Here is a 115343-nt window from a genome sequence, read left to right as displayed (position 1 = left end):
GACTTTTGCTGAAGGAGCATAGAGGTGCGGTAGAGGGCCGATTCTGCGGCATAAATGCGAGTAGCTTGTTGGGCTAATTTGTGTTGGATAGCGCCAAAGTTGCTAATTGATTGTTTAAACTGTTGGCGTTCGTTAGCGTATTGTACAGCTAGGTCAGCATTGCGTTTAGCGGCACCTAGAGTCATCACGCCCAATTTGAAGCGACCTACATTTAATACGTTAAAGGCAATAAGGTGGCCTTTTCCGATTTCTCCTAAAACGGCATCTTTAGACACCTTTACATTTTCGAAGAACACTTGGCGGGTAGAAGAACCTTTGATACCGAGTTTATCTTCTTCGGCGCCTAGGCTAAGTCCTTCAGCTCCACGTTCTACCAAAAAGCCTGTAAACTTATCGCCATCAACTTGAGCGAAGACGATATAAACGTCGGCAAAACCGCCGTTAGTAATCCACATTTTCTGGCCAGTGATATAGAAATGCTCGCCATCTTCAGAGCGAGTTGCTTTAGTTTTGGCGGCTAGGGCATCTGAGCCAGAACCGGGTTCGGTGAGACAGTAAGAAGCGGCAAGTTCGCCAGAGCAAAGGCCAGGAAGGTACTTTTGTTTTTGTTCTTCGGTACCATAATAAAGGATGGGCAACATTCCGATTCCAGTATGAGCAGCTACGGCAACAGAGAAAGAGCCAGCACGGCCAATTTCTTCTGTAATAATCGTATTGGTATTATTGTCCATAGTCATTCCACCATATTCTTCGGGAATATGGGCGCTTAGCAAGCCTTGTTCACCAGCTACGGCCAATAGGTCCTTAGCGATATCATTTTCTTGCTTTTCGATTTTGGCGTAGTTAGGGTAGATATGCGTATCGCAGAAATCCTTAACCATTTGGCGGACCATATCCTGCTCCTCATTGCTTTCTTCGGGGATATAAGTTTCGTTTGCTTGGCTATCGCGGATCAAGTACTCCGCACCTTTTAGTACTTCAGTTTGTTTATTATCAACAAGTTCTGCCATGGTTGTATGTTTTTATAGATTATACTTTCAGAATTACTATAGTTTAAGGCCTCTCCTTAAACCCAAAAGAAGAGATAGGGCTAAATCGCCTTATCTCTTCTTTTTGAACAACTCTTTTGTAGAGTCATCCTTACAACCCTAAAAGTAGCATTTTGTTTGCATTTAAGCAAAAAAGCCGATAATAATTTTTATTTGCATTGATTTGGGCCAATAAACAATCAACTAATTTGGGTGCCATAGTTTTTTGAGTGTAAGATTATCCCTAAGACTCAAAGAGTGACTAGCGTTTTTTGGGTTTTTTGAAGTAATCGTTAAAAATAGCGGTAAGATAAGGTTGGCTACGTAGGAGAAAGGTTTTGTAGCTCTTTGTGTTGGGGATATGTTTTTTAACGACTTCTGCGCTCACCTTCTTATTAGCTGGTTTGGCCATAAAGCAGAGGGCTTCTAAGTGGATATAGTAATAATCTATAGTGTACTTATTTTCTTCTCGTCTAGTTTGGTTTTGAAAATAGGGTAAAGAGTGCCCTTCAAAGCTATTATAGTCCCTTTTCCAATAAAAAATTTCCTCATCTAGGGCCTCTAATTCCTCTAAATCTAGTGTAATTTTGCTGAGCGTCTTTTTAGGCTTTTTTAGCAGGTTACTCAGCTTAACTTTTATTGGAAGTTTATACATTTGCCCATGTAAACTATCGCGACTAAGTTCTGTAATATGTTCTAGAGAAGTATAGACGGGCATGTCGGGTAAATTGCTCATAAATTGATAATGCAATAACCAATATCCATCTCGATATTTATTCCCTAGAGCCACGGTATATAACATGACGCTATCTTGGCCATCATTGACATACCAGGATTTCAGTTCGCCGCTTTTTGTCTTATTTTTCTGCCGAAAAACACCTTGGCGGAGGTGAAAAAGGCGCTCTAAATTCCCATCAAGCGTTTTGTAGTGCTCTTGTGATAAATAGCCGTTTTGGGGCTGAGCCTGCAACCCAGCAAATAACAAACAAAACAGGAATAACATCAAATAACTATTCTTCATAAAAATCAAGTTAAAGAGACGAACCAAGCTCTGGGGGTAGAAGATGATTCCTTTTAAAAATTAAGGGTATTGCTTGCTTTATTAAAATTAACCTAAAAAGGCCTAAGTCTTAAACTTTTCAAAATAAAATTCTCTAAAAACTAATCACGTTAAAATTTTGTAAACTCTTGAAAAAGACTTCTATAACAACCCAGCGTTTAATGCTTGCCTTAGTTTCTGCTTTTCAAGAATCGGCAATAAACGAAAAAGTAGAGCCGATGTCGGCCTATATGCGCAAGCAATTTAAATTTTTAGGCTTGCCCTCTCCTATTCGGAAAACGGTGCAAAAGACATTTTGGGCCAAGGAAGAACTTCCTGAAGGACAAGATTTGCTTGATTTTGTAGAATTACTTTGGGCACAAGACTACAGAGAACTACATTATCAGGCTATGGAGTTACTGGAAAAGCCACTGCGCAAAACAAATAATAGCGAACTACTTCCTTTTTTACTACAATTACTACAAACCAATAGCTGGTGGGATAGCTGTGATTATATTGGACCAAAACTTATTGGCCACTACCTACAAAAATTTCCCCAACTCAAAAACGAGACTCATAAATGGGTCCAATCTGAGAACTTATGGCTCCGACGAACCGCTCTACTCTTCCAACTTCGCTATAAAACCCAAACCGATTGGCCCCTCTTGCAAGAGTTTATCCTAATTTTGGCCCCAGAAACCGACTTTTTTATCCGTAAAGCCATTGGCTGGTCCCTAAGAGAATATTCTAAAACTGATGGCCCAGCCGTTACTACTTTTATTCACACTCATGAAGCTAAACTCTCGGGTCTTTCTAAACGAGAAGGACTCAAGTGGCTACAAAAACATCATAAAAATGGCTAAATTCCACGCCTTATTCCTTTGCCTGCTGCTATTTGCCGCCTGCCAAAATTCGGCCCCCACCCCCTCAACGACAACGGGCTTGTCTCCTCAAATGGATTCTTTATATAGCTTGGTGGTGGCCAAACACGATAGCATTATGCCCAAAATTGGCGATATCGAAGCCTATCAATTTCAATTGCGCAAGCTAACAACCGCAGATAGCCTTTCTACGGAAGAAAAAAAATCTGCTTTGCTCATTTTGGCCCAGCTCAAAAAAGGCCATGAAGCCATGTTCGACTGGATGAATGCCTTTAAAAACCCTCACCTCAATGAGGACTTTTATACCCAAAGCTCAGAAAAAGAGCTTTGGAGCTATCTCCAAACCGAAGAAGACAAAATTGAAGAAGTAACAAGGCTAATGCAAAACAGTATGCAAGAGGCCAAAAACTTCCTTGAAGAGCGTAAATAAACATTATACTATGAACACGAAATTATTCATCTTCCTCCTGGCCCTCGGATGCTTTGGCGCCTGTAGTTCTAACCCACAAAAAATACTGCCCGTTTTAGGACAGCCCGAAGTCACCGAAAAAGTTGTCGATGGCAAAACAGTTTATGACTCTACAGAACATAAAATCTCTGATTTTAGCCTCTACAACCAAGAGGGCGAAAATATTACTCAAGCTACCGTAGAAGGCAAAGTCTATGTCGCCGATTTCTTTTTTACCTCCTGCCCCACTATCTGCCCCAAGGTGAAAGCCAATCTCAAAAAGGTGTACAAGGAATATAAAGACCGAGATGATTTCTTGCTCCTCTCCCACTCTATCGATGTCAAACACGATACCATTGGCCGCCTCGCTTGGTATGCCGATAAGTTTAATATTGACGCTAAAAGCTGGCATTTGCTCACAGGTAAGCATGCAGATATTTACAAATTATCGCCCCAATACCTGATCGCCGCCCTAGTCGACGAAGGTGCTCCTGGCGGCTTTGACCACAGTGGTGCTGTCGCCCTTGTCGACCGCCACCGCCGTATTCGAGGGATGTACGATGGTACAGATCCCGAAAAGATGGAGGACCTCATTAAAGATATTGCCATCCTTTTGGCCGAAAAATAAGCCGCTTATGCGTCCCATTTTCCTTTTTTTCTTCCTGCTTTTGGGCCTTTTTGCCTGCGAGCAACCCAATGCCTATGGCGATGGCGCTATGCTCTACGAAAAACATTGCGCCAACTGCCATGGAGACCAAGGCGAAGGCCTAGAAGACCTCATTCCCCCTCTCGCCCAAGCCGATGCCCTCATTCAAGCGGGGCCCAGCGCTGCTTGCTGGATTCGCTATGGCCTGAATGGCCCTATGAAGGTCAATGGCCGAGATTTTGACAACGAAATGCCCGAAAATAAAGCCCTTAGCGCCGTAGAAATTACCAATGTGCTCAATTATGTGCGCAATTCTTGGGGCAATAAAGCTCCGTTTTTGCAACTCGATCAGGTGCAAGAACAACTTTTAAACTGCCAGAAATAATTTTTATTTGCTGTTTTGGGGCCTCCGCAGCTTTGCTGCGGCGCTACGTTTCGGGGCTCGCTATTCGCTCGGCCCTTCGCCAGCAAGCTGGCTCGGTCTGGCCTTCGGCCACCCCTGCACATCGCTAGGCCAGGGCGGCTTCGCCGCCCTACTGGACCATTTTATCGTTTTAATTCCCTTTTATGTTTGATCTCAATGCTCATATTCAAGAAATTGAATCTTTGATTCCCAAGGCAGAAAAACTGCGCAAGCGCAAGCTCCTTCCTTATTATCTGCTCAAATCGCTAGCCCTTATTCCCCTTGCTATTTCTTTAGTTTTTGCCTATATCGCTCTAAGCAATTTGGATAGTAAAGCCATTCCGATTCCGACAGGCGTGGCAGCAATTATTTTTTTAGTGGCCGCTTTCGTCCTTTTTTCTAGAGCTGGCCGCAATCGCCTCGATCGTTTGCGTGGAGAGATCAAGGAAGTGCTTTTGGTGCCGCTTTTGGGCCAACATCCTCATTTTGAGTATCGGCCCAAAAACAGTTTGGAGCTAGAGGATTTGCGTAGAGCGGGGCTTTTTCAGCCCCCGCCCAACATTTTGAAGGGAGAAGATTTATTTGTGGGCCAAATTGGAGAATTCCCTGTTGATTTCTCAGAAATTGAGGCGAAGCGACGTACAGAGCGTAATAACGGCAAAAAAAAGCAGGTCCAAATTCGGGTAGTCTTCAAAGGGATTTTTGGTCGAATTCGGCTATCTCATAGCAGTCAAATTGGGTCGACCTTAGTGATTCCTCAATTGGTCAAGAATTCTCAAAACTCCAAATGGTTTGCTTGGGTCAATGAGGCGCTTTCCTTGCTTCAGATAAAGCAAAAGCATATTGAAATTATTGGATTGCCTGAATTTTCGGAGCGTTATGCTGTTTATGGCGATAGTCCAGAGGGCAGTCGAAAGTTATTGCGCAGCGAATTGCAACAGGTCTTACTTGATATTGCTGCACGTTGGGAGCGGCCTGTTTATTTTGCTTTTGTGGACCAGGCGGCTTATTTGGGGCTTTCTCGCAAGGGGAATCGTTTTGAGTTATCAGTTCGTCGGCCTTTAGATGCCGAAACGCTTCGGAAAGAGGCTCGAATATTTTTGCAGGAATTTCAGGAAATTGAACATTATATGGAGTTGCTTGCGCAGCAATTGTCTTAGTTTTGGCTTACTTGGCTTAGCGTTTATTGGCCCAGCGCTGCGCAGCAGTGGCCGAAGGCCAGACCGAGGCGGCTTTGCCGCCGAAGGGCCGAGCGAACAGCGAGCTGCGGAGCATAGCGGCGGCCGAGCTAGCCTTTGGCTAGCTGGCCGCGGGCCCCAAAAAAATTAAAAAAGAAATCCCTCAGCAGTTTAGGCTACTGAGGGATTTTATTGTAGTGGGTCAATAGATTTAGTTAGGACCATTTTGTTCCCCACAAATAATTTCGGCTTCTACTCGGCGGTTAACAGCCCCGCCATTTTCGTGATGAGGTAAAGGCTGAGAGCCTCCATGATGAAGCGTAATGATTCTTTTGCGATCGATTCCCTTTTGGATGAGAGCTCTTTTAACGGCTAGCACTCGTTCTTTAGAGAGGAGTAGGTTATTGTAAGCATCGCCAAAAACGTCGGTATGTCCGTGCAAAACGACTTTAGCGGAAGGGTAGCGCTCCAAATAATTTTCAACAATGCCCAGCGTTTTCATTGCTTGTACTCGTCTAGAGAAGCGGGCCTTATCATCGTGGAAATAGACATTTTTGAGAATAACTCGTTTTTGGCATTCCAAATCTTCTACGGTATTGAGCATATTAGGCATATAGTCTACAGGCTGCATTGCTGATTGAATGGGCATATTGGGGTGTTCGCCCAGACTTTCTGCCTTAGGGATAAGTTCTTCAGATTCGTAGAACTTAGATCGAGCATAGCTAAACTCGGTATAAAAATTATCCAGCTTTGTTTTCATTTCTTGTTGGCTGCCTAGGGTGGGGCTAGTTGCGGACTTGAGCATGAGGTCACTCACTTCAAAGTAAGTTCTAAAATTAGCATCTTGAGGGCCTCCTGTTAAGTTCACCACTTTAACAAAATAGGGCAGATTTTCCACATGTAATTCACAGCTTAGCACATCCCCTTTTTGGGGCATAATAGGAAAGCGCTGTTCGGCTTCCAATTCAGCTAGGCGCAATTCATTATTGAGTCGAATATTTTTGACTGTGGCCAATTTTCGCAAAGGTTCTTGCTGAGCGCCAGGACGTTTTGGTGTTTCTAGAGCCCAAGCATAAGGCAAATCGTGCCCTACAAATTCGAGCATATCGTTATGAGTCGAAACATAGATACAATGTAGGATAACCTTCTTTGCGCCATATTCTACCTTAGAGATGATAAAGTTTTTATTCTTTTCTCGGTAGCGGGGCAAGTAATCTACATGAGAGAAGTGATCGTCAATGAGTGGACGAAAATCTTCTGCGGGGCCTTGGGGGCGGGCCCAAATGCTCACCGCATTGGGCCAAAGGCCCAAAAGGAAACTGCTAATTAATAAAAGGGGGAGAAATGATTTCATTTTCAGGTATTTGTATGTCGAATTCTTGAGGAGCAAGACTTATCTACTAAAACCATCTTCTTTTAATTAAGAACTTTTCTCCACGATAGCACTGCTATCCTGTTAAAAAATGTTTAGAAGAACTTATATATAGTGGACAAAATCACATTCAGACGTCTGCTAATGGAGTTCTATATTGTACATTTTAGTAGGAAAACCTTATTTCTGCTAAATTCTATTGAGGCGAACAGATAGAACGGATAACAAAGATAAGTCATTCCCTTTGCATCTCCAACAAATTGGTTAACAAGCGGTTCCGAATTAACATTTGTAGAGAGTTAAGAGGAATTTGGCCTTATTTTCATGTCCTTTACCCATTACTTTAAAAAACTTTTATGTTGCATTACCATGTAATAACCACCAATTTATTGGCCAAATTCCACATTTGCCATTTATCTTTTTTATTCATCATTAGTCTAAGCTATTCTTGCAACTTGAATTTGCCTAAAAATTCGGCTAAAACGAACTTAACTAAGATCTTAAAAGAAAAAGGGCTAAGTTTAGGGCAAGCTGTTCTTATCCGAACTTTCAAAAAGGAGAAAAAGCTAGAACTTTGGATGCAAAAAGAAACGAATGGTCCCTATATTTTAGTACAGAACTATTCTATTTGTACATATGGGAGTAAGGGCTTGGGGCCAAAATTTAAGGAGGGCGATGGCATAGCGCCTGAGGGCATTTATGAAGTAAAAAAATCACAGCTCAATCCCAATAGTAAATATCATTTAGCCTTCAATTTGGGCTATCCTAATGCCTATGATCGCTCGCATGGGCGTACAGGTTCTTTTTTGATGGTGCATGGCGATTGTGTTTCGGTAGGTTGTTATGCGATGACCGATGCCGCTATAGAAGAAATTTATAGTGCAGTAGCAGCAGCCTTGCAGGCTGGACAAAAATCGGTTCAGGTCCATTGTTACCCCTTTAAATTAGAGAAAGAAGCTTTAGCCGCTTACAAAGACAGCCCTCATTTTGATTTTTGGTCCAATTTATCAGATGCCTATCAACGGTTTGAGTCCCAAAAGCAGCCTTTACTCTGGGAGGTTCAAAATCAGCATTATGTTTTTATTCCTTGAGCCCACTTTTTTCTACTCTCCTACGTATTTTAAGCAGTAAAGACCAATTTCAATGACCTTATCTAAACTAGACCTCCTATGCGCATCATTTACCTATTTTTACTTCTCTCTTGGCCTGGCTTATTTTGGGCACAAAAGATTTCTCCAATTATCAATATGGAGCAAGAATCATTAATTGACTGTTTTTTGCTACTTGAACAACAAGCCTCTTTCCCAAATCTCCCCAAAAAAGGAAAAGCAGCTAAAGGGACTTATGTTTTTGCTCAATTACAAAAAGCAGCCTCCACACAAAAGCCTATTTTGGCCGAATTAGATCGTTTAGCCCTACAATACCAATCCTTTTTCTTAGTCAATGCTATTCGTGTTTGGGCCAAGGCTAGCGACTTGGAAACCTTAGCCCAACGAGCAGATATTGCCCGAATTTTACCCAACCCCAATATGCAAGCTAGTTTTCCAGTAGCCCAAGGCAATAAAAGCTATAGCAACTGGGGAATTGAACAAATACGCGCTCAATTGCTTTGGGCCCTTGGATTTAAAGGAGCTGGGGTAGTGGTCGCTGGCCAAGATACAGGCTACGACTGGGAGCACCCCGCCATCAACCGCCAATATAGAGGAACAGCCCAAGGCGATCACAACTATAATTGGCATGATGCCATCCATGAATCAAATCCCCTAAATAGCGATAGTGACAACCCCTGCGGATTTGACGCTAGCGCTCCCTGTGATGACCACTCTCATGGAACCCATACTGTAGGCACCATGACAGGCCTCGCCCCCAATGAAGAAATTGGCCTCGCCCCAGAGGCCCAATGGATCGGCTGCCGAAATATGGACCGAGGCTGGGGAAGCCCCGCCAGCTACCTAGAATGTTTCGAGTGGTTTTTGGCTCCTAGCAACCTTAACGGACAAGATGCAGACCCCAGCAAAGCCCCAGATGTTATCAACAACTCTTGGGGCTGCCCCCCTGTAGAAGGCTGTCATCCCGATAATTTTGCCCTGCTTCGCCAAGCCGTAATTAATCTAAAAGCCGCCGGGATTATGGTGGTCGTTTCCGCCGGAAATGAAGGACCTAGCTGTGGGAGTATTCAAACTCCAGCCGCTATTTTTGGCGAATCTTTTGTTGTAGCAGCCAGTAATGCAGATGATCAAGTGGCTGGATTTAGTAGCCGAGGCCCAGCCCTTACCCCTACCGAAGGCCGCCCCAAACCCGATATTAGCGCACCTGGTGTGAGTATTCGCTCTTCTGTGCTAAATGAAGGCTATAGCAGCTCTTCAGGAACCAGTATGGCTGGCCCTCATGTAGCTGGAGCCGTTGCCCTTCTACTCAGCGCAGCTCCCGAATTAAAGGGAGATGTAGAACGCATTGAAGAAATTTTGCGCCAATCAGCTCTTCCACTACCTGGCGAAAACTGTGGCGGCTTGACCGAAGATGCCCACCCAAATTTTACTGCTGGCTGGGGCCGCCTAGATATTTGGAGAGCACTCGCCTTGGTCCGCCCCAATTTGGTCTACCCCATTATGGAAGATAATGCCTACAAATTGAGTATCTTGCCTAACCCTAGCCAAGGAAAAATTATTGTATTATTGCCCAATAGCTATGATGAAGTAGAATACCGCCTCTTCAATTTGTTGGGCCAAGAGGTCGCTCAGGGAAATGCCCCACTTTTGGGCCGCAGTTTGCCCTTAGACTTCTCTAAAATCCCTCAAGGCAGCTACTTACTAAACATTTGGCCCAAAGGACGAAAAAGCGAACAGTTTTCTGCAAAACTGATTTTACAACACTAATACTTAGATTTTGGGGCCTCCGCAGCAAAGCTGCGGCGCTACGTTGCGGGGCTCGCTAATCGCTCGGCCCTGCGGCGGCAAGGCCGCCTTGGTCTGGCCTACGGCCCCCCCTCCACATCGCTAGGCCATTTTGGCCTTCGGCCAAGGCGGCTCCGCCGCCTAACAAAATATACCCATTGCACTCAACCACACTTTTATAAAGAACCACCAATTCACCACCTATGAGTATATTCACACATTGGAAAAAGCTCCTTTATCTCATTTTTGCCTTCAGCCTCATAGGCCTCATTTTGCTCTTTTCGGTCAATTATGCTATGCTGAGCTCGGCCAAATCGAAAACTTACCAAGAGGTCTCCAAAATAGAGGCTAGAGAAGTAGCCCTAGTTTTAGGTACCTCTCGCTCGGTCAATGGCCGTTATGAAAATCCCTTTTTTAGTCTGCGAATGAAAGCAGCAGCAGAACTTTATCATGCGGGTAAGGTCAAGCATTTTTTAGTGAGTGGCGACAATAGTAACCATAATTATAATGAGCCCAGAGATATGCGAGAAAAACTCGTTAAGTTGGGGGTTCCCGCCTCGGCTATTACAATGGATTTTGCGGGTTTGCGCACCTTAGACTCTGTTGTGCGGGCCAAAAAGATTTTCCAGCAGCAAAAGATTACCATTATTTCTCAGGGCTTTCATAATCCTAGGGCTTTGTGGATTGCTAGCGCTTGTGGAATAGATGCTATTGCCTATGATGCCGATTTTCCAAAATGGTCCAATAAAAAAGTGATTTACAGAGAATATTTGGCTCGTTTGGGCGCTTGGGTAGATTTATATATCTTGGGAACTGCGCCTAAATATTTGGGCGATCAAATAGATATTCAAGTTTAAAACCGCCCATAAAAAATGAAAGCTAAGTCATTAGTTGTAGCTAACTGGAAAATGAATAAATCTTATGTTCCAGGCATCATGCTCCTCAATCAAATTATTTCTGCCCTAGATCCTTTGCCAGAAGGACAAGAAATGGTTATTTGTCCCCCCTATATTCATTTGCAAACGGCACAAACCTTAACCAAGGACCGTTTTGATGTATATATTGGTGCTCAAAACTGCCATGTGCAAAAAGAGGGGGCTTACACAGGCGAAATTTCGGCCCCGATGTTAGCGGATTTGGATATAAAATATGTCATTTTGGGCCATTCTGAGCGCAGAAGAGATTTTGGAGAAAATGGAAAAATGCTCACAGCTAAGCTCAAGCAGGTTTTGCGTCAAAATTTGCAACCTATTTATTGTTTTGGAGAGCCTTTGCAAGTTCGTAAAGATGGGCAAGAACAGGCTTTTGTAGAGCAGCAATTGCAAGAGGTTTTGGGACAGCTAAGTCCTCAGCAAATGGAACAAGTTGTTTTGGCCTATGAGCCAATTTGGGCTATTGGAACGGGGCAAACGGCTAGTCCAGAAGAGGCCGAAGCCATGCATGCCTTTATTCGATCTTATTTGGCCAAAACCTTTTCGGAAGAATTAGCTCAAAAGATTACAATTTTGTATGGTGGAAGTTGTAAACCTAGTAATGCATCAGCGCTTTTTGCCCAGCCCAATATCAATGGGGCCTTAGTTGGCGGTGCATCTTTGAATGCTGATGACTTTTTGGCTATTGTAGAGGCAGGTAGAGAAAAGCTCTAAGCTCTATTTTTTAGCAGAAAGCCCTTGGCAAATATTTGCCAAGGGCTTTTTTTTTGTTTGGTCCGAAATTTTGCGGTGGACAGGCGGCGGAGCCGCCGCAGGCCTAGCTGCCTGTAGGGGTGGCCCGCAGGGCCAGACCGAGCCGCTGCAGGCGGCGAAGGGCCGAGCAGACCTGCGAGCTGCGCAATGGCCCGACCCGCCCGTAGGGTGGGGCAGCCCCAAAAATATATGTCTTTTATGAGATAAAAAATTTGCCCGAAGCGCTTATAAAAAACGAATAACTTACGTTAAGTAAAAATAAATCCCACAAACTGCTAATCCTGCCCTATTTTTGTGACTGCGATTGGCATTTGCCGAATTAACCCTAAACTGACTAAAAATGTTAAAATACCCGTACCATTTCATCCTTTTTTTAATGTTACTGCCTTTTTTGGGGCAGGCGCAAGTTACTCCTGCTGACTCGAACGCCTTAGTTCAATTTGCCAAAGCTTTTGGTGGAATTGATGCTAACAATGGGCCTATAGTAGGGAGCTGGAATAGTATTTCTTTTTTGCCGGCCAATGAAATTTGGGATCCGAACACCCCTGTATCTAATTGGCATGGTGTGCAGCTTAGTGCTGCTGGAGAAGTTGTTGTTATTGACTTAAATGGCTTGCCCTTGGTGATGCCTGTAACAGGAGGATATAGCTTAAATAACTTTGTTGCTTTAGAGCGTCTTTTTCTAGACAGCTGTAGTTTGACAGGTACTTTTCCCGCATCTATGTTTCAGGGGCTTAGTGCACCTTTAAGAGTTATAGACATCAGCAACAATCTACTTCTTTATGATAGTCTTTTTTATGATAATCATTTTTCGGGGCTTATTGACTTAGAGGAGTTGTATAGTCGTAATGCTTTTGGTACTCCAAGTCCGCTATTTTTCTTTTATCCTATTCGGGGACAAAACCTAAAATCACTGGACATTAGTGACAATGATTTTCGGGGACAGATTGATTTAAGCTCAGCCATGGCTAGTTTAGATACATTAAGAGCTAAGGATAATGCTTTTGAAGAGATTATCAACTCGGATAGTGCTCAAGATCTTCATTTTTTGCTCATTAGTAACAATGCTATGACCAATAGTGGGCATATTAAAGATCTTTTAGAAAACTGTCCTTTAACACGTTTGGAGGCTCGGTCTGCAATGAATACTGTAGTGGGAACTACTTACCCTTTTCCAGATCCTACGCCCAACTTTAAACCAGAAGACCTTCGCTTAGACCTTTCACAGAATAACTTTGATGGAACAGCGAACCTAGATAAATTGGTGGATCAGACGACTGCAACCTATATCGACTTATCTAATAATGAGTTGGATAGTATTTTCCCTTTACAAAATAATGTCAACCACTTAAAGTATTTGAACCTGTCTCATAATACGATTAGTTGTCGTCTAGATTATGATTTTCTAATGCCTTATCAAGGAATTGAGGAGTTGCATTTGAACAACAACGATTTTTATGGGCAGTTAAATGGTTTTCCAGATAATACGGCTGAACTTATGGAAGTGCTAAATCTTTCTAATAATCCTAGATTAGTTGGGACCTTTCCACTAGAAGATTTTTTGACCGCACAAGACCAGCCCGCTCCTCTTAGCAAATTTGATATTTCTAATTGTAACTTTAAAAAGCTTCAGCCAACCCCTGCAAATGCCAATGACTATAGTCAATTGAAACGCATTGCGGTTGAAGGCAACCGTTTTCATTTTGATGATTTGTTTAATTTAGTACGGGCTGTTAATGCTCCTCAATGGTTGGTTCATGATAATATTCCCATTCCAGTAACTACCCCCATTCTGCACTATATTCCGCCTTACTGGAATACTGGAGCTGGTGCTGGATTAGCCTTCGATACTTTAGACGCTTTCACTTATGGTTTTGGAGTAGATTCTGCTGGTGTAGGGGGTGTTCGCCGTAGAGGTATAGGAAAATATGTGGAAATTTCTACCCATATTGGCTTTGATCCTGATTTGGTTAATACTGTGCGTTGGTATAGAATGAAGGGGGTTAACCTAGAAAGTTTAGGTGGCTTAGCCTCTGATGGCACACCTCAGGGATTTGATAATACCATTTTTCCGACTAATGCCACCGATACTGGCTTTTTGGCCGGGCCTAGCATTGACCAACCCGATATTTTGAGAGTGGGTCCTTTAGATTCTGCGGCCCATTCTATATGGAAATATTTTGCCCAAGTTACTCATGATTCTTTTCCGCTCAAAACCTTCATTAGCCGCCCCAAGCGCCTTATTGTCGGCAACTGTTTTGATAGCTTAGGCGCTCCTATTAACTGCCAACAAATGCTTATACAGTTTCAAGATACGGTTTCGGCAGAAGAAAAATTAGCCCTCCGAGAAGAGCTAGGGGTTAGCCTTCTTGATTCTTGTGTTTGTGGCTCTATTGAGCTTTGGGAAATTAGTGATACTTCTAATCAGGTTCTAGTCGAAAACGTAGGACTAGGAACAAGAAATACAGCAAGTACAACGAGAAGAAAAACATCTCTTCTCAGTGCCGACCCCAATTACCAACTCCTCGGCCCAGGTGGTAGTGGCAGCTCTGCAGCCCCTAACTTTGCGCCCAGCCACCCCAATAACAATCCCGTTTTAGTGGGGATGATTGATGCGGGCATTGACTACAACAATACTAGCCTCAAAGAACGCATCTGGGTGAATACCGAAGATAATAACAATAATGGCATTGATGATGATGGCGATTGTGAGCCAGATAATGGCTGGGGCTGGAACTACCTAGACCGCAATGGCAATGTCTATGACGACCACGGACACGGAACCGCTGTCGCCTCTGTTCTAGGCGGCTTTTCTACTCCCAACATCATTCCCAATAGCAACAGCAATGACGATATTGCCATTGTGCCTTATAAATACACCGATGGAACAGGGGCCGGCTCTGTGTTTGAAGCCGCTTGCGCCCTTCGCCAGGCTACCGATTATGCCGATGTTCTCCCTTCTGGCGACACAGCCCGCATTCGCGTAGTCAATGCTAGCTGGGGCTATTATGGAGAACCCTGTATTTTATTGGAAAATACGATTAAGTATGCAGGCAGTAAAGAGCATTTGCTTTTGATCACCTCTGCTGGAAATGATGGTTATAATACGGCCAACGAAAAACATTGGCCCTCTAATTCTCCTTGGCAAGATGATCCACAAGAAACCTTTAATGACAATGTTTTAGCCGTGGCTTCTCTCAATCCCAACAACCCTGATTTCTTGGCCAGTTACTCTAATTATGGCGCTATGCACATCGATTTGGCCGCAAATGGCCAGGTAGAGGCCTTTGTTCCTGGCCAAACGACTATGCAAAGCCAATCGGGAACATCTTTCGCTGCACCTCAAGTAGCTCGTGCAGCGGCCCAACTCTTTGACGAATTTCCCGATGCCTCCGCCTGCGCTGTTCGTAATGCGCTTTTGTTGGCCGCTACAAAACTACAGTCAGACGATAGCCTGAAAATTAGCTCTGGCGGTCGCCTCAATTACCAAGACGCTCGCCAAATTCTATTCAATACCATTGATCGCCAAACTTGCTCCGATAACTATGTATTGAGCCAGGAACGCATCTATGATTCTGCCAACGAACAAGAACGCCTACTCTGGCTTTCACCTAACCCCAGCCAAGGCCAAATTCGCCTCGAAAGCCTAAATGGCCCACAAAATGTTCGCATTCTTAGCCTAGATGGAAAAGTCTGGCAACAACTAGAGGTTCAAACTAGCCTAAACCTAGACCTCTCAGCCCTGCCCGCAGGCATGTACCTGATCGAATCTCGCCAAAATGATCGCTTGCAGGTCCAAAAATGGATTAAGCAATAAAACTACACTTTCATTATTTTTTGGGGCCTCCGCCTCGCTGCGCTCGTCGGCGCTATGTTTCGGGGCTCGCAGGTCTGCTTGGCCCTTCGCCGCCTGCAGCGGCTCGGTCTGGCCCTGCGGGCCACCCCTACACAGCGCTAGGCCGCTCCCCCTATTCCCAAAACTTAACCTTTTGCTCCGGCCTAATGGCCCCAAGAAACTTCCCTAACTATGCTAAAAAAAAGCCTTTATCTCCTCCCCTTTCTCTTGCCCAATCTTTTACTAGCCCAAACAGCCGAAGAATATTTTGAGCAAGCCCAAACAGCTGAAACTCCAGCCGCAGCTCGCACACTTTATCAGCAAGCAGCCCAAAAATTTAAGGCCCAAGGCCAAACGGACCAATATCTACAGGCCCAAGCCGAATGGATCAGCAGCCAAATGGATGATTTAGGCTATGACAATAGCCGAAAACTATTGGAAATAGCCATAAAAGAGGGCCAAAATTTAGTTGGCATGCAAGGCCAAGGCATGGCCCTACTTCATAAATACCTAGGCTATACCTACTACTTTACAGATAATCTAATTGATGCTAGCACGGCCCTAGAAACAGCCCTAGCCCTAAGAGAAAAAACCAACCCCAATGATCCAGAGCTTTATCGAGATTACTTCAATCTAGGTACTGTTTACAACAGTACAGGAGCTAACCAAAGAGCTAATAAAAAACTAGAAAAAAGCTTAGCCCTTGCCCAACAATCCCAAGCGGCAAAACACATCATTTACCGTATTCAAATTGAACTCGCCAATAACACTAGCCATCTTTTGCAATACAAAAGAGGCCTACAACTACTAAGCGATATAGAACCCCAACTAGAAACATTAGAAATCACACCTAAAAATCAAGAACTTAAGGGCTTTTTCTACCAATCTAAGGCTAAATTGCTAGATGCTACTGCAGTAACTTCCTATGAACTTACTCAAGCACTTAGAGCAGAAAAAAAAGCCCTACAATTCTACCAAGCTTGCCAAGACCAAACTAATTCACTACACACCAAACTCTATATTGTAGAACGATACCAAAACATATACACCCTGAATAAGGACAAAAAACTGTTGGCTAAATGTATTCAGCTAATCAATGAGATTAACAGAGAAGAACTGAGTAATATCCAATTACTTAACTATTTCCGATCTGCTGTTTTTATCAGTTGTAATAGCCAAAACAGTCCTTTTCAGGCAGCGCAACTAGAACAAGACATCATCAAACTCATGGAATCGCCTCAGTTTACAGAATTAGATAAAAGTAATTTACTAATCTCCCTTGCAAACCTAGCCGCAGCTCAAAAAAATTGGAGGAAGGCAGAACAAAATCTAGATAAAGCGGCTCATACACTCCTAAAAGAAAAGGCTCAAGTAAAACCAAACATCAGCAAAAGCTGGCTAAGTGAAACACTTCATTTAAACCAACTCAGCGCTATTATCGCCCGAAAAATACACTTCTATCAAGAGCAATACAGCCAAGAAAAGGACAAAGCTCTTTTGTTGAAGAGCTTAGCCCTTATGGAAGTCTATGATGCAGCTATAGACAAAATTCGAAAAGATATCAATGAATCAGGTGGCCAAATGGCTTGGTCTAGCTTCTTAGTAGTAGATTATAGCTATGCGCTCAATGCCTGCTACATCTTGGGCCAAGAAGATCCTCAATACCTAGAAAAGGCCTTCTATTATTCAGAACGAGCCAAAAGCTTTTTGCTCTTACAGTCTTTTCAGGCAGCTAAAGCCAGACAAGAGGCGGGCTTGCCCCAGCAACTGCTCGAAAAAGAAGAGGGCTTCCGCCAAACAATTACCACCCTTAAACAAGATATTTTTCAATATAAACAAGCTGGACGCAGCAAGGAACAGGCCGCCCAAAAACTAGAAAAAGAACTGTTGGCCCAAGAATCAGCCTTTCGCAACTTCCAAAAAGAATTGCAAAAGGATTATCCTGCCTATTATCAAATGCAGTATGAGTTACCTATCCGCGACCTAAAGAGCTGCCAAGCGGCCTTGGCTCAAAATCAGGGACTGCTAGAGTTTTTTGTTGGAGAAGAATATACTTATAGCTTTGGCATCAAAAAGGACCAAATCCAGCTAAAACGCCATAAAATTAGCCGTGAAGGGCTAAGGAAACGCATCAAAAGCTACCGCAATAGCATTTATGGCCACTATTTGGGCCTAGGCAAAAAAACCGAAGAAAGCTATAAACAAGATGCTGAAGATTTTTGTGCCCAAGGATTTTCCTTTTATCAAGACTTAATTGCTCCTTTGGGCGAATTGCCCGAGCGGTTAATTATTGTACCTGCTGGAGCTTTGGCCACCTTGCCCTTTGAGCCCATGATTACCGCCAAAGTAGATCAACCCACAAACTACCAAACGCACCCTTATTTGGTTCAAAAACATGCGATTAGCTATAACTATTCAGCTACGCTTTGGCAAGAGATGAAGGAACGCAAAGGACCTAAAGCAAGCAAAGAACTTTTGGCTTTTGCGCCTGAGTTTGGACAAGGAGCAGCTTCTTTTGTGCGGGGCCGACGCTTTGCGCTTTCTCCGCTCACCTATAATAAGAGAGAGGTGGAAAGAGTCCGTGATATCTGGGGCCAGGGCGATATTTTTATGGGTCAAGAAGCTACTGAAGATAAATTCAAAGCGCTAGGCGAAGACTACAAAATTATTCACTTTGCTACGCATGGCATGGCCAATGACCAAGATCCAGATTTTTCACTTTTGGCCTTTACTGAAATTGCTGATAGCATAGAAAATGAGTTTTTGTATGTGAGCGATATTTACAATATGCAGCTCAAAGCCGATTTGGTGGTCCTTTCTGCCTGCGAAACGGCTTTAGGAGAACTGAATGAAGGCGAAGGCAGTATTTCTTTGGCCCGTAGCTTCTCTTATGCTGGGGCTAAAAGTATTTTCACCACCCTTTGGTCTGTAAATGACCAAGCTACATCTGCTTTGGTAGAAAACTTTTACTACAACCTCAAGCAGGGAATGCCTAAAGATAAGGCCCTACAAAAAGCAAAAACTATGTTTTTGGCCGCAGGCAACCATGAAACTTCGCATCCTTTTTTGTGGTCTCCTTATATTTTAATTGGCGATAGTCAGCCAATTAAAAGTCCATCTTCAATTTGGGGATACGGCCTAGGCGCTGCTGCAGTTCTTTTATTAGGCGGTGGTTTTCTTTGGTTTAGAAGAAGAAAAAAGCAAGAAGCCTAAACTGGTCCAGAAAGGCGCGAAGCGCCTTGGCCACAACAAACCCTTTAGGGGGCAGTTCGACGACCAAAGGGAGTAACCGATGTGCAGGCAGGGCTGGCTCAAAGGGCCGTCAGGCCCGCAGGCCTAGCGATGTGAAAGGGGGGCCGCAGGCCCGACCGAGTTTTGAGCGTAGCGAAAAACGAAGGGCCGAGCAGACCTGCGAGCCCTGAAACGTAGCGCCGCAAGGCGAAGCCGCAGCGGAGGCCCCAAAAAAACATAAAAAAAAGCCCAATACTTAGCGTACTGGGCTTTTCTTTATTTGAAGCTCAATTTACTTTTCTGATCTCGGAGGTGTTTGAGATATTCCTCCAATTCAATTTCATCGACAAAGAGGACATCTCGGGCTTTGGAGCCTTGGTTGGGCCCCACAATATTGGTATGTTCTAGCTGGTCCATGATACGGCCGGCGCGATTGTAGCCCAATTTGAGTCGTCTTTGGATCATGGAGGTAGAGCCAGATTGGTTGATGACGACCAGGCGAGCTGCATCCTCGAAAAACTCATCTAAATCGTGTAGCACTTGGCTAAGCTGATCGCCGCCATCGCCAGTTTCCTCGCCATAAGTGGGCAAATAGTAGGGTTCTGGATAGCCTGGTTGCTCGGCAATATGGTCAATAATTCGCTCGACTTCGGGAGTATCGACAAAGGCACATTGGAGGCGGAGCAAAGTAGAGCCCGAAGAAAGCAGCATATCTCCTCGACCGATGAGTTGTTCGGCCCCGCCAGCATCCAAGATCGTTCTGGAGTCAATTTTAGAGGCCACTTTAAAGGCCAAACGGGCGGGGAAGTTTGCCTTAATTACCCCTGTAATAATATTTACCGAGGGGCGCTGCGTGGCGATAATCAGGTGAATACCCACGGCTCGAGCTAGCTGTGCGAGGCGGCCAATAGGCAGCTCGACCTCTTTGCCTGCGGTCATGATTAGATCGGCAAATTCATCAATGACCAGAACGATAAAGGGTAAAAAGCGGTGGCCTTTTTCGGGATTGAGGCGGCGGGCCACAAATTTTGCATTATACTCATTGAGGTTACGCACTCTTGCTTTTTTGAGCAAATTATAGCGCTCATCCATTTCTACCGTTAGCGAGTAGAGAGTTTGAATCACCTGAGCGGTTTCCGTGACAATGGCTTCTTCTTCGCCAGGCAAATAGCCCAAAAAGTGCGAAGCGATGGCATTATAGGGGGAAAGCTCTACCTTTTTGGGGTCAATCAGGATGAGTTTAAGCTGAGAAGGATGCTTTTTATACAGCAAACTGGCAATGATGGTGTTAATCCCCACCGATTTACCTTGGCCCGTTGCCCCTGCGATCAGCAAGTGAGGCATTTTGGCCAAATCGGCTACAAAAACCTCATTTGAAATGGATTTCCCCAAAGCGATAGGCAGATCCATTTTGGCATTTTTAAATTTGGGCGAGGCCAAAACCTCTTTGAGCGAAACCACCTGTTTATTTCGGTTAGGCACCTCAATACCAATAGTTCCGCGGCCAGGAATAGGGGCAATAATCCGAATTCCTAAAGCGGCCAAACTTAAGGCAATATCATCCTCCAAGTTCTTAATTTTGGAAATGCGCACACCTGGAGCAGGCACAATTTCATAAAGAGTGACAGTGGGTCCAATCGTCGCCTTAATTTTAACGATTTCAATCTTATAATTGAGTAAAGTCTCAATAATTTGGTCCTTATTTGCCTCTAGTTCAGCTCGGTCGATAACGGGTTTTTGATCCTCATAGCTTTCGAGCAAATCTAAAACGGGGCTTTCATATCGAGGCAACTCCAAAGTAGGGTCATAAGGCTCAATATGATCCGAATTTTCCTCGGCAATAGCCACCTCTTGGGCCAACTTTTCCTGATCCGACAAAAGTTCTACATCCAGCTCTCCATCCGATTCGGCCTGTTCTTTCTTTTTGGCATCTAAGTCTAATTCCAACTGGTTTTCCGTCAGGCCTTTTACCCGCTCCTCCAATTCCTTACTCTTCGTTTTCTTCTCTGCTTTAGGCTCATCTGCAATGAATCCCTCTGCCCTTAGTCGTTGATCCTCTGTATGTTTAGGCAATTCGGCTTCTCGCTCCTCTTGAGTTCGAGGACGTAGGGTTTTAGGCTCTTCTTTTTCCTTGAGCGTTTCGTTTTCTTCTCCTGCCGCCTTCATATCTTTGGCGACTACCTTATTTTTAGGAAGTCGTTCGGCCTGAAACGGACTTTCGCCCTTGATAAAATTATTAAATACTCGGCTAAGGCTCTGTAAAACAGTTTTAGGCGCCAAACTCGACATAAAAAACTGGGGCGTCCATTCCTGAAAGTTGGGGTTGCGCAACCAAACTAAAATGATCAGGGCAATAAAAATGAGCATGCCCACAATGCCCGCTGTCCCTACAAAAGAAGAAAGAGAACCAATAATTAACGCGCCAAAACTCCCCCCCCAAGGAAACTGAGAACTGGCCGATTGGAAAATGAACTGCAGTAAACAACTGGTCCAAACCATACTGACCAAACCCCGACGATAAATTTTCAACATAGAGCGAATCCCCTGCCCCATGACCAAATTGTAGCCCGTTTTATAAAACAAGCCCACAAATACATAAGAGGAAATGCCAAAGCCCCAATAAAAGAAGCTATGCGAAAGCACCGCCCCCAAACGCCCAAGCCAGTTACTCATTTCTTGTGGACGCAACAGAATAGCCCAATAGGCTTTATCCCAATCTTGCTTCCAGGTAAACAGATAAGAAGTAAAGGCAATCAATAAATAGAGCGATATAAAAATGAGAAACAGCCCAATCATTTTAGGCCAGCGCTCATCTTTATAAAAATTCATGGAGATTTGTCCTCCCGACTTCTTTTTTTTCTTGGCGTTAGACATGCTTTTTGCTAAATGTTTTGCGAAACCCAAATTTAAGGAAAATTAGTAGCTTTGCCAGTCCTCTAGCAAGAAAAGCTCGTTTATCCCAATCAGCCTTGATTCCTCATTCCAAAAAGCGAAACAAAAGCCCAAAATTCTACGTTCCTAATACATTTAGCCTCCTCAATCTCCACCGCCTATGAAATTTCTCATCTACTTTTTTTGCCTCTTTGCTTCCCTGCCCGCATTTACCCAAAATGAAGAGACTCCTCCAAACTACAAACATGAGGTTGTTCTAGGTGGAGGCCTCCATAGCCAAGGCTATATGATAGGCGGAACCTATAGCCGCTTCTATAAACCCAATCGCTCTTTTTTAGGCCAAGCCCAATTTGCCTACATCAAGCACCCCAAAGAGCGACGAATGGATAACGATAATAATATTTCTGTCAGCAATTCTGGCCAAAGCCGCTATACCTTCGGCAAACAAAATAGCTTGTATAGCCTTCGCCTAGGGGCTGGCCAACGCTTTTTCCTTTCCGAAAGAAATAACCGACAATCACTCGCCCTCTCCTTTAGCTATACCGCCGGGGTCAACCTCGGCCTTCTCAAACCTTACTACTTAGACCTTATTTATCGCACCGTAAATGATGGCGTCATTATTCGCTCCGAACCCTACTCAGAAGAAAATCGATACAAATTTCTAGACCCTCTAGATATCAACGGCGCCTCTAGCTCCGCCCTAGGCTGGGATGAACTCCAAGGCCGAACAGGCCTCTACCTACAAGGCGCACTCTATTTTGATTTTGGCCCTAACGATGAAGTAGCCAAAGCCCTAGAAATTGGCGTTTCTGCCGACTATTTCTTCCAAGAAATGCCCATTATGCTCGAGCAACCCGATGAACGCCTCTTTGTCAATATTTTTCTACACCTTTATTTAGGTAAACGCTGGTAATTTGGGGCCTCCGCAGCTCCGCTGCGGCGCTACCTTTCGCAGCTCGCTGCTCGCTCGGCCCTGCGGCAGCAAAGCTGCCTGGGTCTGGCCTGACGGCCACTGCTGCAGATCGCTAGGCCATTTGCGGCTGCGCCGCACTGCGCCTTCGGCGCAGCCCAACAGAACTTAATTGGACCAATAAGACCCGCTTTTAGGCAAAAAACAGTAATTTTGCCCCACATTCTTTTCCATCAGCTAACCGAACAGAAGCCAATTTCTGCTGTTCTCAAAATAAAACTTGCTGTATGTTCGAACTTCCAATCGTTGAATCTAAAAAAGAACGCCGCAAAAAGCCAGATTGGCTTCGGGTGAAACTCCCCATCGGCGAGAATTATAGAAAGGTCCGTGATCTAGTGGACCAATATAAACTCCACACCATCTGCCAAAGCGGGCACTGCCCCAATATGGGCGAATGCTGGGGCGAAGGTACCGCCACTTTTATGATTTTGGGCAATGTCTGCACCCGCTCTTGCTCTTTCTGCGCCGTGGCTACCGGCCGCCCACCAGAATATGACGAAGATGAACCCCTAAGAGTGGCCGAGGCCGTCCGCCTCATGCAGGTCAAACATGCGGTCCTCACTTCCGTCAACCGAGATGAACTCAAAGACCGAGGAGCCGCCATCTGGCACCAAACCGTTCGGGCCATTAAAGAACAATCGCCCCAAACGACCATTGAAACCCTCATCCCCGATGTGCGCGCCAATTGGGAAGCCCTAGAAACCATGATTTCTGCTGGCCAAGAGGTGGTTTCTCATAATATGGAAACCGTAGAATCACTCTACCGCAAGGTACGCCCCCAAGGGAAGTACAAACGCAGCTTGGAGCAAATCCAACGTATCAAAGACTATGGCAAACGGACCAAAACAGGAATCATGGTCGGCTTAGGCGAAAACAAAGAAGATGTCTTCAAAATCATGGACGACCTACTCGAACATGGCTGCGATGTCCTTACTATTGGCCAATATCTGCAACCTACAAAAATGCATATCGAAGTGGCCGAGTATATCCATCCCGACCTCTTTGCTGAATATGAGCAAGTCGGCCTAGAAAAAGGCTTCGACTTTGTAGAAAGTGGACCACTCGTCCGCTCTTCTTATCATGCAGAACGACATGTTTATCCCAATCAGAATAAATAAAAAAAAGGCCCTTAAGGGCCTTTTTTTATGCCCCCTCCCTTTAATTAAACTTTAAGAAAGTGAAGCCCACTTTGTAGAAGGCTACTGAATTATGTAATTTGTTGGGCGGCCCAGCAAAAGGCGGCTTTGCCGCCTTGGCCGAAGGCCAAACGGCCTAGCGATCTGCAGCAGTGCGGCAAAGCCGCAGACCAAGCAAAAACTTGTTTTTTGCGCAGGGCCGAGCGAGCAGCGAGCTGCGAAAGGTAGCGCCGCAAGGCGAAGCCGAAGCGGAGGCCCCAACATACCAACATTATCAGCAAACTACTACAAACTATGAGAACGCTTTACACCCTTCTTCTAGCCAGTATGGCTTTTGGACTTTTTGCCCAGCAGGGCCAACCCCAATCGGCCGCCGCTAGAGGAGCTGGCCTAGGCAATGCCGCTGTGGCGTTTACCGATATTAACGCCGCTTATAGCAACCAAGCAGGACTCGCCTTTTTAGAAGAACTGAGCTTTTCGGCCTATGGTGAACGACGCTTTTTGGCCGATGGACTCAATTCCTTTTTGTTTGCTGCCGCCTATCCCCTAGATAATAATCAAGGGACTTTTGCACTGAGCATGAACTACTTCGGCTTTTCCGATTATAATGAGCAAAAAATTGGTTTGGCCTATGCCCGCAAGCTATCCGAACGCTTTGCATTAGGCGTACAACTCGATTATTTGGGCACTCGCATTCCTACTTATGGCTCGGCCAATAGCTTTACCTTTGAATTGGGGCTGAGCGCTAAAATCAATGAAGAACTTACAATCGCTGCACATGTATATAATCCCGTGCATGCCAAATTGGGCCAATTAGACGAACGTCTGCCGGCCCTTTTTAATTTGGGCCTAGCCTATCAGCCCTCGGAAAAAGTAGGGATTTATGCCGCCCTAGAAAAAGACATCTATAACCAGCCTTTTGGCGCTAAAGCGGGGGTGGAATACCATGCCCATAAGATCTTTACGGTCCGTGCAGGTATGCAAGTTAGTGATGTTAGCCAGCTCTCTTTTGGACTAGGATTGGCCCTAGACGAACTACAAATTGATGTAGCTACCGCCTACCATCAGGTCCTTGGGTTTACGCCCTCTTTTGCCCTTAGCTACCGCATAGCTAGAAGCGAAAAGACCGATAAGAAAGAAGAATAAAATTGCCCATTTATAATTTAGTCAATTATGTTAAGACGATCATTATTGGGCCTTTTTATGGGCCTGAGCGCCAGCCTTTGGGGCCAGGTAGTAGATACTAGCGATGCCCCCCTAGACGATAATAGCGCCACGCAAATCCAAATTGAAAACTTGATGGATGATGCCGATGCGCAGGAGTTTGACTTTGATACAGAGTTTGCCAATCTCGAAATCTATCAACGCAATCCCCTCGATATCAATAAAGCAGACCGTGATGAGCTCCAAGCCCTCAACCTGCTGAGCGCTATCCAAATTCAAGCCCTCATCAATTATCGCAATCGCTTTGGCCAAATCTTCTCGCTCTACGAATTGCAGGGCGTTCCCACTTTTGACCAAGCCAGTATTGCCAAGATTATCCCCTTCATTACCCTTGATGCCACTAAGGAAATGGAGGCTTTTAGCTTTAAGCGCGCCTTTAAATACAATAAACAACAACTGTTTATGCGCTATCAGCGCAATATTGAAGAGCAAGCGGGCTTCTTGCCCCAAGATGGCGAAGATCCCGCCTTTTCAGGTAGCCCCGATAAGCTGTATATCCGCTACAACCTGAGCTATAAGGACCGCCTGAGCATGGGCCTTACCCTAGAAAAAGATGCTGGCGAAGACTGGCTGACGCCCTTTAGCCAAAAGAACCAAACGAAATTACCCGATTATTTTTCAGCCCACTTCTTTATTAAGGATTATAACAAATGGGTCAAAGCTATCGCCCTAGGCGATTATCAGGTCTATTTTGGGCAAGGACTTACGACCTGGAGCGGCTTTGGTACCCGCAAAGGGGCCGCCGTGCTCAATATCAAACGACTATCTAACAAATTGCGGCCTTATAGCTCGGCCAATGAGGCCCTCTTTATGCGCGGAGCCGCAGCTACCCTTGGCGGCAGCCAATGGGAAGCCACCGTTTTTGGCTCGCACCGCTTCCGCGATGGCAATATTTCACTGGTCCAAACCGATAGTCTGGACGATGTTTTTGATGTTTTGCAAGTTTCTTCCCTACAATTGAGCGGTTTTCATCGCACAGAAAGCGAACTGGAAGACAAAAATAGTCTGCAGCAAACCACTACGGGGGCCAATGTAACTTACAAAGGCAAAATCTGGCGAATTGGGGCCAATGTCATCTACAATCACCTCAGCGACTCTTTGGTCCGAGAACCCCGCCTCTATCAAAAGTATGCCTTCAACGGGCAATCGCTCCTCAATGCCAGTCTAGATTATAATTTGGCCTACAAAAACCTACAGTTTTTTGGCGAAACGGCCCTAAGCGATAATGGCGCCTTGGCCACAATTAACGGCCTAACCGCCGCCCTTGACGACAAAGTCAGCATGGCCCTCATCTATCGCAATTATGCCAAGGATTACCAAACCCTGACGGGCAACGCCTTTGGAGAATCTTCTGGAACTAGCAACGAAAAGGGACTTTATATGGGCATCAATGCCAATTTGGGCCGCGGTCTGAGCTTTAACGGCTATTTTGACCTCTTCGTTTTCCCTTGGCTGCGCTCTACTGCCGATGCCCCTTCTAAAGGCTATGAGTATTTTGCTCGGCTCGATTATCAACCCGCTTACCACTGGAACCTCTATTTCCAATACCGCTTTGAACAAAAAGAAGGCAACCGCTCCGATAATACGACGCCCTACGATTATCTAATCAATAAAAGAAAGCAAAACGCCCGCATTCACTTCCGCTATCGCATCAATAGAGAGTGGGAAATCCGCAGCCGTGCCGAACTCTCCTTCTATGAGGATCATGAGTTTTCTAAAGGCTTTATGATGTATCAAGATTTGGTTTGGAATGCTCAATTTGCCCCGCTCAAAATCCAAACGCGCTTTGCCATTTTTGCCACAGAGGACTATGACACCCGCATTTATGCCTATGAAAATGATGTCCTCTATGCCTTTTCGATCCCCGCCTACTATGGCCGCGGCAGCCGCTTTTACCTCAATACTAGCTATCAATTTAACCGCAACCTAACGCTTTGGGTCCGCTACTCCCAAACCTACTGGTCCGATAGAGATGAAATTAGCTCTGGCCAAAACCTAATTTTAGACAATACCCGCTCAGAGCTCAAAGTGCAGCTCCGCCTGAAGTTTTAAGCCTTTTTTGGGCCAATTGTTAAACAGCAGTTCCGTTTGGGGCTGCTGTTTTTTTGGGGCCTCCCGCCTTCGGCGGGCGGTTACTCCCTTTGGTCGTCGAACTGCGGACTAAAGTCCTTGTTGTCGTTCGGCAGCTCGCTGCTCGCTCGGCCCTGCGGCGCTTGCAGCGCCTGGGTCTGGCCCTTCGGGCCACCCCGCCGCATCGCTAGGCCGCTCATCCCCCTTTTTCAGGCCTAAGGATCTGCTCCGGCCCCTAAAAAATAAATTCTCGCTATTATTTAGATTTCTCCATATCTCTTTGGCGATTTCCCCCAGCTAATCTGCAAATTACAATTGACGTGGGCGTGGCGCCCAGCCTAATCTGCAAATTACAATTAACGTGGGCGTGGCGCCCAGCCTAATCTGCAGATTACAATTGACGTGGGCGTGACGCCCAGCTTAATCTGCAGATTACAATTAACGTGGGCGTGACGCCCAGCCTAATCTGCAAATTACAATTAACGTGGGCGTGACGCCCAGCTTAATCTGCAGATTACAATTAACGTGAGCGTGGCGCCCAGCCTAATCTGCAGATTACAATTAACGTGGGCGTGGCGCCCAGCCTAATTTGCAAATTACAATTGACGTGGGCGTGGCGCCCAGCCTAATTTGCAAATTACAATTAACGTGGGCGTGGCGCCCAGCCTAATTTGCAGATTACAATTAGCTTGGGGAGGGTGTATAAGGCGCTATCTTTTTTTTCTGGACTAACCCTACTACAAATTCGCTTGGCTCGCTTAGCAGCTAAATATTGGATACGTTCGTATTTTTTTGTTTTTATTCTTAGCCCTAGGGGCAAAATTTCCATCATATAGACCTGTGGGTTGAAACCCACAGCAAGAAGGGCGGCCATACTAGACCCAATAAAATAGGCTGAAGGTTAAAACCTTCAGCCCATAGCTAGAAAAGGATTGATTAACTAACTGAGAAAGATAAAAGGCCAAAAGATTTCAATCCATGCGGGTTTTAACCCGCATTCCATAAAAAATATTGCGGAGCAATACCTTGCTTGCTGTAGGTTTCAACCTACAGTAAACGGCCTAGCGATGTGCAGCAGTGCGGCGCAGCCGCAGACCAAGGCCGTCAGGCCGCAGGGCCGAGCGAATAGCGAGCTGCGCAACGTAGCGCCCGCCGCAGGCGGGAGGCCCCAAAAAAAGAAAAGACCCAAAACCGAAATTTTGAGTCTTCATCTTTTATATCTAGGTCATTAGGCCGAGGCCAATTGTTGTTGGAGAGATTGGCGGTATTGTTCTGGGGAGCAATCTTGGCTTTTGCGGAAAAACGTAATAAAATAAGAGGGGGTTTCGAAGCCTAATTGCTGAGAGATTTCGGCAATGGTTAGATTGCTATGGCAGAGGAGGCGTTCGGCTTCTAGTTGTACTCTTTTGCGGATGAGGGCGCCAGAGGTTTTGCCGAATACTTTTTTGCAGAGTTTATTGAGATAATTGGTGCTAATGAATAATTTTTGGGCGTAGAAAGAGGGGGCTCTAGAGGTTTTAAAATTAGCGTCGACTAATTCTTCAAACTCCAGCATTTTTTCTTCTTGGCGGTTGGGTTGGCCTAATTGGATATTTCGGGCCATATTTTCGGGGGCGAACTGTTCTTGTAGTTCGAAGAAAATGATGTTGGCATAAGAGCGGAGGACGGCCAGTTGTTGGGGTTCTTGTTGGTAATCGTTATACATACAAGTGAGTAACACGCTCAATTTATTTTGGGCCTCTTGGGGGAGGTCGATCAGGCCGAGCAGGCCTTTTTGGATAAAGGCAAAAGCTTGGAGGATATTATTGTGGTAGCGTTGCTCGAAAAAGGCGGGCGAAAAAGAGAAGAGATAGCCTTGAGCGGCTTGGCCTTGGGCCGAGAGGAGGATTTGATCGGGGCGGAGCAAAAGCGCTTGTCCGGCCTTTAGGGTAGTTTGGCGGCGGTTGAGTTCTAGCTCGAGTTGTCCGGCCGAGAGATAGAAAAAACTATAGCCTCCTTCGAGTAGGGGGAGTTGCAAATCAGCTTTAGGCTGAATCAATTGCATATCAATAAGTTGCGGCCCATCTTGGGGCTGATATATAGCGCGAATAGTCATGAGATTCCAGATTTTAGGATACAGAAATGGGTACAACAAGCTAGCAATCAGCTTATTGGCCAGAACATAAATTCAAAAAGTCGAGTGAATTTATCCTAAAAGTGGAGGGTGGAAAATGGCTAGATTGGGGCCAGGGTTTTCGGAAAACTGGTAGTGGGGAAAGGGGTCTGCTTCTAGCAAGAAGGGGATTGCGATGTGGGTGTTAGCCAGCTTTTGTTTGGGTTGCTTGAATTCTTGGTAGAGGAAGTTAATTTGCAGTTCTTTTTTGGAGTCGAAGCCTTTTTCTTCTTGTTCTTCGGCATCTTCGGCCCAGTCATTTAGCTGCTCTTTGTAGTAGCATTTACCTTGGCACATTGGAAACTCATCGGGAATATTTCTATTGACACAAAACTCCTCTACTATAAGCTCTTGTTGGAGTTTATAGGAGACATACAATTGCAGGGGCCGGGTAAGTGGCAGGAGCAAAGTACAGATGAGTAAATATAGTCCGAGTTGCTTCAAAATCGTTCAGCGATTTAATTGGAGCTAATATAATACTTTTGTTGAGAACAGAAAGTGATCAAAACAAGCTAGCCTCTTTTTTGCATCATTCGTCCGCTTTAGTGATAGTTGCCTTATGGGTTCTAGTTCATTTAAAGGCTGTTGTTCTTTAATGAAAGAAGAAATAACGGCTATTTTTTGTATTTTGCGACCCTTTTTAACGCCTAATTAACTACTTATAAATGTTGCTCTTTAGAATATATTTGCTGTTCTGTTGTTTTGCCTTGAGTTTGGTCGCTTGTCAGGAGGAGCAGACCATGATTGAGCATCAGTTGCGGCCAGAGGATGATAGTAGAATTGGGCAGGCTATTGATGAGCAGTTATTGATATATTGGGATAGTTGTTCGGCCATTGAGCATCTTTTGGTGGCTGATTATTCTGCGGCTTATAATTACTTAGACAGTTTATTGTTGCTTTGTTTGGCGGAGCCTCAATTTGAGCAAGTACAGGCCTTTAATTGGCGCTTGCGTATTTTTCGGTCGGCAGAAAAGGAGCAATTATTTGTTGCGCCTGGGGGCTATCTTTATTTTTCTACAGATTTCCTTCATTTTTTGGCCAATGAGCAAGAGTTAAAGGCGGTAATGGCGCATGCTATCTTGAGTATTGACCAGCGTATTATTACGCAACAATTGCAAGCGGCCTTTTCCATCAGTTATTTATTAGATTTAGCTTTGGGTGCGCAGCCAGAGGCCCTGCCTCAGCTTTTGGAAGTTGTTCAAACGGCTCCTTATAGCAAGGCAGATATGGAACAGCTAGAGCCCCTTTTTGAAGATCTGCTTTGTCAGCTTCATAGTTCGCCTGATCAGATGTTGAATTTTTTGCAGCGTGTTCAGGGAGAGAGCGATTTTGAATGGGCCTTACGGTTTAACAATAGCTTTGACTGGCAGGGGGCATTAAGGGCCAACAATAGCTGTTCATTAGGTCCAATGCTTAGCCCTACTAATAGTTATCAAGATTTTTTAGATCAACTTCCTTAATCACCTTTTGCTTATTTATAGAATAAGCATGAGAAAATCCCTTCCCCTTATGAAAAAGACCATTCTTCTATTTTTAATTTTAGGCCTTTTTGCTTGTGAAACAAAAGAGCAAGAAAATAAAGCTGTCCAAGATGTGACTTCAAGCGCACAGTCAGCATCTCTTCCGCAAAGAGACAGCCTTGTCCAGTTCCCCAAAGATTGGGAGGGGCGTTATGAGGGCGAGATGCATTGGTATGTCAATGGACAGCTAAGAGGGGTCATTCCTTGTCGTCATGAAGTTTTGCCTCAGAAGTCAGGGGTTTGGAGTTGGAAAACGACTTATGATTCTACCCAAATTCTCCCTCAGACTGTTGTCAAAGATTATCTGTTATTGGAGGATAAAAGCCAGCCTCAGGGGCATTTTATTCTTGATGAGCAAGATGGGATTCTCTTAGATATGATTTTAATGGGCAATAGCTTCTACAGTCAATTTGAGGTTAATGGTAGTCGGATCAATACTATTGACCGCTTAGAAGGTGGTTTGTTGTATAAGGAAATTGTCATAACGACCAAGGACAAAGTGAGAAAAAGTTCGGCTCAGACGGGTAAAAAAACCTTTGAGGTAGAATCGGCGAACAGCATTATTGTCCAAAAAGCGATCCTTAAAAAACAAGAATAACTCTAGTAAAAGAACAGCTTTCATCCCCAGTATTTATTGAAATCCCCCTTAAACTTTTTCTAAAAAAAAGTCTTGGAGAGGATATAAAAGGCTTCATTTTTGGAATAGAGGCCGCACCCTCCCCATTCCATTATCTTACACACTATGAAAGCAAAACTAGCTATGAAAAAACTGATTTTACTTCTTTTCTGTGGCCTCAGCCTACAGCTCTTTGCTCAAAACAAAGAAAACCTCATTAACAATGGTCAATTTCGGAACAGTCTAGAGGGCTGGGAGATTCTATTGAGTAATGGAAGTCCGGGGATTAAAGCTCAAATATTATCCAATGAAGCGGATTATAAAAAGTTTGGCTTGGCCGATAATTTTGTGGGCACCTCTTTTGTTGAGATTGATGAAAACTCGACGATTCGGCAGGATGTAGAGTTAAAAAGCATTGAGCCTCATAGTCTGGTTTTTGCCTTTGCGCCTCGTCCAAATGCTGGAGACAAGCAACTGATTGTAAAAGTAGATGGTCGGGCAGTTTGGACCACTACTCTACGCAACCAAGATGCTGTTGGGCGTTTTCAATACAAGGCGATTAAATTGATGCCTGAGGAGAAATCTGCGCAAATTAGCTTTTATGTAGTCTCTCTTTCTGGTGCTAAGGACCAGGGGGTATTCATTGCGGATGTATTTCTTAATGAAGAACCTTTGGTTGATTTATACATGATTAACAAATACTAGCCTATGCTTTGGCGTCTTTTCTTTTTTTTGCTGCTTTCTGCACCTGTTTTTGGGCAAATTGCGGCTCCTGATTTTCAGTTGCAAGACCATAAAGAACAACAATTTGATTTTCAAGAGCAGCGTCAGGCCAAATACTACCTACTCTTTTTCTGGCATTTTCAATGTAGTCATTGTCAGCAGGGGTTGGCCAAGGTAGAGGAGTTTTTAAAAGACAAATCGCCAGAGGATATTCAGGTCGTGACGATCTTTCCTTTTGCCCATCAAAAAGAGGCCTTTTGGTCCTATGTGCAAGATAGCAGTAATCAGTTGCAAACGCCTTTTTTTCAGCATGCAACAGATTATAAGGCGACGGCTCGTCGGGCTTTTGACTTGAAAGGGCAACCACCTTTTCTGGTCCTTTTAAATGATAAAAAAGAAATTTTATCATCTGGATTTAAGGCTAAAAAACTGGAGCGAATATGGAAAGAGCTCCGTTAAGATAGGCAGCCCTTTGGGGCTGTTTTTTTTTGTCCCTTTTCTTTTAGGTCGAGTTTTTGCGCAAGCTGAAAATCTTTTGTTCCTCTTTGCTAAAATACTATTTTTAAGAGTTCGTTAAAAAGTTAAGACTCAGTTGGTCCAATTGGCCCAGCGCTGCGGAGGGCCTTTTTTCGCTAGGTTAAAAGCGGCGGCCGCCCTAGCCAAAGGCTAGCCGGCCGCGGGCCCCAGAAAAACTAAATCCCATAAATAGGTACATCTATTCTGTTTCATTAAAACCAATAAAAATGAAAAACATCTTACAGTCAGCGTTCTTGCTGCTTATTTTTCAGTTGATGGGGACGGGCGTTCAGGCTCAGCTCATCAACTTTGAAGAGACTTGGCAAGCCTTTTTAAAAGATCCTCTGACGGCCTCTGTTTCGGAGTTGCCCAAGCCGCCAAAGTCTAGCGTGGGAGATTATGCCAAATATCATTTGATGTATGCCAACTCTAGTTTTTGTGCCGACGAATTGATTGATGCAGAAAGCTATTTGAAAGAGCTAAAAAGCATGGATCAGTCGCAGTATGATAAATACCCTGGCTTTACGCAGCGCTTGGCCGACTTGGAAGAAAAAATGAAAGCCTACTACAAAGTAGATGTACTTTGGAAGCGTCATTTGCAGAAATTCAATGTGTCTAGAGGCGAGTTGGAAGCTGCCGAAGAGGGCCGCAAAGTTTGTGAAAAAGGGACTTTGGCCAAATATTACCAGATGATGTCGATGGCTTATTATTGTGAAGGCAATGAGGCCGAGGCGCTCAATCAGTTTGAGAACAAAGCCATGCGCATTGTAGACAAAACTTCTTTGGAAGCTGCCGATGTAGAAGGTTTGCCTGGCGAAATCAAGCGTTCTAGAAATCATTTTAAAGTGCTGGGTCAACTCAACAAAGCTTGGAAAACCTATATGGATAGTGATGTTTCTCCAGGTTTTGAGCCAGAGGTTCCACTTTATAAGTGTTACACAATTCCCAACATGAAAGCTTATATGCTTCGGGCCATGGTAGATGTTTGTAAAAATGGCTCTGAAATGTTGGAAAAAATTAAGGAGCTAGAAGCCGATAATACCCATGATATTCCCGCCGACTTGGCCGAGAAAATTGGTTGGTTAGAAGCAGAAGTGAAAAAATACAACGGTAACTTGGCTGTACTCAACAAAGCTTGGGGACAATTTACCAGCAGCGGAAAAGTAGACCCCAGCCTAAAATATATGGGCGAATACTGCGAAAAAGATGCGCAGATTAAAGCTTATACCATGGCCGGAACCTTGGACTACTGTAACATTGGAGAAGAAATGCTTGGCAAAATTGCTGAAGTACAAAAAGAGTTTAATCCAACTCTTGATGCAACAACTAAAGCCAAAATCAAGGAACTAGAAAAATTGGTAAAGGAAGATGCAGCCCGCCAAGCCAAACTAGAAGAAGCTTGGGCCGAATTTGTTCCTAAAGATACCCTCAACAGCATTGACTTTGCTTTTGAGTACTGCGATAAAGAAGCCCAAATTCGTGCTTATATCATGGATGGCCGCGTGAATGCTTGCTACAAAGGCGAACAACGCCTAGCCGATATCGACAAATTGATGGCCTCGGCTAAACCTAGCCTACAAGCCGATACAAAAGCCAAATGGGATGACCTTAAAGTTGTAGTGGCCAAATACCGTGGCGATATTGCTGCTTTGGATAAACTTTGGGCCACTTTCATCAAAAACAATGATACTATTCCCAACGAATTTACAGTAGAACCTTACTACTGCGATAAAATTACTCAGGTAAAATCTTGGTGCCTAGTCGGTAATGTCAATACTTGTGAGCAAGGCCAAGAGTACATGGATAAAATTGACAGCTATACCAAAACCTACAAGCTCAAATACGATCAAGAATTGAGCTGCCGTATCACTCGCCTACGTCAAAAAATTTGGGACTGCCGCTACTGGGAACTCGTGCGCCAAGCACAAAAAGAAACTCATGAAGAACGTGAGCGCTTTGGTCCCGAATCTGCCGAAAAAATGCGCCTAGACCTCAACAACGACAAACTCCCCTGTAATACAGAGGTACTTTATGAACCACTTGGAAAAATTGGGGTCCGCTACGTTATCCAAACTTTCCTTTGCCAAGGTACCGACCTCGCCAAAATGGGAGATCCCGAATACTATAAGAAAATTGCCACTTGGGTAGATACCGAAGTATTGAGCAAATATTGCGAAGCCAATATGCGCTGTAAAAAAGATTTTTATATCTACTTGGAAGGACATACCGATGGCCACCCCTTTAGCTTCCACCGCTACAAACAGTCTTTGGGCGTTCCCCAAGGTACCGAATTTACCCACTTTGTCGGTAAAGGCGAAGAAGAAGCCGCCGACACAATTGTGAAGAAAACTGAACGCGAATTGAGCTTTGACCTAAAAAGCAATATGGAGTTGGGTATCGCCCGCGCTTGGACCGTCCGCAAACAACTTCAATTTATGAACGTTCCTATTACGATTGGCGCCTATGAGCACCCCTCTAAAGAGCGTGGAGCCGAGTACCGCCGCGTAGATGTAGAGCTAAATATCACTAATCTTTTGCTCGATTTCTATGAAAAACGCCTAGCCGAATTGATCGAAGAATCAGGCATTGGCAAGCGTCCAAATGATTGTAAAGGCTAATCTTTTTTAGCCTAAATAATCTGGGCCGGTCCTCTTTCGAGGGCTGGCCTTTTTTTATTTTTTTGGGGCTGCCCCGCCCTACGGGCGGGTCGGGCTGTGTCGTGGCTCGCAGGTCTGCTCGGCCCTGCAGGCTTTTTCGCTTTGCTTCAAAAGCCTTGGGTCTGCGGCTGCGCCGCACCACTATCCATCCCTCAGCCGGGCGGCTGCGCCGCCCCCTAGACCATTTTGGCCCTCTTTTTTTGCCATTGGTCGAACTTTGGGCCAAAGCTTTGTAATATGTCCACATCTTGCTTAAATTAGAAGAAGTGACCCTGCTAACCACACAGAACGAATTTAATTGCCTATGTTAAAGCAACTCTACATTTTAGTTTTTATCCTTTGCAGTCAATTTATTTTTGCCCAAAGAGACTATGATTTATTTTGGGTGCAATTTGACCATAAAGGAAATACGCCTTACAGCATTTTTCATCCACAAGATTATCTCTCTTCAGCCGCTATTGAACGCCGCCAAAAGATGGGCATTAAGCTAGATAGTCTAGACTTGCCTGTGGATCCCAATTATTTGGCCCAATTAAAAGCTCAAGGTTTTGCTATTCAGTATACCTCCAAATGGAAAAATGGGGCAGTCATTCGTGGCAATCAGCAAAAGCTAAAATTTGTTGAAGAACTGCCTTTTGTCCAAAAAACAATTCCCCTTGGCTTTAGCCGCAAAAAAAATGAAGGGACCAACTACATCGGCCGCCGAGAATACAAAACAGAATACGCCAAAGAAGATGATTTTTATGGCCTAAGCGAAAATCAAATCCATATGTTGGAGGTAGATTATTTGCACCAACTCGGTTTTGCAGGCCAAAATATGCCGCTAGCCGTTTTTGATGGCGGTTTTTCAGACCTCAGAGAAACTCCCGCCTTTGATTCCTTGCGCCAAAAGGGCCAAATTTTAGGCAGCTATGATTTTGTTCAGCTCGATACCTTTGTCTATGAAGGTTCTGAACACGGTAGAGATGTGCTTTCTTGTATGGCCGCCAATTTACCTGGCCAAGTGATGGGCACCGCCCCCCAAGCCAATTACTTTTTGTGCAAAACAGAAGATTCGGGCGGAGAATACCGCATTGAAGAATACAACTGGCTGGCCGCCGCAGAGTTTGCCGATAGCGTAGGCGTTTATCTCATCAATTCTTCTTTGGGCTACTCTGATTTTGATGATGATAAAATGGATTATGCCTATGTGGATTTAGATGGGAATACCACAACTATTACGCAAGCCGCAGACCTTGCCGCCAGCCGTGGCATCTTGGTCGTTACTTCTGCCGGAAATGAAGGCAATGATCCTTGGCACCACCTTTCGGCCCCTGGCGATGCCGATAGTATTTTGACTGTTGGCGCCACTGATCGCGATGGTTTTCACGCTCAATTTAGTTCCTACGGTTTTGACTCTAGCTATTTGGTTAAACCCAATTTATCGGCCCGTGGCTTATTTTCTATTGTGGCCCAAGTAGGCCGTTATCGACATAACTTTAATACGGGAACTTCATTCTCCTCTCCTATTTTGGCGGGCGCTATGGCTTGTTTGTGGCAAGCTTTACCCGAATATAGTAATGTTGAACTCATTCGCTTGGCCGAAAGCGTAGGCAATCAATACAAAAAACCAGATACGGCTTTGGGCTATGGCGTGCCCGCTCTTTTTGAAGCTTGGAAAAAAGCTAGAGCTGGACATTTTTTAGAAATAAAAGAGAAAGAAAATATTTATTATCTGCCGATGGCCAAGGGCAAAGAGAACTTCTTTATCATTTGGCCAGAAGCCATTGATGAGGAAGTAGAAATCAAACTTTTTGGTCCAATTGGCCAATTGGTTTATGCTCAAAAGCATAGCGCTCTTTTTGGACGGCGCTTTTTGGCCAAAATTCCCAACTGGCAAAATTTGCCCGCAGGCAATTATCAATTGGAAATTAAGATGGGGGCAGCCAAGAAAAGAGCCCTTTTAATGAAGTAGCCGCCCAAAATATCCAGAGTTTTTTTAGTTTTGCTGCGGAAAGGCTAAGCCACTCATTTAAAAACAACTGTCCTTGAAAAATAAGGCCCTTTTTGGTCCTTTTTGCGGGGGACAGGCGGCGAAGCCGCCGCAGGCTGAGCTGCCCGGCAGGGTGGCCGCAGGCCAGACCCAGCAAAAAAAGCGCAGCTTTTTTTGCGAAGGGCCGAGCAGACCTGCGAGCCACGACACAGCCCGACCCGCCCGATAATTCATGAGGGTTTTAACCCTCATTTTGTATAGCTTCGCAAAGCGATACCGCTTTGCGCTGGGTTTTAACCTAGCGGAAGGGGCAGCCCCAAAAAAATAAAATTTAGATCAGCAAACAGCTAAATAATCATACTATGATGCAAAATCAAGAATTGCTAGACAGCATTAAAAGATCGGCCAAACAAGATCGTTTTAAGGGCCAGGATTACTATATGATTGACGATTTGCTAACGGATGAGCAAAAAATTGCTCGTGATGCCGTGCGCGAATTTGTCCGTGGCGAAATTTCGCCCATTATTGAAGATTGTTATGAGCGGGCCATTTATCCCCGTCATTTGATCAAAGGTTTGGCAGAATTGGGCGCTTTTGGTCCCTCTTTGCCAGAAAAATATGGCTGTGCAGGTACAGATGAGACCACTTACGGCTTGATGATGCAAGAATTGGAGCGTGGCGATTCGGGCATTCGCTCGGCCGCTTCTGTGCAAGGTTCTTTGGTGATGTATCCCATTTATCGCTTCGGGAGCGAAGAACAGCGCATGAAATACTTGCCCAAATTGGCTTCTGGTGAATTTATCGGCTGCTTTGGTTTGACGGAGCCCGATCATGGATCGAATCCCGCCGGCATGATTACCAACATCAAAGAAGATGGCGATCATTATATTTTGAATGGCGCGAAAATGTGGATCACAAACTCGCCTATCGCTGATGTGGCCGTTGTTTGGGCCAAAGATGAAGAAGGCGTTATTCGTGGTTTGATTGTCGATATGGACACGCCCGGCGTTTCTGCGCCCGAAATTCACGGAAAACTTTCTCTTCGCGCTTCTATTACTGGCGAATTGGTTTTTGAAGATGCGCGCATCCCCAAAGCCAATCTTTTACCCAATGTAAAAGGCTTGAAAGGTCCTTTGTCTTGTTTGACTAAAGCGCGTTATGGCATCGCTTGGGGTGCTTTGGGTGCGGCTATGGATTGTTATGAATCAGCTTTGCGTTATTCTTTGGAGCGCGAACAGTTTGGTAAACCTATCGCTGGTTTCCAATTGACACAGAAAAAATTGGCCGAAATGATTACCGAAATTACCAAAGCGCAACTTTTGCTTTGGCGTTTGGGTGGCTTGATGGATGCGGGCAAAGCTACTCCCGCTCAAGTATCTATGGCCAAGCGTAATAATGTGGCCATGGCGCTAGACATTGCTCGCGAAGCTCGCCAAATTCATGGTGGAATGGGAATTACCAACGAATATCCCTGCATGCGCCACATGATGAACTTGGAAACGGTATTGACTTACGAAGGTACGCACGATATTCACTTGCTCATTACGGGTATGGATGTTACGGGCTTAAACGCCTTTAAATAAGCGAAATCAATAAACTTTAGCCTCCTCTAGTTGATAGAGGAGGCTTTTTTTTCTAAAAAAATATGGAACTGAAAAAAAAGAGCATGCTAGAATTGGGGCGGCCTAGCATTGAAGCGTATAAACAACAGCCCAAAATGCCTTTGCTCCTTATTTTAGATAATTTGCGTTCGGCCTTGAATGTGGGCGCTGCTTTTCGCACCGCCGATGCTTTTGGCATTGAAGGCATTTATTTGACGGGAATTTCGGCCCAGCCGCCGCAAAGAGAAATTATGAAATCGGCTTTGGGAGCCGATAGAGCTGTAGATTGGCAATATTTTGAAGAAAATAAAGCGGCTATAGCTGCGGCCAAAGCAAAAGGCTATAAAGTGTATGCCGTGGAGCAAACTTTTGGCAGCCATTCTTTAGAACAGTTTATTTGGACCGCCCAAGAAGGCATTGCCCTCATTTTTGGCAATGAAGTAAAAGGCGTGGATGCCGAACTCTTGCCTTTGGTGGATGGAGCTATTGAAATTCCTCAATTTGGCAGCAAACATTCTTTAAATGTTTCGGTAAGCATGGGCGTTTTACTTTGGGAAATGCGCAGACAATATTTGGGGCGCTAATTTTTTTGGGGCTGCCCCTGCGGCCTGCGGCCTTGGGTCGCTACGCTGCGCAGCTCGCTGTTCGCTCGGCCCTGCGCAAAAAAAGCTGCGCTTTTTTTGCTGGGTCTGGCCTGCGGCCACTGCTGCGCATCGCTCGGCCGCACAACTTTAGTTTTTTCTCTGGTCTTTTTTCTTCGGCGGCTTTTCCCCATAAAATTTCATAGGAATCCTAGAGCCTTGGCCCTAGGCTAAAAAAATTGCCATCCCCTCCTGCGAGGTTTTTTTTGTGGTTGTGGTTGAGCGGTTGTTGTTTTGTTTTTTTTGGACCAGTGGGTTAAAACCCACAGCAAAAAAGAAAGCCATTCTACATCCAAAAAAATGAGCCGATGGTTTTAACCATCGGCTCATAAAAAATATTGATTGTAGCTGAGGATTTTAATCCTCGGCTACTTTTTTTGTGCTGTTTTATGCTAGTTGCTGTAGGTTTCAACCTACAGACCACCACAGTTTTTTCGCCGAAGAAAAATTCTATTATTTTTTCAGGCAATTGCTAATTAAAAGCCGCTATTTGAAACAGTGATTGGCTATCCCACAAAAAAGCCCCCTCGAAGGAGGGGGCGGCTCTATTTTAGCCTAGGACCTTGGCCCTAGAGTCAATATAACATGCTATAGCGATCTAGTTTAAAACCATCGGCTCATAAAATGCAGCAGAAAAATTCTAGCTAAAAAAATCTTCATCACATTTAAGTCGGATTTTTTCCCAGGATAAATTTTTGTCCTCGTTTTTTTATGGAGGCTTTCAAGCCTCCATTTAAATGAAATGCCTTTTTGTTACCTGGCTGTAGGTTTCAACCTACAGACCACCGCAGTTTTTTGGCCGAAGAAAAATTCATCTCTTTTTTAGGAGCCGAATAAAAAATCAACCCATTTTTTGAGCCTCATCCTATTTGAAAGCCGCTATTTGAAAGGGGGAGTTTAAGGGCCGAAGAAAAAAGCCCTCTCTTTCGAAAGGGCGAATAATTTGTTTGTCTTTATTGTTTAGACAACCTCAACGACTCATATTTTTTTACAAAATCATCCCAACTAAAGTCTTCAAAAAGTTTGGGCATATTTTCTTTGAAATCTTGGGTCTCTTTGCTTTCCAAATTGGATTGAATGTCTAATAAAACCTTGGGCCAATAATAGTAAATTTTTGCTTCGAAAGCCATTTGCATATAGCCTTCAAAATCTAAATCCAAACTATATAAATCAGAATAAGGCGAAATGTGACAATATAACGAATTGGCCTCAAAATCAGCCCCATGTAAAAAACCTACGGTATGCTGTTCGGAGATCAGGTCCAAGGCTTTATAATATTTTAAGTGGGGATTTCTTTGCAAATCTTCTTCCTCAAATAAAATGCCTTGCCAACTGCCTAAAACATGTTTCATTTCGGGAAATTCCATCTGTCCGCCAATGGCACGGCTGTCATCGGTGTACCATTGGATTTTGAAGCCATCGGAAATCATATCATAGAGTTCTAAAATATTATTATCGCTAATTATGGCTTCGTATTTTTCTCTGTTAAATAAAAGCCCAGTATTCTTTTGCTCAAAAATAAAATCTCCTTGGCTAGCCTTCCCCCTTAAAACATACTTCAAGTATTTATATATCTCCATTAGTTTAATTTTACAAAATTATCGCTTTCTGATTTGCATATAGCTTGGCTGCTAGCTGCAGCCAATATTACGATTTTTTATGTGCTGAATTTATTTCGCCCTTTTCTTTTATGTGTTTTTTCTTGACTTTTTTAGAACCAGTGGGTTAAAACCCACAGCAAAAAAGACGGCCATTCTACATCCAAAAAAATGAGCCGAAGGTTAAAACCATCGGCTCATAATGGAGTCTAACAAAAAGCTTTCTTATTTCCTAATAACTAAGGGCTTTGCCTATGAGAAGAAAACCTACAGTTACTAAAACGTATTTAAAATACTCCAACTCAAAGTATCTCTGACCCTTAATAATTTATTGTATTCATTAGGATTTTGCCATGCTCCTATTAAGACATCTTCCGATCCAAAGCCTTCTAAAATAAATAAAGGTTCACTAGGATCAACAAACTTTGTTTTACTTTTCATATTTCTAACCAATGAATTACACAGCATATCTACATCCTTCTTATTAAGAACATTTTTTTTCACCTCATAATATCTAAATTCATCATAACATTCAGGAAAATAGCGAAACTCTATTTTCTTCTCCACAATTTTAACTTTATCAGTAGAACCGACTTCTACTAACCGAATTAAATGGACAATACTTCCCAGACCACTATCTACTGGAGGTATATAAGTTATCCTATACACATGACTATCTAAATGATTTCTAAGAGGTTCTTCAATAGAACTATAAACCTTAGACATACAATAAGGATCAATCTCAACACTAGCTTCTTTCTTCTGTTTGCTCGAACACGAAGTAAAAAAACAAACAAATAAAAAAACACCAATACTAATCTTCACTATGCACATTCTTTCCACGCTCATAACCATAAACTCTTATAGATTTTGTTACATAAATCATAATTTACTAATTAGTAGTGACTTTTAATTCAACAGCATTAAACTCATTTAAAATTTGAATACGCATCAGCACTACGCCTACCCCAATGCTTAAACAGAAAGTCTCTTAATTTAAGGTGGAGTTTCTATCTAAAAAATCGCCATTTCCTCCTTCGAGGGGATTTTTTTTGGGGTTGTGGTTTGGCGGTTGTTGTTTTGTTTTTTTACAGACCAGTGGGTTAAAACCCACTGCAAAAAAGAGGACCATTCTACATCCAAAAAAATGAGCCGATGGTTAAAACCATCGGCCCATTTAAATTCCTGCGTCTAGAAGGAGCGAAGCGACTGGCTCGGCTCATAAAATGCAGCAGAAAAAATTGTAGTGGAAATTATTCATCAGATTTAGGCCAGTTTTTTCCCAGGATAAATTTTTGTCCTCGTTTTTTAGGCAAATGCTAATTGAAAGCCGCTATTTGAAAGGAGGATTTTTTTGGGGGTTGTTGTTTCTTGATAGTTTTAGAAACAGTGGATTAAAACCCACAGCAAAAAAGATGGCCGTTCTACATCCAAAAAAATGAGCCGATGGTTAAAACCATCGGCTCATAAAATGCAGCAGAAAAAATTCTGTTGTTTTTAACCCAATTGCTAATTGAAAGCCGCTATTTGAAAGGGGGATTTGAGGGCCGAAGAAAAAAGACCAGAGAAAAAACTAAAGTTGTGCGGCCTAGCGATGCGCAGCAGTGGCCGCAGGCCAGACCAAGTTTTTTGAGCGCAGCGAAAAAAACGCAGGGCCGAGCGAACAGCGAGCCCCAAAGCGTAGCGCCGCAAGGCGAAGCCGCAGCGGAGGCCCCAAAACAGCAGCCTGCTGTGACAACAAGGACTTTTAGGAGTGATGCCCCAAAAAATAAAAGCGGCTTTCATTAAATCATCTAGTTGAGATAGAAAAAACTTTAATTAGACTAGGGGCAGAGCGGGGGAAGAAGTATCTCACTAAAGAGAAATCGCTTTAAAAATATTACCTTTGTGGCGAAGCTACTTGAAGAACTCATTTAAAAGTGGTTTCAGAGATCCTAGAATACCAATGGATTCATTTAAAATTATTTTGGGGGATTGCAAGGCCCTTTAATTTTGGGTGGATTCGATAATTACCAGCTTTTAATATGTGTGCATACTATAGTAAGATTGTGGGAACAGGTTCTTGTGAACCTCAAGTGGTGGTCCCTAATAAATATTTTACCGACTACCAATTTTATAAAGCCAATGGCGAGAAGAATTTGAAGAAGCCAGAGCAAATTGTAGCCAAATTGGCGGAAATTTCTGGTATTACGGAACGTCGTTATGCTCAAGAGCACATCAACACCTCTGATTTAGCTTATTTAGCGGCCAAAGATGCTTTGGAGAGTTCGGGGATTGATGGAGAAAGTTTGGACCATATTATTGTGGCCCATAATTTTGGTGATGTTCATTCGAAGACGCATTATACCGATATGTTACCCAATGTTGCGGCTAAGGTCAAGCAAAAACTGGGGATTATCAATTCGGACTGTGTGGCTTATGATATTTTGTTTGGTTGTCCGAGTTGGGTTCAGGCTGTCATTCAGGCTGATTATTATTTGCGTTCGGGCGATGCCAAGCGCGTTTTGGTTGTTGGTGCTGATATTATGTCTAGAGTACTTGATCCGCATGATTTAGACTCTATGCTTTTTGGTGATGGTGCTGGTGCGGTTATTTTGGAGCGTTTTGAATCTGAGGAGCCTGCGGGAATTCTTTGTCATAAAACGGTAACAGATAGTGTACAGGGCGCCAACTTCTTGTACATGGATGGTTCTTATAATGAAGAGGCGGAAGAGCGTCTGTTTGTAAAAATGAATGGTCGATCTGTTTATAAATATGCCATGGAAAAAGTGCCTACGGCGATGGATAGTTGTTTAAAAAAGGCGAATGTAGATATTGCCGATCTCAAGCAAATATTGATTCATCAGGCCAATGAAAAAATGATTCGTCAATTGTGCAAAAAGCTATACAGCATGCATGATCGCGAAATGCCTGAAACTGTTTTTCCGCTTACTGTGGGCAAATGGGGAAATAGTTCGGCGGCCACGGTACCGATGTTGTTGGATCACATTCTGAAAGGAAAGTTAGAAGGTCATCAAATTGAGGCGGGCGATCATATTATTTTGGCCTCTGTAGGAGGTGGGATGCATGCTAACTGCATCGTTTATAAACATGTTTAAAAAACAAGGGCTAATTCTGCCCTTTTTTCTATAAGTTCGCTATTTTTGCGGCAAATGAATACAAGGGGCTTCGGCCCCTTTCTTTTTGAGGCCCTCAAAACTATACGCTATATATGGCTCTTCAATGTGGTATTGTAGGTTTGCCCAATGTGGGAAAATCGACACTCTTCAACGCACTCACTCAGGCTGGCGCACTAGCGGCCAACTATCCTTTTGCCACCAAAGATCCCAATGTTGGGGTGGTTACTGTTCCCGATTATCGTTTGGACAAGCTAGAGGAAATTGTTCAACCCCAAAAAACGGTTCCTACTACAGTAGAGATTGTGGATATTGCGGGCCTCATCCGTGGTGCGAGTAAAGGCGAAGGCCTTGGCAACCAGTTTTTGGCTAACATCCGTGAAGTAAATGCAATTATGCATGTTGTGCGTTGTTTTGATGATGGAAACGTAACGCATGTTGACGGTGGAGTAAATCCTGTTCGCGATAAAGAAACCATTGATTTGGAATTGATTTTCAAGGATATGGAAACTTTAGAGAAGCGCAAACAGCGGCTACAAAAATTGGCCAAAGCGCTTGATCGTACGGTTTTGCGCCAACTCAAAATTGTAGAAGACTTAATTGCACATTTGGAGCAAGAGCAACCTGCTCGTTCTTTTGGTGAGTTAGATAGCGAAGATGACGAAAAATTCTTCAAAGAATTGCAATTGCTCACAGCTAAGCCCATTATTTATATTTGTAATGTAGATGAGGCTTCTGTTTTGACAGGCAATGAGCATACGGAGAAATTTAAGGCGGCTGTAGCCAAAGAAAATGCGGAAGTAATTCTCGTTTCTGCTGCAATTGAGGCAGATATTGCTGAACTAGAAGAGGAAGAAGAGCGTCAGGAATTTTTGTCTGATATGGGCCTCGAAGAACCTGGTGTTAACCGTGTTGTTCGCGCTTGTTACAACCTACTTGAGCTCATTACTTATTTTACAGCTGGAGAGAAAGAAGTACGTGCTTGGACCATTCGCAGAGGAACTAAAGCACCTCAAGCGGCTGGAATTATCCACTCTGATATTGAAAGAGGATTTATTAAGGCTCGTACCGTAGCTTATGATAAATTTGTAGAGCTCGGTGGCTGGAAAGGAGCCCAAGAAGTGGGAGCTATGCGTCAAGAAGGCAAAGAATATGTAGTTCAAGATGGTGACCTTCTTGAGTTTATGCATAATACCTAGAGATACTGCAGAGACCACCTATTTTTAGGCATTAGGTCTTATCAGCAAGAAAAAAGAAGTCCTCTGCCCTATCTTTGTCATAGACAAAAAGGAAATACTTTGTCTTATCCAATTAAGTTTGGGGTAAATCATGGGGATTAATATCTAGCAAGTAGCTTGGGGAAGCTACTTGCTTTTTTTGTTTGCTAATCCACTCAATTCTAGGTGAGTGTATCCGAATTCTACCTATTTTTTGCCTTTAGGTCTTATCTAGAGAAATCTAATCGTCTCCTGCCCTATCTTTGTCATAGACAAAAAGGAAATACTTTGTCTATCCAATTAAGTTTGGGGTAAATCATGGGGATTAATATCTAGCAAGTGGCTTGGGGAAGCTACTTGCTTTTTTTGTTTGCTAATCCACTCAATTCTAGGTGAGTGTATCCGAATTCTACCTATTTTTTGCCTTTAGGTCTTATCTAGAGAAATCTAATCGTCTCCTGCCCTATCTTTGTCATAGACAAAAAGGAAATACTTTGTCTATCCAATTAAGTTTGGGGTAAATCATGGGGATTAATATCTAGCAAGTGGCTTGGGGAAGCTACTTGCTTTTTTTGTTTGCTAATCCACTCAATTCTAGGTGAGTATATCCGAATTCTACCTATTTTTTGCCTTTAGGTCTTATCTAGAGAAATCTAATCGTCCCCTGCCCTATCTTTGTTATAGACAAAAAGGAAATACTTTGTCTTATCCAATTAAGTTTGGGGTAAATCATGGGGATTAATATCTAGCAAGTGGCTTGGGGAAGCTACTTGCTTTTTTTTGTTTGGGGCCGAAGCGATTGGTTCAATGCAAAAAATGAGGTAGAGCGGCTGAGCGCTGTGGAGGGGTGGCCGAAGGCCAGACCCAGCCGCCTTTGGCGGCGCAGGGCCGAGCGAGCAGCGAGCTGCGATACAGCCCGACCCGAAGGCCCAGAGGGCCGAAGGGGCAGCCCCAAAAAAATAGCCCAGCAAAAAGCTAGGCTAAAATCGATTAGAAATCTTCATATTTTTGGCGGAAGACCACATAGCGCCAAAGGACGTAAGAAAAGGCGAGATTGGGTGTTAGACAGAGTAATTCCCAGGTAGATCGGAGCATAGATTTCCAGTAAGGGAGCTCCCAAAATAGTAGGCCAATACTGCTAATCATAATGAGAATGCCCCAGGCAAAAACGCCCCAAAAAGCAGCTTTTTGGCTAGGTTTAAACCAAAGAAGTGGAATCAAGGCGAGCTCCACAGCGCCCATAACTTGTAAAATCAAGCGGCTATTGCCATAGCTGAGGCCAAAACTATCTTGTAGGGCCTCTTGCCAATTGATTTGATTGGGGGCATGCACATCTAGGGCATAAAAAGCGTAGGCGAGTAAGCTCAGGCTAATGGCCATTTTCATTCGCCAAATAATTTGTTGGACTGGTTTTTTGCTAAAGAGCAATAAATGGTAGCTAAAGGGCAGTGAAAACTGCAAACTATGTACAAAAAAGCTGGGCCAATAGGCACCAGCTTCAATTTGATAGAGCCAGGCCAAAACCAAAAGTGCACCGCCTTGCCAAATAAAAATGCGGCCTTTATTTCGGCTATCGCTAAACAAGGTAGCGGCGGCTCCCAAGACATAAAACCAGCCCATCAGATGGGTAAAATGGTCGACCCCATCGGGGCCCCAACTAGCGGGCAAAATATATTCGTAGGGAGCCGACCAGAAAAAGTGCTGCCAGGCTCGGCCAATCAAAAGTATGAACAGGCTCCATTTAAGGAGCCGAATGAGCATAAATCGGAGCATACGGTTTATTTTCTGCAAAAAAAAGGGGCCGAAGCCCCTTTTTGGTCCTAAACTAATTCTTATGCCTTTTTGGCCTCATCTCTCAAGGCGCGGCGAAGGATTTTCCCCACATTGGTTTTGGGCAATTCCTCTCTAAATTCGTAATGCTTGGGTTTTTTATAGCCCGTAAAATTCTCTTTAGAGAAAGCGCGGAGTTCCTCTTCCGTCAAAGAAGGATCTTTTTTCACCACAAAAACCTTAACCGCTTCTGTTGATTTGGGATCAGGAACGCCTACTGCGGCTACTTCCAAAACTTTGGGATGAGCGGCAAGCACCTCTTCAATTTCGTTGGGATAAACATTAAAGCCCGAAACTAAAATCATGTCCTTAATGCGGTCCACAATTTTGACAAAACCATCTTCATCCATAACCCCTACATCACCTGTACGCAGCCAGCCATCTTCCACAATTGTTTTGGCAGTATCTTCTGGGCGATTGAGGTAACCTTTCATCACTTGGGGACCACGAACCTGAATTTCTCCAGCTTCCCCCAAGGGCAAGGGATTATTATCTTCATCGCAAATGCGCAATTCGGTAGAGGGAATAGGCAAGCCGATAGTGCCAATTCGGCCCTCATCATAGAGGGGATTCACAGAAACTACAGGAGAGGCTTCAGTCATGCCGTAACCTTCGGTCAAAGTAGAACCCGTGACTTTTTTCCATTTTTCGGCCACAGGTTTTTGGATAGCCATAGCGCCACCAATAACAATTTGCAACTTAGAAAAATCGAGTTGCGTAAATTCTTCATTATTCAAAAGCGCATTGAACAAAGTGTTCACCCCAGTCATCACAGAAGGCTGCGTTTTTTTCATGATATCGACCACTGCAGGTAAATCTCTGGGATTTACCACCAAAACATTGCAGGCGCCAAAAGAGGTACCCAAACAAAGCAAGTTTACCGTAAAAGAGAAAATATGGTACAAAGGCAAAGGCGTTAAAATTCGCTCATCGCCTTCCTTGAGGTTTGCACTATTGATCCAGCCTTCTACTTGGAAAACATTGGCCAACATATTTTTATTAGTCAGCTCAGCCCCTTTAGCCACCCCAGTTGTTCCGCCCGTATATTGTAGGCAAATCACATCATCGAGTTGGCCCCCACTAGCCATTTTGAGTTGGCTAGCATTGCCTTGATTCAAGGCCTTTTTAAACTTAATATGGCCCGCCAAATTATATTTAGGAACCATTTTTTTGAGCTTGCGCACGGCAAAATTGATCAACCAGCCCTTAAAACCGCCAAACATTTCGCCAATGCTCACCACTATAACTTTATTACGCTTCACCCCTGTTTTATCAATCACCTTTTCCAGCTCTGCCGCAAAGTTTTCGGCAATGACAACCGCTGTTACGCCTGCATCGTGAAATTGGTGTTGAATTTCACGAGCCGTATAAAGTGGATTAGTGTTCACAATCGTCAACCCCGCACGCATAGCCGCAAACAACGCAATAGGATACTGTAGAAGGTTGGGCATCATCAACGCCAAGCGATCACCAGGCTTAAGGCCCATTTCATTTTGCAAATAAGCTGCAAACTGCTTAGACAGCTGATCAATTTCTCCAAAAGTGAGCATTTTTTCCGAACTGCCCACAAAGCTTCTAAAAGCAGGACGGTTCGCATATTTTTTCAGGTTATCATTAACCAATCCGACTAAGCTCGTATATCCCCCAAAATCGATTTCATGAGGAACGCCTTGAGGGTAATTTTTCAGCCATCGTTTTTCTACAGCAGACATATATTTTATTGTTTTTCTATCTTTTTCCTCCTTAGCCCTTCATTATGAAGGAAGTAAGCAGCAAATTTAATTGATTGTTGGTGTCAGTTTATTCCGGAATAAAAAACTTTTGATTCCGAGACCCAAAATATACACAATCTTCTTTTTTATTTAAGCTTTAGCTCTCCTTTTTATTATGGAGTCGTGGTTTTGCTATTTTCTGTTCAGCTATCCAACTGTTTTTATGATTTGGGGCTGCCCCTTCCGCCGAGTTGAAAGCCAGCACAAAGCGATATCGCTTTGTGGAGCGATAGAAAATGAGGGTTAAAACCCTCATGAGTTTCCGTTCGGGTCGGGCTGTATCGCAGCTCGCAGGTCGCTCGGCCCTGCGCCGCCAAAGGCGGCTGGGTCTGGCCCTTTGGGCCACTGCTGCCCATCCCTCAGCCAGGCGCTGCGCGCCTTACTCCCTTCGGTCGTTTGGACCAACAATTATCTGATGGAGAGCAAAAAAAAAGCTACTCCTTTCAGAGTAGCTTTATACAGTTTGGCAAAAGCCAAGATTTTAGTTCAATTGGAACTTGATTGGTACAACCATACGCACGCGTACGGGATTACCTCTTTGGCGACCAGGAGTCCATCTTTCCTTCATACTGTTCATACTTTTTACAGCACGGAGAGCAGCTTCAGCTAGTCCTCCACCGCCTGTCATGTCGCGAACGACTTCAACATTGGCGATACGGCCATCTTCTAGTACGATATAACGAACGTAAACGGTTCCTTCAATGCCATTTTCGCGAGCCATAGCAGGATAACCCGCTTTTTTGCCCAAATAAGCGCGGAGTTTCAAATCAGCACACTGCTTCATTTCTGCATCCGTCTTATTTTCATCCTCACAACCAGGGAAGCGAGGAAACTGCTCCACAAATTCAAAAACCTCTGGGGCTTTGGGTGGAGGTGGTGGGGGGGGCGGTGGTGGAGGGGGAGGAGGAGGCGGCGGAGTTCCTTTGCTTCCTTTTTTACCATCCTTATCACCTTCTAAATCCTGCTGCTCATCATCCTGAGATGGTGGCTCAGGTGGAGGTTCAGGTTTAGTATCATCAATTTGTACCTGTGTGGGCGGAGGTGGTGGTGGGGGGGGTGGCGGTGGCGGAGGCGGAGGTGGTGGCGTGTTAGGCACATCGATCAGAATTTCTTCTGATTCAATCACCGTTTCCTCCTCAAAAGCAAACTCTTCCCATTCGGTTTGAGTCCAGTTTAGCGCCAAGAAGACCACAAAGAGCGAACATGCCAAACCTGCCCGGTACACCGTGGGCGAGTGTTTAAACACATTCACCTCCTCATACTTTCTAGTGATAGCCGAGTAATTGGCATCTTTAGCATCTACTTTTGCTTGCATGAGTTTTTCGCTCTGCTTAGCCAAGTACGATTTATAGCCAAAGATAGCTCCAGCGGCCACAGCAATTAGCAAAACAAGGCTAATTACAATTTGGCTTCCAGAGACCATAATGCTCGCCATCAGAAAGTCGTTAGAGAGGAATCCTAACAGCATAATTCTGTGGTTTTGGGTGAAAAAATAATTTATTGAAACATGAAATATTTCCTTAACAAGTAATAGCCGGCCAAGGCACCTAATGTATTTGCAACTAAATCCCCGTAGTCAAATTGACGGTAAGGGCTTAAGTCTTGTAAACATTCTAAGAGAAGGCCTAAGGCGAAGCTAAAATAGAGGTTATTTCTTTTTTGTCTCCAAACGCTATTGCCCAAAAGCAGCAGGCCGAAATAAAAAAGAAAGTGAGCTAATTTGTCCCAACCCAAGCCATTTAAGCCAGCGGGCAATTGCAGTGGCCAAAGTGAAAGTAGGACCAGAGCAATAAGGGCAAAAAAGTAGGCTAAGGAAAAAAGTCGCTTAGGCATTGATTGCTGCGTTATAAGCAGCGGCATCCATCAAATCATCCATTTCGGCAGCATCCCGAACTTTGATTTTAACCATCCAGCCTTCGCCATAGGGATCAGAGTTGACTAACTCGGGGCTATCTTCTAGGCCTTCGTTAACTTCTACCACCTCTCCGCTAATGGGCATCATCAGGTCCGAAACTGTTTTCACAGCTTCTACAGAGCCAAAGATTTCATCAGCGTCTAGGTCCTCCCCTTCTTCAGAAATATCAACATAAACGATATCTCCGAGTTCAGACTGGGCAAAATCAGTAATACCAACAAAAGCGAACTCCCCTTCTAGGCGAACCCATTCGTGGTCCTTACTGTACTTCAGATTTTCTGGAATGTTCATAAGCGAAACTAGCTTAATTAAAGGATATTAAAATCAAGTGATTAGCCGCCAAGAATAGGTTGGCCCAACAAATTGGGGCTGCCATTTTTGGGGCATTTGCTGCCAAAAATAATTTTTTTTTGGGGAAAACACTAAAGCGCTTCCTTTAATTTCGCTTTTTTCCTTGCGGAGCTGCATATATTGCCGCTCAACAAGCCTTCAAGAACTTTCTATTTGACTAGATGTAAGCTGCTTGTATTTTGGTGTTTAGTCTTGAAAAAAATTTACTTTTTTTCTCGTTTAGCTTTTGGATGGGACAGGCGGCGAAGCCGCCGCAGGCCTAGCTGCCTGTAGGGGTGGCCCAAAGGGCCAGACCAAAGCGCTTTAGCGCTGCAGGGCCGAGCAGACCTGCGAGCTGCGAAAGGGAGCGGCCGCCAAAGGCGGCAGGCCCCAAGATAAATAAAAAACCCACTTCTAAAGGAAGCGGGCCTTATTGCTATAATATATATAGTATTGGTTCATTTTAGAACTTGAGCACAGCGCCTAAAGCGGGCATAATGGGCAATTGATTCACTCTTTCGTAGCGAATGCGATCGAAGTAGAAAATATTAGCTCGATCGTATACATTAGTTACACTAGCGTTGAGTAATAATTTGCTGTAGCGGCCCAAATCGAAGGTATAGGTAGCCGAGAAATCGAGGCGGTGATAATATGGGAGGCGGCCGCCGTTGAGTTCATCGCTGTATAGAACGCCCAATTCAGTGCTGGGATCCGTATTGTCTGTAATGTAATTACTGTTGATTCCGTTTTGGAAAGTATAGTTAGTAAAGAACCCTTGTGTCTGGGTAAAGGGAAATCCTGAGCCGAGGTTCCAGCGAAGAGAGATTTCGAGGGGATATTCCGTTCGGTGACGGCGTTGTTCGTCGGTGAGATCTTCGGGTAAAGACTTTAGCTTTAGTTTATAAGAGCCTACAAAGTTGAGGTTATGGCGGCGGTCAAAGTGGGCCGGGAACTCTTGGAGGCCATCATCGCGGCGAACGTGGCCTAAGGAGTAGGCTAAGTAGAGGTAAAGTTGATCTTTTTCATAGGTACCAGAAAGATCTAAGCCATAGGCTTTTCCTTCTTCGGCAATATAGGTAGGTTGTAGTTGATCGGTATCTGCGGTACGGTTGCGGTTGAGTCCAATAATTTGGGGGAACCATTTGATGTAGGGTTCTACATTAAAGACAAGATATTTGCCTGCGTCAAATTCCAGTCCTCCGATAGCGTGGATAGAGGTTTGCAACTTGGAGGTTGTTGCTTCATAGATTGGGGATTGGCTGGCCTCGTTATAGCCTGTAATTCGGTAGACCTGTTGATCTGGGCCACCTAAGAAGCCGACAAACAGGTTAACTACATCACGTTCATCGACAGAGCTAATAAGGTTTTGTGAGTACATTCCGCCGGCCATTTTAATCCGAATATTTTCGGTAATATTATACTTGAGGCCTAGGCGAGGTTCTGCTCTGAACTCTCCTAGAGAGGCGTAATATTGAGCCCGGAGGCTTGGTTCGATAACTAAGTTGCCAAATCGGCCTTGGTAGCGGACATAACCGGCTACTTCGGTATTAGATTGAGTTTGGCCAATAGGAATTCCGTTATTATTGACAAAGGCAAAGTCGGTACCGATACGATTGAATTCCAATCCGTAATTGAGCTCTCTAGAGAGGCCCATATAATAGGTAAAATTAAAATTAGCGTTAAAGTTTGTAATATCGCTACGGCGTTCTCGGCTGCCGTCACCTTCTTCAAAGTCAGAGCCATAGACAGAATAAGCCAAAGTACCGTCCATAATAATTTTGGCGGCACCTGGAACGATACGGAAATTAAGTCCTCCCCCGGCAGAGTTCCATTTATATTTGGCCACATCGCCAAAGTTGGCTACATCATTATGGCTAAAGCCATAAGCATTTAGGCGGCTACCGTTAGCAGCATTAAAGGACAATTTTGCGTGAAAATCGGTAAAGCTATAAGGCAGTGTGCTATCAGAGACTGCAGATCCATCGCGGCTTAGGATAGGTTTATAGAATAGTTCGGAGCTGCGATTGAGGTAAGAGTGTTTAGCAGTAACAAAATAAGACAAGGTATTGCCTCCATTTTCGCCCAAGGGAATAATTGGTCCTTCGAGTAAAGCTTTAGCGACAAAGGGGTTGATACTAATCATTCCTGCTGTGCGCTTCTTATTTCCGTCACGAGTTCGGATATCTACAATAGCAGATGAGCGGCCGCCATATTTGGCGCTAAATCCGCCGGTATAGACATCTGCGCTACGGATGAGTTCGGTTTCGAAAACGGAGAAAAAGCCGATGGAGTGGAAGGCGTTAGAAATCGTCATTCCATCCAAGAGGATTTTATTTTGTACGGGGGCTCCACCACGGATATAAAACTGTCCGCCTTGGTCTCCAGTAAAAACTACTCCGGGGATGACTTGTAAATACTGTGCGATATCGGCTTCGCCACCAGTAGAAGGCAGGCGTTTGATATCTTTTGATGTTATTTGTACAACAGAGACACGCACAGTATTTTGGGCCTTTTCCTTATCCGCATCTACAGTAACAATGTCTACTTCTTGAGCCGAGGGCTTCATGTTTAAATTGACTGTGATAAATTTTCCTGCCTCAATTTCTACATCAATGACTAGGCTATCATAGCCTAAGCTTCGGCATTTGACTTGGTAGCTCCCTGCGGGTACATTAGCGATTGTATAAAAGCCATCATCTCCTGAAAGAGCATTATATTCTCCATTATTTAGGTAAACTGGAGTAAATGGTATGGGCATTCCCGTCTCTTCATCTAGGAGCGTTCCCCTTAGTCCTCCATTTTGAGCTATTGCGCTAAATGATAGGAGACCAAAAAGCAGCATAAATAAGCTGCTTGTTTTTAAATTTTGCATCATTGATAAAATTATCAGTAGTCAATTTTTATGTTAACGGCGGCCAAAATAGCCTTTTTCAAGGGGAAAGCCCCAATAAAGAACTTCATAAATTTTGTTAAGGGAAGCCAAACAAAAAACAATATTTGGCTAAAAGCCAATAAGAAGTTTCAAACAGCCCCAACTTTAATTCTTTCATATCAAGCACTCAATTTATTTGTTTTGCAGCCCCCAAAAGCCATAATAATTGACAACATCTCTAGCCTACAAATAATTTGGGGCCTGCGGGCCAAAGCCCGCCGCTATGTTTCAGGGCTCGCAAGGCTGCTCGGCCCTGCGGGCGGCCAAGGCCGCCCTAGGTCGGCGGCTATGCCGCCCCCTTTCACAGCGCTAGGCCAGAAGCCGCTTTGCGGCTGATGGCCGCCCCCCAACTTTTGGCCCTCTCCTTAAAATAGCAAACAAATTCCCCAAGATGACCAAAGCAAGGCCATTCTATCTGGCTGAGGGATGGATAGGGTGGCCGCAGGCCAGACCGAGCAAAAAAGCGCAGCTTTTTTGCGAAGGGCCGAGCGAGCAGCGAGCCCCGGAACAGCCCGACCCGCCCGATAATTCATGAGGGTTTCCACCCTCATTTTATATCGCTTCGCAAAGCGATACCGCTTTGCGCTGGGTTTTAACCCGGCGGAAGGGGCAGCCCCAAAAGAAAAAGACCTAAAGCTTAATACTTCAGGTCTTTTTTTGATGACGTTTTATAGGCCGGCAAGTTTAATCGCCTCCTTAAATTTATCGTTGTACAGCACGAAGGAAAACGCTATAAACGGGAAGGTGGTCGCTATATCCGCCAATGAAAGTGCCAAAAGAGTAGGTTCGTTTTGGGGCATTTTTGAATCGTCCTTCTTTTTGGAAAAGGTAGCTTTTGCGGAAAACCACAGCTTTTTGGAAGAAAAAGCCCTCTTGTTTTTTATTGAGGAAAGCCGAAGAGATAATTGTTTGGTCAAAAAGGTTCCAGCTATCGTTCCAGGCCAAAGTGCCGTTTCCTTTCTTGTATTTTTTCCACATGGGATTAAACAGTTCACCTGTTTGTACATCCTTCTTCTTGCCTTTGGCTTGCAATACATTTTTGATAGAAGGGCTAATCGGATCGTCGTTAAAGTCACCTGTGATAAAGATCTTCGTATTGGGGTTAATATTGATTAGCGAGTCGATCACCTGTTTACATTGTTGTGCGGCATGTTCGCGGCGGGGAGAAGAGCGTTTTTCTCCGCCACGGCGAGAGGGCCAGTGATTGACAAAAATGTGCATGGTATCCGTTCCACCCAAAATACCTTCTACCCAAAGAATATCGCGAGAGTGGTAAGTGCCGTCGCCTTCGTCGCGAGGAAAATTCACGGCCAAGGTTTTGTGACTGAGCTCACGGAAATAGCGAGGATTATAAATTAAGGCCACATCAATTCCACGAGCATCGGGCGATTCTTCATGGATAATTTTGTAATTGCGATCTTTCAATTTGGGTTGAACGACGAGGTCCTCTAACACCTTACGGTTTTCAATTTCGGAAATGCCCATAATGACTACTCCATCGGGGGTAATATCGGTGGCCATTTCGCTAATTACCTTAGAGAGATTAGCCATTTTAGATTGGTAGACCTCTGTATTGTATTTATTACGTCCCTGAGGCGTAAACTCTTCGTCTCGTTTATCGGGTGTATCTAGGGTATCAAAAAGGTTTTCAAGATTGTAAAAGCCGATGGGCGCCACCTGATAGTCTTGGGCGCTAAGCGGTTGTTGCAAAGCTAGAAAGCAAAGGCCTAGGGCCAAAACAGGAAGTTTAAAGAGAGCGTGCATGATGGTCGTTCTTTAGTTTCGAGCAAAAAAATAAGATCTGTTATCAGCCGAAGCTGCTAGCGAATAGGCCAAAACAGGGCCAAAACGGGGCAAAGATAAAGGCTTGGGCCGCTTTTAGGGCCTGTTTCGTTCAAATATCACTTTAACTTATTGTTAATTCATAAGAATGTTTCGGTGGCCTCTCTCTTATTTGTGCTAACTTTGCCCCCGAAAAGGAGGGGCTAGCGCTTGCTTGTTGTTTTTTTTAGCGGCTAACCGCCAGTCTTCATTTTACTATTTAAATAGCACAGTATTCTGCTTATGAAACAGTTAATCACATTATTCGCCTTGCTTTTGCTCTTGGGGCAGACGGTTTTGGCACAATCTGGAGCGGGCCTGAAAGGCTCACTCAAAGATAGTGACAACCGGCCTGTGGATGGAGTTACCTTAAGTATAGATGGCCAAGAAGCCGCCTCTTCTTCTAATGAAGAGGGCTACTTTGAGCTGTCTGGATTATCAGTAGGTAGCCACACCCTTGTTTTTAGCAAAGCGGGCTGGAACACCTACCGCCTAGAAGTAAACCTAACTGAAGGAACCAAAGACCTAGGAACAATTATCATGGTTCAAGAAGGAGGCATCGATATGCTTTCTAGTGAGGACCTCATCCCCACTGTTAGCCTTTCAGATGATGATGTATCTGGTGGCTCTGGTGCAGGAGGCTCTAATGTCTCTGGTCTACTTACCTCTTCTAGAGATGTATTCTACAGCACGGCAGCCTTTGCCTTTAGCCCTTTGCGCTTCCGCATCCGTGGCTATGATTCTGAGCATTCTACCGTTTATATCAACGGCCTTCCCATGAACTCGCCAGAGAATGGCTATGCAACTTGGAGCCTTTGGGGTGGATTAAATGACGCTATGCGCAACCGTAGCAATACTGTGGGCTTAGCTCCTACTGATTATACTTTTGGTGGAATCGGTGGTGCTACAGAAATTGATATGCGCGCTTCTACCCAATGGAAACAACTTCGCGTTGGTGTAGCTGCCTCTAACCGCTCTTACCGCGTTCGCCCTATGTTTATCTACTCTACTGGCCTAATGTCTAACGGCTGGGCCTTTTCTATGAGTGGATCTTTGCGTTTGGCCGAGCAAGGACAAGTAGACGGTACTTACTATAATGCAGGTTCTTACTATGCTGCCGCTGAAAAGCGCATCGGTAAAAAGCACGCCCTTAACCTCTCTATCTTTGGAGCTCCCAGAGCAAGAGGTAAAAATGCCCCTGTAACGAAGGAAATGCAAGAAATCGCCCGCGAAGCTAATGGCGATGATGGCTATTTCTACAACCCTTACTGGGGTTGGCAAACTCAAGAGGATGGCAGCCGCGTAAAACGCAACTCTCGCTACTCTTACACTCATATTCCAGTTATCATGCTTACTCATGACTGGAAAATCACCCCTTCTTCTAAATTGACCACTAGCTTCGGCTACCAATTTGGCGAAAACGGAAGCACTGCCCTTAACTGGTATAATGCCTCTGACCCCCGCCCCGAATACTACCGCAAATGGCCCAGCTATTTCGATAATACCGACCAAGCTACTGCCGATGCACTCTATGCTCAATATGTAGCTAACCCTGAACAACTACAACTCGATTGGGATAACTTCTATGAAGTAAACCGCAATAGCTACGATGAGTCTATCTCTAGCACCGAAACCCGCGCAAAATACATCGTTGAAGAACGTCGCTACGATACCAAACAGTTTAACTTCAACAGTATCTACCGCAACTTCCTCAACGAAAATGTAACCCTCAACGCCGGCGTTAACGGCCAATACTATATCGGCCATAACTACAAGATTCTTAACGATCTTCTCGGTGCTGATTACTACGTAGACGTGGACCAATTCGCCCTACGCGACTCGGCCCAAAACGAAAGCTTCTACCAAAATGATCTCGATAACCCCAATGCAGAGCTTTCTGAAGGCGATGTTTTTGGCTACGACTATGAGTCGCATATCCAAAATGTAGCCGCTTGGGGACAAGGCCAGTTTAAATACGACCAATTCGAGTTTTTCGGTGCTGCCGAACTTAGCTATACTCAATTCTGGAGAAAAGGTAATATGCGCAACGGTCGCTTCCCCGATAACTCTCTAGGCAAAGGCGAAGTTTTCTCTGACTTTAACTATAACTTCAAAGCAGGAGCTACCTACAAACTAGATGGTCGCAACTATTTCTTCCTCAACGGAAGCTATGGTACCAAAGCCCCTTACTTCCGCAACTCTTATGTTTCGGCCCGTACTCGTGACCAAATCGTTCCCGGCCTCCAAAGCAAAACGATTTATGGCGTAGAAGGAGGTTACCTCCTCAAAGCACCTAAAGCACAAGCCCGTGTATCTGGCTACTATACTGTATTTAAAAACGAATTCTATAACCGCAGCTTCTTCTCCGATAACGCCTTTGCTGCCGATGACGGAAGCCTCCAAAGCGGTTATGTAAACTTCGTGATGGACGGAATCAACCGCCGCCACATGGGCCTCGAACTCGCCGGAGAATACGAAGTACTCACTGGCCTTAAACTAAGAGCAGTAGCTGCCGTAGCTGAAAATATCTACACTAGCCGCCCCAATATCTCTATCTACCTAGACAATGACCCCAACACCCAAGTGTCTAGCCGTACCGCATACATGAACAACGCTTATGTAGCCGGCTCTCCCCAAATTGCCACTTCTTTCGCAATCAACTACCGCTCGCCTAAATACTGGTTCGTAAACCTCAGTTTCAACTATATGGCCCGCAGTTTCGTCGATATTAACCCAGACCGCCGTACCTATGAAGCGGTTACCTACAGCGCCGATCCCACTTACCAACAACAGGCCGTTGTCCCCGACTCTGATCAGTGGAATGCCATTTTGGCCCAAGAAGAACTACCCGCAGCCTTTACCGTTGACCTTTTTGCCGGTAAATCTCTTCGCCTAAAAACCAAAAAAGGCAAAACTTACTTCCTCTACTTTAACCTAGGGGTAAACAATATCTTGAACAACCGCAACATTATTAGCGGCGGATTTGAACAACTTCGCTACGACTTTGAAGAAAAAGATCCTGAGAAGTTCCCCACCCGCTACTTCTATAGCAACGGTATCAACTACTTCGCAAGCATTACTTACCGTCTACCTATGTAGACTTTCCTAAATTTTTTCTGACTCTTATTCAGTAGGTTTGGGGGCCTCCTGCCTGCGGCAGGCGCTGCGTTCCGGGGCTCGCTGCTCGCTCGGCCCTTCGCCCTTTGGGCGTCGGTCTGGCCTAACGGCCACTGCTGCACATCGCTAGGCCAATGGTCCAGGATGCCCCCAAACCTCTCTCAATGACTTCTACTGAAAAATACCATATTATGAAAAGTATGTCTTATCGCATTTTCGCGCTTTTCTTGGGCCTCACTCTTTTTGGCCTCAATTTCCAAAGTTGTAAGAAAGACTTTGATGAGCCCCCCATCCGTGAGCTCCCTAGCCTTACAGGTAACACTACTGTAGCACAACTCCAAGCGCTACACACTATCGGCGATGCCGCCGACTCTATCTCTGGAGATATTATCGTAGAGGCCATTGTCGTCTCTTCTGATGAAGCCGGTAACTTCTACAAACAACTTATCGTTCAAGATGCTACAGGTGGTGTAGAACTCCGCGTAGAAATGAACAACCTTTACAACGACTACCCCGTTGGCCGCCAAGTTTGGATCCGCTGTAATGGCCTCTACCTCGGCGATTATGAAGGCAACTACCAATTGACGATCAACGCTAATGGCGACCGTATCCCTGAAGGCCTTTTGCCCGAGATCATCATCGCCGGTGAACGCGACCAACCAATCAACGCTCCCGTTGTAACTATCGCCGATATCAAAAGCAGCACGCAATACCGCAATATGTTGGTCCAAATCAATGACGCACAATTTGCAACTGCTGATGCCGGCCAACCCTATGCTGATGCAGCCGCTCAACAATCTGCTAACCGCACAATCGTAGATTGCGATGGCGAATCTATCCTTCTTCGTAGCTCTGGCTACTCTGACTTCGTTGCAGAACTTACCCCTAGCGGAAAAGGTACTATCTACGGTATCCACTCTAACTTTGGCTCTGATGCCCAACTTTATATCCGCGATACTGATGACATCACTTTCGAAGATGCTCGCTGTAGCGTAACTGTTGGTGGTAACTTGATCGACTTGAGCTCCCTACGCGCAGCTTACACCGGTAGCACTACTGTTGCTCCTGCCAACTCTAAAATCAGCGTTTATGTGATCTCTGATCGCAATACAGATAACTTGGTAGACCAAAACATGGTCGTTACTGACGGTACTGCTGGTATCACTATCCGCTTTACGTCTGCTCACAGCTTCAACGAAGGCGACCAACTAGAAATCGGTATTGATGGCGCTACTTTGGATGAATTTAACGGACTTCTCCAACTAGAAGGTGTTAACTCTGCTAATGTAGCTATCCTTAGCAGCAACAACGCTGTTCCCGCTACTACTGTAACAATTAGCGACTTGAACACAAATGCTGAGAACTACGAATCTATGCTGATCAAAGTTGTTAATGCTAGCCTTTCTGGTGGAGCTACTTACTCTGGAACCTTAACTATTGACGATGGTACTGGTACTATGGACCTCTTTACTCGCTTTGGCGCTACTTTCGCTGCTGATGCCGTTCCTTGTGGTACCCTAGAAGTAACTGCTATTGTTGGCCAATTTACTACTTACCAACTTCAATTGCGTAACCCCGCCAACGATGTAGTAGGTGGTTCTCCTTGTACTGTTGGTCCTGCTGACTTGACCACTATTGATAGCATCCGTATGCTATACAGCGGTAGCAACGTTACAGTTTCTGCTAAGAAAGTACGCGGTGTGGTTATCTCTGATGCTGCTAACGGCAACTTTAATAACCAAAACCTCATTATCCAAGACGGTACTGCTGGTATCACGATCCGCTTCGGTAGCGCTCACTCTTTCAATGTTGGTGACTCTGTTGAAGTGATCCTAAACGGTGGTACAATTAGCGAGTATAACAGCTTGCTTCAAGTAGGTGGCATCCAAACAACTAATGCTAGCCTAATTGTTTCTGGTGTAACTCCTAGCGTACGTGTTGCTACAATTGCCGACATCTTGGCTAATGCTGAAGCTTGGGAATCTACCTTGATTCAAATCACTGGCGCTACTATTGGCGGTGATGCAACTTATGGCTTCAATGACCTTACTGACGCTACAGGAACTATTGACTTTTACACAAGCAATGGTGCCTCTTTCAAAGGACAAAGTGTTCCTACTGGTACCGTAAATGTAACGGCTATTCTTGGCCAATACAATGCCGACTACCAAATGCTTATCCGTAGCACTGCTGATGTTCAGTAGGCCATAAGGATATAGTTTATATGAAAAGATGCTCACTAGCCTTTAGCTAGTGAGCATCTTTTTTTTTGGCCCTCCCCCTCTGGCCCTTTCTGCGACCTACAGGGCGCGAAGCGCCCGCAGGCTGAGGGGCTGTAGCAGGGCTGCCGAAGGCAGCAGACCCAGCGGGCGCAGCCCGCGCAGGGCCGAGCGAACAGCGAGCTGCGAAACAGCCCGACCCGAGCGAAGCGAGTGGGCAGCCCCAAATCTATTTTCTCAAGACCTCCAACTCCTCTTCACTCCCCTTGGGCCAAAGTCCTTTGCGTTCTACCCATTTGAGTTGAATGCTAGTATAGGGGCTTTGAGCCAAGTACTTCTTTGCCCAAGCCCTTAAATATATTTTGTTGGAAAAGCTTGGTAGCTCATACTCCAAAATGCTCCAATCATCCACCGAAACCCAATAAGTTCCTCGGCTATGAATAGCTGTTTCCAATACCTTTAGTGGAATCTGTCGCTTGAGTGCTGGGGCCTTAAACTGCTCTTTTGAAAAGCCTATATGAAGCTCCGTAGAACAGGCCGAATACATAGAAAAAGAAAGTGGATAGGGCCAATAGCCTGTACTTCGCTGACTCGGCAAAAGGCCAAAGAGCAAAAGCGTGAATAAAAAGGCGGGCTGCTTGTATAAGGCTGGCCTTTGATAAGTTTTTTGGCCAAAGAGCAATAGGGCCAAGAGCGGCATACCCAAATTCCAAGGATAAACGACCTTGTTCCAGTCGTCAAAAAACAAAAATAACAAGATGCCCAGATGGAAGGGAATGAGCAGCCAGCGGCTATAGCGCGATAATTTTGGGAAGAAAAAACTCAATCCTAACAAGGCCTCAAAAATGGCAATCAAGTAGCCGCCCATAGACCAATTGGCCAAGTGATCGGTCCAAGAAAAAATCCCCATCAACCAAGGAAATACCTCTGTGGCAAAGAGCGGATTGATCTTGTGCAAACCCGCCCAGAGGTAACAGCAACCCATAAAAATGCCCAAGAGATCCTGCACTAAAGCAGCTTTTTGGGGCTGCCATTGCGCCCAGGCCAATAGGCTAAAAAAGAAGAAATACTGATAGCTCCAAGCTTGCAACAATTGTAAATCTGCCAAGAAGCCATAGGCTAAAAAAGCCGTGAGTAGGGATAAAGTATAGCGATCCGGCCGAAAAACAAGTGCTCCTAAGCTCAGCAGCAAGCCATAAAAATAAGCTGCCCCCATAGGCAAGGGCAACAGTCCCTGCTGTGGAAAAAAACGAGGGCCAAATCCCCAAGCCGAAGCCGACAAAAGTAATTGAGCGATGAACATCAGGCCACAAAGGCGGGCAATAAGGGCAAGGCGTTTAGTCTTAGTCATAAGTCTGTACATAAAAAGCGCCCGACATAAGCATGTATATCGGGCGCTAAAGTTTAGGGCGAAATAATAGGTTTATTTCCCTTCTTCTACTCGGCGTTCAGATTTGATTTTCTTGAGAGCATTCTCCTCATCTTCAATCTGTTTTCTCAAGAAGGCCAATTTATTTTCCTTCTCTTTAATTTCCGCCTGAATCTTATCCAGTTGTTCCTGAGTAGCTTTACGGGCCGCCTCAATTTTAGCTGCATTTTCTACTTCTACGGCCTTGAGGCTTTCGGCTAGCTTTTGCTTAGCCGCTACATTGGTCTCTCGGATCGCTTTAATTTCCTCCTCCGAGCGTTTTTTGGCCTCGGCAATCTTCTGAGCTGCATTTTCTTGCGCCTTAGCAATCTGCTCACTATTGAGCTTGATTGCGGCATTGAGTGAATCTTGTAGTTCTAGCTTTTTAGCTGAGGTTTCCTTCTTGGCCAAGGCAATTTCGTTAGCTCCTCTTTCTTTGGTATCGGCAATTTGGTTAGCCACATTCTCCTTAACCTTGAGGAGACGCTCCGTTTCTGCTTTTTCGGCCAAAACAGTTTTGCTACGAATATCTTGAATCGCTTTAGCCGCCTCTTCCTTAGTCTTGGCAATCTCAAAAGCTGCCGTTTCTTTAGTGGCGGCCACCTCGCTCAAAATCTTTTGACGTTCAATAGCGGCCTTCTCCTTATCGGCACGGATTGCCTCAGCTTGGGCCTCTCTATTCTCGGCAATTTTCTTGGCCTTTTCCTGATCAGAAGCCGCCATATCGGCATAAGCAGCAGCTTTTTCCGAAGCGACCTTTTTACGCAATTCAGCAATTTCGGTCAAGGCTTTTTCTTGGGCCAAAAGCACCTCTTCGGCTGCAATTTCCTTAGTCTCTTTCATCTCATCCTGAGACATGCGATTCACCTCATCGGCCTTGGCACGAGCTGTAATGATATCCGATTGAACCTTCTCCTGAATCTCTTTTTGCTTTTTCACAGCTTCTGCTTGGGCTTCTTGAACCGCCTCAGCATATCGGGCCTTGGCCGCAGCCGCATCCTTACTAGCTTGTTGCGCTTCTTTTTGCGCTTCTGCATCTGCTGCAGCAATTTGCTCCGCTGCTTTTTCCTTGGCTGCAGCAATTTCTTTGGCCGCAGCAGCTTTGATCTCAGCCTCTCGCGCTTTGGCGGCCTTAATCTGCTCCTGAATTTCTTTCTGAATGCGCTCGATCTCTTCTTGGGCCTTGACTTTGGCAGTGGCTACATCCGCCGCCAATTTAAGCTTCATGCTCTTCGCTTCTTCTCTAGCTTTGAGGACCTCTTCATTGGTCAACTCCTTAGAGTTGGCAATTTCCGCTGCCGCTTTCTTCTTGGCCTCAGCCACTTCCTCCGCAGTCAGCGCCTTTTCTTTAGCCGCATCAGCTTTGTCTTCTCTAATTTCTGACTTGATGCGAGCAATTTCTTCTGCAGCAATTTTGCGCTCTTTCTCAATCTGAGCCGCAATCGCCTCTCTTTCTGTGGCCGCCTTTTCTAAAGCCGCTGCCACCGATTGAGCCGATTTTTCCTGTGCAGAAGCAATATCTTCAGCAGCCTTGCGACGAGCCTCCAAAACATCCATCTGAATCAACTCTTTCTCCTTAGCGGCTTTTTCTCTAGCCGCTGCAATGCTTGTCGCCGCTTCAATTTCAGCCGCAGCAATTTTCTCTGCCGCCGTCTTACGAGACTGGTCCACATCTGCCGCCGTTAAGTTCTGTTGCTTTTTAGCCTTTTCTTTGGCCGCAGCAATCTGCTGAGCCATTTCCTCCTGAATCGTTTTGATTCTTTCATCAGAGGTTTCTTTAGCCAGCTCTACTTCTGCGTCATACTGTGCCTTAGCCGATACATACTGCTCCTTGGCATTTTTGATGCGCTCTGCAGCATTTTTCTGTGCATCAGCTACTTTCTTGGCCTCCTCCGCCTGAATTTCACTAATCTTTGCATCTGCCTTTTGACGTACTTGCATAGCCTCCAACTGCGCCTTTTCAATCAAACTGCTGGCCGTCGCCTGCGCGTCCTCAATGGCTTTACGCATCGCCTCTCTAGCCTTTGTAATCTCCTCCTGAGCCTTCTGGCGAACCGCAACTACTTCCTCCGCAATAACAGATTTTTCCTTAGACGCATTTTCTCTAGCCGTAGCCAAAGAACGTTGAATACTTTCTCGTGCATCTGCCGCTTTTTGCTTCTCCTCCCGAATAGCTTCTTGCGTCAACTCTTTCTGTACATTCAACTCATACTTCAATTTCTTGATCTCCTCATCAGAAAATTCATCGCATGGACTCGACTGTGCCCGCGCAATCAAAGCCGTAGAATTATTTTTCTTGGGCTCTTCCTTCGGCTTATTTCCACCTTGAGTAGAGGCTACTGGCTCAGAGGTCTTTGCCCCAGCAATGGTTACATTGACCTCTTTATAAGGCAACAAATCCTTATTGATTACCTTGATTAAACAGCCAGCTATATTGGTTAACTCCTCCTGACGAGTACTTGATACAGGACGAACATACATTTTGCTCACGGTCATATCCACCAAACGAAGTGTGCGCACTTTATTCGCCGCCAACCATTTGAGATTTTCCATATTGAGCTGAATACTATTCTGATACCCCTTGCGATTCCCCACCTTGATCTGCTCTGCCGTCGAAATAAAATCATACAGGCGCTTCTCACCTGTCGTAGAAATCAACATGATTTTAGTGTTTCCCTTCTCCAAAGGGTGCTCATCTGTAGAGGTAACCTCCAAAACAATCCCATCATCATCAACTTGCAAAACAAACTGATAACTCAAAGCAGTCTGACTATGAACAATAATAGATTTGGAGCGAATCTTCTGACGATCGCTCATACTTACTTTTTGGTCAAAAACGGTATTACAATCGTTCTGAGCAAAAAGCGAAGGGCCAGCCAATAGCATACAACCCATCAATAAAAGTAGAATATGACGCATATAAGTATATAGTTTTGGGGAAAATTAAAGGGATAAGTCATTATCACCCTCATAAGTTACAGAAAAAAGGGTAAATCCTTCCGAGAAGCCCCTATTTTAAGAGTTCTTCAACCCTGAAGGCCATGCGAATGCACTTTTTTTGGGGCTGCCCACTCGCTTCGCTCGGGTCGGGCTGTGTCGCGGCTCGCAGTTCTGCTCGGCCCTGCGGGGCTTTCGCTTCGCTTCAGCCCCTTGGTCTGCGGCTTCGCCGCACCACTTTCCATCCCTCAGCCAGTCGCTTCGCTCCTCAGCGGGCGCTTAGGCGCCCTACTCACTAAATAAAACGAACTTTTCTAGATCAAGGGTTAATGCATCCGATCAGCCCGCACTTCCATACCAGCCAAAATCTCTGCCTCAAAGGCCAAACATTCTTTCCAACGAGCCATAGCCGTTTCTTCTCCACAATATTCCTTGGCCAAAGACAAAAACAACTTGTAATGCCCTGCCTCAGCTACCATAAATCCATGATAAAACTTACGCAAATGCTCTTCTTCCAGTTGAGTAGCCAATAAACGGAAACGCTCACAACTACGCGCCTCAATCATCGCACAAACCAATAGTTTGTCCAATAAAGCCGCTTCTGGATGCCCTCCTTTGCGCACAAAGGTAAAAAGCTTATTCACATACTCATCCTTGCGCTGTCGCCCCAACTTCAAACCTCGCTTTTTCAACTCTTTGAGGACCGAACGAAAGTGCCCCCACTCCTCAGTAACAATAGGCGCTAACTCTTCCACCAAGCGCTCATAATCAGAATAGCGCTGAATGAGCGAAATACAGCTAGTCGCTGCCTTTTGCTCACAATAAGCATGATCAGTTAATATGTCTTCCAATTGCATGGCCGCCAAATCTACCCAACGTGGATCAGTTGGTAGTTCTAGGCCCAATACACGTTTAGTTGTTAGTTCCATAAACTAGTTTATCTTTAATTCTTGTTTTGCTTCCTGATACGCCTGCCAAACACCTATTGCCTGACGAGCCGCTTCTACATCATGTACCCGCAAAATACGAGCCCCTTCTTCTAAAGCTATAATGTGTGCCGCTGTAGTGGCTGGCAAAACCTCTGCTGGCTGCCTATCCAATAACTTATAGAGCATAGATTTGCGAGAAATCCCCGCTAAAATGGGCAACCCCAATTGCTTAAAGGCCTGTCCCGCCGCCAAAAGTTGATAGTTCTGCTCCAAAGTTTTTCCAAACCCAAAGCCAAGGTCCAAGATAACGTCTTTTACCCCTAACTGACGCAAAGCCCCCAAACGCTCCACAAAGAAATCATATACTTCAAGGACTACAGATGTATACTGCGGCTGATTTTGCATCGTCTCTGGCTGTCCTTGCATATGCATCAATATATAAGGTAAACCCAACTTGGCCACCATCGGCCAAAGTTCAGGATCTATTCCCCCAGCAGAAATATCATTAACTATATGGATTCCCTCCGCAGCCGTCGCCTCTATCACTTTGGCCCAATAGCTATCAATGCTAATCAATAGCTCAGGAAATTCCTGCCGAATACGCTTTAATGGCTCCAAAATTCGCTTTAATTCCTCCTCTGCAGAAACTGCCACGGCCCCAGGCTTAGTAGATGCTCCACCAATATCCAAAATATCAATACCTTGCTGTAACATCTGCTCTAACTGCCTCAAATAAGCCTCCTCCCCCAAATAACGCCCCCCATCATAAAAAGAATCTGGCGTTAAGTTAAGGATACCCATGATCTTAGGGCTCGACAGGTCCAAAAGCTGCCCTGAGGCATTTATTGTTGTTTGCATAAGGCGTTTATCTCTTTATATGCGGCTAAAATAAGCCTTTTTTTTGAGAATCTTAGGCCCAAAGCCGCCCCCCTTATTTAGATAAAGTCTGATAAAAAACAGTTCTTTTTTTCCTTATATCAAGCCCCCTAATTACCTTTGAAGCCCCTCCTTTGATGAGCATTTTTTAACGTACACATACAACTAAACTTATGTTAAACGGACTACAACACGCCCACTCGGGCCTCCGCTGGCTAGTTCTTATTTTTCTTTTGCTAGCAATCATCACTTCTTTCCAAAAATGGAGAGCCAACAAACAAGAGTACCTAAATGCAGATAAAAAGCTGCCTCTTTTTGCCCTTATTTTTACCCATACACAGTTGCTCCTTGGCTTTGTGCTCTACTTTCTCAGCCCTAAGGTGCAGTTTGTAGAAGGCATGATGAAAAATACTTACCTTCGCTTTTATGCCGTAGAGCATGCGAGTATGATGGTTCTTGCGGTAATTGCCATTACTATTGGCTATAGCCGAGCCAAACGCCTAGACGATGCCCCCGCTCGCTATAAAACACAATTTATATTTTACCTTATCGGCCTGATCCTTATTCTGGCTGGTATCCCTTGGCCTTTCCGTGAAGCCTTGGGCGCTGGATGGTTCTAATCCATCTAGCAAAAAATAAGACTACACTCAAAGGGGCAAAACAGAAGTTTTGCCCCTTTTTCTATTCCCCAATACCCCAAGGCCGCATTTTAAACGCTAAGGCCCTACTTATCTTTTAACTTGGGGGGGCAGCTTACAGAAATAATATGCGCTTAGATCCAGCCACGGGACCTTATTGTCTAGATGGATTGACTCCGTGGCCACCACGGAGCTAATCTGAGATGTCCGTAGACCTCCGTGGTGGCCACGGAGCCAATCCGAGATGTCCGTAGACCTCCGTGGTGGCCACGGAGCCAATCCGAGATGTCCGTAGACCTCCGTGGTGGCCACGGAGCCAATCCGAGATGTCCGTAAGCCTCCGTGGTGGCCACGGAGCCAATCTGAGATGTCCGTAAGCCTCCGTGGTGGCCACGGAGCCAATCTGAGATGTCCGTAGACCTCCGTGGCGGCCACGGAGCCAATCCGAGATGTCCGTAGACCTCCGTGGTGGCCACGGAGCCAATCCGAGATGTCCGTAGACCTCCGTGGCGGCCACGGAGCCAATCTGAGATGTCCGTAAGCCTCCGTGGCGCAAACAATAATTTGTGAATCGCCTAATCAAAAAGGAAAAGACTTTATTTTAGGCTTAACAAACCCTAAGCGGTAAAACTTGTTTGCCTAACTGGAATTCAATACCTTTACAGCACAAATTTTTACTCTAATCTTATACATATAATATATAGTTATGCCCAAAACAGTCAAATGCCTCATTATCGGCTCTGGTCCTGCTGGCTACACCGCTGCAATTTATGCTTCTAGAGCGAACATGGAGCCTGTACTTTATACAGGTAAAGAGCCTGGTGGTCAGCTCATGATTACTACAGATGTAGAAAACTTTCCAGGTTATCCTGAAGGGATTATGGGACCTGAGATGATGGAAGACTTCCGCAAGCAAGCGGCTCGCTTTGGTACCGAGATCCATACAGGGGTGATGATTGAGAAAGTAGACTTTAGTGGTCCTGTTCATAAGGCTTGGACAGAAGGCGGAGAAGAGATTCATGCGCATTCTGTGATTATTGCGACTGGAGCTTCAGCCAAATGGTTAGGTCTAGACTCTGAGAAAGAGCTCATGAACAAAGGAGTATCAGCCTGTGCCGTTTGTGACGGCTTTTTCTTCCGTGGACAAGAAGTAGCGGTAGTTGGTGGTGGAGACACTGCAGCTGAGGAAGCCCTTTATTTGTCTAAGCTTTGTCCTCAGGTGCACCTCTTTGTTCGTCGTGACGAGCTACGGGCCTCTAAGATCATGCAAGAGCGCATTGAGAAAGCTCAAAATGTTGAGGTACACTGGAATACTGAGATTGAGGAGATTTTGGGCGATGATGGCGTCACTGGCGTTCGTCTCATCAACAATAAAACAAAGGAGAATAGCGAACTCAGCCTAGGCGCTGTATTTATTGCTATTGGCCACAAGCCCAATACCGATATCTTTAAGGATTGGTTGCCTACAGATGAGACAGGTTATCTAATTGTAGATCAGCCGGGTACATCTAAGACCAAAATTCCTGGTGTTTTTGTTAGTGGCGATGCTGCAGACAAAGTATATCGCCAAGCGATTACTGCCGCGGGTACAGGTTGTATGGCGGCCCTAGATGCTGAGCGTTACCTAGCCGAAGAAGGCATTATTTAGGCTCAGAAGCAGGCAAAAAAGGCTGTCGAATTTCCTTCGACAGCCTTTTTTTTGTTTAGCGGGTTCCCAAGGGGCTCTTTTTGGTCCAAAAGGCCTAGCGGTTTAGGGTAATGAGGGCTAAAGCCCTCATTCAATCAAATTATTGCGTAGCAATACCGCTTTTGGCCTAGCGATGTGCAGGGGTGGCCGAAGGCGGCAGACCCAGCGGGCGCAGCCCGCGCAGGGCCGAGCGAATAGCGAGCTGCGAAACGTAGCGCCCGCCGAAGGCGGGAGGCCCCAAAAAAATAATAGATACAGCATATAAAACAGGAAGGATGGAAGCAATAGATTTTGGAGGAGTATTTTGGCAGGGCAAGCGGGCATTGACTGATAGTCGGCAGGCAGTAGAAGCAGGGCGGCAAATCTTTTTTGCTCGTTTGGGGCCGCAGCACAATGGGCACGATTATATTCCAGCCCTTTATGAGAAGGGCTTGCGGCATTTTGTGGTAGAAGAAGGGGGATGGGAAGAGCGTTTTCCGCAGGCGAATTTTGTGCATTTTCCAGATAGCCTGGCCCTTTTGCAGGCTTGGGCGGCTTGGCATCGGCAGCAATTTGAGGGGCCGATACTGGGGATTGCGGGCAGTAATGGCAAAACGATAATTAAGGAATGGCTTTATCAGTTGCTTTCGCCGCATTTGGCCCTACTCAAAAGCCCCAAGAGTTATAATTCTCAGTTGGGGGTGGCCCTTTCGCTTTTGGAGCTGCGCAAAGAGCATCAATTGGGCCTTATTGAGGCGGGAATTTCAAAGCAGGGGGAGATGCAGCGGCTAGCTCAGATGATTGCGCCCCAATATGGTCTATTCAGCAATTTGGGCTTGGCTCATGATGAGGGTTTTGTGGATAGAGGAGAAAAATTGTCGGAAAAAATGCGCCTTTTTGAGGGGGTCGAACAGCTCATTTACTGTTTGGACCAAAGAGAGGTGGCCCAATATGTTGAGCAGCATTTTGCGGCAGAGCGCCGCTTTAGTTGGGGGCGTTCGCCCTTGGCCAAATTGCAGCTTTTATCGGAAAAACAGCTGGGGAACAGTACCCTTTTGCGCCTAGCCTATGCGGGAGAAGAGCAAGAACTTAGTTTGCCCTTTTGGGGCAGGGCCGCCATTGAAAATGCCCTACAAGTTTTGAGTTTTTGCTTGCTTTGGGGGCTATCTTGGGCCGATATTCAGGCTGGTTTTGGGCAGCTACGCAAATTGCCCATGCGGCTTAGTTGGAAAAAAGGGAGTCGAGACTGTCTCATTTTAGATGATAGTTATAGCAATGATTTGTTGGGCCTTCGGCATGCCCTAGAGTTTATGGCTCAGCATCAGGAACATCGCTTTTTGCGGCCCAGCATCATCCTGTCGGATATCATGGAATCGGGCCAAGAAGAAAAGCGCCTATATGCCGAAGTTGCGCAATTATTGGAGCAATATCAGATAGAGCGGATCTTGGGCATTGGTTCGGCCATGCAGCGACAGCAAGCACAGTTTAACTTTATTCCAGAGCGCAATTTTTATCCCAGTACAGAGCAGGCTTTAGCTGCCTTGGTCTCAGATGAATTGCTTTTTCAGTCGGAATACGTCTTGGTTAAGGGGGGGCGCTCATTCCGTTTAGAGCGTTTGAGTCAGCGTTTATTAGAGCAGCGGCATCGCTCGGTTTTGGAGCTCTCCAAATCGGCTATTTTGCACAACTTGCGGACCTACAAGCAGCAGTTGAAGCCCTCCACTCGGCTGATGGTCATGGTCAAGGCCTTTGCCTATGGTAGCAGTTATGAGATGGCGCATTTACTGGCCAATCAGGGGGTAGATTACTTTGGGGTAGCCTATGCGGATGAGGGGGTGCGCTTGAGGAAAGAGGGGATTCAGCAGCCGATTATGGTCATGAACAGTGAAAACTTGGCTTTTGAGGACCTTTTGCAGTTTCGTTTGGCTCCATCCATCTTTAGTTTGGTTCAGCTCAAGGCCTTTGTCCAATTTTTGGAGCGCTACCACTACCCTGCTCATCCCATTCATATCGAATTGGATACGGGCATGCATCGTTTGGGCTTTGAGGGCCAGGAATTGCCTGCGCTTTTGGCCTTTTTGAAAGAGAAAAAGCAGTTTATACAAGTAGCGGGTATCTTTTCGCATCTGGCTGCGGCCGATGAGGCCGAACAGCAGGCCTTTACGCATTTGCAGGCCCAGCGTTTTAGGCATTGGGCCGATCAGATTGAGGCCGTTTTATTGGAAAAGCCCCTGCGGCATCTGCTCAATTCGGCGGGCATTTCGGCCTATCCTCAATATCAGCAGGATATGGTCCGTTTGGGCATTGGTTTGCATGGAGTTGACCCTGCCGAGCGCTTAGATTTGCAGGCAGTGGCTCGTTTGCGCAGTCAGGTTTCGCAGGTCAAGCGACTAGAGGCGGGAGAAGCGGTTGGTTATGGGCGAGCGGCCACTGCTCCACAGGCTAGGGAGATTGCCACCTTGGCCATTGGTTATGGCGATGGTTTGCCGAGGGCCTTGGGCAATGGCAAGGGGCAGGTTTATATTCGGGGGCGGCTTTGTCCTTTGGTGGGCAACGTCTGTATGGACATGTGCTTTGCGGATGTTTCGGGCCTAAAGGTTCGGGCGGGAGACAAGGCCATCTTTTTTGGTCCAGAGCTGCCCATTGAGTTTCAGGCCAAGGCCTTGAATAGCATCCCCTATGAATTACTCACGCGGATAGGGCCAAGGGTTCCTCGTTTATATTATGAGGATTAGGATTTGGGGCTGCCCACTCGCTTCGCTCGGGTCGGGCCATTGCGCAGCTCGCAGGTCTGCTCGGCCCTGCGCGGGCTTCGCCCGCTGGGTCTGCCGCCTTTGGCGGCCCTGCTCCAGCCCCTCAGCCTGCGGCCCTTTGGGCCTGCTAGACGCATAAAAAAGCCCCAAATTGCAGAAACAATTTGGGGCTTAGCTATTCCGTAGAACAAAGCTTAGATCATGGTTTTCTGAGGAAAGACCGACAGGGCCATATCTAGGCTCTTTTGTAGGGCTTCTTCATTTAGAGCCAAATCTTCATTTAGGCCATTGAAATAGTAGACTAGATTTTCGGTGGGCATATTGCCTGTTAGGTCATCTTTGGCCATGGGGCAACCGCCGTAACCTCTCAAAGCACCATCGAAGCGGCGGCAATTATTTTGGTAGGCAGCTACGATCTTTTCCTCCCAATTATGGGCTTGAGTATGGAAATGGGCGCCAAACTCCACATCTGGATAAGGGGGAATCAGGTTACCAAAAAGGTACTCAATAATTTTGGGGTCGGCCACGCCAATAGTATCCGACAGCGAAATAATTTTGATCCCCATATCGGCTAATACATCTACCCAATGTTGGACCAGTTCTACATTCCAAGGGTCGCCATAAGGATTGCCGAAGCCCATAGAGACATAAACCACCAGCTTTTTATTATGCTTGAGGCAAAGCTTTTGGATAGCCTCTACCCGTTCCAAAGAATCGGCGATACTTGCATTAGTATTGCGTTGTTGGAAGGTTTCGGAAACGGAAAAGGGATAACCGAGGTAGCGGATTTCCTCAAATTGGCAGGCATCTTCGGCCCCTCTGAGGTTGGCCACAATAGCCAAGAGTTGGCTAGTTGTTTGGTCCAGATGCAGTTGGCTGAGGACCTTGGCGGTATCTCTCATTTGGGGAATAGCTTTGGGAGAAACAAAGCTGCCAAAATCGAGGGTATGAAAGCCCACCTTGAGTAATTGGTTGAGGTAATTAACCTTCTCTTGAGTAGGGATAAAATCATGCAAACCTTGCATGGCATCCCTTGGACATTCGATTAGTTTGATCATTAGCTATTATTATGTTGTTAGTTAGGTCTAATTTTGGAGGGAGCGAGTGAAAAGGGTCAAAAACAAAATGTGATTCTAATAGTTCTTTAGTAAGTTTGCGGCTTCAACGGAAATAGCATCTACAATTATGAAAAACAAAACGACCTTAACACTCATTGCCTTTGGGCTTTTCCTCATTGGTTTTGTGGGCCTCATAGTCAACCTTATTGGCTTACCTTTTATGCTGACTGATTGGCTCAACCTTTTATTTGGGAACGTTGTCGGCTTTTTATTTAAACTCTTTCTGGTCATGTTTGGTTTAGGCCTAGCGGTTTTTGCCAATAGTCCAGAAAAAGAGCCTTATGACGAATACTTTGATGGGGATAAGTTTGACTAGAACTTATTCTTCCACATCATAGATTCCACAGGGTAAGGCGTTTTCTCTACATATTTGGCATTTTGTTTTTTGTTGTAGAGATTTTCCACCTCGCCATCTAGGGCAAAATAAATAAGTTGGCCTATAGGCATGCCAGCATAAACGCGGACGGGTAGGCTACAAGAGATTTCTAGGGTCCAATGATTGCAGAATCCCACATCGCCTTTGCCTGCAGTGGCATGAATATCGATGCCCAAACGGCCTACACTTGATTTTCCTTCTAAGAAAGGAACTTGTTTGTGGGTTTCGGTGTATTCCTGAGTCACGCCCAAATAAAGTTGGCCAGGTTGCAAGACATAACCTTCTTCGGGAATCTCGAAGTGACGAACTTGGTTGTGTTTACGGGCATCTAAGACCTCATCTTCATAGACGGCTAGAGCGGCGCCCAAATGCACATCATAAGAATTACTGCCTAAGCAGCTACGGTCAAAAGGCTCAATAACAATTTCGCCTTGGGCTATACTGGCTAAAATGGCTTGATCGGAAAGAATCATATTGCTTGTTCTTGAAGAGCAGTCTACTAGCTAGACCAATCTTTATTTTGAATAATAATAAATTTGGGCGAAATAAAAAAGAAAGTTAGACTTAAGCCCTATTTATCAGGATAAGATTTCATTAAACTTTTGTCCTTTTTTTCTTGGCAAAACCGTTTTTTTTTATCTCTTTTCGTTAGGGAATTTAATGGCTAGCCCTTACATTTGCAGGCCTTTGAGGGGCCCAACTAAATAAGGGTTAATCCTTTAAAAGACAACATAAAAGCAAACCATCGAAAATTCTATTTCTCTATGTATTGGACGTTAGAACTCGCCTCTTATTTGCAGGACGCTCCTTGGCCTGCCACTCGCGATGAACTCATTGATTACGCTATCCGCTCTGGTGCGCCTATCGAGGTGATCGAAAACCTTCAGGCCCTAGAAGATGAAGGGGAGCATTACGAAGGCATTGAAGATATCTGGGATGATTATCCGACAAAAAGTGATTTCTTCTTTCCTGAAGACGAATATTAAATGCTAAAAGCGTTCTGGCTCTACCAGAACGCTTTTTTTTGGTCCTATTTTGCGGTTTTGCAGGCCCGGAGGGCTATGCCCTTAAAAAATAGCTAGCCTAGCAGAAAATTCATAGCAAACTATGGCCAAAGCAGCGCGATTAAATCTGGCTGAGGGATGGAAAGCAGTGGCCGAAGGCCAGACCGAGCCAGCTGAAAGCTGGCGAAGGGCCGAGCGAATAGCGAGCTGCGACACAGCCCGACCCGCCCAAAGGGCGGGGCAGCCCCTAAAAAAGAAAAACCTTCCCCAGAAACTGGAGAAGGTTTTTTATTTAGAAGTTGGAGAGTGGTCTAGTACTTTCCTCTTTTTTTCTTCTTCTTGAAGCTATTAAAGCGGTCGTTTGAGCGGCCTTTGCTAGAGCTTCCACTTCTTTTTTTGCCTTTATAGCCAGAGCGGCGACCATCTTTGCGGCTAGAGCGGCCACGGTCTCTGTCTCCTCCCCCTTTTTCAGAGAAAGATTGGGGGGCGCCCATTTTGCCTAGTTGGATTTTGCTCAATTCGTGAGCGAGGACTTTGCCGATCAACTCTTCTTTGCTAAGGTTAGCAAAAAGCAAATTGGCTTCTTCCTTCATTTCCTCGGTAAGGTTGGCACGGATAGATTGGTCCAACACATTTTTGCACCAAGTTTTGAGGCGTTCGTTGCGAATTAATTCGGCAGAAGGCACTTCTACCTGTTTAATTTTGAGGCCCAACATCTTTTCAATATGGCGGATGCGGTGGAAATCGCGTTTTTCTACAAAAGCGATTGACAATCCTTTTTTACCTGCGCGAGCCGTACGGCCGCTTCGGTGCGTATAATAAGAAAGGTCATCGGGTAGGTGGAAGTGGAAAACATGCGTTAGATCGTCCACATCGATACCACGAGCGGCGATATCGGTAGCGATAAGCACCTGCAAGTTGTGTTGGCGGAAGCGGCGCATCACTTGGTCACGCTGCGCTTGCGACAAATCGCCATGTAGGGCATCGGCGGTATAGCCTCTTTGGATTAATAGCTCGGCCAATTCTTGGGTGTTGCGGCGAGTGCGGCAGAATACCACGGCGCGCATATCGGGTTGAGCGTCTAGGAAACGGCCCAAAGCCTCTGGTTTATCCTTATAGTGTAGGCCTACGTATTGGTGTTCGATATTTTCATTGACCTCTTGCTTGCTATTGAGCTGCACCTCTAGGGGGTTAGTCATGTAGCGTTTTACGATGCCGCGGATATCCTTAGACATGGTAGCAGAAAACAACCAAAGGTTTTTGCCTTCGGCAGTGTATTCTAGAATTTCGTCTAGATCTTCTTTAAAGCCCATATTGAGCATCTCATCGGCTTCATCGAGGACCAAGTAGCGCAAACCTCTGAGGTCTACAGCACCACGTTTGAGTAAATCGATCAAGCGACCAGGCGTAGCAATAATAATATGCTGCGGCTCAGAGCGAAGGGCTTTGAGTTGTTTAACGATGGGAGCACCACCATAAACGGCAAGCATATTAATGCGCTGCTGGTATTTTCCGAAAAGAGCTAATTGTTTGGCAATCTGTTGGCCCAACTCGCGGGTGGGGGCTAAGATCAATGCCTGAGTTAGAGGCAATTGGCTATCGATGCGTTCGATAAGTGGCAGACCAAAGGCAGCGGTTTTTCCGGTTCCTGTTTGGGCAAGGCCCAAAAAGTCGCGTTCCTGCTCTAGTAGTTCTGGAATAGCCTCATGTTGAATCTCACTAGGATTTTCAAATCCCATTTCCGCAATTGCTTTTAGCGTGGGCTGCGAAAGGCCCAACTCCTTGAAGGTTAGCAAAGTAGTATTAATTTAAACTCGACCCACTCGCCCCCTTCATCGAAAATCTTTCTCAAATTCATTCAAAAGTAATAGGAGCCCTTAGGCCAAAATGATCATTAGTGAGCTTGAACCAATTGTTTTTTTTGGTTTTGCTCGCCGCAAAGATGCGTAAAATATTGCAGAGCTGAGCCTAAAATAGATAAAATCGGTATTCTGCCTAGCAGATTTAACGCTAGATACGCCTTCTGTTAAGACAAAGTTTTTCAGTTATTTAAGGCCTTTTGCCCAAAAAAGCCTAGTTTTGTGGCCGTTTTGCCCAAGCTCGGGCCAATTTAAAAACAACCTACTGAAAATCAATAGTTTTAAGCAATGAAAAAAAAATATCAACTCTTTGATCTCTCTCAAAAAGTAGATTATCAAAAAGAATTACTCTCGGGCCTAACCGTGGCCCTAGCCTTGGTTCCCGAAGCCGTAGCCTTTGCTATGATTGCGGGTCTACATCCGCTCACGGGACTCTATGCCGCTTTTATGATGGGGATCGTTACCGCTATTTTGGGTGGTCGTCCTGGCATGATCTCTGGCGCAACGGGTGCCGTGGCTGTGGTGATTGTCGAATTAGCTTTACATCATGGAGTGGAGTACGTTTTTGCGGCCGTAATTTTGGCTGGACTCTTTCAGATTGGGGCCGGACTCTTCCGTTTGGGCAAGTTTATGCGGCTGGTCCCGCATCCCGTGATCTTTGGTTTTGTCAATGGCTTGGCCATTATCATTTTTACCGCTCAATTCGATCACTTTAAGCAAGATGGCCAATGGATGATTGGCAGTGAAATGTGGATGATGCTAGGTTTGACGGTCCTTTCTATGCTGATTATCTGGCTATTGCCTAAATTGACTCGCGCCATTCCCTCTTCTTTGGTAGCTATTTTGGCCGTTTTTGGAATTGTTTCGGCCTTTGGAATTGACACCAAAACGGTGGGCGATATTAGCTCCATTCAGGGAAGTTTCCCCCCATTTCATATTCCAGAGGTCCCCTTTAGTCTCAAAACTTTAGAGATTATTTTGCCTTATGCAGGCGTGGTAGCTGCCGTGGGCCTAATCGAAAGTTTATTGACGCTCAATATTATTGATGAGATTACCGAAAGTCGAGGTTCTGGCAATCGCGAAGCCGTGGCTCAGGGAACTGCAAATATTCTCTCTGGCCTTTTTTCGGGCATGGGCGGTTGCGCCATGTTGGGCCAAAGTCTAATTAATATCTCTAGTGGCGCCCGCGCTCGCTTGTCGGGCATTACGGCTGCCGTGATGCTCCTCATTTTCATCATGTTTGGCGCTGGCTTGATTGAACAGCTTCCTATTGCCGCTTTGGCTGGCGTGATGTTTATGGTCGCCATCGGCACCTTTGAATGGGCCAGTTTTACGGTATTCAACAAGATGCCCAAATCCGATATTTTTGTGATGGTGCTGGTTACGGTGGTCACTTTGGTTTTGCATAATTTGGCCCTTGCCGTGGTAGTGGGCGTGATTATCTCGGCCTTGGTTTTTGCTTGGGATAGCGCTGTTCGGATTCGCGCCCGCAAGCATATCGACGAGAATGGCCACAAACATTACGAAATTTATGGGCCCCTCTTTTTTGGATCTGTGGCCACCTTCAATGAGAAATTTGATGTGCAAAATGATCCCGAAGTCGTTATTATTGATTTTGCCGAAAGCCGAGTGGTCGATATGTCAGCCATTGAAGCCCTCAATAAACTGACGGAGCGCTACCAAAAAGCCAATAAGGAGGTCCATCTCAAACACCTCTCTGAAGATTGTCGAAAACTATTGGCCAATGCCGAAAAAGTGGTCGATGTCAATGTTATAGAAGACCCTAATTATAAGTTGGTGGTCGATGATGTAAAATAAAAGCCCTTTCTTTAAACGCCTCGCATTTTTTTGTGGGGCGTTTTTTTTGGGGCCTCCCGCCTTTGGCGGGCGCTACGCTTTGGGGCTCGCTATTCGCTCGGCCCTTCGCCAGCTTTGCTGGCTCGGTCTGGCCTTCGGCCACCCCGCCGCATCGCTAGGCCATTTGGCCTACGGCCAGGGCGGCTTCGCCGCCTGTTTGGACCAAAATGGCCCAGCCGCCCCAAGGGATTCCCTTAAGGAATCCCGTAGAGGGGCGGGTGGGCGGGGATATATCAAAGCATGAGGAGCGCAGCGACGAATACCGCTTTTCTGCGTTTTGCAGGCTGAGGGGCTGGAGCAGGGCCGCCTTTGGCGGCAGACCAAAGCCCGCAGGGCTGCAGGGCCGAGCAGACCTGCGAGCTGCGCAATGGCCCGACCCGACCGCAGGGAGAGGCAGCCCCAAAAAAAGGCGAATAAGTTAAGTGATAAAGAGTAGATAAACAATAGTTTTTTGGAAAAGCGAAAAAAAAAATGGCTTTTCCCTTTTTGCTTGGCTGAAGCCTAATAAATTTTGTATTTTCGGATTCCAAAATACATTTGCCAAAAAAATTAAGCGAACCAGATTATGAAAATCAAAAAGCTCACGCCCGAACAGCTCCAGGATAAAAGCCTAGGCTACAAAGAGTATAAAAAGGTAATTAAGACCTTGCTCAACAGCATGCAATCAGAGCACAACAGTGCCGATTTGCCCACTAAATACTTGGCCCTCACCAATTATGAATTTGCCGACATGCCCGGCAAAAAAATGGGCCTTATTATTCCTGGCGATCAAACCGCCAGTTGGGTTAAGCTCTCTAAGGAGTTGCTCAAAGCCAACAAAAAAGAAATCAGCTTAGGAGAATGCTATATTACTTTAGATGAGTATGATAATCCCGTCCTTCAACTTGAACCATTGAAAGGGAATGCAAAAAAAGCCCTACTCCTCAAGCAATTGACCAAAACAGCCCTCAAAGGCACAGGCGTAGAGGTGGCTATTGCTGCTGCAGAAGGAGCCGTAGAAGAAGCTGTAGCTGATGCTAGCGAGGCGGCCGCAGAAGTGGAAGCCCCCGCCAGCCCCAAAGAACAAATCCAAGCCTTGTTGGTCCAGATTTCAGATCTAAACAAAGGCATCAACCTAGCCGATGGACTTCAGCCAGAAGATATCAGCCATGCCGAAGAGCTAAAAGCAGCCATTCGCGAATTTGCCCTTTTGCTCAAAGAAGCAGATCCCGCCCTTCGCCAAGAATTTGGTGCGGCCTTTATCAAAACGCGCAAGCTCTTTAAAAAACTGGAAGAAGAAATTGAGGCGGCCAAAGCCCTTCAGGCAGAGCTCGATGCCGAACTAGCAGCTGAATTGGGCGAGCTAGAAGAAGAGGAAACAGCAGCTCCAGCAGCCGCTGCCGCAGCTTCAGAAGAAGCGGCTCCCGCTCCTGAAAATAAAGAGGAGGCTATTGCTAGCAATGCCGCTCTTTTTGAGGAAATCAATCAGCTCATTCAAGAGAGCCAATTGCATCAACTCGTATAAACTATAGTAATGGATCAAATAACTTTAAATAAAGTCGAGGAACTTCAGGCAGCAGCCAAAAAGTGGCTAAAACAGTACGAGGCTGGTGGTTTTGCTCAGGATGCAGCCCTAGCGGGCCAAGCCCAAGAAATGAAGTCTACCTTAGATAAATGCACGCAAATTTTGGCCAAAGCCAAAGCGAGCACAGGAGATTGGCAGGCTGATTTCAACCACATCAAAGCCTTGTTCGAAAAAGAGGCCTTCTTTGCCAATTGCTTCGGCAACGCAGCAGACCTTTTGGCCGCAGGCGAAAAAGTAGATGCTGCCGTTCAAAAACTAGCGGGAGAAGCCCAAAAATTGGCCAGCAACTGGTATGGTCAATTTGCCGATTTGGCCGAGGTCCCCGAAAATCTTAAGGCTACTGTAGCCGGATTGAGCGATAGAGCCAAACAATTGCTTGGTTCTGCCCAAAAACCAGAAGGCAACTACAAAATTGCTTTCTTTGGCGCCCAAACAGGCGAAAGCCGAAAACTCGCCAAACATCTAGATGATTTGGTGGCCGAACATGCTGGGCAATTTAGCCTAGAAAAACATGTGGATGATGGCCAAGAAGGCTTGCGCAAAAAACATAATATCGAGCACTTCCCTACTCTACTTTTTATGGTAGATAATAAGGAGTTTGCTCGACATGAAGGCGAAATTAGCCTAGCTAGCCTCCAACAAAAAATCAATACCATGCTCGAGGGGGCTAAGTTCTCGGATAGTAGCAAGGTAATTTCTATGGAGGACCAAAAAACAATCTCTGAAAGAGAACTCTTCGAATTGGGCGAATTTGTGGTGGTCTACTTTGAAACGGTCTGGTCCGGCGCTTGTAAAAAAGTAGGCAGCTCGGTTAAAGATGCCGTACTCGAACTAGCCGCAGAGGCCAATAAAACAACCAGCATCAAATATGAAAATGTGTTGATTGATGGCCGTACCAAATTACATGAGCGCTTTAAAGTAGACAAGGTGCCTACCATGGTCTATCTCCGCGATGGCAATGAGGTCGGTCGACATGAAGGCTATATCAACCCCTCGAACCTCAAAGAAGATATGCGCCGCTTCTTGGCCAACGGAAAAGTAGGCAACAGCAGCTCTAATGAGGTAGATTTGATTGGTATGGAATACGATCAAGCATCGGCTCAACAACTCAACATGGACCTAAAAAGCCGCCTAGATGGCAGCGTAGGCAAAGGAGGCAAAAACGAAACCTCTGATGTTTATACCATCCAGGTCCTTTTGGCCCAAAATGGCTATAGCTGCGCCGCTGATGGCGAATACAGCAGCGATTTAGCCGCCCTAATCACCGAATTTCAAGCCGCCAATGAACTCCCCCAAACAGGAGCCATCAAAACTGGCGACGAAAGCTGGCTAGCCTTGAATAGCTAAGGCTTTTCTTCTAGCTTAAAAGCGGAAAAACCTCTGGGTTTTTCCGCTTTTTTTTATCAATTGAACCAACAGCCGCCTCCCCTTTCTTATCTTTGAGCCTAATTTTGTGATTCATGACCGACCTGAGAAAAGAATTTAGCAATTATGATTGGCTGGGCATTGGCTTAACCCTAGCCCTTATGGCTATTGGCTGGCTGATGATTTTTGCCTCCGAGTACCATGCTGAAAGCTATACCCATTTGCTCGATTTAGATAAAAACTACGGCAAACAAATCGTCTGGATTTCAGCCGCCATTCTTCTTGCCGCTGGCGTACAAGTTGTCGACTCTAAGTTCATTCATACCATGAGCCCTATTGCTTTTGGTGGAGTTTTGTTTCTACTCTTTGCCGTATTATTTACAGAACCCGTAAATGGAGCAAGCTCCTGGTTTGGCATCGGCAGCTTTAGGCTGCAACCCTCCGAATTTTCTAAAACAGCAACCAATCTAGCCCTAGCCGCCCTGCTTACTCGGCCACAGTTTAGGATACAGGAATTTAAATACCAAATGCAAGCCGTAGGCCTTATTCTCAGCCCTGTTCTCCTCATTGCCCTACAACCCGACGCAGGCTCCTGCCTAGTCTATATCGCCTTTTTTCTCGTCATTTTTAGAGCTGGATTTCCTCCCTTCATCTATATTTTAGGCCTAAGTATGGCCGCCCTAGGCATCGCCTCCCTTATGGTTGATGATGTTAGTGGTCTTATGCTAACACTAGTTTTTTTGGCAAATTTAGTAGCCCTCCGACTTTGGCAAAAAGATGAGCGCTGGCTACTAACAGGTATCGCCCTAGGTGGCCTACTCTACTTTTTCTATCACCCCAACTACTTTTGGCCCCTCCTGCTTATTCTTAGCCTTAGCCTGCTCGCTTTTTCGGCTATGGCTGGCCTAAAAAAACGCGGTCAATGGCAAGGAGTTGGCCTCAATTTTAGCATATTAGCCCTAAGTATGGGCTATAGCGCTACTGTCAACTATGCCATTTATAAACTCTTACGCCCCCACCAACAAGAACGAATTTTAGTCTGGCTTCGGCCCGAAAAATGCGACCCCCTCGGCGCCCTCTACAATGTAGAACAATCTAAATTTGCTATCGGCTCTGGCGGACTTTGGGGAAAGGGCTTTCTAGAAGGAGAACGAACCAAACTGGATTATGTCCCTGAACAATCTACAGACTTTATTTTCTGCACTATGGGCGAAGAATGGGGCTTCATGGGCAGCTTTCTCCTGATCAGCCTCTTTACGGCCCTCTTGCTCCGCATCCTTTATTTAGCCGAACGCCAACGCTCCGATTTTGCCAAATATTACGCCTATGGCGTAGCCTTCATCCTCTTCATGCATCTTTTTGTTAACATCGGCATGACCGTCGGCCTCGTCCCCGTAATCGGCATCCCCCTCCCCTTTATTAGCTACGGCGGCTCTTCCCTAATGTCCTTTGGCATCTTGCTCGCCATTCTTTTCAAGCTCGACTTTGAACGAAAATCTATTTTTCGATAAGTCTTTTTTGGGGCTGCCCCGCCCTTTGGGCGGGTCGGGCTGTATCAGGGCTCGCAGGTCTGCTCGGCCCTGCAGTTTTTTTCGCTTCGCTTCAAAAAACTTTGGTCTGGCCCTACGGGCCACCCTTTTCCATCCCTCAGCCTGCGGCCCTTCGGGCCTATAGGACCAAAAAAAGCGCTGAACCAATGATTGGTTCAGCGCTTCTGCTGTCAACAGTAAAACAAAAGATAAGATCTAGTGCTGATGCAACTTCTCATAATTGAAGGGCAACAACTTCGAATCCTTAACAGTAGATAGCGTCATCAATGTTTTGAGTCGCTCAATCTCTTCAATTTTAGAGAGCGTTTTGAACAAGAGTTGCTCATAAGTGGGAATATCCTTACAAACCAACTTCATCAAGAAGTCAGCCTCACCAGTAATGATATAGCATTCTACAATCTCGTCGATCTGGTCCACCTTAGACAAAAAGCTTTCTAGTGCATTCTCTTTTTGCCAAGCCAAAGAAACCAAAACAAAGGTCTTTACGCTAAGTCCCATAGCCGCTGGGGCCACTTGTGCATGATAACTCTCAATAATACCAGAGTTCTCTAACTTCTTTACTCGCTCCAAAGTAGGAGCTGGAGACAAACCAATCCGCTTCGATAGCTCTAGATTGGTAATCTTACTGTTCTGCTGAAGAATCTTAAGAATCTTCAAATCAATCTTATCCAACTTATGACTTGCTGTTGGCATAGTGCGTTGTTTAGCAAAGGGCTTTCCCCCTTTTGTTATAGTAATATATATCCTAATTTCAAGCGGTATGGCCTATAGGCCAAATATCTATTTATTTAGATACACAAAAATAGTCTTTTTTTTCTATTACAGAAGTGCTTAGTACTAATTTAACAAAATAAAATTTTGTTTAGCTCTAAAAACTTCAGACTATACAGTAGTATTGTGTTGAGGATCATAAAAAAAGGAGGCTTAAGCCTCCTTTTTTTGTTATTTGTTAGCTGTGTTGACCAACTTTAAATTGGTCGGCTTTGGCTATGGCCAGATACCCAAAGACATATAATCTGCGCCAATTTTCTTGATTGCATAGACAAATGCTGCCGTGCGCAAATCAGGAATAGCAGGGTTAGATTTCCAAGTAGCACGGATGTTTTGGTAAGAAGTTACCATAGTTTCTTCTAGACCAGAACGTACTAGATCTAACTCGTCAGCACCAGAAGTAAGCATGCTTCTTTGTGCAGGGCTAAGATCTTTACCCGTCATTTCCAAAATCATATCGACCAAATGCGTGTAGCGATTTGAAGTGAAACGCTTCTCCATGTGACCAAAACGTGAGTGAGAGATGTTTTTCAACCACTCAAAGTAAGATACCGTCACCCCACCAGCATTTGCATACATATCGGGAATGATAAGGATACCTTTTTCTAAAAGTACTGCTTCTGCCTCAGGAGTAACAGGACCATTAGCTGCCTCAGCAATAATTTTAGCCTTAATGCGATCTGCATTATCTGCATTGATTTGGTTTTCTAGAGCAGCAGGAACAAGAATATCACACTCTAGCTCCAACGCACTACCACGGTGCTCCAAAGTAGTTGTACCAGGAAAACCAATGATAGACCCCGTTTTAGCCCGGAACTTCAATAGCTCAGCTACATCAATTCCTTCGGGATTATGGATAGAACCTTCATATTCTGCAACACCAATGACTTTTACGCCACCTTCTTGCTGAGAAATAGTTCCTGTATAAGAACCTACATTACCCAAACCTTGGATAACCATAGTTTTTCCTTCTGTTCCAGTAGTAAGACCTAGCTTTTCTGCATCCTCACTATAAGAAAGTGCTTCGCGGATAGCATAGAAAACACCACGGCCAGTAGCCTCAGTACGGCCAGCTACACCATTTTGCTCTACGGGCTTACCCGTTACACAACCTGCACCTTCTAATTCACCATGACGAAGCGTCATGTAGGTATCCATGATCCAAGCCATTTCTTTGGGTCCTGTTCCATAATCGGGAGCAGGTACGTCTAGGCCTGGGCCAATGAAGTTTTTGCGAACCAACTCAGCTGCATAGCGACGAGTGATGCGCTCCAATTCTTCTTCTGAATAATCTTTGGGGTTGATTTTCACCCCACCTTTGGCACCGCCAAAAGGTACATCTACTACTGCACACTTATAAGTCATGAGCGCAGCAAGGGCTTTTACCTCATCTTGGTTTACCCCTAAGCTATAGCGAATCCCCCCCTTAGTGGGCATACGGTGATTAGAGTGTTGTACGCGATAAGCCTCGATTACATTCACATCGCCGTCTTTCGTACGTACAGGGAATTTCATTGCAAAAATCGCGTTACAAGCCTTAATCTGGCCTAAAAGGCCTTCAGAAAGGCCAGCGTAACTTGCTGCTTTATCAAAGTTGCGTTCTACGCCTTCAAAAAAGCTATAATGTTTGTCCGCCATAATTCGGAAAAATTGATAATTGAAAAAGTCAAATGTATTAAAGTAGACCTATCCATTTGAGAGGTCCCTCAAGTGTTTCGATTTATTTATAAATCTTCATACGCTTGCTCAATCTTGGCCAAACGGCGCTCTAAATAAATCAAAAGAGCAATAATGCCTATGAAGATCAGCAGAATAACGGCTACTACTACATAAATTTTGCCCGTGCTCTCCAAAAAATCAGTTTGAGTTGATGGAGATTGAGCGCTTAGGCTAACAGTAGCCAAAAGCATCAAAATCAAGCTATTATATGTTTTTCTCATGCTTTTATGATCCGTTTGTATTGTAAACTTTGGAATTTTTATTTGGAAAAAAAAATTTATGCTCAACTATATTTTAAAGAAGAGTCTACCGTTTAGGGCTAAATTAAGGCTATCCACTTATATAATCTTTTGTGAATTAGCGTTTTTCCCAAAGAAATATCTAAAACTCTATATTAAAAATTATTCTTGTTGGCCCTCTCTCTGGCTAGCCAAAGAATGCCTGCCGAAGCCGAGGGCCAAAAGCAGGCTTTTCCGATGAGCGGCTTACTGGCCTGTAGGGGGCGGCGAAGCCGCAGACCAAAGCCCGAAGGGCTGCAGGGCCGAGCAGACCTGCGAGCCCGGAAGGGCAGGACCTGAGGCCGCAGGCCGAAGGGAAGCCCCAAAAAATTAGTCCCTGAATTGATTCTCCCAAACCTTGGGTTGTAATCGATATACTCGGAAGCAAATTTGGGCCAGCCAAAGGCCAAAAATGATCCAGCCCAAAACCGAAGGATAAAAGAGTAGGCGCAGGCTGCTATCCAAATCATAGCTACTAAAAGCGGGATTCCCCTCGGCGCCAGGGTGCAGGCTATCGACCATTCTGGGCACTACATAAAGCAGCGGAATGAGCGTAGCAAAAGCAAAAATATTGTAGGTTGCGGCAATTCTGGCCCGTTTGTCGGGATCCTCAAAAGAGGAACGCAAAACAAAATAGGCCAAATAGATGAGCACAGCCACCGCAGAGGTGTTCTGCTTGACATCCCAGCTCCAATAAGCGCCCCAGGTGTGTTTGGCCCAAATAGCGCCCGTCACAAGGCCCAAAAGGCCATAAGTGACACCCACCGTGGCCAGAGCAGTAGCCCAATGGTCATTTTTGAGGCCTTGGCCCGCCCGCAATTGTTTGATACTTGCAATTACAGAAAGTAGCAAAATAAACATCATCCCAAACCACATGGGCACATGATAAAAAAGATTGCGGATACTTTCTTCTAGGATATTGAGAAAGGGGAAATTGGTCCCTGCCGTCATTGCAAAAGGCTCAGATTGGCAGGCTTCTACGGCCAAATCGCCCTCTCCTTTTTGGATGTATAAATCGGTAAAAGCCGTTCCGTATTTTGGCGTGCTAATCTCAATTAAGGGAAAAGGCGCCTTAATTTTGTTCGGCTCCAACTGTGGCAAAGCAACCTCCAATTTGAGTTGGCGGGGCTTGTCAATTTCGATTTTTTGGGCACAATATACTTGGTCCTCGGCCAACAAAATGCGAGCTTGAACCTCTTCGCCCGCCTCAAAACGGCCATTGTAAACCCAGACATCTAGCGACTGACTTTGGCCCGTTTTCAGGCTCAAACTACTCTTATCCGATACTATTCCCATTCGTAGCGGAATCAATAAACCAGCCGATAGACTGTAGAACAACAAGACTGCCGCTAGGGCCTTCCACCAATGTTTTTTCAACATGTTTCTCTATTTACTGGGCATCATCGGCCCAAAAGATGCTAAATCGGGCCTGCCCATACTTACGAATTTGCGCAAAGTTAGCATGATTTGCGAAATCTTGGCGATCGTCATGCTCTATTATCAGGCAACCCCCTTTTTTTAATATATTCTTAGAAAAAATAAGCTCTGGCAAGCTCTGCATTTTATTCAAAGCATAGGGTGGATCGGCAAAAACAAGCCCATAGCTTTGCTCGGGCAACTGCCCCAAAAAGGCAAAAACATCAGCCTGATGCACCTTGCCCTTATCTTCCATCTCAAAACGCTGCAATTGACTTTGAATAAAGCGGCAACAGCCTCGATATTTTTCTACAAAATCAACCTGTTCGGCCCCTCTAGATAGAAACTCATAGCCCACGCCCCCCACTCCCGCAAAGAGGTCCAAAACCTTCAAATCTTGCAACTCAATTTGATGTTGCAGGATATTAAAAAGCCCCTCTCTGGCCATATCGGTAGTGGGGCGGGTTTTCTGGCTTTTGCCAGGCATTTCATAGCGTTGGCCTTTCAATTGGCCACTAATGATTCGCATATTTTTTTGTTTTTTCTGCTGTTTTGGGGCTGCCCCTTCGGGTCGGGCTGTTTCGCAGCTCGCTAATCGCTCGGCCCTGCGCGGGCTACGCCCGCTGGGTCTGGCCCTTTGGGCCACTGCTGTCCATCCCTCAGCCAGCGGGCTGCGCCCGCTTCTAGGTCCAGAAAGGACCAATTATAAGATGGTTCCCAAAAGATGAATGGCTCTTTGGGGTTCTAGCTTGGCCAAACAAGCTGTTTCGGCAAAAGCTTGGGGACGGGGCAAAGGCTTTAGCGCAATAATATACCTGTAAAGCAATTGATAAATAGCGGAATCTTCGTTCAGCTCTCCAGCAAAATGAAGGGGGATCTTTTTGGGCGATAATCCTAGTTCCTTATACATCCAAAGTAAATAATATAGACAATCTTCTGCAGAAACAAAAGGCCGTAATTGGTGCAGCAATAACTTGTCCTTGTGCCAAGCAATCAATTGAATGCTTTTGGGACTAAAATAGGCCAGTAAACGGTAATTATTTTCTGGAGTTTTTGGAATAAGCTGCTGACTAATATCCAATAAACTGGGCAAAGCCGTTTGAATTTGCGCCTGCGGAAAAAGGTCCATCAATTGGTCATGTAAAGCCAGACGGACCGACTGCAAAAAGACCAAATCCAGCGAAGGCATTTGGGCCTCCAACAAAAAGTCGCCCTCATCTAGAGGGAGCAGGGCCTCAAAATAACTGTATTGCTGTTCGGGCAGATAAAGTGGCAGCGGTAAAGAAATCACTCGATTGCTGCGCAAATAAATTTGAACCTTCTGATAAGGCGCACGCAAAATTTCTCTTTGGTCATAAGCCTGATTGAGGGCATCAACCAAACTATATTCCTCTTCTATTTGGACAAAATCGAGCCCACCCAGAGCCAAGACTTCGCCTTGCTCATGCACCAAATAAGACAACCTATCCGCTCCAAGCAGGAGGGATAGGTTATAGTTTTTGCTTTGGTCTAGCGAAAAATTGGAGCTAGTATAGGTTTCCATGAATTACCAGTTACCTGTAGTAGAAGGTTTGGTTAAATCGCCTACCTTAACTTCTGCTTTGTGGTCAAATTTAGGATCATACATGCCATATTCTTCAACAGAATACTCTTTCATATAATCGCCTACCGTAGTTTTCACTTCAAAAGTAGGAAGTTTACGGCCAAAAGCGCGACGGCCTTCCATGGCCACTTCGCCTGCAGCCACAACAAACTCCTTATTGTCTGCAAAAGGAACAGTGCGAATCTGCTTAAAGTAATCTTTAATAGAAGCTTCGGCAAAGTCTAAATAAGCGGCAACAGCAGGATCTTGACGAACATCCGTACTAGTGTCTTGCCAGTTTTCCATAATTTCAAATGCTGGAGTGCGTAGTTCCTGAAGCTTAGCCTTATCCAATTTACCATTTTCGGCAATGAAAGAAAGGACAGAGTCACGAGCGGGATACATAAGTTCTGTTGTATCGGGCGTAATCGTTGTATCGAAGGGATCCCCTTCAATTTTGAGGATAAAGAAGCTATCCTTGAGGAAAGAAGTCTCGAGTTCATCAAAAGAGCCAGCAAAGAGAGTGTCTCCCTTAATGCTCGTGTACATTTTTTGAAGTTCAGCGATTTCTTCTAGTTTTTCTTGTACGGCCGTTTTGCGCTCCGCCCAAGTATCTCTAAAATCTACAGGGCGGCGGATGCTTTCCATGAGGTAATAGGCAGAGGCTAGAGCAGCCAAAATAAATACAATATTGAGTACGATCTTCATCGGGCTATTATTTTAAATCTAATAAAGTAGCGCAAAATAAAATTTTATGTCAGGCGGGCTTGGGCCCTTTAATCCTGCTTGCAAGTATAAGTATTTTTTAAAAAAAATTGGTCCTCTCTTCTTTTTTTGTTTTTGGTCGGCGGGGCCCAAGTTGGTTATTAGATGAGCTTCAGGGGCTTTTTTGGTGCTTCTGTTCAGCTTGTTTTTTTGGTCCACAGAAAATTTGGGATGGGACAGGCGGCAAAGCCGCCGCAAAGGAGCGCAGCGACTGGCTGAGGGATGGACAGCAGTGGCGCGAAGCGCCAGACCCAGCCAGCTTGCTGGCGCAGGGCCGAGCGATCAGCGAGCTGCGAAACAGCCCGACCCGCCCGATAATTCATGAGGGTTTCAACCCTCATTTTGTATAGCTTCGCAAAGCGGTATCGCTTTGCGCTGGCTTTCAAGCTGGCGGAAGGGGCAGCCCCAAAACAAAAAAACACTAAACCTTTTTAAAAAGAGTAATTTTTAGTGCATTTTCGATATAATTGTGGAGGCTTTTTGCGAAAAAAGCTAAGTTTTTTTAAACAAAACCTTTAGGGATAAGTTAAGAGAGCAATTATCGTTTAGCTTGTCTCTTGGCTAAGAATCCATTTGCTTTACTGGAGAACACATATATATGTCGAAAAAAGTCATTGTCATCGGGTCTGGATTTGCGGGCCTTTCTGCGGCCTGTCATTTGGCCAAAGCTGGATATAATGTTCAGATATTAGAGAAAAATGATTGTGCTGGAGGGCGTGCGCGCAAGATGGAAGTGCAAGGTTATCATTTTGATATGGGGCCAAGTTGGTATTGGATGCCAGAGGTCTTTGAGCAATTTTTTGAGCAATTTGGCAAAAAGGTGTCGGATTATTATGAGCTCAAGCGTTTGGACCCGGCTTATAAAATTGTGTTTGGAGAGGGGGAAGAGTTGGCGGTTCCGGCAGATATGCAGGCCTTAAAAGAGTTATTTGAGGGTTATGAGCCAGGGAGTTCGGCCAAATTGCAACAATTTTTGGATGAGGCCGAATACAAATATAAGGTGGGCATGGGAGAGTTTGTGCAAAAGCCCTCTTTGTCCATTTTGGAGTTTGCTGATTTGCGGGTAGTTCGGGCGCTTTTCAAATTGCAGATGTTTTCTTCTATTGCCAATCATGTAGAAAAGCTATTTAAGCATCCGCATTTGCGAGAGTTATTGAAATTTCCCGTTTTATTTTTGGGGGCCACTCCAGAAGAAACGCCGGCCATGTATAGCTTGATGAACTATGCGGATTTAGCTTTGGGAACTTGGTTTCCCATGGGCGGCATGTATCAAATTGTGGCCGCTATGGTCAGTTTGGCCGAAGAATTAGGCGTAGAAATTTTGCTGAATGAAGAAGTGCTTAATATTGAAGTTTCGGGCAAGCAAGCTAAGGCGGCCATCACAAAAAATGGGCGTTTTGAGGCAGATATCATTGTGGCTGGAGCCGATTATCATCATGTGGACCAAAAACTACTTGCGCCAGAATACCGTAACTACAGCGAGCGCTATTGGGATAAGCGGATCATGGCGCCATCTTCTTTGCTCTTCTATTTGGGGGTAAACAAACCGCTGGACAATCTGCTACACCACAACCTCTTTTTTGATGAGGATTTCAAACTACATGCTCAAGAAATTTACAAAACCCCAAAATGGCCAACCAAACCCTTATTCTACGCTTGTTTGGCCTCTAAAACGGATCCTTCTTGTGCTCCAGAAGGACATGAGAATCTATTCTTACTTGTGCCAGTGGCGCCAGAATTAGAAGATACAGAAGCCACTCGAGAGCATTATTACAACTTGGTCATGGATCGTTTGGAAGCGCTAAGCGGCCAAGAAATTCGCTCGGCCGTAGATTATAAGCTGAGTTATGCACATAAAGACTTTAAGAAAGACTATTACGCCTACAAAGGAAATGCTTATGGATTGGCCAATACCCTATCGCAAACGGCCATTCTCAAACCGCGCTTGAAGAACAAAAAACTAAACAACTTCTATTATGCTGGGCAGCTCACCACGCCTGGTCCGGGTGTTCCCCCCTCTCTAATTTCGGGAGAGGTTGTCGCTCGAGAAATCATTAAGTCTAAGGGCTAAAAAACATCTCCTATGGATCACTTAAAACTTTATCAGGACAGCTGCCAGGCTTGCAGCCAGCTCATCACAGAGCGTTATAGCACCTCTTTTTCGCTGGGTATTCGGATGTTTTCTAAGCGGTTCAGAGGACCTATTTACGCCATTTATGGTTTTGTTCGCTTTGCCGATGAAATCGTTGATACCTTTCATGGGCACGACAAGGCCGACTTACTCGAACGTTTTCGACAAGATACTTATCGAGCCATTGAAGAAAAAATCAGCCTCAACCCTATCTTACAAGCCTTTCAAATGGTGGTCAATGAGTACCAAATTGAGCGAGAATTGATTGATGCCTTTTTGTATAGTATGGAAATGGACCTGCATTTTCAGCGCTATGAAGATAGCCTCTACAAAAAGTATATTTACGGCTCTGCCGAGGTGGTGGGCCTGATGTGCCTACGGGTGTTTTGTAAGGATAAGCCCGGCCTCTATGAAAAGCTAGAAGAACCCGCCTGCGCCTTGGGTTCCGCCTTTCAAAAGATCAACTTTTTGCGCGATATGAAAAGTGATTATGCCGAACGTGGCCGAGTCTATTTTCCAGGAGTTGATTATAAATTATTTAATGACCACATTAAGGCCGAAATCGAAGCAGATATTCTCCAAGATTTTCAGTTGGCCTATCACGGTATTTTGGGGCTACCCAAAGGTTGTCGGTTTGGAGTTTACGTAGCCTATAAATATTACCTCAACCTCTTCCATAAAATTAAACAATCGCCAGCCGATCGAGTGACAGAAGAACGTATTCGGATTCCCAATGGCAGCAAATTGTATATCTTGGGTAAGTCGATGATTCGAGCACAGTTTAATCTCTTATAGATGCAACAACAAACAAAAAAATGGGGGGCGGCTCTTCTTCTTGGAGGGCTGCCCTTGCTTTGGGTCCTCTACTTATTGTGGGCGCCCCTAGATTGGCAGGCCGAACAATCTATGCAAGTGCCCGCTATGGGCCCTAAACTACAGTTTGGAGAGCATGCCTATTGGTATTTATGGATTAACATCGGGACGATTTTCTTCCCTTTTTTGCTCTCCTTTGACAAAAAGGTCCACTTCTATAAAAAATGGCGCTTTCTATGGCCCGGCCTGCTAATCGTTGGCAGCTTTTTTTTGGCCTGGGATGTTTTCTTTACCCAAATGAACGTTTGGGATTTTAACCCCCGCTATTTTACCTACTCTTTTCTGGGCCTGCCCTTAGGCGAATGGCTATTTTTTATTAGCGTCCCCTATGCCTGCCTCTTTATTCATGAATGTCTCTTGGCCTATATTTCTAAAGATGTTTTGGGGCCCATAGAACGCCCCCTTAGTTGGCTATTGGTTGTTCTATTCTATGCTATTGGATTCAGCAGTTTGTTGATGAGTTATACAGCCTGGACCTTTTTGCTAGCGGGTAGTTTTCTACTTTGGCACTTACTTTTTATCCCCAACTATTATCGCAGCCGCTTCTATTTGGCCTACCTCATCAGCCTTTTTCCCTTTTTGCTGGTCAACGGTATTTTAACAGGGGGCTTCAATCAAGAACCCGTAGTACTCTACAACAATAGTCAACAACTAGAAGCCATCTTGGGCTTCCGCTGCGGCAGCATCCCCTGGGACGACTTTATTTATGGCTTTTTACTCCTTTTTCTAAATGTCTCTTTTTTCGAGTACTTCAGAAATAGAAAGCCATCCTAAGCCTTGAAGGCGAAAAACTAGGGCCAGACTAGCACGAATTTTGAGCAAAAAATAATACCTTTAGTCTATATAATTCACTCATTTCTCAGCCTAACCCTATGCCATCCAGCGATTTTGATATTTACGAATTGCTGCCCCGCCGCAGCCGCAAAATTCTAAATAACCGCCGCCGAGCCCGCTACCATAGCCTGCCTCGGCATTGTTTGCGTATGGAACAAAACGAGAGCCCCTGGGGAAGCCTAGGCGCCGAGCAAGATTATAGCCAATACCCCGATCCCGAATGCCAATTGCTTCGAGAAGAAGCCGCCGAGTTTTATGGCCTGAAAAAAGAACAAATCTTAGCCGGCAACGGCGGTAGCGCCCTGATCGACCTGATCTTTCGCGTCTTTTGCCAAGATGATAAGGACCATATTCTCAGCTTTAGCCCTATCGCCCCAGAAGTCCGCCACCTAGCCGACCTGAACGGCAGCCATCTCGAACTCCTTCCCCTCAACGAGGACTACCAAATTTCGCTTTTCAAACTAAGAGCAGAACTCCGCAAAGAGGTCAAAATTCTATTCCTCAGCCACCCCAACCCTATCTCCGGCCGCTGCCTAAGAGGGATTGATGTGGTCGATGCCATCGAAGGCTTTAAAGGCCTAGTGGTCCTAGACGAGCGACAACTCGATTACCAACAAGACCTCAGCCTACTCCCCTACCTTAAAGATTTCCCCAATCTCGTTATTATCCGCTCTTTCTCAAGCCTCTGGGGCCTAGCGGGGCTCCGCCTCGGCCTCGCCTTCGGCTCGCCCGAACTCATCGAGATTTTACAGAAAATGCAAACGCCCTTTAGCGTAAACACCTTGGCCCAAACCGCCGCCGTTAAAGCCATGCGGGTCCCCGCCCAAAAAGATCGAGTGATTGAACAAACACTGGAACAACGCAAAATCCTTATCGAAAAACTCGATCAACTGCCCATTGTTCAAGAGGTATCGCTCTCCAATAGCAATTGCATTCTCTTCAAGGTCAAAGAAGGCGAAAAAACTTACCAATACCTACAAAATGAAGGCATTGAAGTCTTTCCCGCCTACCAAATTGACAAAAGCCTTGAACACTGCATTCGCATCTCGGTCGGCCAAGAAGAACAAAATAAACGCCTCATCAAGGCCCTTAAAGATATGCCCAGCAAAACCTCGCTTCGCCACAAAATCATGAAGCAGTTGGGCCAAGGCCTCAAAAATGCTAGCCTGATTCTAGGCATGGGCGTTTTCAAAAAAATTATTGGTTAACAGAATTCCAATACCTCTAGGGAAGGATAGCAGCAGCTGTTTTTCCCTTTTTTTATGCCCAAATCCCCCTTTTTTCTCCTTTTTATACTGCTGTTTTTTTTGGGGCTGCCCCTCCCTGCGGTCGGGTCGGGCTGTTTCGCAGCTCGCTATTCGCTCGGCCCTTCAGCGCTGCGCGCTTCGGTCTGGCCTGCGGCCACTGCTGTCCATCCCTCAGCCAATGGACCTCGGCCATATAGTTTGCCCATAGTCCTGAGTCTAAAAGAGTTCGCCCCTTTTAGCGCTCTGTTTTAAGAATTTGGCGGACTTCCGTATCTTGTAGGCATTAAAATATCTTAACCCACTGCCTTTATGCCGGCCAAATTATATCTTATCCCTGTCCCTTTGGGCCCCTCCGATTATTTACCTGTTCCCCAACAAGTAATTCAAGTTGTCCATAGTTTGGACCATTTTATTGTAGAGCGAGGCAAAACAGCTCGCCGCTTCCTCAAGGATTGGAAAACGCCTATCCCCTTTCAAGAAATGACCTTTTTTGAACTCAACAAACGCACAGACCTTGCAGAACTCCCCTCTTTTCTAGAGCCTGCACTCAAAATGGGGAAGAGCATCGGCCTAATGTCTGAAGCAGGCTGCCCTGGCGTAGCCGACCCCGGCGCTGCCGTCATCGAAATGGCCCATGCCAAAGGCATTGAAGTGGTCCCCCTAGTTGGCCCCTCTTCTATCCTATTGGCCCTAATGGCCTCTGGCTTCAATGGCCAATGCTTCGGCTTTGAAGGCTATTTGCCCATCAAAAAAGGCGAACGCCAAAAGAAGATCAAGCATTTATATGCCCAGTCTAAAAAAGAAGGTCGCAGCCAAATCTTTATCGAAACGCCTTACCGCAATATGGCTATGCTAGAAGATCTTTTGGCCCAATTGCCCAATCATTGCCGCCTTTGTGTAGCCGCAGATATTAGCCTGCCCAGCCAATATATTAAAAGCCAAACCGTAGCCGAATGGAAAAAGGGAAGCTTGCCCGACCTGCATAAACGGCCCACGGTATTCCTTTTCCTTGCCTAAAATGACTTTCTTATGCGCCCAGTTTTTACCTTTTTAGTTGGTTCTCTTTTGTTTTTTGGTCCAAAGGCGCACAGCCAAACTGGAGATGAAGGAGTAGAGCAAGTTGCTCAATTCTTCGATCATGTCTTGACCGAAGGACAATGCTACCCTTGGCTACATCATCTCTGCAAAGAGATCGGCCACCGAGTAGCAGGCTCTTCCGCTGGAGCTGCAGCCGTAGAATACAGCCAACAAATTCTAGATAGTATTGGCTGCGATAAGGTCTGGACCCAAGAGGTAGAGGTCCGCCATTGGAGCCGTGGGAGCATCGAAAAATGTAAGCTCATCCAATCTAAAACCCTAGGCGATCTAGAGCTATCCGTCGTGGCCTTGGGCTACTCGGCCCCTACACCTAAACTGGGCCTAAGCGCTGAAGTCATTGAAGTAAAATCCGTGGAAGACTTGCGCAAGCTCCCTAGCAGCCAAGTCAAAGGCAAGTTTGTCTTTTTTAATGGGCCTATGGACCCCACTAAAATCAATACCTTTCACGCCTATGGCGCTGCTGGCTCGCAGCGCACTTCTGGCCCTAAAGTGGCCGCCCAAAAAGGAGCAGTAGGCGCCTTAGTTCGCTCCCTCACCCTCAAAAATGATGATGTTCCTCATTCTGGTGTAACGATTTTTCAACAAGAGCAACCGATTCCAGCCGCTGCACTAGGTATTCAAAGCGCCGATAAACTATCGGCCCTTTTGGCCCAAGAACCCAAGGCCAAAGTCTATTTGCAACTCAACTGTCAAGACTTGGGCAAACGCAAAACCTATAATGTAATTGGAGAAATTAAAGGGAGTGATTATCCCGATGAAATTATTGTAGTTGGCGGTCACCTAGACTCTTGGGATTTGGGCGAAGGCGCTCATGATGATGGCGCTGGCTGCGTGCATGCCATGCAGGTCCTTCACAGCTTTAAAGCCCTAGGCATTCGGCCCAAACATACCATTCGCTGCGTGCTTTTTGCCAATGAGGAAAGCGGCCTAGCTGGTGGACGAAAATATGCAGCCGAGGCCGAGCGAAAAGGCGAAAAACATATTGCCGCTATTGAATCTGATGGAGGTGGACATGCCCCCAGAGGTTTTGCCATGGATGCCCTCCCTCATATTCTGCAACCTGCCTATGCCAAGGCCCAAAACTGGAGAGCTTTAGTTTCTCCCTACGGCTTTTACGAACTCACCACAGGAGGCTCTGGGGCTGACATTAGCCCACTTAAAAAGTTGGGGGTGGTCCTTTTTGGATTTCGCCCTGATTCTCAACGTTACTTTGATTACCACCACTCTAGCAATGATGTTTTTGAAAATGTGCATCGCCGAGAGCTAGAACTGGGCGCGGCAGGCATTGCCGCTTGGGTATACCTTATCGATCAATATGGCCTACAATAAAATTCTATTCTTTCTCCTCTTTATTTTTGCTTTACAAGCCTGCCAGAAGGTAGAAACTATGGAGCGAGACTTAAGCCGTTGGGCCGTTCCCGATCAATTGCCCGTCAATAGTATATTGGTCCATAATGATAGCCTTTATATTGGCCTAGGCGACCTTTTTAATCGAGGGGGGCTTTGGGTAAGCCCTATTGATAGCCCTAGTTGGGACAGTTTATTAGTGCTCAATCATGCAGTCCGAGATTTACAATGGCTAGATGATCGCTTATATGCCTATCCGATTGGGAACACGGTTTATTATCGAGAAGGCGGTATTTGGTCTGGCCTGTATATGCCTGGCTGGGAGTATTTTTCTGCGGGACATTTCTTTTCGGACTCTGCAGGCATTCTGGTCGCTGGCGAAAATTTGGGCCTAGGGCGCATTCATCGTTTGCGGGCCAATGGCAATTTTCCCTATCTCCTCCAAGCCGATAGCTTTCTCCATAGTTTTAGTGATTTGGCGGGGCAGGCCGATGGCCGCGCCCTAGCCGTTGGTTATGGCCTAATCTTAAAGACTACTGATTATGGGCAAAATTGGGCGCCCATGCCGCCCCAGGGCAATTATTTTAGGGCCATTAGTTGGCCCGATAGCCTAAATGCTTTTGTAGCTGGAGATTATGGTAGCGTTTATAAATCTGAAGATGGGGGCGAAAGCTGGCAAAAGCTATTGTCGGGCCGCACCATAAACCCCAAATACCGTTGGCGCTGCATTCTAGCCCTAGATCAAGATCATCTAGCTGTTGGGGGAAAAGATGGGGCCCTGCTCCTCTCTGAAGATGGGGGCCAAAACTGGCAAAAACTTCAGGGTTTAGAGGGCGAAGAAATTCTCTGTCTGGCCCATGATGGACAATTTTGGTATTTGGGCACAGCGCAGGGCCATATTTGGGGTTTTTTGTATTAATTTGGTCCTATCGGCGGCGACGCCGCCGCCAATGGCCTAGCGATGTGCAAGGGTGGCCGTCAGGCCAGACCGAGGCGCGCAGCGCTGAAGGGCCGAGCGAATAGCGAGCCCTGAAACGTAGCGCCGCAGCTTTGCTGCGGAGGCCCCAAAAAAATAGAACAAAAAGCTAAAATGGCTGTAGATATTAGGAGATTTGCCAAAGCTTTTTACTTTAATAGAAGTTCGTTATCTTCATTCACCTCAATAGGAATACAATTATGCTTAAATTTTTTAAACTAGGAGGGCGTGAACCTCGTGGATTTGGCTATCAGCCGCGTTTTTACGATGCGGACAAAGAAGCCTTGGAGAACCGTGTGCGTGCAGCAGAAGGTCGAAAAACGGGCAATATTGACCGTGAAGTGACCAAGATGCGCATCCGTGAAGAGCTGCGTTTGGCCAGAGAGATTGCCAAGCGAGAGCATCGCGGGCTTTGGTCTGGCGGTATTTTGCGCCTATTGATTATTCTGGGGATTCTGACTGCAGCGGCCTATGCGGCCCTAGAGCGCTGGCTCCCTGGCTTGCTTCACTTTTGGTTTCCCAATTCCTAGTCCCTTAACTCATATCGCTTATGGCAGATCTTATTCGCCTATTGCCCGACCATATTGCCAACCAAATTGCAGCCGGAGAAGTGGTGCAACGGCCCGCTTCTGTAGTCAAAGAATTGATGGAAAACGCCATTGATGCAGGAGCTCAAAACATTCGCCTGATTATCAATGATGCGGGAAAAACCCTCATTCAGTTGGTGGATGATGGCATTGGGATGAGCGAAACGGATGCTCGGATGAGTTTTGAGCGACATGCCACCTCTAAGATTCAAAAGGCAGAAGACCTTTTTAATCTGCATACCATGGGCTTTCGGGGCGAGGCTCTAGCCTCTATTGCTGCCGTGGCCCAGGTGGAAATGCGGACCAAAAAGCGGGGCGAGGAACTGGGCGTTCGTCTACAGGTAGAAGGTTCTGAATTGCTCTCTCAAGAGCCTTGTCAGGCTGCTGCGGGGACCAGCATTTCGGTCAAGAACCTCTTTTACAATATTCCCGCTAGACGCAACTTTCTCAAATCGGATAAGGTAGAATTTAAGCATGTGCTCGATGAATTTCAGCAGATTGCCATTGCCCATCCCGATATCTTTTTCTCTTTGCACCACAATGGCCAAAAGCAGTTTCATCTGCCCGCCAGCAACCTCAAACAACGGATTATTCAGGTATTGGGGAAGAAATACGCTCAAGCCTTAATTCCCATCTCTGAAGAGACCGATATTATTAAGATTTGGGGCTATGTGGGCAAGCCTGATTTTGCCCGCAAGATGCGTGGCGATCAGTATTTCTACGTCAATCAGCGCTATATCAAAAGTAATTATTTGCAACATGCGCTTTTTCAGGCCTATGAAGATCTACTCCCACAAAAGATGTATCCCATTTATGTGGTTTTCTTTGAGCTAGATCCCGCCAAAATTGATGTGAATGTCCACCCCAGCAAACAAGAAATTAAGTTTGAGGATGAGCGACTGATCTATAATTACCTTAGAGTCTGTACCCGCCATGCTTTGGCCCAACATCATGTGACGCCTAGCATCGACTTTGAGCAGGAGTCGAGCATTAGTAAGCAATTGGAGCGGGAGCGGATGGAAAAACAACAGCTATTTTCCAATACAAAAACGAGCAGCCCAAAGTCTACAACTAGCGGCGGTGGTGGCGGCTATCGTCCCCCTCAAAAAACGGAGCAGGAACGGAACAATCTGGCCCATTGGGAGAAGCTCTATGCTGATTTACAAGATGAGGAGGAGGAAGAACAACAGCTGCTTCCCTCCAAGCTCTCTAAGCAAACCCCACTCTTTGAACAGGAAGAAGAAGAGACCCTGCAAATGGGCCAAGGCCCCAAACAAGAGCTCTTTTATTTGGGCCAAGGCTATATGATTAGCCCCCTAAGAGCGGGTTATTTATTGATTCATCAGCAGACCGCCCTAGAGCGCATCCTTTATGATGATTATTTGCAGCGGCTAGAACATAAGCGGCTGGTCCAACAACACAGCCTCTTCCCTATTAGTGTTAGCCTGAATTTGCGGGATGCCAAGCTCTTACAAGAGCTGCTGCCCCAGCTCAAAAGCTTGGGCTTTGAATTGGTCCCTATGGGCGAAACGACCTTTGTCATCTCTTCGGTACCCGCCTATTTAGAACAATTGGGCGAAGAAGATGGCTGGCTAGAAGAAATCTTGGAGCAATACCAATTGGGCCAATCCCTTTCTCTTTCCTTTGAACAAAATATGGCCAGAGCTATGGCTATGCGCATGGCCAAACAACAACCCAAGCGGCTTAGCCCGCTCGAAATGCAGGCCCTAATTGATCGGCTCTTTGCCTGCGAAAACCCAGAGCGATCCCCCAGAGGACGCCGCTGCTTTATTCGCTACAATTTTGAAGAACTAGATAGACGCTTCGAGTCTTAATTCGACTATCGGCCACTCCAATCTTACTCATTAGGAGCTGAGGGTTTCAACCCTCGGCTCCTTTTTTATCGCCCCTATTGGTCAGCCGCTTGCTGTAGGTTAAAACCTACAGGTCCTTTGAATTAAATGCTTTAGTTGTTAGGAATTATAATACCTGTGGGTTAAAACCCACAGCAACAAAGGACCTTTAGTACAGCCTGCAGCTGAGCGGAAGGTTTCAACCTTCCGCCCAGAATAATTTTCTCATTAGGAGCTGAGGGTTTCAACCCTCGGCTCCTTTTTATTGCCCCTATTGGCCAGCCGCTTGCTGTAGGTTAAAACCTACAGGTCCTTTGAATTAAATGCTTTAGTTGTTAGGAATTATAATACCTGTGGGTTAAAACCCACAGCAACAAAGGACCTTTAGTACAGCCTGCAGCTGAGCGGAAGGTTTCAACCTTCCGCCCAGAATAATTTTCTCATTAGGAGCTGAGGGTTTCAACCCTCGGCTCCTTTTTATTGCCCCTATTGGCCAGCCGCTTGCTGTAGGTTAAAACCTACAGGTCCTTTGAATTAAATGCTTTAGTTGTTAGGAATTATAATACCTGTGGGTTAAAACCCACAGCAACAAAGGACCTTTAGTACAGCCTGCAGCTGAGCGGAAGGTTTCAACCTTCCGCCCAGAATAATTTTCTCATTAGGAGCTGAGGGTTTCAACCCTCGGCTCCTTTTTATTGCCCCTATTGGCCAGCCGCTTGCTGTAGGTTAAAACCTACAGGTCCTTTGAATTAAATGCTTTAGTTGTTAGGAATTATAATACCTGTGGGTTAAAACCCACAGCAACAAAGGACCTTTAGTACAGCCTGCAGCTGAGCGGAAGGTTTCAACCTTCCGCCCAGAATAATTTTCTCATTAGGAGCTGAGGGTTTCAACCCTCGGCTCCTTTTTATTGCCCCTATTGGCCAGCCGCTTGCTGTAGGTTAAAACCTACAGGTCCTTTGAATTAAATGCTTTAGTTCGTAGGAATTATAATACCTGTGGGTTAAAACCCACAGCAACAAAGGACCTTTAGTACAGCCTGCAGCTGAGCGGAAGGTTGAAACCTTCCGCCCAGAATAATCTTTTCTCATTAGGAGCTGAGGGTTTCAACCCTCGGCTCCTTTTTTATCGCCCCTATTGGTCAGCCGCTTGCTGTAGGTTTTAACCTACAGGTCCTTTGAATTAACTACTTTAGTTGTTAGGAATTATAATACCTGTGGGTTAAAACCCACAGCAACAAAGGACCTTTAGTACAGCCTGCAGCTGAGCGGAAGGTTGAAACCTTCCGCCCAGAATAATCTTTTCTCATTAGGAGCTGAGGGTTTTAACCCTCGGCTTCTTTTTTATCGCCCCTATTGGTCAGCCGCTTGCTGTAGGTTTTAACCTACAGGTCTTTTTTGTCATCCATATCTACCCCCATCTATCCCCCTAGGGCCAAGGCCCTAGGCTAACTAAAAAATACCCCCTGTTTAATTATGGAGGGTTTTAACCCTCCAGCTAAAACAAAATTCAATTGTTAGTTGGCTGTTGGTTTTAACCTACAGCCTTTTTCTGCGCCTAGGGGCTTGGCCCTAGGCGATCATTAGCCGCTCTTGGTCTTTTGAATTACTATATACCTGTAGGTTGAAACCTACAGCCAGACAACAAAAAACAGCCTAGATCCATAGCGTGGAGGGTTGAAACCCTCCACAGCTTTTAACTTGCCCTGCGGACCGTTTTTGCTAGCTAACATTTTTAACCCACAGCAATCTATATCTTCTTTTTTCTTCTGCCCTCCACTGCTTACCTTTGGCCCAAGAACAAGCAGCATGAAATCACTTCTCTCCTATTTGGGCCTTACTGCCCTACTTTCGCTCCTGTTGTTGGGACATTATTTTTTTGGCTATTATGGTCACTATGGCTATGATGATGTCATGGGCTATATGTATCAGGCCGCTCAATTAGTGCAGGGGCAGTTTCATTTAGGCGACGACCACTATGCCTATCGCTGGGGGACCATCTTCCCCACGGCCCTATCCTATTCCCTTTTTGGCATCAATGATTTTGCTGGGGCCCTCCCCGCCATGCTCATCACGGGCGCCACGGCCCTACTGATCTTTTGGAGTTTGGGCGGCTCTTGGAAAGGGGCTGGCATCTGGGGCGTTCTGCTCTTTTTCTTCAATGAATGGAGCCTATTTTATTCGGATAAGGTCATGCCCGACATTCTAGTCGCTTTAGGGACCTTAGGGCTTTTTCTATGTCTTTGGCGGCTCCGCTTTAAGCGGCAGGCTGGTCCAAGCTGGCCCTATGCCCTGAGCTTTAGCCTGATTTTACTCTATTCTTTTTGGGCCAAAGAGACCATTATCTTATCCCTGCCCGTCTTTTTTGTCTTCTTTATTTTAGATGTTTACCGCCGCGAATACCTCGCCTTTTGGGCTTGGGCGATTGGCTTTTCGATCCTCTTTTTTGCCCTTTATTTTGGGGTTATTTATGGCCAAACAGGTAGTTTTCTCTATCGCTTCAAAGCCATCGAGCTAGGCAGTTATTTCAATCCCTGCAGCTACGACCAGCTCCCAATTTCCCATTTACTAGAGCGCATTAGCTATGGTTTGGGCCTTTTATTTCTTCGCAGCGGTTTGCTGCCTGTTTTGGGCCTGGGCCTAGGCAGTCTCTTTTTCCTAAAAGGCAAGCGCTGGAAAATGGACAGCGAGTCCGCCTTTTGGAGCCTTAGCTTAGGCCTTAGTGTTTTTTCGGCTTACTTCATGACGATTTCTTATAAGGCTTATGTGCCCATGTGCGGCACAGATGTCCGTCACTTTTTATATTTGGCCCCCTTGGCCGCCATCGCCGCCGCCCCTTATTTGCAGGCCTTTTGGCAGCGCAAGCAGTATGCGCTTGGACTACTGCTGCCCTTGTGGTTTTGGACCGGCTTAGCCTATTGGCTGGGCTATGGCAATGCCCTATCTATTGGCGGCTGGGCCTTGGCCCTTTCCCTTTTTGCCCTTTCTCCCCAGCGCTTAATGGTTGGGGCACGAGCACTCAGTATGTCGCTCTTTATTTTGGCTTTGGCCTACCCCACTTACCAAAGTATGCAATATGCCAAAACCCAAGGCTATATCGAGCAGCGGGAACTGATCCTGCGGCATTTCTCTCCCGATCAGCAGCAGGCAGCCATAGTGATTAGCAATCCTGTACAGCGCAATTTTGGCGAATACTATATGCAGTTTGCCCCCCAATCTCAGGTCCTTTTTTGGAACTACCAACAGACGGCTCAAGAACAGCCCCAGCCCAATACTCGCTACTATTTATTGCTCAATGCCTTTAGTCGCTATCAAAGCAATACTAGCTGGGAGGAGCTCCCCCCTTTGGTACAGGCCTATTATCAGGGCCAAGAACAACTTCCCCTAAAACTAATCGACAACCAAAAAGAGGGGGCCATTCTCCTCCTCGAAATCACTGATCCCGCAGCGGCTTGGCCCCAATTACTTTTGCCCCAATAGGTCTTGCTGCTAGTTAATATAAGTATATACTAGATGCTGTTGTTTTGGGGCCTCCGCTGCGGCTTCGCCTTGCGGCGCTACGTTTCGCAGCTCGCAGGTCTGCTCGGCCCTTCGCCGCCTGCGGCGGCTCGGTCTGGCCCTGCGGGCCACTGCTGCACATCGCTAGGCCTTGGCCTTCAGCCATAGCGGCTTCGCCGCTTGATGATATCAGTTTATTAGGAGCTGAGACAGCCTTTTTAAGCTAAAAAAAAGCTTATCTCTGCTACAAGGGTACACCTAACTGCTCTAAAATATCCCTTGTTAGCTTAGATAAGGGGCGCTTATAAAAATCTTTGGGATCCAAATAATTATGATATAGTAGCTGGTATGCTTCTTTTTTTGTCAAGCCTGCAGCAGGAAATGTCCTAATTAAATTAGACAAATAGGCATTACCAAATGCATATTTCTTACGAATTAGCTCTCTTACCAAGTCTCTATGGGATTGATCGTAAAGCTCCCTTAACACAAATACATTGAGATTGCCCTCTATTTTTGCGCTCTTAGCCCCTCTTGGCTCCATTTTAATTTCAAAATTTTCATCTTGTCCTAAGATGCTATCAACATCCTCCCCATCATAATACCACATTCCATCTCTTCCAAAATCTTCTAAATAAGGATGTATATGAGTACTCAATTCAAAAGGAGCATCTGACTTAATACGATTACAAGGACCACAACTAGGGATCAAATTATAAAATGACAAGCCTAAAATAGGATGCTTTGATTGTGGAAAAAAATGATCCAACTGAGCTGTAGCCCTCTGCTTATCTTCAGCTAAATCAACTGTTATTACATACTGTCGATTACAATAATAACAGGTTTTGGCACCAATCTCTTGGACTAGACGCTTATTGGTCCACCTTCTAATTTTAGCATTAGCTAATGAACTATATGGAATACATATTTCCATTATAAATTTTTTATACTGGCTATATGTGTTACTACCTCCCGTTAAATTGTTTTTTAAATCCTCCTCTAAATCTATCAACCTTTGAGGTTTTGCCAATATAAGCTCTGTTAAATTAGATTCTAGCCATTCCATAAATTCCTCATCAGCTACACAAGTTTTAAATTGACTAGCGGTAAAGGCTTTTTCAGAATGATTATCTTTCGTAATTCTACCTTCATGTGAAGAGTAAAATACTTTTTCAAGTAGTGTATTTTTTGTCTTCCCATTTACACTACAACTATCATATATATTTTTTTTAATATTAGCATTTCCTCCTGCATTGTTATACGCCCTTAAAAACTTAACTCTAGCAATTAACTCATCTGAAATATCTTTTGCATAATACTTGGCAACATATTTCTTACTACTAGGATTATAGCTTTCTATTTTTATCATTTCGTCCTGTTTGTTTAAGTTGTTCTAAGCGTTTGATTTCCTCGTCAATAAAGCTTGTATCCTCAGTAAGCTCATATATTAGCTCTTGAAGTTTATAGCGAATAAGGGGCTCTCCTACTAGCTGCGCTGTTTTCTTTAAATCTCCTATCTTTTTGATTTCCGAATCAAATATCTCCCGAAGGCTATCAATCTGCTTACTTTCTTTTAGTAGCGATATATTAGCTTCTAGCTTTTTGATTTCTGCTTGATCTGCATCTGTTTTTGCTTCATCACTTTTCTCCTTTAACTCAATCAAGCGCTTTAGCTGTTTCAGTTCAATTAAATCCTTTAGCAGAGCATTGATCTTCTCCTTAGCAAAATCTCCAATAAGCCCCCCTTTCATAAAAAAAGCATCAGCTAAGAGCTCATGTATATTAGCCCCAAAAGTATTACTGATAGCTAAGCCCTCATCTACCTTGCTATAACCCTCTTCATCCTTCTTTAAGAAGATACAGTTAGACTCGGGAATATCCGAGAGGATGAATGGAGAGTGGGTAGCTAGAATCAACTGGAAAGTGATATCTGGAAAAAGAACACCCAAACTCTCTAACAGGAAGCCTAAGTACTTCTTTTGCCAATCGGGATGAAAACCTAGGTCCGCTTCATCAAGGAAGAGAAGGTAAGCCCCTTCTTTACCTTCTAAACGATTATTGAGCCTAGAAAAGAGCAGTAGCATAGCTTCCTCCCCGGAGGAGAGACCGTCTATATGTAAAGATATCAGCTCTTCTTGAAGAAAGAAGTTAATCAAAGAACCTTCTGAATCACCAGATTTCCAGTCAATAAACCCTGTCAACAAATCTACGGTATTATCATTTAGCCCCAAATGATATTCACTACGTATTATCGAGGTCCCTTCCAATATCAAATTTACTCCCTTTGGGCTTATTCCTCTCTTAGAAAATTCCTTATAATATTGATTATAAAGTTGAATATAGTGGTAGATTTCAGGTCCTATTTTTTTTTCAAAAAATGCTATTACCTTTTTTTCTAAATCATGCGTTTGGCCAACAATATCCTTTGCAAACGCATCCCAAAACTTATTTCGGTCAGGATCTGTCTCATAAAAAAAGTATCCTGCCCAGAAATACAACTCTTTATATGGAGTCTTAAGTGACCTATTAACAAAGCTATCTATCTCTTCACGCCCATAATGCTGATTATAAGATGCCCCATAAAACATTGGTTTTAAACTAACTCTAAAGCTTGTTTTTTCTAAAAATTGTAGCGGAAATTTATTCGCACTCTCCCTAAGCTTAAAATAAGCCTTAAAAAACTTAAATAGCTTTGTTACCTCTGCAATTCTATATTTATGATAAATATTTCCATTTCTCAAAAGGTGGGTTGTACTTAAGTCATCTCCATCTCTAGCAAACTCTTCTTCTTTTCTTATAGGGCTTGTAGTTGTCCATGAAAGTATATTGCTATAATAAATTCCTTTTTCCTTTAGGTCTAGATAGTTATCTGGAAAAACAAGCGACTCTTTATCTCCATCTATATTTACTACAATAAATTTAGGCTTGTCTTCCTTTTTATCCTCATTCGCCTTCAGCTCAAATGAGAAAGATTCTTTTGTACCAGCTTCTAATACAATTTTTTGCGCTTCTGAGGGTATACTTTCCAGCTCCTCTTTCCAAACAGCTACATAATTGATTTTAGGATCTTCTGGATGTTCCCATCCAAATTCAAAATAAAGTTTACAACACTTATCATTTATCTTTACATAAAAGGCTTGACAGCCCTCATTTGTGCCAGCTCTACCAACCATATTTAGATGTTGATACTTCAACAACGAGCTTTTCCCCACCCCATTTTCGCCAACTACAGCCGTGACAGAGCTAATATTCTCGCCCCAAAAGTTTGCAGGTAACTTATCCTGAGGACAAGGAGTTATAGTTAACTCTAACTTAGTACTGTCTGGCTTACAGACAAACTCATAAACAGGATGAAAATTAAAGCCTTGGTTTTTAAAATTGCGGTAGTTATTTACCCATAGATAGATAAGTTGCATGTATTTATTTTTTTGGTTTGTGAAAAGGGAAGCCCCGCAGCTTAAGCTGCGGGGCTTCTTTCTTTATCTAAGCTTCTTCTGTAGCGCCTTCTTCTGGAGCCGCATAAAGCTTAGCTCGTTCAATCAGTGCGTCTTTATATTCATAAATGTCCTCAATTTTTTCGATTAGGACTTTATTCTTGTTCTTCTCCTCATCAAACAGTTCTAGATACTTATTAGATCGGTTGAGGTGTAATCGACAAATAGGCTGACGATTATTGTCCTCGTATAAAATACCAAAATAGCTCTTGGTATCTCGGTAGGTCACACTATCCATAGATATATGAGCAGCTAGAATAGCCTGAACAATTCTAAATCCTTTGAGCTCTTCCTCTGTAGTTTCAATCCCATCATCTTCCACAGCAACTTCTTTAGTCGCTACTTCATCTTCGGCGGGAATTACTTCTCTATTTTGGTCAATAGCCAACTGTAGGCGATCACTAATCATTTCATTGATAAGTTGTTTAATGGCCTTTTGCGTAATGCCTTTAAATTGATCTAAAATCTTGGCCGTTACTTTACCTGGATAGACCTGCTTCGCAATATAGCGTACAAACTCCTCACTAGGTTGAGATAACTCTTTGCTGACAAACTCCTTGAGTTGCTTAGAGTATTTTAGGTCACTAGCATTGGCCAAAATGCTTTCTTCATCAAAGCTTTCAAGACGAAACTTCTTGAGCTCGCTGCTTACGTGGTCAGAAACATTCTGAATATTAAATTCAAAGAATGGCTTCTCATCCATCTTGTTACTCTCTTCTAGATCTGAATAGAGTCGATAATCAATGCCATTAGTAAGAATGGCAAAACGAGCTTGCACTACATGAAAATAACGATGCAGCTGAGAGTTATGTAAATCTAGATTTTCTTTCCAGTGCTTACACTCTATAATAATGATTGGTTTTTCATCCTTAAATATGCAGTAATCTACTTTCTCTCCTTTTTTAATTCCAACATCCGCCACATATTCGGGGACAACCTGCATGGGGTTAAATACATCATAGCCCAAAGCAGATAAAAAAGGCATGATAAAAGCATTTTTGGTGGCCTCTTCTGTGTTTACCTGATCTTTTAATTTTCCTACACGGTCTCCAAGGGATCTCAGTCTGTCTATAAAATCCATTTGCTTAGTATTTTTGTTTTGAAATAATATTCTAGGTCACATCCAATTTATAAAAAATAAACTTAAGGCTTAGCATTAAACCCAAACTAATAATTGATTTATAGTTAAACAACATACTATAAGCAGTTTTCCATCATTTTTTCTCATAAAAAGTCCCCCAAGCCTACTGACAGCTTTCTGTATCTCCCTCATAAATTAATTGATTCAGCTACACAACATCCAAACAGTCCTAACTATCTGGATACTATTATTTTGAGGCCTCCGCCTCGCTGCGCTCGTCGGCGCTATGTTACAGGGCTCGCTATTACTTGCTTCGCTGCGTCGGCTCCCGTTGGTCGGGTCGCTCGGCCCTTCGGCGCTTTGCGCCTCGGTCTGGCCTTGCGGCCACCCCTGCACATCGCTAGGCCAAATAGGAGTTCTGCGCTTTGGCCATACTTTGATAAAAATTTTAGGCTAGTCGAGGCATTTTTTAAAGGCATAGCTGTAGCTATGGCTGAGAAAAATAACGATGAATAGCAATAAATCAAAGGATAAAAGTGGCAGGACTTCTATTTGGCCTTCGGCCCAAAGCCTAAACACCACAAACCTCCCCCACAACTATCCACCCTATATAGATTGGAATAAATATTTTTTGCCGCCCAAGCAAGCTTGGGCTTTTTCATGCCCCAGCCCAAGGGCTGCCAAACTGGGCGTTAGGCTAGGGGGACTGTTGTGATGAGCTACTCAAAGTCCTTTGTTGAGGTCCTGAAATATATAATATAGGTTATCGAACTGCATGAGGGACGTCCTGAACTCCAGCATATAGGTTATTGAACTGCATGAGGGACATCCCGAACTCCAGCATATAGGTTATCGAACTGCATGAGAGACGTTCCGAACTCCAGTAGATAGGTTATCGAACTGCATGAGGGACGTCCCGAACTCCAGCAGATAGCTGGTCAAAGTCCTTTGTTGAGGTCTTGTTAGTCCTTGAAAAGAGTGTTACAACTACATAGCTAGAGTAAAGAACCTATGTCATATATAAATGAAGTAGTTGCATGCAGTATTGGGACCTAGAAAATTAGGTAAATAAGCTCAATCACGATCTAACAGACCTCAAAAAAGGAGTCTAGGAAGCTAAAGCTTGAAGTAAAGGACCTCAGCAATGCACTTTATAAGCTCTAAATTAAGGGTTAGGACCTCGCTGCCTAGCTACTGAACGATAAGCAAGTATTTATAAGAGCTATCCTTTAAGGTTCAGAAGCACTAAAACTACCTTCCAAGACGATGTTTTAGACCTTATACAAGCCCCAAAACCAAATAAAACGTTAAAATAGGTACTTTTTTAAAGTAAATACGTAAATAACTTTGGTTATAACTTGTATTTACAAAAAGTTACTCCTACATTTATAACCATAACGACACAGATAAACAAAAGGCAGGAGTTCCCCCATAGCTTTTAGGCTATGCTTGCTCTACCTAATCTCTAGTGTTTATTTTTCATTACTTAATTCTTTTTTAGTTATGGCTAAAAATAATATGATTAGCATTGAATTGCTAACCACTGCTATTCAGCAGATTAACGGCGCTTTTGACCTAATTGATCAGCTTCTAGATGGTAAGGTCATTAACCTCAGCCCTACTGATCGTCAACGTTATGGAAGCATCAATGAGCAGAACAAGCTCTTTATCCTAAAAGCCAACAGCTTTTATCAATCTAAGGGGCAATTGCTCCCTAGCTACTTTGATCGAGTGGAATACGAAAAAGACTTTAATGCTCGTCAGGTTTTTGAGAATCTAGAAGGTCGCACCAATGAGCTTTATGAAAAGCTTCGCGATACCCGCACCCTACTTGATTATGACTCTATGCGCTTCTCTTCTCAAATCTATAAACAGGCGAAGAACATGAGCGAGTCTGGCGTACCTGGTGTTGATTTTTGGGTAGCCGAAATGGCCCAGTTCTTCAAGCGTAGCCGCATCAACCTAGAGGCCATGACTGAAGAAGAAGAGGATCAGGCGCAAGAGGATTAGGATTGTTTTAAAGTTATAGGCTAATTCTTTGGCCTCTGGGTTAAAACCTACAGCTCATTTAAATTACTACATACCTGTGGGTTAAAACCCACAGCAACAAAGAATCTTCAGAACAGCCTGTAGCTGAGCGGAAGGTTAAAACCTTCCGCCCAGAATAATATTGACCTGCTAGGAGCTGAGGGTTTTAACCCTCGGCTCCTTTTTTACACCTCCTATTGGCCAACCTCTTGCTGTAGGTTTTAACCTACAGGTCCTTTAGGTAGCACAATTAGAGTCAGAAATTCTCTAAAAGAAAATTCAACAACAAATGCCCATTGACTATATCTACATTCATATTGTTTGGTCGACCAAGAACAGACATGCCGTTTTTAGCCCTGAAGAAATGATCAAAATGTCTAAAATCATAGATGATATTGCGACCAAAAATAAAATTTTTCTCCTAGCAGTAAATGGCTATAAAGACCATATACATTGCCTGCTGCAGCTAAAAAGATCACAGTCTTTAAGCTCAATTATACAGCGGCTCAAAGGCAGCAGTAGCTTTATTTACAATAAATCAGTAGCCAATGAACAAAAAATTCAATGGCAAAGAGGTTCTTTTAGCGAAAGTGTTCAGCCTGAGGCTGTAGAGAAAGTCATAAAGTATATTCGTTATCAAGAACATATTCATCGCAATAGAGAATTTAAGTTCTTAGATTTTAAACATTGGGGATGATAATACCTCTGAGTTAAAACCTTCCGCCCAGAATAATAGACCTGCTAGGAGCTGAGGGTTTTAACCCTCGGCTCCTTTTTTACACCTCCTATTGGCCAACCAGTTGCTGTAGGTTTTAACCTACAGGTCCTTTGTATTAAATACTTTAGTTGTTAGAAATTATCCTGCCTGTGGGTTAAAACCCACAGCAACAAAGGATATTTAGAACAGCCTGTAGCTGAGCGGAAGGTTAAAACCTTCCACCCAGAATAATATTGACTTGCTAGGAGCTGAGGGTTTTAACCCTCGGCTCCTTTTTTACACCTCCTATTGGCCAACCAGTTGCTGTAGGTTTTAACCTACAGGTCCTTTGTATTAAATACTTTAGTTGTTAGAAATTATCCTGCCTGTGGGTTAAAACCCACAGCAACAAAGGATATTTAGAACAGCCTGTAGCTGAGCGGAAGGTTAAAACCTTCCACCCAGAATAATATTGACTTGCTAGGAGCTGAGGGTTTTAACCCTCGGCTCCTTTTTTACACCTCCTATTGGCCAACCAGTTGCTGTAGGTTTTAACCTACAGGTCCTTTGTATTAAATACTTTAGTTGTTAGAAATTATCCTGCCTGTGGGTTAAAACCCACAGCAACAAAGGATATTTAGAACAGCCTGTAGCTGAGCGGAAGGTTAAAACATTCCGCCCAGAATAATATTGACCTGCTAGGAGCTGAGGGCTTTAACCTACAGGTCTTTTGTATGCTCAACTTAATAAGTATACAAGTTTTAGTTTTTAACCAAAAGTCAATTGGCCTAGCGATGTGGAGGGGTGGCCGCAGGCCAGACCGAGGCGCAAAGCGCCGAAGGGCCGAGCAGAACTGCGAGCCCTGCAACGTAGCGGCGGCCGACCTAGCCAAAGGCTAGCCGGCCGCGGGCCCCAAAATAATATCCAGCATGGTCAATCTGTTCTATTTGTCTACCTTTGCAAAGGCAAAAAGCAATTCTAAAGCAAAGAGGCAGTGCTCATTCTGATTAAAAGCTGTATTTTTGTAAGGGCCAAACTCTGGCATAAGGAAATAAATAGCCTCCAAAGAAAGTTTGAATAGGGAGCTCTTGCTAATGCAGTTCATTAGCTTTCTTTTGCTCAACGACTTCTACAAAAGGTATAAACAATGATAGTACGACCCATATATTTTTATCTATTGCTATTCTGTTTGGGATGGGGTAGCGCAACAGCACAGACAAATTGGAAGGACCTGAAGAAAGAGGCAGAAGCGGCGGCGGCCGATCGAGATTTTGCCTTGGCTGGGGTTCGTTATGGACAGGCCTTTGAGCTCAAGCGCAATCAGCTAGACCTTGCGTATCTGGCGGGGGATTACTTCCTCAAAGCTAGAGATTATCAGCAGGCGCTCAAGTATTTGGTTATTGCTAAGGCAGAAGACAAAAAAGATTATGAGCTGGTGCAGCTAAAATATGCCTTGGCGCTCAAGCAGACTGGAGAATATAAGCAGGCAGAGTTGGCTTTTCGGACCTTTATTGGGCAATACAATGGGCCCCAAGCGGATTATTGGAAGGAGCGGGCTAGCCATGAGATTGATGGCTGTCAGTTTGGCCTTAAAGCGGCAGAGCAGGCTAAAGATTTGCCTATTCAGCTGCTTTCTAGTCAGATCAATAGCGAAAAGAATGAGTTTGCGCCCATTTGGTTGAGTGGTCAACTCTATTTTAGCTCTAGTAAAGACCGCAAAACGGTTTTGTACAGCAGCGAACAAACAGGAGATATTAGCAGCTGGAGCAAGGCGGCTCCCTTTGCGGGCAATGCCCCCATCAATGCTGATTTTGCTGGAGGAAGTTTTGCTGCTGGTGGGCGGCGCTTTTACTTCTCGATGAAAAATAAGGAGGGAAAATACGCCCTTTATCTTTTGACCAAGAACAATGAACGCTGGTCCAATCCTATTCCCTTGCCTATTTATATCAATGGCAACAATCATAACAGCAGCTACCCTTTTGTGGTGGAAGAAGATGGCAAGGAAATTCTATATTTTGCCTCTGACCGACCAGGCAGTAAGGGGGGCTATGATATTTGGCGAAGCATTCGCCAAACAGAGGGCAAGGCCTTTAACTTCTCTTTGCCGCAGAACTTGGGTCCCAATATCAACACCTTTGCGGATGAATTGAGTCCATACTATTCTATAAAGGACAAAGCCCTTTACTTCAGCTCTAATGGGCATTTGAGTGCGGGGGGACTTGATTTATTCAAATCGCAATCTACTGGTAAGGGTTGGGAGTTGGCCCAGAACCTAGGCTTTCCCATTAACTCTGCAGCCGATGAACTTTATTATACCGAGGGGGCCAAGGGAAGCTTTTTTGTTTCTAATCGAGCCGTAGAGGGACAAACCGCTCCCGCCAATGAGAATATCTATTACTTGGGCGAAACCCAAAAAGTGGAGCTAAAAGTAGAGGGGATTATCTATGCGGAGAATGATGCTAAAAAGACTCCGCTAGAAGGGGTACAACTGCAACTATTTGAGCAAACTTCGGGCAATGAAGAGCTGGTACAAAGCAGTAAATTAGACAAATCAGGCTATAGCATTACCTTGGATGCCAACAAGCGCTATTTGGTCTTGCTTAGTGCAGAAGGTTATCAGGCGGCTAGTTTTGAGCTGGCCACCTTTGACATCAAGCGTTCTGAGACCCAGAATAATCCTGTTGGTTTGCGCAAAGAAGAGGTGGTTGTCCAAGAGCAGCCCAAAGAATTTAAGAGTCCCTTCTTTGCTATTGTACCCAAAGAATACATGGGCGAAGAAAATGCCTTTAGCTTGCCCAATCGGGCAGAAGACCCTAAAACGGGCAAGGCTTATCCCGCTGGCAGTATAGAAGCTGAGCTTTATGAACGAGTGGCAAAGATTGCAGCCCGTTCGCCTTCTAATAAAGTCTATTGGGCCAAAAACAACCTTTTGCCGCTTATGGGAGAAGAAGAGGCCATTACGAGCAATGATCTACCTAAGGAAGAAGACCCCAAAGAAGAAACTGTTGTAGAAAGCCGTCCTAAAGAAAAGTTGGGCAAGGGTTTGCACAAGCACTATGATGAGAGTCAAGAAGAAGATGCCGAAGAAGGTGTTTCTTATGTCATTCAGGTTTCTGCTGTGCGCAAATACAAAGCAAATAAATATGAGGAGTTACAAGAGGGGCCCTTGGGGGATTATGAGTTGAGCTTTGAAACCATTGAGCTAAATATTACCCGAGTCCTAGTGATTCCTCCAGGCAAAAACATAGACGGCAGCATCGGCTTTAAGAAGAAAACCGAAGCGCTCAATATCTTATACCATATTATCAATTCCACTCGATTTACCAAGGCCTTTGTGGTCGAATACAAAAATGGCGAACGCGTAGGCAAAGGCTTTAGAGGCTTGAGCCAAGATGATGAGATCTAGCTCGCCTTTTCCCTTGGCCTGTTTGCATTAGAACTGAACTCATTTGAAAACAGCCGTCTTTAGCGGCTGAGTTTTAAATGAACTCACTAACCATGACTAATTAGAATGAAACGAACAAATTACTTTTTACTCTGTCTCGGACTACTTGCCCTTCCACTTCTACTTAATGCCCAAAATGCCCCACAAAAGAGCTGGAAAAAGCTAAAGAAAGAAGCGGCAGAATTTGAGAAGCTAGGCGATAATAGTCGAGCGGCGCTCTATTATGAATCTGCCTATACCCAAAAGAGCTCTAAACCAGAATTGCTCTATATGGCTGGTGTTTGTTATCTCAAAGTGCGCGACTATGCCAATGCGGTAAAATGCTTGGCCGATGTTAAGGATAAAAATAATGAGAAGGATTATGACAAGCCGGGCTATCGGTATGCGCTAGCGCTCAAGCAAACGGGCCAATACCAAGCGGCCAAAGATGCCTTTAATGAATTTTTACAGGAGTATCAAGGCAGTGATAAGGAAGAAATGCAGGCCATAATCACTACTGAAATTCAAGGGTGTAACTTTGCCTTAAAAGC

82 protein-coding genes (2 of these 82 only partly in view) are annotated in these 115343 nt (G+C 45.0%); 50 read left to right on the top strand and 32 right to left on the bottom strand.

The window, feature by feature from the left end; genetic code table 11:
- Positions 1-1010, bottom strand: partial view of an acyl-CoA dehydrogenase family protein gene (locus tag PPO43_RS11495; protein WP_272617901.1) — the 5' portion only. Its footprint begins 790 nt before the window's first position; 1010 of the gene's 1800 nt are visible here — the first part of the coding sequence; the start codon lies at positions 1008-1010; its stop codon lies beyond the left edge, outside the window.
- A 280-nt stretch (positions 1011-1290) separates the two neighbouring features.
- Positions 1291-2049 carry a hypothetical protein gene (locus PPO43_RS11490; protein WP_272617899.1) on the bottom strand — a complete coding sequence of 253 codons (759 nt, stop codon included), beginning with the start codon at positions 2047-2049 and terminating at the stop codon, positions 1291-1293.
- Between the two features lie 200 nt (positions 2050-2249).
- Here PPO43_RS11490 and PPO43_RS11485 point away from each other — a divergent pair, with 200 nt between their 5' ends.
- The 5 genes from PPO43_RS11485 to PPO43_RS11465 all read left to right on the top strand — a co-directional run bounded on the left by PPO43_RS11485 (position 2250) and on the right by PPO43_RS11465 (position 5605).
- A complete protein-coding gene (locus PPO43_RS11485; protein WP_272617897.1) occupies positions 2250-2930 on the top strand; it encodes a DNA alkylation repair protein in 681 nt (226 codons plus the stop codon).
- Positions 2923-3378 (top strand): hypothetical protein, encoded by a 456-nt coding sequence (locus tag PPO43_RS11480; RefSeq protein ID WP_272617895.1) that lies wholly within the window; start codon positions 2923-2925, stop codon positions 3376-3378. Before PPO43_RS11485 ends, PPO43_RS11480 begins: the two co-directional genes overlap by 8 nt.
- 10 nt (positions 3379-3388) lie before the next feature.
- Positions 3389-4024, top strand: a complete 636-nt coding sequence (locus PPO43_RS11475) for an SCO family protein (protein ID WP_272617893.1) — start codon at positions 3389-3391, stop codon at positions 4022-4024.
- A gap of 7 nt (positions 4025-4031) precedes the next feature.
- Positions 4032-4427, top strand: coding sequence for a c-type cytochrome (locus PPO43_RS11470; RefSeq protein ID WP_272617891.1), 396 nt, complete (start codon positions 4032-4034; stop codon positions 4425-4427).
- 182 nt (positions 4428-4609) lie between these two features.
- Positions 4610-5605: a DUF3137 domain-containing protein gene (locus PPO43_RS11465; protein ID WP_272617889.1), complete on the top strand. Its 996-nt coding sequence runs from the start codon at positions 4610-4612 to the stop codon at positions 5603-5605.
- Between the two features lie 229 nt (positions 5606-5834).
- On the opposite strand, the gene PPO43_RS11460 is transcribed toward PPO43_RS11465, so the two are convergent.
- Complete coding sequence (locus PPO43_RS11460; RefSeq protein ID WP_272617887.1) at positions 5835-6977, bottom strand: OmpA family protein; 1143 nt, start codon at positions 6975-6977, stop codon at positions 5835-5837.
- 374 nt (positions 6978-7351) lie between these two features.
- Between PPO43_RS11460 and PPO43_RS11455 the strand changes: the two genes are divergently transcribed.
- From PPO43_RS11455 to PPO43_RS11430, 6 genes are all read left to right on the top strand, one after another.
- Positions 7352-8086: a L,D-transpeptidase family protein gene (locus PPO43_RS11455; RefSeq protein WP_272617885.1), complete on the top strand. Its 735-nt coding sequence runs from the start codon at positions 7352-7354 to the stop codon at positions 8084-8086.
- Positions 8087-8164: 78 nt separating this feature from the next.
- Positions 8165-9871, top strand: a complete 1707-nt coding sequence (locus tag PPO43_RS11450) for a S8 family serine peptidase (protein ID WP_272617884.1) — start codon at positions 8165-8167, stop codon at positions 9869-9871.
- 221 nt (positions 9872-10092) lie between these two features.
- The gene (locus tag PPO43_RS11445; RefSeq protein WP_272617882.1) at positions 10093-10746 is read left to right on the top strand and encodes a SanA/YdcF family protein; all 654 of its coding nucleotides are present in this window, start codon (positions 10093-10095) and stop codon (positions 10744-10746) included.
- Between the two features lie 15 nt (positions 10747-10761).
- On the top strand, positions 10762-11535 hold the full coding sequence (gene tpiA, locus PPO43_RS11440) for a triose-phosphate isomerase (RefSeq protein ID WP_272617880.1): 774 nt from the start codon (positions 10762-10764) through the stop codon (positions 11533-11535).
- A 379-nt stretch (positions 11536-11914) separates the two neighbouring features.
- Positions 11915-15391, top strand: coding sequence for a S8 family serine peptidase (locus tag PPO43_RS11435; RefSeq protein ID WP_272617879.1), 3477 nt, complete (start codon positions 11915-11917; stop codon positions 15389-15391).
- 210 nt (positions 15392-15601) lie between these two features.
- A complete protein-coding gene (locus PPO43_RS11430; RefSeq protein WP_272617877.1) occupies positions 15602-18622 on the top strand; it encodes a CHAT domain-containing protein in 3021 nt (1006 codons plus the stop codon).
- A gap of 294 nt (positions 18623-18916) precedes the next feature.
- Here the strand turns inward: PPO43_RS11430 and PPO43_RS11425 are convergent, their stop codons facing one another.
- The gene (locus PPO43_RS11425) at positions 18917-21514 is read right to left on the bottom strand and encodes an FtsK/SpoIIIE family DNA translocase (RefSeq protein ID WP_272617876.1); all 2598 of its coding nucleotides are present in this window, start codon (positions 21512-21514) and stop codon (positions 18917-18919) included.
- A gap of 178 nt (positions 21515-21692) precedes the next feature.
- On the opposite strand from PPO43_RS11425, the gene PPO43_RS11420 reads away from it, so the two are divergent.
- The 4 genes from PPO43_RS11420 to PPO43_RS11405 all read left to right on the top strand — a co-directional run bounded on the left by PPO43_RS11420 (position 21693) and on the right by PPO43_RS11405 (position 26914).
- On the top strand, positions 21693-22445 hold the full coding sequence (locus PPO43_RS11420; RefSeq protein ID WP_272617874.1) for a hypothetical protein: 753 nt from the start codon (positions 21693-21695) through the stop codon (positions 22443-22445).
- 284 nt (positions 22446-22729) lie between these two features.
- On the top strand, positions 22730-23620 hold the full coding sequence (gene lipA, locus PPO43_RS11415; protein WP_272617872.1) for a lipoyl synthase: 891 nt from the start codon (positions 22730-22732) through the stop codon (positions 23618-23620).
- A 312-nt stretch (positions 23621-23932) separates the two neighbouring features.
- On the top strand, positions 23933-24784 hold the full coding sequence (locus PPO43_RS11410) for a hypothetical protein (RefSeq protein WP_272617870.1): 852 nt from the start codon (positions 23933-23935) through the stop codon (positions 24782-24784).
- Positions 24785-24811: 27 nt separating this feature from the next.
- Positions 24812-26914 (top strand): ComEA family DNA-binding protein, encoded by a 2103-nt coding sequence (locus tag PPO43_RS11405; RefSeq protein ID WP_272617868.1) that lies wholly within the window; start codon positions 24812-24814, stop codon positions 26912-26914.
- Positions 26915-28160: 1246 nt separating this feature from the next.
- Here PPO43_RS11405 and PPO43_RS11400 read toward each other — a convergent pair.
- Together PPO43_RS11400 and PPO43_RS11395 are read right to left on the bottom strand one after the other, a co-directional pair.
- Entirely contained in the window at positions 28161-29027 is an 867-nt protein-coding gene (locus tag PPO43_RS11400) for a helix-turn-helix domain-containing protein (protein WP_272617866.1), read from the bottom strand.
- 90 nt (positions 29028-29117) lie between these two features.
- Complete coding sequence (locus tag PPO43_RS11395; protein ID WP_272617865.1) at positions 29118-29528, bottom strand: hypothetical protein; 411 nt, start codon at positions 29526-29528, stop codon at positions 29118-29120.
- Positions 29529-29749: 221 nt separating this feature from the next.
- Here PPO43_RS11395 and PPO43_RS11390 point away from each other — a divergent pair, with 221 nt between their 5' ends.
- The 8 genes from PPO43_RS11390 to PPO43_RS11355 all read left to right on the top strand — a co-directional run bounded on the left by PPO43_RS11390 (position 29750) and on the right by PPO43_RS11355 (position 39273).
- Positions 29750-30544, top strand: coding sequence for a peptidase M48 (locus PPO43_RS11390; protein ID WP_272617864.1), 795 nt, complete (start codon positions 29750-29752; stop codon positions 30542-30544).
- A 49-nt stretch (positions 30545-30593) separates the two neighbouring features.
- Positions 30594-31202: a hypothetical protein gene (locus PPO43_RS11385; RefSeq protein ID WP_272617862.1), complete on the top strand. Its 609-nt coding sequence runs from the start codon at positions 30594-30596 to the stop codon at positions 31200-31202.
- A 162-nt stretch (positions 31203-31364) separates the two neighbouring features.
- Positions 31365-31925, top strand: a complete 561-nt coding sequence (locus PPO43_RS11380; protein ID WP_272617860.1) for a hypothetical protein — start codon at positions 31365-31367, stop codon at positions 31923-31925.
- Positions 31926-31928: 3 nt separating this feature from the next.
- The gene (locus tag PPO43_RS11375) at positions 31929-32402 is read left to right on the top strand and encodes a TlpA family protein disulfide reductase (RefSeq protein WP_272617858.1); all 474 of its coding nucleotides are present in this window, start codon (positions 31929-31931) and stop codon (positions 32400-32402) included.
- A gap of 284 nt (positions 32403-32686) precedes the next feature.
- On the top strand, positions 32687-35077 hold the full coding sequence (locus PPO43_RS11370; RefSeq protein ID WP_272617856.1) for a hypothetical protein: 2391 nt from the start codon (positions 32687-32689) through the stop codon (positions 35075-35077).
- A gap of 343 nt (positions 35078-35420) precedes the next feature.
- Complete coding sequence (locus PPO43_RS11365; protein ID WP_272617854.1) at positions 35421-37070, top strand: S8 family serine peptidase; 1650 nt, start codon at positions 35421-35423, stop codon at positions 37068-37070.
- A gap of 383 nt (positions 37071-37453) precedes the next feature.
- Positions 37454-38671, top strand: a complete 1218-nt coding sequence (locus PPO43_RS11360) for an acyl-CoA dehydrogenase family protein (protein WP_442985455.1) — start codon at positions 37454-37456, stop codon at positions 38669-38671.
- Between the two features lie 62 nt (positions 38672-38733).
- Positions 38734-39273 (top strand): TrmH family RNA methyltransferase, encoded by a 540-nt coding sequence (locus tag PPO43_RS11355; RefSeq protein ID WP_272617849.1) that lies wholly within the window; start codon positions 38734-38736, stop codon positions 39271-39273.
- 1010 nt (positions 39274-40283) lie between these two features.
- On the opposite strand, the gene PPO43_RS11350 is transcribed toward PPO43_RS11355, so the two are convergent.
- Positions 40284-40910 carry a hypothetical protein gene (locus tag PPO43_RS11350; protein ID WP_272617847.1) on the bottom strand — a complete coding sequence of 209 codons (627 nt, stop codon included), beginning with the start codon at positions 40908-40910 and terminating at the stop codon, positions 40284-40286.
- Between the two features lie 294 nt (positions 40911-41204).
- Positions 41205-41654: a hypothetical protein gene (locus PPO43_RS11345; protein ID WP_272617845.1), complete on the bottom strand. Its 450-nt coding sequence runs from the start codon at positions 41652-41654 to the stop codon at positions 41205-41207.
- Positions 41655-42952: 1298 nt separating this feature from the next.
- Between PPO43_RS11345 and PPO43_RS11340 the strand changes: the two genes are divergently transcribed.
- Entirely contained in the window at positions 42953-44026 is a 1074-nt protein-coding gene (locus PPO43_RS11340) for a 3-oxoacyl-ACP synthase III family protein (protein WP_272617843.1), read from the top strand.
- A 113-nt stretch (positions 44027-44139) separates the two neighbouring features.
- Positions 44140-45243: a redox-regulated ATPase YchF gene (gene ychF / locus PPO43_RS11335; RefSeq protein ID WP_272617841.1), complete on the top strand. Its 1104-nt coding sequence runs from the start codon at positions 44140-44142 to the stop codon at positions 45241-45243.
- A 1008-nt stretch (positions 45244-46251) separates the two neighbouring features.
- On the opposite strand, the gene PPO43_RS11330 is transcribed toward ychF, so the two are convergent.
- From PPO43_RS11330 to PPO43_RS11300, 7 genes are all read right to left on the bottom strand, one after another.
- The gene (locus PPO43_RS11330; protein WP_272617839.1) at positions 46252-47034 is read right to left on the bottom strand and encodes a hypothetical protein; all 783 of its coding nucleotides are present in this window, start codon (positions 47032-47034) and stop codon (positions 46252-46254) included.
- A 59-nt stretch (positions 47035-47093) separates the two neighbouring features.
- On the bottom strand, positions 47094-48803 hold the full coding sequence (locus tag PPO43_RS11325; RefSeq protein WP_272617837.1) for an AMP-binding protein: 1710 nt from the start codon (positions 48801-48803) through the stop codon (positions 47094-47096).
- A gap of 541 nt (positions 48804-49344) precedes the next feature.
- Positions 49345-50331, bottom strand: coding sequence for an energy transducer TonB (locus tag PPO43_RS11320; RefSeq protein ID WP_272617835.1), 987 nt, complete (start codon positions 50329-50331; stop codon positions 49345-49347).
- A 29-nt stretch (positions 50332-50360) separates the two neighbouring features.
- Positions 50361-50696, bottom strand: a complete 336-nt coding sequence (locus PPO43_RS11315; RefSeq protein ID WP_272617833.1) for a VanZ family protein — start codon at positions 50694-50696, stop codon at positions 50361-50363.
- On the bottom strand, positions 50689-51069 hold the full coding sequence (gcvH, locus tag PPO43_RS11310; protein ID WP_272617831.1) for a glycine cleavage system protein GcvH: 381 nt from the start codon (positions 51067-51069) through the stop codon (positions 50689-50691). The genes PPO43_RS11315 and gcvH overlap by 8 nt, the downstream gene beginning before the upstream one ends.
- Before the next feature lie 502 nt (positions 51070-51571).
- The gene (locus PPO43_RS11305) at positions 51572-53983 is read right to left on the bottom strand and encodes a TonB-dependent receptor (RefSeq protein ID WP_272617829.1); all 2412 of its coding nucleotides are present in this window, start codon (positions 53981-53983) and stop codon (positions 51572-51574) included.
- A gap of 759 nt (positions 53984-54742) precedes the next feature.
- Complete coding sequence (locus tag PPO43_RS11300; protein WP_272617827.1) at positions 54743-55804, bottom strand: endonuclease/exonuclease/phosphatase family protein; 1062 nt, start codon at positions 55802-55804, stop codon at positions 54743-54745.
- A gap of 300 nt (positions 55805-56104) precedes the next feature.
- On the opposite strand from PPO43_RS11300, the gene PPO43_RS11295 reads away from it, so the two are divergent.
- Both PPO43_RS11295 and PPO43_RS11290 read left to right on the top strand, forming a co-directional pair.
- Positions 56105-58960 carry a TonB-dependent receptor gene (locus PPO43_RS11295; RefSeq protein ID WP_272617825.1) on the top strand — a complete coding sequence of 952 codons (2856 nt, stop codon included), beginning with the start codon at positions 56105-56107 and terminating at the stop codon, positions 58958-58960.
- Positions 58961-59169: 209 nt separating this feature from the next.
- Positions 59170-61182: a DUF5689 domain-containing protein gene (locus PPO43_RS11290; protein WP_272617822.1), complete on the top strand. Its 2013-nt coding sequence runs from the start codon at positions 59170-59172 to the stop codon at positions 61180-61182.
- A gap of 244 nt (positions 61183-61426) precedes the next feature.
- Here PPO43_RS11290 and PPO43_RS11285 read toward each other — a convergent pair whose 3' ends face one another.
- The 4 genes from PPO43_RS11285 to folP all read right to left on the bottom strand — a co-directional run bounded on the left by PPO43_RS11285 (position 61427) and on the right by folP (position 67329).
- The gene (locus PPO43_RS11285; RefSeq protein ID WP_272617820.1) at positions 61427-62548 is read right to left on the bottom strand and encodes a hypothetical protein; all 1122 of its coding nucleotides are present in this window, start codon (positions 62546-62548) and stop codon (positions 61427-61429) included.
- Between the two features lie 72 nt (positions 62549-62620).
- A complete protein-coding gene (locus PPO43_RS11280; RefSeq protein WP_272617818.1) occupies positions 62621-65524 on the bottom strand; it encodes a hypothetical protein in 2904 nt (967 codons plus the stop codon).
- Positions 65525-65868: 344 nt separating this feature from the next.
- Positions 65869-66471 carry a tRNA-(ms[2]io[6]A)-hydroxylase gene (locus tag PPO43_RS11275; protein ID WP_272617816.1) on the bottom strand — a complete coding sequence of 201 codons (603 nt, stop codon included), beginning with the start codon at positions 66469-66471 and terminating at the stop codon, positions 65869-65871.
- Between the two features lie 3 nt (positions 66472-66474).
- On the bottom strand, positions 66475-67329 hold the full coding sequence (gene folP, locus PPO43_RS11270) for a dihydropteroate synthase (protein WP_272617814.1): 855 nt from the start codon (positions 67327-67329) through the stop codon (positions 66475-66477).
- A 191-nt stretch (positions 67330-67520) separates the two neighbouring features.
- Between folP and PPO43_RS11265 the strand changes: the two genes are divergently transcribed.
- From PPO43_RS11265 to PPO43_RS11255, 3 genes are all read left to right on the top strand, one after another.
- Entirely contained in the window at positions 67521-67967 is a 447-nt protein-coding gene (locus PPO43_RS11265) for a cytochrome B (RefSeq protein WP_272617812.1), read from the top strand.
- A gap of 724 nt (positions 67968-68691) precedes the next feature.
- Positions 68692-69633, top strand: a complete 942-nt coding sequence (gene trxB / locus PPO43_RS11260) for a thioredoxin-disulfide reductase (protein ID WP_272617810.1) — start codon at positions 68692-68694, stop codon at positions 69631-69633.
- Between the two features lie 314 nt (positions 69634-69947).
- Positions 69948-72386, top strand: coding sequence for a bifunctional UDP-N-acetylmuramoyl-tripeptide:D-alanyl-D-alanine ligase/alanine racemase (locus PPO43_RS11255; RefSeq protein WP_272617808.1), 2439 nt, complete (start codon positions 69948-69950; stop codon positions 72384-72386).
- A gap of 212 nt (positions 72387-72598) precedes the next feature.
- Here the strand turns inward: PPO43_RS11255 and PPO43_RS11250 are convergent, their stop codons facing one another.
- Positions 72599-73462: a hydroxymethylglutaryl-CoA lyase gene (locus tag PPO43_RS11250; RefSeq protein ID WP_272617806.1), complete on the bottom strand. Its 864-nt coding sequence runs from the start codon at positions 73460-73462 to the stop codon at positions 72599-72601.
- Between the two features lie 127 nt (positions 73463-73589).
- Here PPO43_RS11250 and PPO43_RS11245 point away from each other — a divergent pair, with 127 nt between their 5' ends.
- On the top strand, positions 73590-73838 hold the full coding sequence (locus PPO43_RS11245) for a hypothetical protein (protein ID WP_272617804.1): 249 nt from the start codon (positions 73590-73592) through the stop codon (positions 73836-73838).
- Here the strand turns inward: PPO43_RS11245 and dcd are convergent.
- Complete coding sequence (gene dcd, locus PPO43_RS11240) at positions 73835-74371, bottom strand: dCTP deaminase (protein WP_272617802.1); 537 nt, start codon at positions 74369-74371, stop codon at positions 73835-73837. The two genes, PPO43_RS11245 and dcd, sit on opposite strands and share 4 nt — an antisense overlap.
- 291 nt (positions 74372-74662) lie before the next feature.
- Here dcd and PPO43_RS11235 point away from each other — a divergent pair, with 291 nt between their 5' ends.
- On the top strand, positions 74663-74884 hold the full coding sequence (locus PPO43_RS11235; RefSeq protein ID WP_002657397.1) for a DUF2795 domain-containing protein: 222 nt from the start codon (positions 74663-74665) through the stop codon (positions 74882-74884).
- 329 nt (positions 74885-75213) lie between these two features.
- Here PPO43_RS11235 and PPO43_RS11230 read toward each other — a convergent pair whose 3' ends face one another.
- Entirely contained in the window at positions 75214-76698 is a 1485-nt protein-coding gene (locus tag PPO43_RS11230; RefSeq protein ID WP_272617798.1) for a DEAD/DEAH box helicase, read from the bottom strand.
- A 351-nt stretch (positions 76699-77049) separates the two neighbouring features.
- On the opposite strand from PPO43_RS11230, the gene PPO43_RS11225 reads away from it, so the two are divergent.
- The 4 genes from PPO43_RS11225 (at position 77050) to rodA (ending at position 83058) form a co-directional block, all read left to right on the top strand.
- Positions 77050-78579, top strand: coding sequence for a SulP family inorganic anion transporter (locus PPO43_RS11225; RefSeq protein ID WP_272617796.1), 1530 nt, complete (start codon positions 77050-77052; stop codon positions 78577-78579).
- Between the two features lie 604 nt (positions 78580-79183).
- Positions 79184-80122, top strand: coding sequence for a hypothetical protein (locus tag PPO43_RS11220; RefSeq protein WP_272617794.1), 939 nt, complete (start codon positions 79184-79186; stop codon positions 80120-80122).
- A 9-nt stretch (positions 80123-80131) separates the two neighbouring features.
- A complete protein-coding gene (locus PPO43_RS11215) occupies positions 80132-81529 on the top strand; it encodes a thioredoxin domain-containing protein (protein WP_272617792.1) in 1398 nt (465 codons plus the stop codon).
- Between the two features lie 113 nt (positions 81530-81642).
- Entirely contained in the window at positions 81643-83058 is a 1416-nt protein-coding gene (gene rodA, locus PPO43_RS11210; protein WP_272617790.1) for a rod shape-determining protein RodA, read from the top strand.
- Between the two features lie 234 nt (positions 83059-83292).
- On the opposite strand, the gene PPO43_RS11200 is transcribed toward rodA, so the two are convergent.
- The 7 genes from PPO43_RS11200 to PPO43_RS11170 all read right to left on the bottom strand — a co-directional run bounded on the left by PPO43_RS11200 (position 83293) and on the right by PPO43_RS11170 (position 89571).
- On the bottom strand, positions 83293-83790 hold the full coding sequence (locus tag PPO43_RS11200; protein ID WP_272617788.1) for an Lrp/AsnC family transcriptional regulator: 498 nt from the start codon (positions 83788-83790) through the stop codon (positions 83293-83295).
- Positions 83791-84084: 294 nt separating this feature from the next.
- Positions 84085-85506, bottom strand: a complete 1422-nt coding sequence (locus PPO43_RS11195; RefSeq protein WP_272617786.1) for a Glu/Leu/Phe/Val family dehydrogenase — start codon at positions 85504-85506, stop codon at positions 84085-84087.
- 86 nt (positions 85507-85592) lie between these two features.
- A complete protein-coding gene (locus tag PPO43_RS11190; protein WP_272617784.1) occupies positions 85593-85808 on the bottom strand; it encodes a CcmD family protein in 216 nt (71 codons plus the stop codon).
- Between the two features lie 387 nt (positions 85809-86195).
- Complete coding sequence (locus PPO43_RS11185) at positions 86196-87245, bottom strand: cytochrome c biogenesis protein (protein WP_272617782.1); 1050 nt, start codon at positions 87243-87245, stop codon at positions 86196-86198.
- A gap of 10 nt (positions 87246-87255) precedes the next feature.
- Positions 87256-87810 carry a 16S rRNA (guanine(966)-N(2))-methyltransferase RsmD gene (gene rsmD / locus PPO43_RS11180; protein ID WP_272617780.1) on the bottom strand — a complete coding sequence of 185 codons (555 nt, stop codon included), beginning with the start codon at positions 87808-87810 and terminating at the stop codon, positions 87256-87258.
- A 174-nt stretch (positions 87811-87984) separates the two neighbouring features.
- Positions 87985-88824: a DUF3822 family protein gene (locus tag PPO43_RS11175; RefSeq protein ID WP_272617778.1), complete on the bottom strand. Its 840-nt coding sequence runs from the start codon at positions 88822-88824 to the stop codon at positions 87985-87987.
- A 3-nt stretch (positions 88825-88827) separates the two neighbouring features.
- Positions 88828-89571: a hypothetical protein gene (locus tag PPO43_RS11170; RefSeq protein ID WP_272617776.1), complete on the bottom strand. Its 744-nt coding sequence runs from the start codon at positions 89569-89571 to the stop codon at positions 88828-88830.
- Between the two features lie 655 nt (positions 89572-90226).
- Here PPO43_RS11170 and PPO43_RS11165 point away from each other — a divergent pair.
- From PPO43_RS11165 to PPO43_RS11120, 10 genes are all read left to right on the top strand, one after another.
- Positions 90227-91699 carry a phytoene desaturase family protein gene (locus PPO43_RS11165; RefSeq protein WP_272617775.1) on the top strand — a complete coding sequence of 491 codons (1473 nt, stop codon included), beginning with the start codon at positions 90227-90229 and terminating at the stop codon, positions 91697-91699.
- 12 nt (positions 91700-91711) lie between these two features.
- Positions 91712-92554, top strand: coding sequence for a phytoene/squalene synthase family protein (locus PPO43_RS11160; protein WP_272617773.1), 843 nt, complete (start codon positions 91712-91714; stop codon positions 92552-92554).
- Positions 92555-93406 carry a lycopene cyclase domain-containing protein gene (locus PPO43_RS11155; protein WP_272617771.1) on the top strand — a complete coding sequence of 284 codons (852 nt, stop codon included), beginning with the start codon at positions 92555-92557 and terminating at the stop codon, positions 93404-93406.
- A 98-nt stretch (positions 93407-93504) separates the two neighbouring features.
- Complete coding sequence (locus tag PPO43_RS11150; protein WP_272617770.1) at positions 93505-94674, top strand: pyridoxal phosphate-dependent aminotransferase; 1170 nt, start codon at positions 93505-93507, stop codon at positions 94672-94674.
- Between the two features lie 348 nt (positions 94675-95022).
- Positions 95023-95730, top strand: coding sequence for an SAM-dependent methyltransferase (locus tag PPO43_RS11145; RefSeq protein ID WP_272617769.1), 708 nt, complete (start codon positions 95023-95025; stop codon positions 95728-95730).
- Between the two features lie 12 nt (positions 95731-95742).
- Positions 95743-97140, top strand: coding sequence for a M20/M25/M40 family metallo-hydrolase (locus PPO43_RS11140; protein WP_272617768.1), 1398 nt, complete (start codon positions 95743-95745; stop codon positions 97138-97140).
- Complete coding sequence (locus PPO43_RS11135) at positions 97127-98077, top strand: WD40/YVTN/BNR-like repeat-containing protein (protein WP_272617766.1); 951 nt, start codon at positions 97127-97129, stop codon at positions 98075-98077. The genes PPO43_RS11140 and PPO43_RS11135 overlap by 14 nt, the downstream gene beginning before the upstream one ends.
- A gap of 257 nt (positions 98078-98334) precedes the next feature.
- Complete coding sequence (locus PPO43_RS11130; protein ID WP_272617764.1) at positions 98335-98664, top strand: hypothetical protein; 330 nt, start codon at positions 98335-98337, stop codon at positions 98662-98664.
- Positions 98665-98684: 20 nt separating this feature from the next.
- Entirely contained in the window at positions 98685-100556 is a 1872-nt protein-coding gene (mutL, locus tag PPO43_RS11125) for a DNA mismatch repair endonuclease MutL (protein WP_272617763.1), read from the top strand.
- A gap of 1826 nt (positions 100557-102382) precedes the next feature.
- A complete protein-coding gene (locus PPO43_RS11120) occupies positions 102383-104053 on the top strand; it encodes an ArnT family glycosyltransferase (RefSeq protein ID WP_272617761.1) in 1671 nt (556 codons plus the stop codon).
- A gap of 262 nt (positions 104054-104315) precedes the next feature.
- On the opposite strand, the gene PPO43_RS11115 is transcribed toward PPO43_RS11120, so the two are convergent.
- The 3 genes from PPO43_RS11115 to PPO43_RS11105 all read right to left on the bottom strand — a co-directional run bounded on the left by PPO43_RS11115 (position 104316) and on the right by PPO43_RS11105 (position 108643).
- Positions 104316-105437: a hypothetical protein gene (locus tag PPO43_RS11115; RefSeq protein WP_272617759.1), complete on the bottom strand. Its 1122-nt coding sequence runs from the start codon at positions 105435-105437 to the stop codon at positions 104316-104318.
- On the bottom strand, positions 105415-107484 hold the full coding sequence (locus PPO43_RS11110) for an AAA family ATPase (protein ID WP_272617758.1): 2070 nt from the start codon (positions 107482-107484) through the stop codon (positions 105415-105417). Before PPO43_RS11110 ends, PPO43_RS11115 begins: the two co-directional genes overlap by 23 nt.
- 67 nt (positions 107485-107551) lie before the next feature.
- Positions 107552-108643, bottom strand: a complete 1092-nt coding sequence (locus PPO43_RS11105) for a type I restriction endonuclease (RefSeq protein ID WP_272617756.1) — start codon at positions 108641-108643, stop codon at positions 107552-107554.
- Positions 108644-110146: 1503 nt separating this feature from the next.
- On the opposite strand from PPO43_RS11105, the gene PPO43_RS11100 reads away from it, so the two are divergent.
- The 4 genes from PPO43_RS11100 to PPO43_RS11085 all read left to right on the top strand — a co-directional run.
- Positions 110147-110653, top strand: coding sequence for a hypothetical protein (locus tag PPO43_RS11100; RefSeq protein ID WP_272617754.1), 507 nt, complete (start codon positions 110147-110149; stop codon positions 110651-110653).
- A 307-nt stretch (positions 110654-110960) separates the two neighbouring features.
- On the top strand, positions 110961-111368 hold the full coding sequence (tnpA, locus tag PPO43_RS11095; protein ID WP_272617752.1) for an IS200/IS605 family transposase: 408 nt from the start codon (positions 110961-110963) through the stop codon (positions 111366-111368).
- A gap of 1147 nt (positions 111369-112515) precedes the next feature.
- Positions 112516-114774 (top strand): tetratricopeptide repeat protein, encoded by a 2259-nt coding sequence (locus PPO43_RS11090; RefSeq protein ID WP_272617750.1) that lies wholly within the window; start codon positions 112516-112518, stop codon positions 114772-114774.
- A gap of 105 nt (positions 114775-114879) precedes the next feature.
- Positions 114880-115343 carry the 5' portion of an outer membrane peptidoglycan-associated protein gene (locus PPO43_RS11085; RefSeq protein WP_272617748.1) on the top strand. Its footprint extends 1789 nt past the window's final position, so 464 of the gene's 2253 nt are visible here — the first part of the coding sequence; it begins with the start codon at positions 114880-114882; its stop codon lies beyond the right edge, outside the window.

Origin of the sequence: Saprospira sp. CCB-QB6, assembly GCF_028464065.1 — a bacterium.
Taxonomy (GTDB): Bacteria; Bacteroidota; Bacteroidia; order Chitinophagales; family Saprospiraceae; genus Saprospira.
The sequence above is the reverse complement of the archived record's forward strand: the minus strand, read 5'-3'. Positions and strand labels throughout refer to the sequence as shown.

Coding starts and splice junctions, on each gene's coding strand:
- PPO43_RS11490 (WP_272617899.1), bottom strand. CDS start 2,049: ATGAAGAATAGTTATTTGATGTTATTCCTGTTTTGTTTGTTATTTGCT.
- PPO43_RS11485 (WP_272617897.1), top strand. CDS start 2,250: ATGCTTGCCTTAGTTTCTGCTTTTCAAGAATCGGCAATAAACGAAAAA.
- PPO43_RS11480 (WP_272617895.1), top strand. CDS start 2,923: ATGGCTAAATTCCACGCCTTATTCCTTTGCCTGCTGCTATTTGCCGCC.
- PPO43_RS11475 (WP_272617893.1), top strand. CDS start 3,389: ATGAACACGAAATTATTCATCTTCCTCCTGGCCCTCGGATGCTTTGGC.
- PPO43_RS11470 (WP_272617891.1), top strand. CDS start 4,032: ATGCGTCCCATTTTCCTTTTTTTCTTCCTGCTTTTGGGCCTTTTTGCC.
- PPO43_RS11465 (WP_272617889.1), top strand. CDS start 4,610: ATGTTTGATCTCAATGCTCATATTCAAGAAATTGAATCTTTGATTCCC.
- PPO43_RS11460 (WP_272617887.1), bottom strand. CDS start 6,977: ATGAAATCATTTCTCCCCCTTTTATTAATTAGCAGTTTCCTTTTGGGC.
- PPO43_RS11455 (WP_272617885.1), top strand. CDS start 7,352: ATGTTGCATTACCATGTAATAACCACCAATTTATTGGCCAAATTCCAC.
- PPO43_RS11450 (WP_272617884.1), top strand. CDS start 8,165: ATGCGCATCATTTACCTATTTTTACTTCTCTCTTGGCCTGGCTTATTT.
- PPO43_RS11445 (WP_272617882.1), top strand. CDS start 10,093: ATGAGTATATTCACACATTGGAAAAAGCTCCTTTATCTCATTTTTGCC.
- tpiA (WP_272617880.1), top strand. CDS start 10,762: ATGAAAGCTAAGTCATTAGTTGTAGCTAACTGGAAAATGAATAAATCT.
- PPO43_RS11435 (WP_272617879.1), top strand. CDS start 11,915: ATGTTAAAATACCCGTACCATTTCATCCTTTTTTTAATGTTACTGCCT.
- PPO43_RS11430 (WP_272617877.1), top strand. CDS start 15,602: ATGCTAAAAAAAAGCCTTTATCTCCTCCCCTTTCTCTTGCCCAATCTT.
- PPO43_RS11425 (WP_272617876.1), bottom strand. CDS start 21,514: ATGTCTAACGCCAAGAAAAAAAAGAAGTCGGGAGGACAAATCTCCATG.
- PPO43_RS11420 (WP_272617874.1), top strand. CDS start 21,693: ATGAAATTTCTCATCTACTTTTTTTGCCTCTTTGCTTCCCTGCCCGCA.
- lipA (WP_272617872.1), top strand. CDS start 22,730: ATGTTCGAACTTCCAATCGTTGAATCTAAAAAAGAACGCCGCAAAAAG.
- PPO43_RS11410 (WP_272617870.1), top strand. CDS start 23,933: ATGAGAACGCTTTACACCCTTCTTCTAGCCAGTATGGCTTTTGGACTT.
- PPO43_RS11405 (WP_272617868.1), top strand. CDS start 24,812: ATGTTAAGACGATCATTATTGGGCCTTTTTATGGGCCTGAGCGCCAGC.
- PPO43_RS11400 (WP_272617866.1), bottom strand. CDS start 29,027: ATGACTATTCGCGCTATATATCAGCCCCAAGATGGGCCGCAACTTATT.
- PPO43_RS11390 (WP_272617864.1), top strand. CDS start 29,750: ATGTTGCTCTTTAGAATATATTTGCTGTTCTGTTGTTTTGCCTTGAGT.
- PPO43_RS11385 (WP_272617862.1), top strand. CDS start 30,594: ATGAAAAAGACCATTCTTCTATTTTTAATTTTAGGCCTTTTTGCTTGT.
- PPO43_RS11380 (WP_272617860.1), top strand. CDS start 31,365: ATGAAAAAACTGATTTTACTTCTTTTCTGTGGCCTCAGCCTACAGCTC.
- PPO43_RS11375 (WP_272617858.1), top strand. CDS start 31,929: ATGCTTTGGCGTCTTTTCTTTTTTTTGCTGCTTTCTGCACCTGTTTTT.
- PPO43_RS11370 (WP_272617856.1), top strand. CDS start 32,687: ATGAAAAACATCTTACAGTCAGCGTTCTTGCTGCTTATTTTTCAGTTG.
- PPO43_RS11365 (WP_272617854.1), top strand. CDS start 35,421: ATGTTAAAGCAACTCTACATTTTAGTTTTTATCCTTTGCAGTCAATTT.
- PPO43_RS11360 (WP_442985455.1), top strand. CDS start 37,454: ATGCAAAATCAAGAATTGCTAGACAGCATTAAAAGATCGGCCAAACAA.
- PPO43_RS11355 (WP_272617849.1), top strand. CDS start 38,734: ATGGAACTGAAAAAAAAGAGCATGCTAGAATTGGGGCGGCCTAGCATT.
- PPO43_RS11350 (WP_272617847.1), bottom strand. CDS start 40,910: ATGGAGATATATAAATACTTGAAGTATGTTTTAAGGGGGAAGGCTAGC.
- PPO43_RS11345 (WP_272617845.1), bottom strand. CDS start 41,654: ATGTCTAAGGTTTATAGTTCTATTGAAGAACCTCTTAGAAATCATTTA.
- PPO43_RS11340 (WP_272617843.1), top strand. CDS start 42,953: ATGTGTGCATACTATAGTAAGATTGTGGGAACAGGTTCTTGTGAACCT.
- ychF (WP_272617841.1), top strand. CDS start 44,140: ATGGCTCTTCAATGTGGTATTGTAGGTTTGCCCAATGTGGGAAAATCG.
- PPO43_RS11330 (WP_272617839.1), bottom strand. CDS start 47,034: ATGCTCCGATTTATGCTCATTCGGCTCCTTAAATGGAGCCTGTTCATA.
- PPO43_RS11325 (WP_272617837.1), bottom strand. CDS start 48,803: ATGTCTGCTGTAGAAAAACGATGGCTGAAAAATTACCCTCAAGGCGTT.
- PPO43_RS11320 (WP_272617835.1), bottom strand. CDS start 50,331: ATGCTGTTAGGATTCCTCTCTAACGACTTTCTGATGGCGAGCATTATG.
- PPO43_RS11315 (WP_272617833.1), bottom strand. CDS start 50,696: ATGCCTAAGCGACTTTTTTCCTTAGCCTACTTTTTTGCCCTTATTGCT.
- gcvH (WP_272617831.1), bottom strand. CDS start 51,069: ATGAACATTCCAGAAAATCTGAAGTACAGTAAGGACCACGAATGGGTT.
- PPO43_RS11305 (WP_272617829.1), bottom strand. CDS start 53,983: ATGATGCAAAATTTAAAAACAAGCAGCTTATTTATGCTGCTTTTTGGT.
- PPO43_RS11300 (WP_272617827.1), bottom strand. CDS start 55,804: ATGCACGCTCTCTTTAAACTTCCTGTTTTGGCCCTAGGCCTTTGCTTT.
- PPO43_RS11295 (WP_272617825.1), top strand. CDS start 56,105: ATGAAACAGTTAATCACATTATTCGCCTTGCTTTTGCTCTTGGGGCAG.
- PPO43_RS11290 (WP_272617822.1), top strand. CDS start 59,170: ATGAAAAGTATGTCTTATCGCATTTTCGCGCTTTTCTTGGGCCTCACT.
- PPO43_RS11285 (WP_272617820.1), bottom strand. CDS start 62,548: ATGACTAAGACTAAACGCCTTGCCCTTATTGCCCGCCTTTGTGGCCTG.
- PPO43_RS11280 (WP_272617818.1), bottom strand. CDS start 65,524: ATGCGTCATATTCTACTTTTATTGATGGGTTGTATGCTATTGGCTGGC.
- PPO43_RS11275 (WP_272617816.1), bottom strand. CDS start 66,471: ATGGAACTAACAACTAAACGTGTATTGGGCCTAGAACTACCAACTGAT.
- folP (WP_272617814.1), bottom strand. CDS start 67,329: ATGCAAACAACAATAAATGCCTCAGGGCAGCTTTTGGACCTGTCGAGC.
- PPO43_RS11265 (WP_272617812.1), top strand. CDS start 67,521: ATGTTAAACGGACTACAACACGCCCACTCGGGCCTCCGCTGGCTAGTT.
- trxB (WP_272617810.1), top strand. CDS start 68,692: ATGCCCAAAACAGTCAAATGCCTCATTATCGGCTCTGGTCCTGCTGGC.
- PPO43_RS11255 (WP_272617808.1), top strand. CDS start 69,948: ATGGAAGCAATAGATTTTGGAGGAGTATTTTGGCAGGGCAAGCGGGCA.
- PPO43_RS11250 (WP_272617806.1), bottom strand. CDS start 73,462: ATGATCAAACTAATCGAATGTCCAAGGGATGCCATGCAAGGTTTGCAT.
- PPO43_RS11245 (WP_272617804.1), top strand. CDS start 73,590: ATGAAAAACAAAACGACCTTAACACTCATTGCCTTTGGGCTTTTCCTC.
- dcd (WP_272617802.1), bottom strand. CDS start 74,371: ATGATTCTTTCCGATCAAGCCATTTTAGCCAGTATAGCCCAAGGCGAA.
- PPO43_RS11235 (WP_002657397.1), top strand. CDS start 74,663: ATGTATTGGACGTTAGAACTCGCCTCTTATTTGCAGGACGCTCCTTGG.
- PPO43_RS11225 (WP_272617796.1), top strand. CDS start 77,050: ATGAAAAAAAAATATCAACTCTTTGATCTCTCTCAAAAAGTAGATTAT.
- PPO43_RS11220 (WP_272617794.1), top strand. CDS start 79,184: ATGAAAATCAAAAAGCTCACGCCCGAACAGCTCCAGGATAAAAGCCTA.
- PPO43_RS11215 (WP_272617792.1), top strand. CDS start 80,132: ATGGATCAAATAACTTTAAATAAAGTCGAGGAACTTCAGGCAGCAGCC.
- rodA (WP_272617790.1), top strand. CDS start 81,643: ATGACCGACCTGAGAAAAGAATTTAGCAATTATGATTGGCTGGGCATT.
- PPO43_RS11200 (WP_272617788.1), bottom strand. CDS start 83,790: ATGCCAACAGCAAGTCATAAGTTGGATAAGATTGATTTGAAGATTCTT.
- PPO43_RS11195 (WP_272617786.1), bottom strand. CDS start 85,506: ATGGCGGACAAACATTATAGCTTTTTTGAAGGCGTAGAACGCAACTTT.
- PPO43_RS11190 (WP_272617784.1), bottom strand. CDS start 85,808: ATGAGAAAAACATATAATAGCTTGATTTTGATGCTTTTGGCTACTGTT.
- PPO43_RS11185 (WP_272617782.1), bottom strand. CDS start 87,245: ATGTTGAAAAAACATTGGTGGAAGGCCCTAGCGGCAGTCTTGTTGTTC.
- rsmD (WP_272617780.1), bottom strand. CDS start 87,810: ATGCGAATCATTAGTGGCCAATTGAAAGGCCAACGCTATGAAATGCCT.
- PPO43_RS11175 (WP_272617778.1), bottom strand. CDS start 88,824: ATGGAAACCTATACTAGCTCCAATTTTTCGCTAGACCAAAGCAAAAAC.
- PPO43_RS11170 (WP_272617776.1), bottom strand. CDS start 89,571: ATGAAGATCGTACTCAATATTGTATTTATTTTGGCTGCTCTAGCCTCT.
- PPO43_RS11165 (WP_272617775.1), top strand. CDS start 90,227: ATGTCGAAAAAAGTCATTGTCATCGGGTCTGGATTTGCGGGCCTTTCT.
- PPO43_RS11160 (WP_272617773.1), top strand. CDS start 91,712: ATGGATCACTTAAAACTTTATCAGGACAGCTGCCAGGCTTGCAGCCAG.
- PPO43_RS11155 (WP_272617771.1), top strand. CDS start 92,555: ATGCAACAACAAACAAAAAAATGGGGGGCGGCTCTTCTTCTTGGAGGG.
- PPO43_RS11150 (WP_272617770.1), top strand. CDS start 93,505: ATGCCATCCAGCGATTTTGATATTTACGAATTGCTGCCCCGCCGCAGC.
- PPO43_RS11145 (WP_272617769.1), top strand. CDS start 95,023: ATGCCGGCCAAATTATATCTTATCCCTGTCCCTTTGGGCCCCTCCGAT.
- PPO43_RS11140 (WP_272617768.1), top strand. CDS start 95,743: ATGCGCCCAGTTTTTACCTTTTTAGTTGGTTCTCTTTTGTTTTTTGGT.
- PPO43_RS11135 (WP_272617766.1), top strand. CDS start 97,127: ATGGCCTACAATAAAATTCTATTCTTTCTCCTCTTTATTTTTGCTTTA.
- PPO43_RS11130 (WP_272617764.1), top strand. CDS start 98,335: ATGCTTAAATTTTTTAAACTAGGAGGGCGTGAACCTCGTGGATTTGGC.
- mutL (WP_272617763.1), top strand. CDS start 98,685: ATGGCAGATCTTATTCGCCTATTGCCCGACCATATTGCCAACCAAATT.
- PPO43_RS11120 (WP_272617761.1), top strand. CDS start 102,383: ATGAAATCACTTCTCTCCTATTTGGGCCTTACTGCCCTACTTTCGCTC.
- PPO43_RS11115 (WP_272617759.1), bottom strand. CDS start 105,437: ATGATAAAAATAGAAAGCTATAATCCTAGTAGTAAGAAATATGTTGCC.
- PPO43_RS11110 (WP_272617758.1), bottom strand. CDS start 107,484: ATGCAACTTATCTATCTATGGGTAAATAACTACCGCAATTTTAAAAAC.
- PPO43_RS11105 (WP_272617756.1), bottom strand. CDS start 108,643: ATGGATTTTATAGACAGACTGAGATCCCTTGGAGACCGTGTAGGAAAA.
- PPO43_RS11100 (WP_272617754.1), top strand. CDS start 110,147: ATGGCTAAAAATAATATGATTAGCATTGAATTGCTAACCACTGCTATT.
- tnpA (WP_272617752.1), top strand. CDS start 110,961: ATGCCCATTGACTATATCTACATTCATATTGTTTGGTCGACCAAGAAC.
- PPO43_RS11090 (WP_272617750.1), top strand. CDS start 112,516: ATGATAGTACGACCCATATATTTTTATCTATTGCTATTCTGTTTGGGA.